The following is a 98032-nucleotide window of genomic DNA, read 5'->3' on the forward strand; positions in this document are numbered from 1 at the left end:
GTGGTCAGGCGCGCGCGGGGGCGCGGCGGGGCCGGTGAGGCCATCGGGCGCAGTTCGATGATCGCGCTGAGCGGATCGGTGGACTCGCCGACCCGGCGGGCATGGACCCGCACGTCGATCCCCTCGGCGAAGCGCAGCGGTGCTTCCCATTCGTCCTTGGCGGCCAGGTGGGTGCTGATCCAGTCCCAGATCATCATCTGATCGGTCGAATCCATCAACCGCGACACCGTCGGGGTCGCGATCACCGTGTCCCGGCTCATCGCCACGACCGCCGCGTGGCCGCGGCGTTTGCTGCGCATGTATTCGCGCAGCAGGCTCTGCTCGCTTCTGGCGGACAACGCGAACAGTCGCTCTTCGATGTCGCGGACGGCCGACAGGACCAGCGGCGCCATCAGGTCGTTGACATCGTCGACTGCGCAGGTGATGTCGAGGATGCCGGTCACCGCACGCGAGACCGGGTCGACGATCGGTGAACCGACGCAGGCGAGCGGGTGCAGCGACTCGAGCAGGTGTTCTTCACCGCGGACCCGGAACGCTTTGCGTTCTTCGAGTGCGGTTCCGATCCCGTTGGTTCCTGCGCACTCCTCGGCGAAGATGAACCCCGGTGCGACCTGGGCACGGTCGAGACGACCGAGCAGGGACCGCTGCCCGGCGCGGCGGTCGACGATGGTGGCGTCCTGGGACGCGAGCAAGATCGTCACCGGTGCGTCGGCGAGTTGATCGGCCAATCGATCGAGGACCGGCTGGGCCGCACGGACAAGTTTCGAGTCGGTGGGCGTATCGATATAGCGCAGACGAGAACCGTCCGGGGCCGCCCCGATTGCGCGGCACCGGCGCCACGACTGTTCGATCTCCGGTCGCACTCTCGGCACAGCATCGTCGTACCTGTCGGAACTGCGATCGTCTACTTGCATGCGGAACCGCTCGGTCACGTCATCACCACCTCGAACACCTCACGGTCAGTACCAACATTATGTAAGCAAGATCACATGGATCATGAGTGTCCCAGAACGCTACACGAAGAACTTCTGGGCCCACATCCGGCGCATACGCACCTTGTCCAATTTGCCCACTGACGTCTTGGGGACCTCGTCCACCCGCACGAACGAGTCCGGGAGCCAGAACTTCGGCAAGGTCACCGCCAAGTGGGCCCGAAGCTGATCGTCGGAGACCTCCCCCGTCGTCCGAACCCACGCCACGGGGCGCTCCTGCCAGGTCTCGTGCGGTACCGCGATGACAGCGGCCTCCACCACCGCCGGATGCAGTAGCAGCTGGTTCTCGACCTCGACGGAAGAGATCCATTCTCCTCCGCTCTTGATGAGGTCTTTGACCCGGTCGCGGATCTCCAGCCGGCCGTCCGGATGAATCACCGCGACGTCGCCGCTGCGCAACCAACCGGTGTCGAACGCCTCGGCGGCGCGGTCGTCATCAAGGTACGTACCGGTTACCCACGGCGAACGAACTTCCAGCTCTCCGGTGGTGAACCCATTCCACGGCAGCCTCCGCCCCTCCTCGTCGACGACACGCACCTGGAACAACGGCAAGGGCCTGCCTTGGCATTCGGCAGAGTTGCTGAACGTGCCCATGGGGGAGGTTTCGGTCATCCCCCACCCGTTGACGGTCACCACACCCTGCTCCGCCCACCACTTCACCAGCCCCGACGGCAGTACCTGCCCGCCCAACCACATAGTCTGCAGACTCCCGAGATCGTAGCGGTCGGGATCGGCATCGAACTGTGCCCGCATGAGCGCTGCCACAGCCGGCGCTCCGACGAAGACATCGGGTGTCTGCCCTGTGGTGATGCGCAGCAATTCCGCCGGCGAGGGGTGCGGCCCGGGGAGAACGAGACGTGCACCCTGCAGCACCCCCGCGTACGGGACACCCCAACAGTGTACGTGGGACATCTGCGTGGCAAGTAAGTACGAGTGTCTACCGTCGATCGCGACGCCTCCGGAAGCACTGATCGCCATCGCGTGCAGCACTGTACTTCGATGGCTGTACACCACCCCCTTGGGCAGCCCGGTGGTGCCCGAGGTGAAGCAGATCGACGACGCGGTCGTCTCGTCGAACTCTGGGAATTCCTCGATCGGCACGGCATCGAGCAACAATCCGTCGAACGACCACCATGTCACCTCTGCAGGTACCGGATATTCGGCCCTCTCAAGATCACCGATGACCACCACATGCCTGATCCGCGGGAGACGCGGGAGAATCTCGAGGAGAACGGGCAACAGATCAGCGTCGATCAGAACCACCTCGTCCTCGGCTTTATCCATTGTGTAGGCAATGTGCTCGGGCGACATCCGATGGTTGACCGTGTGCAGTACTGCCCCGCACGCAGGAACTGCGTAGTAGGCGACGAGATGCTCGAAGGTGTTCCATGCCAACGTCGCGACCCTGGTGCCGAACCCGATACCCAGATTCCCGAAGGAACCAGCAAACCGGCGTGCGGTCGCGCCGAGATCGCGGTAGGTGAATTCTCGGTCTCCGTGGGTCGCGTCGCACGAGACTCCGACCCGGTCGGCAAAGACGTTCTCAGCACGCCACAGCAGCGAGCTGATCAGCAGTGGACGATCCATCATCGTGGTGAGCATGGTGCATTCCTCCGGATCCGGTGGGTGAGGGTACGACCAGCCTGCACATCAACCCTCACGCCGAACCGTCCGAATTCGCGACAACGCCCGATGAACGCCTACGCACTGTTGCGTTGTGGGACACCTCGACCGCCGTGAGGATCCCGAGACTGGAGCCACCTCACCCGCATGGGCAGCCCGGCCGAAACCGGCCGAGTGCAGCGGGCGACGAGCGCAGGAAGAGAGGTACACCTATGCCACATCGCCAAATGACAGAAGTTGCAACAGGATTCACATACACCGAGGGACCTCGGTGGCATGAGGGTCGACTGTGGTTCGTGGATTTCTACACCCACTCGGTCAATGTCGTGGACGCCGACGGATCCATCGGACAAGTCTGCATCGTGGAGCACCAGCCATCCGGCCTCGGATGGCTCCCGGACGGGCGCATGCTCGTTGTCTCGATGAAGGACCGCAAAGTCCTGCGCCTCGAACCCGACGGTTCGCTCGTCGAGCACGCCGACATTTCCGAACACTGCCACGGCCACGCCAACGACATGGTGGTCGCCACGAACGGGCAGGCATACGTCGGCGAGTTCGGGTTCGACCTCATGGGAGGAGCCGACCACGAGAACGGCGTCGTTGTTCTCGTCGACACCGACGGCACCTCCCGAGTGGCTGCCGAAGGATTGTCATTCCCGAACGGCATGTGCATCTCCCCGGACGGAAGAACGCTGTACGTCAACGAACTGTTCGGCAACCGCGTCTCCCGGTTCGATATCGAAACAGACGGCACACTCGGTCCCCGCCAGGACTTCGCCTCGTTCGGCGATCTCGGCGACGAACCGAGCGTGGAGAAGCGGCTTGCGGCGTGCACGATCGCGCCTGATGGTCAGGCCCTCGACGCCGAAGGTGCCATCTGGATCGCCGACTGCGTCAACCAACGTGCCGTCCGCCTGGCCGAAGGCGGAACCGTCCTGGACGAGGTGAGTACGGCTCCGCTGGGGGTGTTCGCAGTCGCCCTGGGCGGCGATGACGGCCGCACACTATTTCTTTCGGTCGCACCGGATTTCGACGAAACCAAGCGCAGCGCTGCACGTGAAGCCAAGGTTCTCTCGACGCGAGTCGACGTTCCGCACGCAGGGAGGCCGTGACAGTGCTGCGCACACGTTTCACTGAAACCTTCGGAATCGAGCACCCGGTGGTGTGCGGTGGCATGACCGGTGTAGGCACCGCGGAGCTGATCTCCGCGGTCGCCAACGCTGGGGGTTTGGGTTTCCTCACCGCACTGACCCAACCCACACCCGAAGCGCTCGCCACTGAGATCACCCGGTGCCGGGAGATGACCGACAAGCCGTTCGGTGTCAACCTCACCCTCCTGCCCACCGTCGCTCCCGTGCCGTACGACGAATACCGAGCCGCAATCATCGACAGCGGCATCACCATCGTGGAAACCGCCGGCAGCAGCCCTCGAGAACATGTTGCGGCGTTCAAGGCCGCCGGAATCAAGGTCATCCATAAAGCCGTAGCCGTCCGGCACGCGGTCAAAGCACAGTCCATGGGTGTCGACGCAGTCAGCATCGACGGGTTCGAGTGCGCCGGCCACCCCGGCAACGAGGACATCCCCGGCCTGATCCTCATCCCCGCCGCAGCGCGCGTACTCGACATCCCGATCATCGCCAGTGGCGGATTCGCCACCGGCGACGGACTGGCCGCAGCACTCGCCCTCGGCGCATGCGCAATCAACATGGGAACCCGGTTCGTCGCCAGCGACGAAGCCCCCGTGCATCCGAACGTCAAGGCCCAGATCGTCGCCAACGACGAACGCCAGACCATCCTCGTGTTCCGCGAGTTCCGCAATACGGCACGTGTGGCCCGGAACTCCATCTCCGAGAAGATCGCAGCCCTCTCGGCCCACCCTGACGCCACATTCTCGGACGTCGCACACCTCGCCTCCGGGGTACGCGGTCGCACGGAAGTGCTGGAGAAAGGGAACATGGAAGGCGGCATGTGGTGGGCCGGCCAATCCCAAGGTCTCATCGACGCCGTTCTTCCCTGCAAGACGATCATCTCGGACATCGTGAGCGATGCCGAAGCCGCCATCCGCAGGATCGCCGCCGACCTCGCCTGATAGGCAAACGGGAGCAGTCATGGAATACACCACTCTTCGCCACGAAGTCGAGGACGGCATCCTCACCGTCGTCCTCAACCGTCCCGACCATCTCAACGCGTTCACCGTCGAGATGGCCGACGAACTCGAGCACATCTTCGTGTCGGTGAACAACGACGACGCGGTCCGGGCCGTGATCGTCACCGGAGCAGGGCGCGCTTTCTGCGCCGGCATGGACCTGTCGAGTGAGGGGAACGTGTTCGGACTCGACGAGTCGAAACGCCCCTCTCTTGCCGACATGAAGAATCTCGACGACCCCGAATTGCGCCGAATCCGCGACACGGGCGGTCGCGTCACCCTCGCGATCCATGCCTGCCGTAAACCGGTGATCGCCGCAATCAACGGCGCGGCCGTCGGAATCGGTGCAACCATGACGCTGGCGATGGACGCGCGCCTGATGTCGACTCGAGCGCGGTTCGGCCTGGTGTTCGGCAAGCTCGGAATCGTGCCCGAAGCGTGCTCGACATGGTTCCTTCCCCGGCTCGTCGGTATGCCTACTGCACTGGATCTGGTCTATAGGGCAGAGATCCTCGACGCCGAGGCCGCGTACATCGACGGGTTGGCGCAGGCGGTCCACGAGCCCGAGACGTTACTCAGCGAAGCGCGCGCATTGGCGAATGACTGGACCCGCGACCGCTCACCAGTCTCGGTGGCCCTGATGCGCCAGATGCTTCTACGGAACTCCGCCGCTGCCCACCCCGTAGACGCCCACCGCGTCGATTCCGTGGCCATGTTCTACACCAGCATCGGCGACGGCGCCGAGGGAGTGCGGGCCTTCCTCGACAAGCGCACACCCAAGTTCCACGAAAAAGCCTCAGTCATGCCGCCGTTCTACAAAGAGTGGATCGAGGCAACGACACCGTGAACACCTACTGCAGCCCCGATCCAACCGACCGAACAAAGGAGGCCTCATGAAGTGCACTGTCCTTATGCATCAGATCCGCCAGGAAATCGGACTACCGTTCGGCGGCGACATCCCCGCTGGTTCGTCCGCATCTCTGATGGTCTCAGCGGATGCCCTGAGCGCGTGGGGTGCAGAGACTGAAGCGGCCGCCACACGAGAGTTGGCAACGATGCTCCATCATTGCCTCTGAATACCAAGCCTCCCACTTCAACACCTCGGTTCGTGGTGATCGACCCGTTTTGCATCAGCTGAAAGCCCTCGTGCTGCACTGGACCATTTGGCGCACATCGTCACGGCTGAGCCGTACCCGACGCTGCGGTCCTTCCATGAGCTCTCGAGCCAAGACCCTTGCCGCCACCGTCAGCGGCCACGAGGGATTCCAACCGAAGTGACCGCCCACCGACGTCCCCACCGTGGCGACGAGTCTCTCCTTACGTCGGTTCCGCGCGGGCCGAACCATCACTCCCACCCACGGTCCGCGCGACCTGACCAGAACGGGCTCACGATGAATACCACATCCTTCCTATCCGCCGCCGACGAGATTCTGCACCGCGCGGTGACCGCAGACGCACCAGTGCCCGGCGAATATGTTGCCTGCGTGGGGTTTCCACCTTGACGGGGTTCGGTTTGGCGGTGGAGATCGGTGATTGGAGGGTCCGTGCAGCAGGTCGAGGGCGGCGACCTGCTCGTAGTCGTACATCCCAGGACTCGTAATCGTACATCTCAGGAGCTGATCCCACCGATGCCATCTACACGTCCGACGCCGTCCCCGTCCCGGCATGTGCACTCAGCAGAGATCCTCGAGTTAGCTTCCCGATGGCTGCCGTACGGCGGGGCAGGGACGAGGACATTTTCATTCGTTTCGGCATCGGACCGAACGAATACTTCTCCCGTTTGATCATGTCCGTCAAGGAAAAGCCACGTAGCGGAATAGATTTACAGAAACTCATTAAACTCGCTCGCAAGCGACTCCACTCACCGCCTGAACCAACCTCGATGTGAGAGGTGACGTTATCCGCGGAACTTATCGAATAGGGTGCGCTGCACAGCAGGATGCCCGTCACCGGTCTCGCGACGGCGATCACAGCGCGCTCGCGCATGGGGCGAGGCGGTCAAAGCAGCGACGGTCCACAACGTAACCAGCAGCAGCCAGCCGCCGGTTCTTCACTTTGCGTTGGATCACCGCCGAACACATCGGTCCGCTGTCACCGTCGTAACGCAGTGCCGGGGTTTCTTCCCATCCATCGCTGTGCGTCTCTTCCTTGTCGGGCTCGTGAGAGGCTGAAAAAGCAACGATCCCCACCGGATGCCCACCGGTGGAGATCGTCAGGGCCGCTCAGACGAACGCCAGCTGGTTCTCTTCAGCTCGGCGCCGGTCAGCGCCTCGATCAGAGCCGACCCGGCGGCCAGGAACTCGGCGGGACCGGAGACAACACGGCTCAGGTCCGCGGCCCCTCCCCCGAATTCAGATAACTTCGCGCATTCGCCCGGTCCAATCCGTAGCGAGCGTCGTTCTCACACTAACGAAGCACCACCTCATCCGGTATCCAGGCCCGACGCACCGCACCGTCCGCAGCACCCACGACAGCGAAAAATCCACTGCTATCAGCAGAAACAACAGACCGTCGGACGACGCGTCCGACGTATACACCTGATGCGCCAGCTTGATATGCGCCGAACGCACCTGACCAGACCAATCCGAGAAGTCGGCCATGATCTCGGCAACCTCACACTCGACCGAGTCCTGTAGCTGCTCCGGGTGCCGGCGATACGGAAGCTCGCCGAAGTGGCTCAGGACCTTGTTCAGCGCTTTTCCGACTCTTCCCGGTCGAAACTCTTCTGCTCGAGCCTCTCCGCGCCGACTGCGCGTGCCGCGCGGCGAACATCTCTACGCGCCTTGCCGCTGAGTCCCGGAAAGCGGGAGGTAGCCGGATCCAGGCGCCGGTACAGTCCCTCCGCGACGGCACACATCGTCAGTGCCTGTGCCTGGACGGCCCCGCGAACAGGGTCGCTACGGCGCTCGTCAACCCATCCTGAACCGTCCTGGACGAGGTGGAGGCTCCTGATCCACCTGTGTCGACGTCTTCTCGCGCCGCATCTTGGGGTGGCGGGTGATGACGACGAAGGCCACCACGCTGGTCCACGGTGTTCCAGAGCAAGCCCTGTTCACGAGAAGACGAACTGATTTCCATTTCACCACAACAGGTTTGGTGCACCACTCCGATGCCGGAAGTCAATACACATCGCTGGCGTTCACCGAGGCTCTGGTCGAGTCGGGGATCGCTGGTTCCATCGGCAGCGTCGGCGACGCCCTCGACAACGCGCTGATGGAGTCGACGATCGGTCTCTACAAGACCGAGCTGATCGACCGGGCTCGGTCTGGTCCGGTCGAACCGAGGTCGAACGGGAGACCGCCGAGTGGGTCCGCTGGTTCAACGCGGACCGACTGCATTCCTCGATCGACTATCTCCCGCCGATCGAGTACGAGACGCGCTACCGTGAACAGCACCCCACCGCCGCCTCGATCCTCGCGGTGGCCTGAACGAGGTCTCTACCGGATCCAGGGCGGTTCATACCCCACCCGAGCTCACCGTGCCACACCCAGCACCGGACCCCATACCGACCACGACGTCACCGACCGTCGCCCACGGGTCGGTCGAACCACCCCGCGCGCCGCGGACATGCTCGAGACATGCAATGGGACAACGAAAGATCACACCCGTTTCGGCGGTTCGGGGTCGTCGAACCCGTGCGGACCGGGCGCGTTGAGACCGTAACGCACACCGATCATTCGGATGATGAAACACATTGCCGCGGCGCCGAGCGCCGCGGGTAGGGTCGGTAGGTCCAGGCTTTCGCAGACTACGAGGACGGTCGCCGCAACCAACGCGGGAATGGCATAGAGTTCGCTGTTCAATACGACCGGTATACGGCCGATCAGCACGTCACGCACGGTGCCACCACCGACCCCGGTGATCGTGCCGAGGATGATCGCCTGCACCGGACCGAGGCCGAAGTCGAGTGCCTTGCCCGCGCCGGTGACGGCGAACAGGCTCAAGCCTGCGGCGTCGAACATCGTGATGGGTGTGGACAGGCGTTCGAGCTTGCGGGCGAAGAACGCGAGGAGACTGCCGGCCGCGGCAACCGCAAGGTACCGCCAGTCGCTGAACGTCGCGGGCGGCAGGTCGTCGATGAGGATGTCGCGGATGATGCCGCCACCCAGCGCGGTGATCATTCCAAGCGTCACGACCCCGACTATGTCGATCCGGGTGACGCGGACGGCGGTGAGCGCTCCGTTGAGGGCGAACGCGAACGTGCCGAGCAGGTCGAGCACGAGCAGCACCGTGCTCTGCGTGTTCACGTCCACGCGAGGTTCCCGCCCGTCATGGGTGTCCCAGGAACGTCCGTGCCGCGATGACCAGCGCTGCCGTTCCGGTGTCGAGGGTGGGTTGAATCAGCGGTGCGAACGTCGCCGAGTGGTTGACGGGCACAGCATCGGCGACGCGTCCTTCGGCTTCGGCCTGGCGGTAGAGCTCGGGATCGGCGCCGCCGATCCCCCAGTACGTGTACGGAAGGCCGAGCGCGCGTGGGATGTCGCTGAAGTCCTCACTGGCCGTCTGGAGAGGAAGTTCGCCGGCATCGTCGCCGAAGTGAGCGGCGAAGGCCGCGGCGACCTGTTCGGTGACCGCAGGGTCGTTGTCGGTTATCGGGTACTGGTCGAACAGTTCGAACTCGGGAGGTCGCGGTGAGCGGGACGCCTCGCACTCGGCTACGACGATGCGCTCGACGGCGGTGAGGATCGAGCGGCGGGTGTTCTCGTCGTAGGTGCGGATGTTGAGCAGGATCGTCGCCTCGTCCGGGATGACGTTGCTCTTCGTCCCCGCCTGCACACTGCCGACGGTGAGCACCGCCGGCTCCCCCGGCCGGGTCTCGCGGGCGATGATCGTCTGCAACCTGATGACGATCATCGCGGCGAGCACCACCGGGTCGACGGAAGCTTGCGGCATCGACCCGTGCGCGCCCCGGCCGTGGAGGGTGATGCGCATGCTGTCCGCAGCGGAGAGAGTCGGACCGCTGCGGGTACCGACGAGACCGGCAGGGAAGGCGAGTACATGCTGGCACAGCGCCACGTCGACCTTCCCGACGATCCCGGCGAGCCCGTCGTCCACCATCCGGCGGGCACCATCCGCGACCTCCTCCCCGGGCTGGAACACCGCGACGAGCCTGCCCCGCCACTGCTCGCTCGTATGGGCCAGCAGTTCCACCGCACCGACCAAACACGCGACGTGCACGTCGTGCCCGCACGCGTGCATCACGGCAGTCTCGTTGCCGTCCGCGCCGGTCGCCGTCACCGCGCTGGCATAGTCCAGGCCGGTCTGCTCCCGGACCGGTAGAGCATCCATGTCGGCGCGCAACAACACACCCGGTCCGTCGCCGTTGTGCAGAACACCGACGACGCCCGTGCCACCCACATCGGTGTGCACCTCGCATCCCGCGGCCCGCAATCGTTCGGCCACCTCGGCCGCGGTGCGCGTCTCCTGATGCGACAGCTCCGGATGGGCATGCAGATCGCGGTAAAAGTTCTCCTGCCACGTGCGGATCTCGTCCAGGCCCTGCAGAACCGCCACCATGTCGTCTCCCGATGCTCGATTCGGTGTTGTCACGACCGGATACCACGTACGACTACAACCAACCCGGCATGCAGCACCAGCCGAGAGCAAAGAGCTGATCCGGCACCGAGAGCGAGATGAAAGCGTGGGTGAACACCGAGGCCCACCCCGATACCGACGTCATCGAGAGCGTCCCGCCGCCCCGGGGCCTACCGGCTACGCACCTGCACAGACCTCGTCTCCATGTCGGTGGCCGACGCCGCGCGCCGCTGCGCCGACCTCAGTCACCCCATACGACGTACCGCTGGAGGATCGGCACCCCACGGTCCGCTCCGGTTCAACTCCGAGCACGTATTCCCGGACGGGATCACTTACCGGGCGACCGATCGCTCCGCCATGATGTCGCGCCCAGAATGCGGCAGCAGCATCGTCGAATCGCGCTGCACCATCGCCGCTGTCGTCCAGCGCTGAGCGAGCCTGTCGGTCGCTTCGTACCGAGGCCACCGACGGATCACCCGTCGCAGCGAACGTCGTCCACACCACGCGCATGGCGGCCGACAACCCAGCGAACCCGCCGGGTTGTCGGCATCGAACAGGTCCACAGCCGGAAGGACCGCCGCACCCCCGAACTGGCCGACTGGCCGAGTACGGTCACAGACCCGAGGACAACGCCCCAACATCACCCACCAGCACGCTCCCCTGTGCCCCGAGCCGGCCGAACTCCGCCACCCCCAGAACGCCATCAACACCCCCGGTCTTCGGGCCGTCCCTTCACCAGCAAGGACACCTCGACAGATGACCGTGACCCAGCAGGAGATCGAGAACCGACTCTGGGACGCCCATATACGGCTGCCAGACGAAGTACCCACCCGTGGGGGATCGTCAGGGCCCTCAGAGAGCGCGAACTGATCCTCGTGCAGCTCGGTGCCGGTCAGCGCCTCGATCGGAGCCGTCTCGGCATCCAAGAACTTGGCGGGACCAACGACAACACCGCTCAGGTCCGCGGCCCCTCCCCGGATTCAGATAACTTCGCACATTCGCCCGGTACAACCCATAGCGAGCGTCGTTCTCATAACAACGGCGGACCACCTCATCCGGTATCCCGGCCCGCCGCAACAACACCGTCCGCAGCACCCACGACAGCGAATAATCCACTGCTATCAGCAGAAGCAACAGACCGTCGGACGACGCTTCCGGCGTGTACGCCTGATGCGCGAGCTGGTTACGCGCCGAACACACCTGAGAAGGCCAATCCGAGAAGTCGGACACGATCTCGCGGACCGCGCACTTAAGCCCACGACGACACACCACCGCACCCCCCACGCCGCGGCCGGACCACATTAGGGTCCTACCGACGATCATCGAGGGGACGACACATGAAGCTGGCCGAGGCGCTGGCCGCGCGCGGAGATCTGTTGCGCAGGATCAACCAGCTGCGGGAACGGATCCTGGACAACGCCCGTCATCAGGAGGGTGAGGAACCGGCCGAGGACCCCGTCGCACTGCTCGCCGAACCGACCGATGCGCTGGACGAGTACGAACAGCTGATCCGCCGTATCAACCGCACGAACGCGGCGTCACCTCTCGGGGACGGCACCGTGACCGATGCGCCGGCCCGTCGAGACGTGCTGCGCCTGCATCATTCCGCGGTCAACTCCGGCACCTCGGTGCGCGGGGGCAGCGCAACAAACCGCACTACGCACGCCCAGCACCACGCACATGAGACCGTGCACCACGCACGATTCACCACCACGTGCTGATCTTCGATCGGTGAGGGCGGGTGCGGGGGCATCTCGGCGCTCCTCACGCCTCGAATCGGGATCGCCTCGAATCGAGCCGAATACCATCCGCGATCAGGAGGAGTGGAGCGATGGCCGCAACGGAGAACAGCAGCACCACGGTTGCCGAGGTGATGGCCGAACTCGCCGAACTCGACGACCCCAAGATCCGTGCGGTCAACCTGAAACACGGCGACGACCACGGGGTGAACCTCACCAAGCTGCGCGCTGTCGCGAAACGACTGAAGACGCAGCAGGATCTCGCGCGGGAACTCTGGGACACCGGCGACAGCGCAGCCCGGCTGCTGGCCATTCTCATCTGCCGTCCGAAGGCGTTCGACCGCGACGATCTCGACGCGATGCTGCGGGCGGCGCGCACCCCCAAGGTGCAGGACTGGCTCGTCAACTACGTGGTCAAGAAGAACCCGCACTGCGAGGACCTGCGTGCGACATGGTTCGCCGACCCGGATCCGGTCGTCGCGAGTGCCGGGTGGGAACTGACCGTCGACCGCGTCGCGAAGAACCCCGACGGCCTCGACCTGACCGGACTGCTCGACATCATCGAGGCGCAGATGAAGGACGCCCCGGATCGACTGCAGTGGGCCATGAACCACTGCCTCGCCGAGATCGGCATCGAGCACGCCGACCTGCGCGACCGTGCGATCGCGATCGGTGAGCGCCTGAAGGTGCTCGAGGACTACCCGACGTCCCCGGGATGTACCTCGCCGTTCGCCCCGACCTGGATCGCGGAAATCGTGCGGCGCCGCAGCGCGACGTAACGATCGTCACGCCGGTCACCCCGTCCGGTTGCCCGGCCGGGTGCGCGCCCTCATGCTTCAGACATGGACGGACCCGTGTTCCCGCCTCCACCACGCTCGGCGCGACCGGTTCGGCGCGAATGGGACGCGCTGAGCTCCCTGCCGCCCTCGACGGAGCAGTTCGACCCCGAGCAGGTCGCGGACCTGCCCTCGGCCGCGCAACAATGGCTCACGCACGCACTGGAACCGGGCGTGCCGCTCGCCCGCGCGGTACACCTGACCATGCGCGGTCACATCAAACTCGGGTCGTGGCGCCCGTTCCGGGCAGCGCAGATCCTCGCCCCGGGCGTCGGGTTCGTGTGGGCGGCGACCGCGCGGGTCGCGGGTCTGCCGATTCTCGGCTACGACCGGTACACCGACGGACGCGGCGAGTTGAACTGGAAACTCGGTGGTCTCGTCCCGGTGATGGCGGCGGCGACCACCGACGTCGACACCAGCGCCGCCGGCCGATTGGCCTCCGAATTCATCTTTGTACCAACGACATTCAGGTCGGCGACGTGGCACGAGGCGGGAACCGGTTCCGCACTCGCCACCTGGCGCCTCGGCCGCCACACCGAGACGGTGTGCCTCGAACTCGCCGGAAACGGCCGGCTCGGGACGATACATCTGGATCGCTGGGGCAATCCGAACGGCGAACCCTTCGGCCGCTATCCCTTCGGGGTGGACATCGAGGCGGAGTCGTCGTTCGGCGGCATCACGATTCCGTCCCGCTTCCGCGCCGGATGGTGGTGGGGCACGAACCGATGGCCGGAGGGCGAGTTCTTCCGCGCGGAGATCAGCGCCGCCGTGTTCCGCTGAGGACACAGCATTCCGCCGAGAACACAGCCGAAACGACACCGGTGCGCACCGGAGAGTCACCGTTCATCGAGCACGCGGCGCCGGCCTCTGCAAGGATGCGCGGATGAATCTGGTTGGCATCCCGGAACAACGGCGCCGGGTCGGTCGCGCGGATCCCGTCGGCTCCGACGCAGCACCATCCGGGAAACCGAGTGCGGCATTCCGCCCCGACATCGAGGGCCTGCGGGCCGTTGCGGTGCTCGCCGTGGTCCTGTTCCACGCAGGTGTGCCCGGGATCGGCGGCGGATTCGTCGGTGTCGACGTCTTCTTCGTCGTCTCGGGTTTCCTCATCACCGGGCTGCTGTGGCGGGACGTGAGGTCCACCGGGTCCGTGCGGATCGCCCGCTTCTACAGCGCACGAGCGCGCCGCCTCCTTCCGGCCGGAGGTCTCGTGCTGGTGGTCACGGCGATCGGTTCGGCGTTTCTGTTGCCCCCGTTGCAGGCCCGGGAGGCGCTGGGCGACGGAATTGCAAGTGCGCTCTACGTGGGGAACTACCGATCCGCGTTGCGTGGCACCGACTATCTGGCGGCGGACGCGCCCCCGTCCCCGTTCCAGCACTTCTGGTCGTTGGGGGTCGAGGAGCAGTTCTACCTGGTGTGGCCGGCGCTGATCGTGGCGACCGTCTGGTCGGTCCGTCGCAGGCGCGGCGGGGCCCCGTCGGCGGTGCCGTACGTCTCGGTCCTGGTACTGGTTGCGGCGGCGTCGTTCGCGGTGTCACTGTCCTGGACCCGCACGCTGCCGCCGTGGGCGTTCTTCTCCCTGCCGTCTCGGGCGTGGGAGTTGGCCGTCGGTGGCCTGGTCGCGCTGTCCGTCCCGCTGTGGCGCCGACTGCCGGGTCTCCTCGCGGCCACCGCAGGATGGGCCGGGCTGGCCCTGATCGTCCTCGCCTGCGTGCGTCTGGGCGAAACGACCCCTTATCCGGGCACGGCAGCCCTGCTGCCCGTACTGGGTACGGCGCTGGTGATCGGCGCAGGCTGTGCGTCGCCCCGACTGGGTGTCGGACGCGGATTGTCGCTGCGGCCGATGCGCGCGCTCGGACGCCTGTCGTACTCCTGGTACCTGTGGCACTGGCCCCTGCTGATCCTCACGCCGGCATTCCTCGACCGCGACCTCGGGGTGGTCGGTCGTCTGGCTGTGGTGACACTCGCCGCCGGGCTCGCCGCGCTCACGCTGACGGCGGTGGAGAACCCCCTCCGGTTTGCACTCCCCCTGCGCCGCTCGGCTTCCCGCAGTCTCGTTGTCGGGGCGGCGATCACCGCGCTCAGCGTCTGTGTGTGTCTGGTGCTGCTGGTGCTGCGGCCGGTTCCGGTCGGCCACGGGGAGGCCGCCGCGGCGCTGACGGTCTCTGCGCCGACGCAGGATCCGGCGCCCACGGCCGACCCGCACGATGTTGCCGTACGGGAACTGACCGCACAGGTTCAGGCCGCGGTCGCGGCGACGGCGGGACCGGCTGCCGTCCCGTCGAACCTGTCCCCGTCACTGGCCGATGCGCCGTCCGGCAAGCCGGATGTGTTCCTCAACGGCTGTGTGCGCTCGTGGCTGGAGGTCGGACAGGACGAGTGCGCGTCGGGTGACATCACGTCACCGATCACGGTGGCGCTGGTAGGTGACTCGCACGCCGCGATGTGGGCTCCGGCGTTCGAATCGGTTGCCGTGGAACGGCGGTGGCGGCTGGAAACCCTGGGCAAGGTCACCTGTCCACTGCTGGACCTGTCGTTGACGAGCCCGTACCTGGGGCGCGAGTACACCGAGTGCGAGCGGTGGCGCGGGGAGATCGTCTCGCGGTTGCAGGAGGAGAGACCACAACTCGTCGTGCTGAGCATGTCTCGCCGATACGGCGGCGACTTCGGTTTCACCACGTACGGCCCGGAGTGGCAGGACAGCCTGACCCGCATGGTTGCCCAACTCCGGGCGACCGGCGCGAAGGTCCTCGTCCTCGGCCCGGTGCCGGATCCGCACGCGGTGGTGCCGACGTGCCTGTCCGAGCACATCGACGATGCGACAGCCTGCGCACCGGAGCGGTCGATGGCACTGAACGCTGCCGGCGTCGCCGCCGAGGCCGCGGCCACTGCTGCCGGCGGCGGGGAGTATGCCGACCTCACCGAGCTGTTCTGCACCGCCGAGAGTTGCCCGGTGATCGTCGGAAACGGCCTGGTGTTCCGCGACGACAACCACCTCACGATCGAGCACGCCCAAGCGTTGGCTCCCGTCGTCGGCGCACTCGCGGACCGGGCTCTGGCCCCGCGCTAGGGTTCCGTCGGATCAGGGCGATCGGCAACGGCGCGGTCGGGTAGGGGCTCGAGCCGGAGTGGTGAACGGCATGGCGCCGTTCGGCCGGGGTGGGCAAACCCGGACCCCTGGGTCGACATCCCGATCGGTGCGGGCGTGGGACTGTCGACCGGCGCCAGGTGGTCTTCGGCTTCGGTCGTCCGTCCAGAGTCGGCCCCTGCGTGTACGCCGTCGAACGACACCGGCAGCGACGGAAGAAGCTGTGGCACCGAATCCGGCGGGGACGGCGCCGACCTCCCCTCCTTCCACGAAAGCGAGCACACTGAGAGGTAGTAAGCACGCCGAGGGACAGCAAGTAAGGCGAGCGGTATGAGTACACAACAGAATTCACATGGCCGGGCCGCACCGGACGAGCCGCACCGTCGGGGCGCGGCGAGCGACCGGAAGTCCACGAACAGCGGCAACGCGACGGCAGCCACCGCACCCCGCACGGGAGTCCGTTCACCGAAGGCGGCGACGAGGACGAAGGCGTCCCCCGAGACGCCTTCGGCGCGAGCCCCCCACAAGGAATCGGCCGGCCCGAGGTCGACCGCACCGCGCCGCGGCCAACCGTCAAGGGTAGAACCACCGTCTCGTCGGAAACGAACAGATGTCGCGTCCGGCACGTCGGCTCCGACCACGCGCCGTGCGCGAGAGCGATCCGACAGTGCCGTGCCGCGAAAGCATCCCCAGGCGGAGCCGACCACCACGAATCCGGCCACACGGAAACGTCCCCGAAAGGAGGGGACCCGCCCGCCCGCGCACCCGCGGTCCGCTCCGCCGATCAACACGCATCAGCCGGAAATCTCATCGACGGTGCGCGGCGGCACTACTGACACCGGGCCTGCCGGCGCTGTCTTCGAGGTGGTGCGTCGATCGCTCGGGACTGCCGTCGAAGCGTTGGAAAACCGCGTTCACCAGCTCGCCGGCGTGCAGAATCGCGGTGACCTGGCGAAAAAGATCCGGAAGTGGATCGACCCGCTTGTCGATGAAGTTGCGCACGGACGCGCGGGCATGAAAGCCGCGCTGGCAGGACTTCAGGCCGTTCTGGCGGGTAGGAATCCGGTGTGGGCTGCGATCAAAGGCCTGGTTGGAGGGTTGAGCCTCGAGGCCAAGATCGGGCTCGTTCTCGTGCTGTCCCTCGGACTCCTGCTCGGGCCGGTGCTGCTCGTGGTCCTCTTGCTGGCACTTCTTGTCGCGGTGGTGGTCGCTGCGGTGCGAACCGGCACCGACTAGCGGCGGATCGGGTCCTCCGGTCGGCCATGGGGCAGTTCGACCGCCCCGTCGCGACCGGAGGACCTCACCGTGTCACAGCAGCGTGTCACAGCAGTACGGTGCCGGCGTCGGCCTTGCCCTGCTTGGCGACCTCGGAGTAGGCGGCGGCGAGCAGCGTCGGGTCCGGTCCCTCGAGCCGGCCCGGCTTGGCGAGACCGTCGAGGACGACGAACCGCAGCATTCCGGCGCGGTTCTTCTTGTCGGTCTGCATGCCCTTGTGCAGCTCGGCGAAGGCGGCGGCGTCGTAGGTGGTGGGCAGGCCCACCGCTTCGAGGATTGTCCGGTGCCGATCGGCGGTCGCGTCGTCGAGACGGCCGGCCAGCCGGCCCAGTTCCGCGGCGAACACGAGTCCGACGGAGACCGCGGCGCCGTGACGCCACCGGTACCGCTCGCGGCGCTCGATGGCGTGGCCGAGGGTGTGCCCGTAGTTGAGGATCTCGCGCAGGCTCGACTCGCGCAGATCCGCGGCGACGACCTTGGCCTTGACCTCGATGGAGCGGCGGATCAGTTCCGGCAGCACCGTGCCGGTCGGATCCAGCGCGGCCTGCGGGTCGGCCTCGATGAGGTCGAGGATCGTCGGGTCGGCGATGAAGCCGGTCTTGATGACCTCGGCCATGCCGGCGATGATCTCGTTGCGCGGCACGGTCTCGAGGGTCGCCAGGTCCACGAACACGGCGGACGGTTCGTGGAACACGCCGACCAGGTTCTTGCCCGCCTCGGTGTTGATGCCGGTCTTGCCGCCGACCGCGGCGTCGACCATCGCGAGCAGCGTCGTCGGGATGTGGAAGATGCGCACCCCTCGCATCCAGGTGCCGGCGACGAATCCGGCGAGGTCGGTGGCGGCGCCGCCGCCGAGCGAGACGATCGCGTCGCTGCGGGTCAGGCCGATGCGGCCGAGCACCTCCCAGCAGAACCCGGCGACCGCGAGATCCTTGCCGTCCTCGGCATCGGGGATCTCCACGCGGTGCGCATCGATTCCCTTCTCTGCGAGCACTTCCCGCAGTGCCTCGGCCGTCGCTTCGAGCGGCGGCTGGTGGAAGATCGCGACGGTGCGGGTGCCTGTGAGGGTGTCGACGATGTCACCGAGCAGGCCCCGGCCGATGATCACCGGGTAGGGCTGGGCGGTCTGGACGTCGACACGTACCGGTTCGGTCACGGTGTGGTGCTCCGCTTCTCTGCGCTGGTGGACGTGCTCGCGGTGGCGCCGGCAGCGGCTTCCGCCTCGAGCTTGGTGATCAGGTACTGGACGACGCGGCCCGGACTGCGGCCGTCGGTCCGGACCCGGATGGTCGCGGCCTGCCGGTACAGCGGGCGACGTCGACGCATCAGCTCCCGGTACTTCTTGGCCGGATCGTCCCCCGCGAGCAGGGGGCGGCCGGCGCCCGTGCCGGTGCGGCGCAGACCTTCGGCGATGCTGATCTCGAGATAGATCACTGTGTGCCCGGCGAGCCGCTTGCGGGTGCGCTCGGACAGGATCGCCCCGCCACCCAGGGAGACGATGCCCTCCTGTTGCGCGAGGGCATCGGCGACGACGCGTTCCTCGATCTCCCGGAACGCCGGCTCGCCGTCCTCGGAGAAGATCTCGGGGATGGTGCGGCCGGTGACGCGTTCGATCTCGGCGTCGGTGTCGAGCAGCGGCAATTCGAGCGCCTGGGCCAGGCGCCGACCGATCGTCGACTTTCCGGCGCCGGGCGGCCCGATCAGTACGGCGCGTGGCCTCATGACAGTCACCGCGGCGGACGCGCCGCGATGCCCTTCATGTAGTGGTCGGCGTTGCTGCGGGTCTCGGCGAGCGAGTCGCCACCGAACTTCTCGAGCGCGGCCTGCGCGACGACCAGCGCGACCATCGCCTCGGCGACGACACCGGCGGCGGGAACGGCGCACACGTCGGACCGCTGGTGGATCGCAACCGCTTCCTCACCGGTGGTCATGTCGACGGTGGACAGGGCACGCGGGACGGTGGAGATCGGCTTCATCGCCGCGCGCACACGCAGCGCCTCGCCGTTGGTCATGCCGCCTTCGATGCCGCCGGCGCGGTTCGACGAACGCAGCACACCGTCCGGGCCGGGCTTCATCTCGTCGTGGGCGGCGCTGCCGCGGCGGCGGGCGGTCTCGAAGCCGTCGCCGACCTCGACGCCCTTGATCGCCTGGATGCCCATGAGGGCCGCGGCGAGCCGCGCGTCGAGGCGGTCGGCGCCGCTGACGAACGATCCCAGGCCGACGGGCAGGCCGTGAACGACGACCTCCACGACGCCGCCGAGGGTGTCGCCGTCGCGCTTGGCGGCATCGATCTCGGCGATCATGGACTCTTCGGCGGCCTTGTCGAACGCGCGCACCGGGCTCGCGTCGATGGCCGCGAGGTCCGCGGCGGTCGGTTCCGCACCCACGTACGGCTCGGAGGCGCCGATGGAGATGACGTGGGAGATGACCTCGGCGCCGAACACCTGGCGCAGGAAGTTGCGGGCGACGGTGCCGGCGGCGACACGGGCCGCGGTTTCGCGGGCGCTGGCGCGTTCGAGCACCGGGCGGGCGTCGTCGAAGCCGTACTTGAGCATGCCCGAGTAGTCGGCGTGGCCGGGGCGCGGACGGGTCAGCGGCGCGTTGCGGGCCTGACCGGCGAGTGCCTCGGCGTCGACCGGGTCGGCGGACATGATGGTTTCCCACTTGGGCCATTCGGTGTTGCCGACCTCGATGGCGACGGGACCGCCGAGGGTGAGTCCGTGGCGCACCCCGCCGATGATGGTGACCTTGTCGGCCTCGAACTTCATGCGCGCGCCGCGTCCGTAGCCGAGGCGGCGGCGGGCGAGCTGCTCCGAGATGTCGTTCGACGTCACCTCGACACCGGCGACCATCCCCTCGAGCATCGCGACGAGGGCGGGACCATGGGATTCTCCAGCAGTTATCCAGCGCAGCACACCGCATATCCTTCCATGCCCGATCGGGTTGTCGTGACAGTGGTCCGCTCAGGCGGTTGTGAGGAGCGCGAGCACGGTGAACGCGCACATCGACGGGCCGTGCGGAACGAGCACCGGCCCGGCTTCGGTCCGCCACTGCTGCACCACCCGCATCACCAGTCCCGCGGTGGCGGTGAGCAGCGGTGGACCTACCGCGACGCACAGCCACGCCGCCGGTCCTGCGGCCCCCGCGGCGGCGCCCACACCGACCGCGAGTTTGACGTCCCCGGCACCCAGCGACCGCGGCGAGACGAGGTGGGCGAGCAGCATCGGCCCGGCGAGCAGACCCGCGCCGACGAGCGCCGCGCGCCCCTGCCCGGTCGCCGCCGCGAGCGTCACGATCACTGCCGCACCGGGTCCGGTGAGAACGTTCGGGAGCCGTCGCTCGAGCAGATCGACGACGCTCAGGCACACGCACCACCAGATCAGCGAAGCGAGTGCGAGGGCCTCGACCGGACCCGAGCCGGATACCGCCGCAACCAGACTCCCGGCCACGCACGTCGCCTCGCAGACGGCGCGTGCCGGCGGGCGCCCGGCGAGGTGGGTCGTCAGGTGTCGGGCTCCGAGTCCGGCGACGAGCCCCGCCACGACGCACAACGTGATGTCCATGGGCGCAGCGTGGCGGTTACAAGATCGCCGATCGACCCCGTCGGGTGGGAAAACCCGAATCTGTGGATGGATCGGGCGGGTGTGGACAACTCTTCCCCTGATTCCCGTGCTCGTGCGTGGTTCCGGTAGTTGCCGCTACCGAAAGCACGCACGAGCGGTCGGGCGGCTCCTCGGGTTCAGGGCTCGGCGTCGGGACCGGCAATGTCCGGCTGCACCGCCGGGCCGGTGACGTCACAGTGCGGCTTGCACGCCACCGAATCCGCGGGCACCGCGGCCGCCGGTCCGGGAATGAGGGCAGCCGCGAGGACCGCACTGACCGCGAGCAAGCCGGCGCAGATCAGCATCGCGATGTCGAACCCGCGGTCGAACGTGGCCGCGTCGGTGAGGGCCGCACCGCCGATCCCGGCGAGCCCGGGCAGTGCGGCGACGGCGAGCAGTTGGCTGGTGCGTGCCACCGCGTTGTTGACCCCGGACGCGATCCCGGAGCGTGCGACCGGCACCGCACCGAGCACCGCCGCCGTCAGGGGTGCCACCAGCGACGAGAGTCCGAGACCGAACACGACGACCGCGGGCAGCACGTCCCGCAGGTAGGACGCGTCCGCGTCGATGCGCAGCATGAGCAGCAACCCGACCGCCGCGACGGCGGGCCCCACCGTCATCGGCCCGCGCGGACCGTGCCGCTGGGCGTAGCGACCCGCCCGCGAGGACAGCAGCAGCATCAGGACGGTGATCGGGATCGTGGCCGTGCCCGCCAGGATCGGCGAGTAGCCGACGACGAGCTGCAGTTGCAGCACCAGCAGGAAGAAAACGCCGCCGAACGCGGCGTAGACGGTGAACGTGACCAGGTTCGCGGCCGTGAACAGTCGGGAGGCAAACAGATCCGGCGGGATCAACGCGACCGGGGAATGCCGCTCGACCAGCACGAACGCCACCAGCACCACGACGCCCACACCGGCGACAACGGGCTGCGCCTCGATCAGGCCGTAGGTCACCAGGCCCAGCCCGACCGCACCCAGGACCGCGCCCGCGACGTCGAGCCGATCCGGCGGCGACGGATCGCGGCTCTCCGGCACGTGACGGACCGCCACCCAGACGACGACGGCGGCGAGGGGCAGATTCAGCAGGAACACCGACCGCCAGCCCGCGACCTCCACCATCCAGCCGCCGAGCAGCGGGCCGACGGCGCCGGCAACACCGCCGAAGCCGGACCACAGGCCGATCGCGGCGCCGCGGTCGTCGCCCCGGATGCTGGCCGAGATCAGTGCGAGGGATCCCGGCGTGAGCAGGGCCGCGCCCACTCCCTGCAGGATTCGCGCGATCACCAGCGTGGTGACGTTCGGCGCGAGTCCGCACAACAACGACGCTGCCGCGAACCACACTGTGCCCCAAACGAATACGCGCCGCCGACCCCACCGGTCACCTAGTGCGCCGCCGAGCAGGATCAGCGACGCCAGGGTCAGCGTGTAGCCGCTGAGCACCCACTGCATGCCGGCGACACCGGAGCCGAGGTCGGCGGCGATGCGCGGCAGCGCGATGTTGACGACGGTGCCGTCCAACAGGGCGAGGCTCGAGCCGAGCACGGTGGCGGTGACGACCCACCGGCCCCGGCGGGTGTGCAGACCGACGGTCGCCTCAGCCATCTGTTCATGGTGCCTGCCTCACCGGCACCCCGCAGTCGATCCCGAGGTCCGGGCGGCGCCCCTCGTCGCCGCCCGGACCTCGGCGCCTACTTCGGCTGGAATCGCTGCGCACCGTCGAGGCGCACCACCTCGCCGTTGATGTACGGGTTCTCGAGCAGGTGCTGCGCGAGGAAGGCGTATTCGTCCGGGGTGCCGAGCCGCTTCGGGAACGGCACCGATTCGGCGAACTTGGCGAGCTTCTCCTCTCCGAGGAACTCCATGATCGGGGTGCGCACGGTCCCGGGTGCGATGCTGTTGAGGCGGATGCCGACCGCGCTGAGGTCGCGGGCACCGGTCAGGGTCAGGGCGTTCACACCGCCCTTCGCCGCGGCATAGGCGGACTGTCCGATCTGCCCCTCGTACCCGGCGATCGAGCTCGTCATCACGATCGCGCCGCGCTCCCCGTTCGGCTTCGGGTCGAGCTCGGCGATCTTCGCGGCGGTCAGCCGCAGCACGTTGTAGGTGCCGCTCAGGTAGAGCGCGATGGTGTCGGTGAATCCCTCGAACGTGTGGGGGCTGCCGTCCCGGTTGACGACCTTCTCGAGCACCCCGAAACCGCCGTGGGCGATCACCGCGTACCGCAGGGTGCCGAGGTTGCCCGCGGCCGCCAGCGCCGCCTCGATGCTCGCGCTGTCGAGGACATCGGTGCGGACGTACACGGCCTTGTTGCCGAGTTCCTCGGCCAGGGCACCGGCCTTGGCGTCGTTGACGTCGGCGATGACGACGGCCGCACCGGCACCGTGCAGCCGGCGCACGGTGGCTTCGCCGAGACCGCCGGCGCCGCCGCTGACGAGGACTACTTCACCTTCGAAAGCCACAGTTCCTCCAGGGGTTGTCGTGTGCGCTCAGGCGCCGGTCCATTGCGGTGCGCGCTTCTCGGCGAAGGCCAGCGCGCCTTCCTTCGCGTCCTGCGACGTGAACACCGGGACGATGAGCTCGAGCTGCTTCTGCCACATCTCGTCGTCCGACCAGCCGCGCGAGCTGGTCATGATGTTCTTGGTGACCGCGACCGCGAGGGGTCCGTTCGCGGTGATCCGATCGGCCAGGGCGAGCGCCTCGTCGAGGGCCTTGCCCGGCTCGGCGAGCACGTTGACGAAGCCGTACCCGTGCCCCTGCTCGGCGGTGAAGCTGTCGCCGGTCAGCGCCAGTTCGAGAGCCTTCTGGTACGGGATGCGCCGATGCAGCCGCAGCAGCCCACCACCGCCGGCGACCAGGCCGCGTTTGACCTCGGGGATCCCGAATTTCGCGGTCGTCGACGCGACTACCAGGTCGGTCGCGAGCACGAGTTCCGTTCCGCCCGCGAGCGCGTATCCCTCCACCGCGGCGATGATCGGCTTGGTGGGCGGTCGTTCGGTGAAGCCCATGCCCCGGCCGGGGATCGCGACGATCTCGCCGGCGGCGAACGCCTTCAGGTCCATGCCCGCGCAGAAGTTGCCGCCCGCGCCGGTCAGCACCGCGACCGACAGTTCGGGGCTCTCGTCGAGTTCGTCGACCGCGTCGGCCAGGCCCCGGCTGACGGCCAGGTTCACGGCGTTGCGCGCGTCCGGCCGGTTGATCGTGATCACCAACGTGCGTCCGCGGCGTTCCCGCAGTACTTCGTCCGACACCGTTTGCCTCCCGATAAGTTTCGTGGCGAAGAATTTCGTGGGCTTTCTCAGGCCTCGACGACGACCGCGCCGCCCTGCCCGCCGCCGGCACACATCGCGGCGACACCGATTCCGCCGCCGCGGCGCCGCAGTTCGTAGAGCAGGGTGGTGACCATGCGGGCCCCGGACGCGGAGATGGGATGACCGAGGCTGCAACCGCTTCCGGAGAAGTTCACCCGTTCCTCGTCGAGTCCGTACTCGCGGCACGCGGCGATCGGAACCGACGCGAACGCTTCGTTGATCTCCCACAGCGTCACATCCGAGGCGGCCAATCCCGCCCGGTCGAGGACCTTGCCGATCACCGCGACCGCGCCGAGTCCGGTGTCCCGCGGAGCCAGGGCCGCATTCGCCCACGCCCGGACCGTGCCGAGCACCTCGAGCCCCTCGGAGACGGCGTAGTCTCCGGCGACCAGCGTCACCGCGGCCGCGGCGTCGTTGATACCGCTGCTGTTACCGGCGGTGATGGAGAAGCCCTCGATCTCCGGGTGCAGCACCGGCAGCGACGCGAGGCGTTCGAGGGTGGTGTCGCGGCGCGGATGTTCGTCGACCGCGAAGTCCAGCACCGAACCGTCGGGCCGCTGCACCTTGATCGGCACGATCTCGTCGACGAACTTGCCGGTGTCGATCGCGGCGACGGCACGACGATGCGAACGTTCGGCCCAGGCGTCCATCTCCTCTCGGCTGATCCCGGCCGCCTGCGCGGTGTTCCAGCCGACGGTGATCGCCATGTCGAGGGTCGGTGCGTCCGGTGTTTCCGGGTGCGACGGTGGCATCCACGGCTCCCGGAACTCCATGTCGGCCCCCGGCACGCGCCACTTCATGATCGGCGAGGTCGACAGGGACTGCACACCACCGGCCACGATCACCCGTTCCATGCCGACCCCGATGTGCGCGGCCGCGTTCGAGATGGCGGTCAGGCTGCCGGCGCAGTGCCGGTTGACGGCCTGCCCGGGCACCGTGGTCATCCCCGCGGCCACCGCCGCGTAGCGCGCGAGATCGCCACCGCCGTAGTTCAATTCGGCGAAGATGACGTCGTCGACGTGGGACGGGTCGATGCGGGCGCGGCGCACCGTCTCGGTCAGGACGGTCTCGGCGAGGGTTTCCGCCGGTACGTCGACCAGCGCTCCCTTGAAGGACCGGGCGATCGCGGTGCGGGTGGCGCCGACGATGACGGATTCGACCATGAATTTCGTCCTTCGGTGACGTGCCGACGGGTCGGCGATTGACGTTCACTGCTTCTGCTGGTCACTGACGCGGCATGCGACAACCGATCGTTTTCGTTTCGAGGTATTGCTGGAATCCTTCGAGGCCGCACTGGCGTCCGACACCGCTGTTCTTGTAGCCGCCGAACGGTGCGTCGGCGCCGTAGAACATTCCGCCGTTGACGCCGATCGCACCGGTCCGGATGCGCCGCGCGACGGCCATGCCGCGCTCGGTGGACCCCGACAGCACCGCCCCGGCCAGACCGTAGTCGCTGTCGTTGGCCAGACGAACCGCTTCGTCGTCGTCGGCGAACGGGATCATCACCAGCACCGGCCCGAAGATCTCCTCGCGTGTGATCGCCAGGCTCTGGTCCTCGCACACGAACACGGTCGGTTCGACGAAGAAACCGCCCGCCAGGTGCGGCGGCAGGTCGCACACCGCTCCCCCGCCGGTGACGATCCGCGCCCCGTCGCCGACCGCGCGATCGCACGCGTCGAGCACGCGGGCACGCTGGGCGGCGCTGACGACGGGACCGACCAGCGTGTCGGGCAGTGCCGGATCACCCACCGGCACCGACGCGAACATCGCGGCCACGTTCTCGACCAGGTCGTCGAACAACGAGCGGTGCACGAGCATGCGGCTGGTTGCCGCGCACGCCTGACCGGCGTGCACACACACGCCCACCGCGCTGCGCAGCGCCGCGGCAGGATCGGCGTCGTCGAGGACGATGAGCGCGGATTTGCCGCCCAGTTCCAGGAAGTTGCGTTTCATGGTGGCCGCGCCGTCGCGCACGATGGTGCGGCCGACGGCGGTGGAACCGGTGAAGGAGATCAGGTCGACGCGCGGGTCGGCGACCGGCAGCGCGGCGACCTCGGTCGAGTCGGTGGTGACGACGTTGACGACACCGGCGGGAATGTCGGTGCGCTCGGCGATGATCCGCCCGATCCGGGTGGCGTTCCACGGTGTGTGCGGATCCGGTTTGAGGACGACGGTGTTGCCGGCGGCGAGCGCCGGACCGAGCTTGTTGAGGATCACCTCGATCGGGAAGTTGGACGGGGTGATGGTCGCGACCACCCCGACCGGTTCCTGCACCACGGTCCGCACGTTTCGGGAACCGAACAGACCGCCGCCGTCGAGGACGCGTTCCCAGGGGTAGTCGTCGATCAGACGTGCCGGGTAGCGCAGCGCCTCGGCCAGCGGCCAGTCCAGCTGCGCGGTGCCGGTGGTCATGACCGGGCAACCGGCCTCGGCGACGAGTTCGTCGCGCAGGTCGTCGTGTTCGGCTTCGAGTCCGGTCTGGAGCTGGTCGAGGCACCGGGCGCGCAGGGACCGGTTGGTGGACCTGTCGGTTTCGTCGAAGGCCCGGCGCGCGGCGGCGATCGCGCGATGCATGTCCTCGGGTCCGGCCGCCGCGGTGGTGCCGAGCACCCGGCCGGTGGCGGGGTCGAGGTTGTCGTAGACGGCGCCGGAGGCGGCATCGACCAGGGTGCCGTCGACGAGCATCCGGCGTTCGGCGCGTTCGGCCACCCGAGAATGCCGCTCCGGCTGTGGTGCGATCCGCGTCCCGATTTCGCTCACGTACCCCCCGTTCGCCATCCTGGATGATTAACTGTAACCGTTACCGTATAGTTCCTCAACACACCGTCGGGAATCGGAAGGGGAACCGATGTCGGGTCTGCTCCAGGGCATTCGCATCGTCGAGTTGGCATCGTGGACATACGTCCCCAGCGCCGGTGCGGCGCTGAGCGATTGGGGGGCGGAGGTCGTCAAGATCGAGGACACGCGCGGCGGCGATCCGTGCCGCTACCTGAACATCGGCGGTCTCGACCCGGCGCAGTCGCGGGTCGACGCGAACTTCATGATGGAACTCGGGAACCACGGCAAACGCAGCATCGGCGTGGACATCAAATCCGAACGGGGCCGGGACATCCTGCGGCGCCTGATCGAACGTGCCGACGTGTTCCTCACCAACTGGCTGCCCGCCGCACTCGAGCGCGCCGACCTGTCCGTCGAACGCATCCGCGAGTTCAACCCGAACGTCATCGTCGCGCGCGGCAGCGGCCAGGGCAGCCGCGGACCCGAACGCGACCGCGGCGGCTTCGACGCCGCCAGCTACCTCGCCCGCGGCGCCGTCGCCTACGCCCTGACCCCACCGGATGCCGAATACCCGGTGACGCAGACCCCCGCGTTCGGCGACCTGCAGGGCGGCATCACCCTCGCCGGCGGGATCGCCGCCGCCCTGTTCCACCGGGCCACCACCGGCCACGCTCCAGTCGTGGACAGTTCCCTTCTGTCCCAGGGTGTTTGGGCGATGGCGCCGGACATCGCCGCGGCGGACTACTACGGCATCGACCGGATCCCGGTGGGCAATGCGGGCACGGCACCGAATCCCGCCGTCAACCGCTACCGCACCCGCGACGGCCGGTGGATCCAGCTGGTGTTCCTGCAGGCCGACCGGTACTGGAAGGGCTTCTGCGAACGCATCGGCCGACCCGACATGGCCACCGACGAACGGTTCGTGCCGCTGGCGAATCTGGTCGCCAACAAGGAAACCGCGACCGCGGAACTGCGCCACACCTTCGCCGAACGCGACCTCGCCGACTGGCAGAAGATCCTCGCCGACGAACCGGGCGTGTGGGCGACCCTCGCGAGCCCGAAGGAGGTGCTCTCGGATCCGCAGGTCGTCGCGAACGGCTATCTCATGACCGTCACGGACGCCGCGGGCCGCGAATACCGCACCGCCGCCGCACCCGTCCAGTTCGACGAGACTCCGCCGCCACCGCGCCGCGCCCCCGAATACGGCGAACACACCGAGGATATCCTGCTCGAACTCGGTTTCGACTGGGACGCCATCATCGCCGCCAAGGAAGCCGGAGCCGTGCTGTGAAACGACATCTCACCTGCCCTTGCGGGGAGTACCTCACCGGCGCCGACGAGGACGAACTCGTCGAGAACGCACGCAGGCATCTGGCCGAGCAGCATCCCGGGCACGACTACGACCGCGAGCAGATTCTCTTCATGGCCTACTGAACCACCTGTCCCCCAATATCTTCCGCTGAGGAGCGTCGACGTGAACAAGAACGACATGATCCTGATCAGCGTGGACGATCACATCATCGAGCCACCCGACATGTTCGACAACCACCTGCCGAAGAAGTACGCCGCCGACGCCCCGAAGCTCGTCCACACCCCGGACGGCGCCGACATGTGGAAGTTCCGGGACACCGTGGTGCCCAACGTCGCGCTCAACGCGGTCGCCGGCCGCCCCAAGGAGGAATACGGGCTCGAACCGGACGGACTCGACGAGATCCGGCCCGGCTGCTACGACGTGCACGAACGCATCAAGGACATGAACGCCGGCGGCATCCTCGCGTCGATGAACTTCCCGTCCTTCCCCGGCTTCGCCGGCCGGTTGTTCGCCACCGAGGACCCGGACTTCTCGCTCGCGCTGGTGCGCGCCTACAACGACTGGCACATCGACGAATGGTGCGGCGCGTATCCGGGCCGGTTCATTCCGATGGCGCTGCCGGTGATCTGGGACGCCGAACTGTGCGCCGCCGAGGTGCGGCGCTGCGCCGAGAAGGGCGTCCACTCGCTCACCTTCACCGAGAACCCGGCCGCGCTCGGCTACCCGAGCTTCCACGACCCGTTCTGGAATCCGCTGTGGAAGGCGCTCGTCGACACCGACACCGTGCTCAGCGTGCACATCGGGTCGTCGGGACGGCTGTCGATCCCGGCCGTCGATTCCCCACCGGACGTGATGATCACGCTGCAGCCGATGAACATCGTACAGGCCGCGGCCGATCTGCTGTGGTCCCGGCCGGTCAAGGACTACCCGGACCTGAAGATCGCGCTGTCCGAGGGCGGCACCGGGTGGATCCCCTACTTCCTCGAACGCCTGGACCGGACCTACGAGATGCACTCCACGTGGACCCTGCAGGACTTCGGCGGCAAGCTGCCCAGCGAGGTGTTCCGCGAGCACTTCCTCACCTGCTTCATCAGCGATCCGGTCGGGGTGCGGCTGCGCCACGACATCGGGATCGACAACATCTCGTGGGAGTGCGACTACCCGCACAGCGACTCGATGTGGCCCGACGCCCCCGAGGTTCTCTCGTCGGTGCTCGTGCGCGAGAACGTGCCCGACGACGAGATCGACAAGATGACGCACCTGAACGCGATGCGCTGGTACTCGTTCGATCCGTTCACGCACGTCCCGCGCGAACAGGCGACGGTCGGCGCGCTGCGCGCCGCAGCCGCCGGGCACGACGTGAGCATCCAGCCGCGCAGTCACAAGCACACGCCCGCCGAGGACAAGCTGACGGCGTTCCAGGCACAGATCAAGGCGGCCACCGCGCACACCGCGTCCTGACCGGCACTGTGACCCCTTCGCTTGCGAAGGCTCGTTCCTCATACCTAGATCTGCTAGGGTCACCGTTATCCATAGCACCGCTAGGTATGAGGGCGACATGTTCATCGAGAAAGATCTGGTGGCCGCCTCGGCCACCCCGCTCGTGCTCGGCATCCTCGCCGAAGGCGAGTCGTACGGGTACGCGATCATCAAACGCGTCAACGAATTGTCACAAGGGCAGATGCAGTGGACGGACGGGATGCTGTATCCGCTCCTGCACCGCCTGGAGCGGGCGGGACACGTGTCCGCCACCTGGCGCGTCGCCGAGAACGGGCGACGCCGCAAGCACTACGCCATCACCGACGCCGGCCGCGGCGTGCTCGCCGAACGAGCGGCGCAGTGGACCGTCGTCGCCGACGCACTGCAGCAGGTGTGGCAGTCGGCCCAGTTGCCTCCTGCGGCCGCGCCGGGGTGGTCGTGATGACCCTCGACGCACATCTCGAATCCCGCATCGCCGGCTGGCGCAGTTACGTCTCGGGCCATCGGGTGATCTCACCCTCGGACATCGACGAGATGGAAGATCATCTGAGGGAACAGATCTCGGACCTCGTCTCGGTCGGACTGACCGCCGACGAGGCGTTTCTGGTCGCGGTCGGCCGGATGGGTAGTGTCGACGAGATCTCCCGGGAGTTCGCCCAGGAGCATTACGACCGCCTGTGGAAGCAACTCGTCCTCACCAGGGACGCCGGTCACGAATCCGGCGCTCTGCGCCGCCCCAGGGAGCTCGCGGTCGTGCTCGCGTGCGCACTCGGCGCCGGACTCGCGGTCCGGGCCGGAGTCGAGTGGCTGACGGACTCGGCACTCGTACGCAACGCCGCACTGCTCGTCCTGCCGTTCCTCACCCTGTATTTCGCGTGGAAGCGCGACATGGGCCCGCGAAAGACCGCGGCACTGGCCCTCCCGTTCGGCGCTGCTGCGGTCGTGCTCAACGTGTTCCCCTTCGAGCCGGGTGGTGTCACCGAGATCATCGCAGCGATCCACGCCCCCGTCGCCCTGTGGTTCGTGGTCGGGGCAGCCTACGTCGGAGGTGATTGGCGATCGCACCGCCGGCGCATGGACTTCGTGCGCTTCACCGGGGAATGGGCGGTGTATCTGGCGTTGCTCGCCCTCGGTGGCGGCGTCCTGATGGGGTTGACGGCGGGAGCCTTCAACGCCCTCGGGATCGACGTCGAACCGTTCTTCGAACAATGGATCCTCCCGTTCGGCCCGGCGGGTGCGATCGTCGTCGCAGCCTGGCTCGTGGAGGCGAAACAGGAGGTCGTCGAGAACATCGCGCCCGTCCTCACCCGGGTGTTCACACCGATCACGATCGTCATGCTGGCCGCGCTGTTCGTCGCGGTGATCGCGTCCCGCAGTGTCGTCACCGTCGATCGCGACCTGCTGATCCTCATGGATCTGATCCTCGTGCTCGTGATCGGGCTGCTGCTGTACTCGATCTCGGCCCGGGACCCGCACGCCGCACCGAACGTGTTCGATCTGCTGCAGGTCGTGCTGATCGCGGCGGCGCTCGCCGTCGACCTGCTGATGCTCACCGCGATGGCCACGCGCATCGCCGAGTTCGGCTTCACCGCGAACAAGGTCACCGCGCTCGGTCTGAACCTCGTGCTGATGGTGAACCTGGTGTGGGCCGCTCGGCTCGGTGTCGCGTTTCTCCGGGGGCGTTCCGGTTTCTCCGCGGTCGAACGGTGGCAGACCCGGTATCTCCCCGTCTACTGCGGGTGGGCGGTGCTCGCGGCGGTCGCGATTCCGCCGCTGTTCCGGTTCGTGTGAGCGTCGCTCTATGCTCGGGCGATGTTCCTTCTGTTCGGATTCGGCACCAAGCGGCAGAACCTCGGCCCAGGACAGATCCGAACCTGCCCGCGCTGCAACAACACCACGCAATGGGCACGGATCCGGGAATTCCAGCAGTTCACCCTGTTCTTCGTTCCCATTGCGCGCTGGAAGCGCCGGCACCTGGAGCAGTGCGGCATCTGCGGGGCCGCGGTCGAAATCTGAACCGCGATCCGACCGAGGTCAGTCCGGGTCCACGAAGGCGGGTGCCCGCCCGGCCGTCCCCGCGGTGACCGCCTCGACCTGGTTGGGCGACCCCATCAGCTCGACCTGCAGCGTGCTTTCGAGCATCAGAGCGGACGCCTGATCCGATCCGGTCCAGGTCTCCTCGTAGAGACGTTTGGCGGCCTGGACCGCGTGGGGGGACTTCCCGGCGATCTCGCGCGCCAGCTCCGATGCCGCGGCGAGCGGGTCGTCGACGACGTGGGTGACGAGGCCGAGCTTCTTCGCCTCGGCACCCGTGATGATCCGCCCGGTGAAGGTCAGTTCCTTGGCGACGTCGAGGCCGACGAGTCGCGGCAGGCTCTGCGTGATGCCCATGTCGGGAACGAGGCCCCACTTGACCTCCATGATCGACAGCCGTGCGTCCGGGGTCGCGAATCGGATGTCGGCGCCGAGCGCGATCTGCAGTCCACCGCCGAAGCAATTGCCGGTGATCGCGGCAATCACCGGGGCCGGAACACGGGACCAGCCGTAGGCCGCACGCTGTCCGTGGCCGGCGACCTGACCGTCCTCACGCGCCAGCAGATCCCGCGGCCCCATGCCTTTCCGATCCGCGAGACCGGTGATGTCGAGGCCCGAACAGAAGCTCTTGCCGGCACCGTGCAACACCACGGCGCGGACCCTGCGGTCGACGGCAAGTCGCGCGGTGGCGTCGACCAGCGCATCGAACATCGCCGAATCCAGGGCGTTGTGCTTCTCGGCTCGATCCAGGGTCACTGTCGCGACCCCGAGTTCGTCGACGTCGATACGAACCCTGTGCTCACTCATCCGAACCGAACCTCCTGCGCCGGCGCCGTTCGGGCGTTCGAGGAACGGCGCCCGAGATCGTGCAGCGACTGTACAAGACGGCGTCCCGCTCGGGATCGACACGACCTGAACAACACAAGAGGCCGGTCACCCCGCGACGGCCGTCAGAGACGACCGGACGGCAGGCGGCCCGCGGTGAAGTCCGCGACCTGATCCGCGGTGAACGGTGGATCGAGCAGGTCGGCGCGCTGGGCGTAACAACGGAACAGGTCCGTGATGTAGTGCATCCGGTCCGGAAGGTCGGACCAGTCGCGAACGGCGGTGTCCCGCACACTGTCGGGGCTCGGGTCCACTCGGGCGAGGAAGGCCCGAAGTTCGGGGTCGACCAGTTCCGCCAGCAGGGGCGGGAACGTCGCCGGCAGGTCCTCGGACAGGTCGAGCACCCCGCCGTCCGGCAGAGACAGGACCATCAGGTGCTCGGTGACGGCGCGGCGCACCAAGCGGCGGACATGCTCGGTCAACTGCTCCGCTGCCAGGCGTACCGGTGTGCGCCGGCCGAGGACGGTCAGCAGGGCCAGGCGGGGCCACTTCAGAATCGGGTTGTCCGGCAACAACAGATCCAGCAGCCGGCGTTCCAGGTCCCGCGGATCCAGGATGGGCGCCTCCAACGCCGCGGTGATCTCCGGTTGCAGCCGGGTTTGTTCGTGCAGGCCGATCTCGAGGTTGGCCAGGAGCAGCAGCTCGGCGCGCTGCTTCTCGTCGGTGCTGAAGATCGCCCGGTAATACCGCGTGAATGCCCGGCGCAGGTAGTCCTGCCCGTCGGGTGGTTCCCCCGGCCGCAGCGTGGCGCAGAAGTCCGCGATCCGCTGCTCGTCGAGCACCGTGTCCTGCGCGAACTCGGCCAGGAAACGGGCGAACTCGCGGGCGATCTCCGCGAACACCTTCAGATTGCCCCGCGCCGTGGCAGCGCTGACTTCGTCCAGGCGTGCCGCCCGCACGATCACCGTGCGCACCGCCTGTTCGACCACCGGGTGTCCCGGGAACGCCCGCCGCAGACCCCGAACCACCAGATCGATCCCGGCGTCCACCTCGGGTGACGCGGCAAGCGATCGTTCCAGGGCATGCGTCAGGTCTTCCTGCCGAATCGTCCGCCCCACCTGCTTGGACGCCCACACGGCGAACGTGCACCAATTCGCGTGACCACCGGTCCGTGAAGCGAGCGAGCGCGACAGCAGCTGGTAGGCGTGGGTGATCCACAGGTTGCGGATGATCGGCTCGGCCTGTCCGGCGATCGCATCGATGTCGGCCACTGTCGGCGCCGCGCCGACTTCGCGTGGACCACCAGGACTCATGACACCCCCAATCCGATCTTTGCGACCTTCCCAGTCTGAGCTCCGAGGGGAGGATCTGAACAGAGCGCGCTGTCAGCACTTTCCCGCCGTGATCGACGCAAAGGCGTTCGTCGGCTTGGTGCCCTCGGAGTACTCGTCCGGGATCTCGCGGAATCAAGGGTCGATCACCAAGACCGGCAACACCCATGCCCGTCGGCTGTTGGTGGAGGCTGCCTGGCATCACCGGCCGCGGTATCACGTCGGGCAGTGATGCGGTCCCGCTGGGATCAGGCCCCGGCCGCGGCTCGCGCCCGCGGCGACGAAGGGAATCGCCGGCTGCATCAGCGGTGGGTGGGTTTTCTCGAACGCCGCAAACGACCCGTGATCGCGAACGTGGCGATCGCCCGGGAGTTCGCGGGCTGGTGCTGGTCGTTGGCGGTGATGGACTGCTGATGCTCACCCCCTGATCTGCTTCGCCGGCGAGTCCGGTGGTGACAGCGCGTGGATCGACCCGCGACACCGCTATGAGCAGGCCTGTTCGGACCGACTCTCGTCTCTGGGCACGCGGATGTGATCCAGCCGGAAAACCGTCCTGCGGCAGCCAACCCGCGTATATTCACCCCGCAAGCGGGAGGGACCCCCGTCTGACCGCGCGTCGCTTGTCGACACGCTCACCACAGGACTCCCTCGACGAAGCGCAGAGGCGCCTCCAGGGTCGCTCCCCGGAGGCGCCTCACTCTGCCTTCTCGACAGACTTCTCTACATATCAGCGGTTGACGGCCGCAAGCGCGGTGTTCAAGGTCTTACTCGGCCGCATCACGGCCGCGGTCTTGACACTGTCCGGCTTGTAGTAGCCGCCGATGTCAACCGGCGCGCCCTGCACCTCGATCAGCTCCCGTACGATCGTGTCCTCGTCCCTGGCCAGCGCCTCGGCCAGCGGGGCGAATTGTTCCGCGAGTTCCTGGTCCTCGGTCTGCGCGGCAAGCTCCTGCGCCCAGTACATCGCGAGGTAGAACTGGCTGCCCCGGTTGTCGAGCTCGCCGGTCTTGCGCGACGGGCTCTTGTTCGTCTCCAGCAGCTTGCCGGTCGCTGCATCGAGCGTCTTTGCCAGGATCTTGGCGCGCTCGTTGCCAGCCTTGAGCCCGAGGTCCTCCAGGCTTACGGCCAACGCCAGGAACTCACCGAGCGAATCCCAGCGCAGGTGGTTCTCCTCCACCAACTGCTTGACGTGCTTGGGCGCCGACCCGCCTGCGCCCGTCTCGTACAGGCCGCCGCCCGCCATCAGCGGCACGATCGACAGCATCTTGGCGCTCGTACCCAGTTCGAGGATCGGGAACAGGTCGGTGAGGTAGTCGCGCAGGATGTTGCCGGTCGCGGCGATGGTGTCCAGCCCGCGGATCAGCCGCTCCAGCGTGTATCGCATCGAGCGCACCTGCGACATGATCTGGATGTCGAGGCCCTCGGTGTCATGATCCTGCAGGTACAGCTCGACCTTCTTGATCAACTCGTTCTCGTGCGGGCGGTACGGGTCGAGCCAGAACAGGACCGGCATACCGGAGTTGCGTGCCCGGGTGACCGCGAGCTTGACCCAGTCGCGGACCGGCGCGTCCTTGACGGTGCACATGCGCCAGATGTCACCCGCCTCGACGTGCTGGGTCAGCAGCACCTCACCGGTGTCGACATCGACGAAGTTGGCCTCGCCCTCCTCCGGAACTTCGAAGGTCTTGTCATGCGAGCCGTACTCCTCGGCCTTCTGCGCCATGAGCCCGACGTTGGGGACGGTGCCCATGGTCGTCGGGTCGAACGCGCCGTTGGTCTTACAGAAGTTGATGATCTCCTGGTAGATGCGCGCGAAAGTGGACTCCGGCATTACCGCTTTCACGTCCTTGGGTCTTCCGTCGGCGCCGTACATCTTGCCGCCCGAGCGGATCATAGCGGGCATCGAGGCATCCACGATGACATCGCTGGGTGAATGGAAGTTCGAGATGCCGCGGGCGGAATCGACCATGGCCAACTCGGGACGGTGCTCATGGCATTTGTGCAGGTCCTGCTTGATTTCGTCCCGCTGCGTACTGGGCAGCGTCTCGATCTTGTCGTACAGGTCGCCGAGACCGTTGTTGACGTTGACGCCCAGTTCGTCGAACAGCTTCTGATGCTTGGCGAAGGCGTCCTTGTAGAAGGTCTTCACCGCGTGGCCGAAGACGATGGGGTGCGAGACCTTCATCATCGTCGCCTTGACGTGGAGGGAGAACATCACGCCCGTCTTGCGGGCATCCTCCATCTGCTCCTCGTAGAAGTCGAGCAACGCCTTCTTGCTCATGAACATGCTGTCCATGATGTCGCCCTCACCCAGGTCCACCTCGGGCTTGAGGACGATCGTCTCGCCACCCTCGGTCACCAGCTCCATCCGGACCTTGCGCGGCCGGTCCAGCGTCATCGACTTCTCGCCGTGGTAGAAGTCGCCGTGCCGCATGTGCGCGACGTGGCTGCGTGAGGCCATCGACCACTCGCCCATGCTGTGCGGGTGCTTACGGGCGTACTCCTTCACCGCCCGGGGTGCGCGCCGATCGGAGTTGCCCTCACGCAGGACCGGGTTGACCGCGCTACCGAGGATCTTGCCGTAGCGCTCCCGGATGGCACGCTCCTCTTCCGTCTTCGGGGCGTGCGGGAAATCCGGGACCTGGTAGCCCTTGTCCTGCAGTTCCTTGATGGCGGCCAGGAGCTGCGGCACCGACGCGCTGATGTTGGGCAGTTTGATGATGTTGGTGTCGGGCAGTTGCGTCAGACGACCCAGCTCGGCAAGGGTGTCCGGTACGCGCTGCTCTTCCGTGAGGTGGTCGGGGAACTCGGCCAGGATCCGCGCCGGCACCGAGATGTCGCTGGACTCGACTTCGATGCCCGCGGCACCAGCGAAGGTACGCACGATCGGCAGGAAGGCGTAGGTCGCGAGCAACGGTGCCTCGTCGGTCAACGTGTAGATGATGGTCGACTGCTTATCGGCGCTCATTTTTGTCTCGTCTCCCACGTCAGTTCGGTCCGCTTTTCGAAGTGCTCCGGGTGCGGTATTGCTTCGGGTATCAGGCTACGTGCGAGAACACAAGAACCATATTTACCCGCCGGTAGCGCGAACTCCGCTACCGGCTACGGTCGGCGTCACGCCGACTTCGCGTGGACCACCAGGACTCATGGCACCCCCGTTCGATCTTCGCGACCTTCCCCAGTCCGACCGCGGACGGAGCATCTGACAGGGCATGCTGTGAGCACTTGCCCCTCGGGGGTCCGACGCGAAGGCGAATCGCGTAGTCGACTACTCGTGCCAGACGAAGAGCCTCGTTCAGCCGGCGCTGCTGACGCTGATCGGCGGCTCCCTCGTCTCGGCCTGCGCTCCGACCCTGACCGTGCTGTTCGCCGGCCGCGCCCTGCAGGGCATCGGTATCAGCGGCGTCGTGACCGTCGCGGTGGCCCTGCTCGGCGCCGTCATTCTCCCGCGGGAACAGGGCAGCTGTTCCGGGTACGCTGCTGTCGTCATGGCAGCCTCGATGGCCGGTGGCCCACCGCTGGGTGGCGCGCTCGTCGACACTGCGGCTCGGCATCGGCGTGCTGCTGCCGAACCACCCGCTGCGATCGTGATCAGGAGGTCAGGCGGTGGCGTCGACCGGTGGGACACCGTAGAACTGCTGCGCCCACTTACGCAGCGAGAGATACGGTTTCGCGTCCTTCGGGGACAGCGGCGGATGTTCGACATATTTCTGGTGCCGCCAGATGCTCAGGTCCTCCCACACGGTGACGAGGAACTGGCGTTCGACGCGTTCACGGACGTCGGCCGGCGGCACGTCGTCGTCGCCGGGGTTGCGGGGCCACCAGATCGAATAGAACAGATCCGAGCTTTCGTCGTCGACCGGTGTGGTCGCGAAGATCAGCCGATGCCTCGACGAGCCCTCGAACGCGCTGATCGACCCGCCGAGCCCGAACATGTGCGCGTGGATCTTCAGCGCCATCTTCTCCGGGTCGTCGCTGCGCGCGTCGGACCAGCCGGTGAGGAACTTCCACGCGTGGTCCGAGGCGCTGTAGTCCAGCATCTGCGGGGTGACGGTCGCGCCGTGCACGTACTGGAAGTGCAGGCTGTCGGGACCGTTCTCGAGCACCACCTGCGGATGCACCGGTTCGCGTTCGGTCTTGCGGGAGAACTCCGGATACGGGCGGTAGTAGTCCGACGACTCACCCGACCCGACCTCGGGGAACAACCCCAGGATCCCCGGCATCTCCCAGGTCGGGGCGGCGCCGTCCGGGTGGTGCCACATGAACACGCAGCCGTCGTGTTCGACCACCGGATACACCCGCAGCCGCACCGTGGGCCGCGTGCGATTCTCGCCCGGGATGGCGCGGTTGGTGCCGTCGGGTCCCCAGCGCCAGCCGTGGAACGGACATTCGACGCAGTCCCCCACCACCGTGCCGCCGTAGCCGATGTGCGCCCCCAGGTGCCGGCAGTGGCCGGTGAGGATGTGCATCGCACCGGACTCGTCGCGGTAGGCGACCAGGTCCTCGCCGAAGTACTTCAGCGGCCGCACCTCCCTCACGGGGAATTCCGCCGACCAGCCCACCATGAACCACCCGGTGACCTTCCAGGTGAACGGGACCTTCACAGCACCTCCAGATGTCACGCGGACGGACGTTCGGTTGCGAGCGCGCACTCCTCCACGAATGCCAGCACACTCCGGTGATAGGCACCCGCGGCGAACCCGACACTCATGTTGTGTCCGCTCGCGGCCTGCCGGTACCACACCAGCCGCGGCGACGACGTGAAGCCCCGCGCGATCGCGTCGAGTGTGTCCGGGTCGGTCCGCCACACCCGTTCGTGTTCGGCGTGGCTGAGCCGCACCGGAATTCGGATGTCCGGGGACAGCACCGGGAACTTCATCGGCCACCGGACCGCGACCGTCGCCTCGTATCGAGGGGTGCGCGACGAGAGCGACCGACCGCCGCGCACCTCCTCCGGGTACAGGTGCTCGGGGTACCAGAGCAGATCCCGGATGGTCCCGCGGTCGCCGAGGCTGCGCATCGCCGTGATCAGTCGTTCGGCGTCGGCGTATTTCACGGTGCCGGTCCCGGCCAGTTCCAGCCCGAGCAGCCGCGCGCCGCGCGGATCCGCGGCCATGCGGGCACCGAGGTCGCACCCGGCCGAGTGCGCCAGCAGGAATGTGCCCGCGCCGCGCGGCGACGCCCCGAGCAGGGCGTCGACGGTCGCGTAGCACGCGTCGACGCGGCGCGCCGGATCGTCGAACTCGTCCCCGAACGGCGCCGACGCACCGTAGCCGGGCCGGTCCGGCGCCAGCACGGTGTAACCGAGAGCGGCGCCGGCGCGCAACAAGGACAGTTCGGGTCTGCCCGGCAGGTCGAAGTACCGCGAAGTGGTTGCGCCGCCGTGCAACGCGACCACGACGGCGCGCGGTTCGGCGACCTCGGCGCACAACGCCGACATGGGGATGCCGTCGATGTCGACGACGCGTTCGGTGACCGTGCCGACCCCACCCGGAGTGGGGTCCGAGGCCGCGATGCCGGCCGCCACCTCAGGCGCCCCGCGCGACCGCGGCATCGAGACCGAGCAGGTCGAGCATATTGCCTCCCATGACCTTTCGCGCATCCTCGGCCGACAGTCCGTCGAGCTGCCCGAGCAGGCTCAGAGGATCGGCCAGCCCTTCCGGGTGCGGCCAGTCCGAGCCGTAGACGACGCGGTCCGCGCCGAGCATCTCGACGACCTCCCGGTAGTCGTCCTCCCAGAACGGATTGACGTAGACGCAGCGCCGGAACGCCTCGATCGGGTCCTCGAGGAACAGCTGCGGCATCTTGTCGTAGGCGTGCCGCAGGTTGCGGAACAAGGTGGGCAACCAGTCGGAGCCGTTCTCGATGGAGAGGATCCGCAGGTCCGGATTCCGCGACAACGCGCCGTGGCACACGAGCGCGGTCATCGCGTCCTCGATCGCGCGCGAGCCGATCGCGGCGGTCCGGAATGCGGTGGGGGCGAACGGTTTGTATTCGGTGGCGGGCTCCCAGATGTCGAGGACCTCCGAATAGCCGCTGTCCGACGCGTGCATCGACACCGGAATCCCCGCGTCCACACAGGCTTTCCAGAACGGGTCGAACTCCTCGAACCCGAACGATCGGCTGCCGCGGAAACCCGGCACCGGCGCGGGACGGACGAGCACCGTCTTCGCGCCGCGCTCGAGGCACCACTGCAGTTCCTCGAGCGCCCGGTCCACGATGGGCAGGGTGACGACGGGAACCGCGAAGATCCGGCCTTCGTAGTCGAAACTCCAGTGCTCGTACATCCACCGGTTGAGCGCGTGGATGACGTCGTGGGTCAGCTCGGGATCGTTCTTGAGGCGTTCCTCGACGAGGCTCGCGAGGGTCGGGAACATCAGCGCGTAGTCGAGGCCCTGCTCGTTCAGCTTTTCGAGCCGCGCCGCGGGGTCCCGGAACGCGGGAATCGACTTGATGGGTTTGCCCATGATCTCCCGCGCCGACTTGCCGTCCGGGTTGCCGTTGCGGAAGTAGTCCTCCTGCGCGCCGGGCGCGGCCACGACGGAGAACGTCGGGTTGGGGATGAACTCGCTGATGGTGTTCTGCACGACGATCTTGGTGCGACCGTCGATGTCGACGTAGCGGATGGCGTCCTTCGCGTGGACCGGGAGGTACTTGGTCAGCGCGTCCCGGGTCTCGTACATGTGGTTGTCCGAGTCGAAGATCGGGAACGGGTGCGGATTCGTCGCCATGGTGAACGCTCCTCAGTGCGCCTCGGCGCGTGCGGGCTGCGAGTAGTTGGGCCGGCCGAGACCGAGCACGTGCTGGGCGATCATGTTCCGGAACACCTCGAGGGTGCCGCCGTAGATGCCGCACAACGGGGCCCACCGGAACAGGTGCTCGGCGCCGCCGTCGTCAGCGGCGCCTTCGGTGTCGACGGGCAGTGCGGATGCGGAACCGAGGATGTCCATCAGGTCCGGGGAGATGTCGCGCATCGTCTGGGCGATCGCGACGCGCCCGAACATGTGCGGCGCCGACAGTGCCGCTTCCATCCGGGCGATGCTGCGGCCGAGCCGGTACGCGACCGCCCGGTCGTCGAGCGGCCGGCGGCCGTCCGGGCCCCCCTGTCCGAGGATCCGCGCAATGCGGTCGACCCGGGTCGCCATGGTGGTGCCCTGATGGATCAGGATGGACACGTCCTGCAGACCGTCGTTCGCGGCGTCGACGACGCCGTGTTCCTCGGCGAGCGGACCCATCAGCACGGCCCAGCCGCCGTTGACCTCGCCGAGCCGGTACTTGTCGGGCACGCGCACGTCGGAGTAGTAGACGATGTTGGTGCGGTCGCCGTCGACGGTGCGCAGCCCCTGGATCTCGATGCCGGGGGTGTCGAGCGGGACGAGGAACATCGTCAGGCTCTTGTGCTTGGGGGCGTCGGGATCGGTGTTGGTGATGAGGAAGACGTACTGGCAGTTGTGGGCGCCGGTGGTGAACATCTTGGAGCCGTTGATGATCCAGTCGTCGCCGTCCCGGACCGCTCGGGTCTTGCAGGTCGCGACGTCGGAACCGCCGTCGGGTTCGGTGTAGCCCAGGCACAGCCGGACCTCGCCGCTGTCGATCTTCGGCAGCACCTCGGCGCGCACCTCGGGCGATCCGTATTTCTCGACCGAGGTGGTCACGATGGCGGTGGTGCCCGCGGTCACCCACGGCACCTGGGCGCGGCGTTTCTCGAGGTCCCACAGTCTGCGCCGCAGCCGGTTCAGGCCGCCCTCCGATTCGGGTGCGCGTTCCGCGGCGAGCCAGCCGTCGGCGCCCATCGCCAGGTGCACGCCCTCGTCGAAGTTGTCGCCGGTCTCCCGGTCGCGGCGGCGCACCTCGTCGGTGACGTGCGTGTCGAGGAAGGCGCGTGCCCGCCGGTGGAACGCGGCGTCCTCGTCGGACAGTTCCACGAGTGAGAAATCCATGGTTCCCCCTGCTGTTTGTCGGCCTGCTCTTGTCGACTCGGCTAGGCCCGCGCGGCGAAGCTCTCGGCGACCCGGACCGCGGCGTCGGCGGGATCACCGCCGGCCAGTGCCCAGCCGCGGGCGCGGACCAGATACGCCGAGGCCGCCGATTCGGCGGCGACCCCGAGTCCGCCCTGCACGTGCACGGCCATCGTCGCCGCGCGCGGTGCCTCGTCGGCCAGGTACACGAACGCCGCCGACGCGAGCACCGGTTGCACATCGGGCTCGTTGTCGAGGAACCACGCGGCCCGCCGTGTCAGATTGCGGGCCCCGTGCACGACGATCGCGATGTTGGCGAGCGGATGCGATATGCCCTGCAGGGTCGCGATGGGCACCCCCATCGTGTAGCGGTTCTTCGCGAATTCCGCTGCGATGGTGAGTGTTTCCTCGACCAGCCCGACGAGCGCGGCGGAGGTCAGGAGCCGCCATTCCTCGAGCGTCCGATCGTACTGCGCGACCGCCTCCGGTCCGCCCGCGAGCACGGTGCGGCGATCCGCGGCGGCCGGGTCGATCCACGCCGCCGGCAGCTTGCCGATGTTGTCGACCTTCGCGGGGCGGGTGTCGAATTCGAGCCGCACGATCTCGTCGCCGTCACGGACGACGATACGGTCGGCGACCGATCCCGACGGGACGAGACGCCTGCCGGGCGGAGCGTCGAATCGTGGGTCCAGCGCGACGATCTCGCGTCCGGTGACGATGTCGGTGGTGTCGCACGCATCGAGCCGCGCGAGCAGCCGGGAGGCGCACACGTGGTCGATCCACGGCACCGGGGCGAGGGTGCGGCCGAGTTCCTCGGCGACGAGTGTCAGGTCGACGAGGGTCGCGCCGTCGCCGCCGACATCTTCGGGCAACGCCATGGACGTCGCGCCGGTCGCGCACAGCTGTTCCCACAGGTTCTTGTCGAATCCGCCGGGTTCGGCGGCGCGCACGACCTCGAGTGGGCTGCGCGCCCGGAAGAACTTCGCGTACGCGGCCTGCAGTTCCGTCTGGTCCTCGGACAGGTTGTAGTCCTGCCTGCGCAATTCGTAGCGGTCCATCCCGTGTGCTCCCTGTCCCGTCATTCGGCCGTGTCGCCGGCGGATCGGCCACCGAAGAAGAATTCCTGTGCGTTGCGATAGAGGTAGTTGTCGCGGACGTCGTCCGGCAGGCCGAGCGCTAGCGCCTCCGGGACGAGGCGGCGCATCGGCAGCACCGGCCAGTCGGATCCGAAGATCACCTTGTCCCGGCCGCGGGTGCGCATGTAGTGCAGCAGGCTGTCCGGCAGCCGCTTGGGTGACCATGCCGAGGTCATCAGCCGCAGGTTCTCGTACTTGATGAGCAGCCGGATCGCGACGTCCCACCAGGGGTCGGCGCCGTGGATCATGCACAGCTTCAGTTCCGGGAATCGGTAGCAGACCCGGTCGAGGTGGATCGGGTTCTGAACCTCGCCGGGAATCGGCGGGCCCGGGAGGCCGGTGTTCATGCACAGCGGCAGGCCCAGTTCGGCGCACTTGTAGTACAGCGGGTAGTACACGGCGTCGGTGGGCGGGTACATGCCGTCGCCCCAGAAGCTCGGTCCCACCGTCGTGTACGCGACCGGCAGATCGTGCACGAGCGCGGCGAGTTCGCGCAGCGACGACACCGGGTGCAGCAGGTCGACGCCGTTGACGGCGAGCGCGAACCGGTCCGGCATCTCCTCGACGAACTTCAGCGCGGTCGGTGACGGTTTGACGATCGAGTACATCAGGATCGCCTTCTCGACGCCCTGTTCGTCCATCTCGTCGATCAGTTCGGCCAGATCCACCTGCCGGTACATCGATTGCGGTCCCTTGAAGTACTTGTCCCGCACCTCGAGCATCCACGCGGGTTGTTCGCGCTCGCCGAAGTGCACGTTCACCAGGCAGTCGAGGACCTTCGGCATGCTCACGCTCCGTCCTTCTCGAGTGCCGGCTCGGCGACCTGCTGTGCGGCCCAGCGGTAATCGGGTTTTCCGTTCCCGAGCCGCCGGATCTCGGGGACGAACACGAAGGCCTTCGGTGCCTTGAACCCGGCCAGCGCGTCACGGCACGCCTGCCGCAGCGCGGATTCGACGGACTCGCAGTCCACGGACCGGACAGACTCACCGTCCGCCGACTGCACGAGCGCCACGATCTCCTGACCCCAGCGGGGACTGGATCTGCCCACGACCAGCGCGTCGACGACACCGGGTTGCGCCCGCAGCACTTCCTCGACCTCCTCGACGAACACTTTTTCGCCGCCGGTGTTGACGACCAGCGAATCGCGGCCGAGCAGCCGCAGGGAGCCGTCGGCGTCGACGGCGACGCGGTCGCCGGGGATCGCCAGGCGCTGCCCGTCGATGATCGGGAAGGTCGCTTCGGTGGCGGCGCGGTCGTCGAAGTAGCCCAGCGGGACGCGGCCGGTGCGGGCGGCCCAGCCGATCTCGGGGTCGCCCGGGTTCAGCAGCCGGGTGCGGTCGTGCGAGACGGCGGTGCCGCCGGGCATCGGATCGAAGGTGTCGACCTCGGCGCCGCGGGTGCTGCGCCCGTATCCCATTCCGCCGGTTTCCGACGAGCCGTAGCCCTCGACGAGGAAGGCGTGCGGAAGTTGTTCGAGCAGTGCCCGTTTGTGCACCGGGTTGGTCGCCGCTCCCCCGGTACCGATCACCGACAGGGACGACAGTTCGTACGGGCGACGCTGCATCTCGCGGACCAGCGGTCCGGCATAGGCGTCGCCGACGATGGTCATCAGCGTGACCTTCTCCCGCTCGGCGGTTTCGAGCGCGGTGCGCGCGTCGAACTTCTCCCGGTCGTCGTAGAGCACGACCGTCTGTCCGGCGAGCAGCCCGGCGAAGGTGGTCCAGGTGCCGGCGGCGTGCGAGAGCGGCGACGCGGCGAACCACACCTGCCCGGTCGCGTGGGCCAGCGCCTGCACCGGTTCGGCGGAGTCGTGGTCGGCGCCGTTCATCGACGAGACGTACATGTCACCCTGCCGCCACAGCACGCCCTTCGGCCGGCCGGTGGTGCCTCCGGTGCACAGCATGATCAGGTCGTCGGGTGAGGTCGCGATCACGGCGTCCGGATCGCCGAGTTCGACGGCCTCCTCGAACGGCACCGCCCCGGCGAGCTCGGGCACGTCGGTACCGTCGTCGACGGAAACCAGCAGCTCCACCCCGGGCGGGGCGGTCCGGTCGACGACCGGCCCGAACGAGCGGTGGTAGACGATCCCGCGCGGGGCGATGTAGGCGAGCAGGTCGCGGATCTCGCGGGGCGTGTAGTGGTGGTTGACGTTCACCGGCACCACCCGCGCCTTCGCGCACGCGATCATCAGGTCCGGGTACAGGTCGTTGCGCATGATCAGCGCGATGCGGTCCTGTCCGCATTCCCACCGGTCGAGCCGGTGCCGCGGGGTGTGCTCGCCGAAGCCGCGATCGGCGAGGAAATTCGCGAATCGTCGTGTCCTCGAGGAGGATTCACCGAAGGTGCTGCGGCGATCACCGCACACCGTCATGGTGCGGTCCGGGACCGCGTCGGCGACGGCGTCGAACACCGCGCCCAGACTCCATTCCGTCAACGCATCCTCCTGATCCGTGTTCCGGCCGCCGGCTCAGACCGACGCCGTGATCGGGGCGCCGAGGAACGCCAGGGCGTTGTCCCGCATGATCTTCCGCGTGTCCGCCGCGCCGAATTCGGTGAGTTCCTCGGTGAACGACAGCGGTTCGGCCAGGCCTTCGCCGTGCGGCCAGTCGGAGCCGAACAGGATGCGATCGACGCCGATCTGCTCGGCCAGGCGCGGCAGGTCGTCCTCGTAGTACGGGGCCACCCACACGTGTTCGCGCAGCGTCTCGACCGGATCGTTGGGGAACGACCGCGGCGACTGGTTCGCGAGTTTCGCCATCCGCTTGGCGAGGCGGTGCACCCAGTCGGAGCCGTTCTCGATGCTGGCCACGCGCAGCCCCGGATGCCGGTCGAACACGCCGTGGATGATCAGCGAGGCCATCGTGTCGTGGATCGCCCGGTCGTCGACGAGGATCTTGTCGAGGGCGTCGCCCGGACCGAACGGCTCGAAGGTGTCTTTACCGCCCCACATCGCGGCGATCTTCAGGTAGCCGCTGTCACCGAGGTGGAACGCGACCGGCACGCTCGCTTCGGCGAGACGTGCCCAGACCGGGTCGTGGGAGCGGTCGCCGAGCGATCGAGGCCTGCCGATGCCCGGCACCGGCGCCGGCCGGATGTGCACGATGCGGGCGCCGCGCGCGAGCACGAAGTCGACCTCGGCCACCGCGGCCTCCGGGTCGGCGAGCGAGATCATCGGGGCCGCCAGGATCCGTCCGTCGGGCCGGTCGAATCCCCAGTCCTCGTCGAGCCACAGGTTGAAGGCGTGCAGCGACGCCATGGTGGCGGGAATGTCTTCGCGCAGGGCTTCTTCCACGCCGCACCCGAAGGTGGGGAACATGAAGATCGTGTCGAGCGACTGCTTCTCCACCACGGCGACGCGGGCGTCCCGGTCCCGGTACTCCGGTCGCAGTTCGAGTTCCTCGACCTTCATCAGCGTGGCCGGGTCGACGCCTTCGGGGACCTGCCCGCGGAACAGCGGGTCCAGGCAGCCGGGCACGATGATCGGGTCGAAGGTGGGGTTCGGGATGAACCGGTTGACCTTGTTCCCGATGATGGCGACGTGCCGCCGCCCGTCCTGCACGATCTGCACGCCGCGGCGGCGGAAGTTCTTGTCGAGGTGCCGGGTGAAGGCGTCCAGCGGCTCGTAATAGTGGTTGTCGACGTCGATCGCACGGTAATCGAGCGTGGTCATCGTCTACCTTCTTCCTGTCTCGAGCGGGCCGTGTCGACGGGTGTCAGGGCACGATCGCGGTGCGGATCACCGGTTCCGCGACGGCCTGCCTGGCATAGATGCCGCGCTGCAGGGACAGCAGCAGCGCGTTGCGGGTTTCCTCGGGCCGGATCAGCTCGTCGAATCCCATCTGCTCGGCCGATCGGTAGGACGCTTCGAGTTCCATGGCCCGCAGCGTGGCGTCGAGGTCGGCGTCGGCGCCGGAGGCGGTGCTCAGCGCCGCCGCACTCATCGCGCCCATCGTCGCCCCCGGGTACGCATAGGTGGCGGCCTGGCCGTCGAACCCGATGAGCGACATCACCATCGACCCGAATCCGTAGGCCTTGCGCAGTGTCACGTGCAGTTTCAGGGTGGTCGCGGTCGTCTGCGCGACGAACATGCGGGCGCCGGCGCGCAGCACGCCCTCGCGTTCGGATTCACTGCCGGGCAGCATGCCCGGGTTGTCGGTGAGGAACACCAGCGGCAGGTGGAACGCGTCGGCCACGGCGATGAAGTGCGCGGCCTTGTCGGCCGCGGCCGCGTCGATCGATCCGGCGAGCACCTGCGGCTGGTTCGCGACCACCGCGACCGGATGCCCTCCGAGGTGCGCGAGCGCGCAGATGATCGCCTCACCGTACTTCGGTTGCACCTCGAACCAGTCGCGGGTGTCGAAGACGACGTCGATGACGGTGCGCATGTCGTAGGTGCGCCGGTTGTCCCGCGAGACGATGTCGAGCAGTTCCGGTGTCTCGCGCGGGTTGGAGTACTCGTCGGGTTCGGTCATCTGCGGGTACGACCAGGCGCTCGGCGGAAAGTACGAGAGATAGCGGCGGATCTCGTCGAGGACGTCCTCGTCGGTGTCGGCGACGTTGTGGATCACCCCGCTCGCGAGCGCGACGCCGGGTCCGCCGAGGTCCTCCTTCGTCACGTCCTCACCGGTGGACATTTTCACCACGGGCGGTCCGGCGGTGAAGATCGATCCCTGCCGGCTCATGATCGCGAAGTCCGCGACCGGCGCGACGAGGGCACCGTGCCCGGCGGACGGGCCGAGCACCGCGGTGACCATCGGCACCTTTCCGGAGCACCGGGCCTGCGCCAGCAGGTCCGTCGGGGTGCGGCCGTAGTGGTCGCCGGTGGGGCGGAAACCGGCGCCCTCGAGCAGCACCACGAGCGGAACCTTGTTGCGCAGCGCGAGTTCGGCCAGCCGGTACCGCTTGGAGTTGCTGCCGGGCGCGATGGTGCCGGCGAGGGTGGTGAAGTCCTCGGCGCCGACCATGACGGGCAGCCCGTGAATCAGTCCGGAGCCGGCGACGATCGCGTCGGCTGGTACGTCGCCGCCGACGAGGGTGCCGAATTCGTGGAAGGTGCCCGGGTCGAGGAGGCGTTCGATCCGGGCGCGCGCGTCGAGTTTGCCCTTGCCACGATGTTTGGCGACGCGCTCGGCCCCGCCCATCGCCAGCGCGTGGTCACGCCGGCGCTCGAGGTCCTCGAGGGTGTCGGCCCAGGTCCCGGCATCGGTCATGCGTGGTCCTTCGATGTGAGGGCGGTCAGGTCAGCGTGTAGCGGATCGGCAGATGTTTGAGTCCCCCGACGAACGTGGTCGCGGTGCTCGCGGGTTCGCCGTCGAGTTCGATCGAGGTGAGCCGGGGCAGCAGTTCGGTGAAGAACTTGCGGATCTCGAGCCGTGCCAGTCCGGCGCCGAGACAGAAGTGCACGCCGAACCCGAACGCGACGTGGTTGTTGGGGTCGCGGGTGATGTCGAACCGGAACGGATCGTCGAAGACCTCTTCGTCGCGGTTGCCGGACACATACGACAGCAACAGCGAATCACCCGCCGCGATCGGCACGCCCCGCACGGTCGTGTCCTCGGCGGCCGTGCGCATGAACGCCTTGACCGGCGTGACCCATCGGATGATCTCCTCGGTCGCCCGCGGCATGAGATCGAGTTCTGCACAGAGTATTTCGCGCTGATACGGGTCTTCGATCAGTGCGTGCAATCCCCCGGAGATGCTGCTGCTGGTGGTGTCGTGCCCGGCGGTGGCGATGAGGGTGTAGTACGACATGGTGTCGATGTCCGACAGCGGTTCGCCGTCGACTCGGGCGTTGGCGATGGTCGACGCGAGATCGTCGGTGGGATTCTCGCGGCGGGCGGCGGTGAGCGCCGAGAAGTACTCGAACATCTCGAGCAGTGAGTTGATCTTCTCGTCGGCGGGCGTGGCGCGCTTGAGTTCGTCGTCGTCGCTGCCTACGAGTTCCTGGGTGAGCTTGCGTATCTTCGGGAAGTCGGATTCGGGGACACCGAGCAGCGACATGATCACGTAGAGCGGGAAGTCGACGGCGATGTCCTGCACGAAGTCGCACGCGCCGCCGTGCTCCCGCATCCGGTCGACGTAGCGCCTCGCGAGTTCCTCGATCCGGATCTCCATGGCCCGCATCGACTTCGGGCGGAACCAGTCAGCGGCGATCGCCCGCACCACCCGGTGCTGCGGGTCGTCCATGTGGATCAGGGTCCGGACCCCGGCGGCGGCCTGCATGGCGTCGGATTCCTCGGGCATCAGCACCGGCCGCGGCCAGTTGGTGAAGCGTTCGTTCGCGCGTTCGATCGCCATGATGTCGGCGTGCTTGGTGACGGCCCAGAACGGCTTGTAGGACGGCACGTCGACACGGGCCACCGGCGCCTCGGCGCGCAGTTTCGTCAGCGCGGCGTGCAGGCGCGGTTCGTCGGCGTATGCCGCGGGTTCTGCCAGCACTTTCGCGGCTTGCCCGACGATCGACATGCTCATCCGTGGCACTTTCGTTCGGTCCGAGAAGCGTTGTTCCGGGCATCAGAGTGATTTATAGTGAGCCTTACTGTCAAGCATTCTATAACTCTTTCCGTTACGGCGGACAGCAATCTCCGGGTGATGGGAAGCAACCTCCAGAGGTGATCAGTGGACAGCTCCGTCCGAGACGAATCGGCCACCGCCACACTCGACTTCCGCGACCCGTATCCGTTCTTCGCTGCGCGCCGCCGCGAGGGAGGCGTCTTCCACGGCACGGTCATGGACTACTCACGCACCCCGGAATCACTGCGTCCGGCGGATTCGTATGCGGCGCTCACCTATTCGACGGTCAGCGCCGCCCTGCGCAACGACCGCGTGTTCAGCTCCAAGCTGTACGACGCGACCATCGGCGTGTTCATGGGGCCGACCATCCTCGCGATGAGCGGCACGAAGCACCGCGCCCACCGCAACCTGGTGTCGGCGGCGTTCAAGCCGCAGTCGCTGCGGGTGTGGGAACCGGACATCGTGCGGCCGATCTGCAACGCGCTGATCGACGAGTTCGCCGGCGACAGCCACGCCGATCTCGTCGCGGACTTCACGTTCGAATTCCCGACCCGCGTGATCGCGCGGCTACTCGGGCTGCCCGCCGAAGACCTTCCGTTCTTCCGCAAGGCCGCGGTGTCGATCATCAGCTACGCCGGCAACGTGCCGCGCGCCCTGGCGGCGTCCGAGGACCTGAAGAACTACTTCCTCGGCCACATCGAACAGCGACGGTCGCAGCCGACCGACGACATCATCAGCGATCTCGTGACCGCCGAGGTCGAGGGCGAGAACCTGACCGACGAGGCGATCTACTCGTTCCTGCGCCTGCTGCTCCCAGCCGGCCTCGAGACCACCTACCGGTCGTCGGGCAACCTGCTGTACCTGCTGCTGCGGCACCCGGACCAGTTCGCCGCCGTGCAGGCCGACCACGGTCTGATTCCGCAGGCCATCGAGGAGGGTCTGCGCTACGAGACACCGCTGACATTCGTGCAGCGGTACACCACCGAGGACACCGAACTCGGCGGTGTCCCCATCCCGGCCGGGGCGGTCGTCGATCTCGTTCTCGGTTCGGCGAACCGGGACGAGGACCGATGGGAGCGGCCGGAAGAGTTCGACATCTTACGAAAGACGCTGCCGCACATCAGCTTCACCGCCGGTGCCCACACCTGCCTGGGCCTGCACCTGGCGCGGATGGAGACGCGGGTCGCCGTCGAATGCCTGCTCACGCGGCTGACGAACTTCCGGCTGCAGGACGACGGCGATCCGCACATCACCGGGCAACCGTTCCGCTCCCCCAACCGACTGCCGATCACGTTCGATGTCGTCTGAGATTCGAAAGGAAACGCGCGTGACCGACGAGTCCGTCCTGCTCACCGACCTCACCGACGGGGTGCTCACGCTGACCCTCAACCGCCCGGACCGCCGCAACGCGATCACCTCGCATATGTGGACGTTGCTGGGCGAACGGTTGCGTGACGTCGAACCGGGCCACGACGTGCGCGCGGTCGTGCTGACCGGCGCGGGCGGCACGTTCAGCAGCGGGGCCGACCTGTCCGCCACCGCGGGCATGGACGAGTTTCCCGACCCGAGCGAGGAGACCCGCCGCGTCAACGACACCGTGCGACTGCTGCACGGCCTGCCGGTCCCGACGATCGCGAAGGTGCGCGGCGTCGCCGTGGGCGCCGGATGGAATCTGGCGCTGGGCTGCGATTTCGTGGTCGCGACCCCGGAGGCGCGCTTCTGCCAGATCTTCGCCCGGCGCGCCCTGTCGATCGACACCGGCGGTTCGTGGCTGCTGCCGCGGCTCGTCGGGCTGCAGCAGGCCAAGCGGCTGACGATGCTCGCCGACATGATCGGCGCCGACGAAGCACACGCGCTCGGTCTGGTCACGTGGCTGCAGCCCGAAACCGAAATCGACGGATTCGTCGACGCCCTCGCGACCCGGCTCGCGGCCGGCCCACCGATCGCGCTGGCGCAGACCAAGTCCCTCATCGACCACGGGATCGACCGCACGCTGGACGAAGCGCTCGACGGGGAGGCCGCGGCGCAGGCGGTGAACCTGGCTGCACCGGATGTGCTGGAAGCGTTCGCGGCGTTCATCGAAAAGCGCGACCCGAACTATCGCCGCACCCCCGTCACGGAGCGCTGACGCGACCTCCTTTTTCCGAGCGAGCGGTACATTCAGTCGATCCAAGGAGACGAGCGATACATTCGCTCGGACGCACGGGTCGACGACGCGCCGGGCAGCACCGCCGCGAACACCGCGCCGTGCGGATCGTCGCCGAGTACGCGCTGTGCGATCTTCGCGGCGAGCGACGACGCCGTCATCCCGATCGTTTCCGCGCACGCGCACAACACGATCCATCGCCGCACGGTCAGCCCGCGACCTTCGAGAGGGCCGGTTCCCGGGGTTTCCGTCGGTGCGCTACCGGACGTCATCGCCACTCCCGGCATGGACGGTGGCGACCCAGCCGTCGACGTCGGCCCAGTCCCGGGCGTCGCCGTAGTGTCCGCCCATCAGCCGGAACAGGATCCGGCCGAGGCCCGGCCAGTCGCCGGGCGCGATGGTTCCGGCGAAGAACCGGTGCCCGCGCACGTCCGCCGTCGACCGCAGCGCCTGCACGGCCTTCGGCTCCGGCGTCACCCGCCGCAGGTATCGCGCGACCCGGGACGACAGGAGGCTGCTCGTCGCGCCCACCGACGACACCGAAAACGCCCACACCGCACGACCGGCCAGGTCCGGGCCGAGCCGGTCGAGCGCGGCCGCCGCCTCGGGAAGCCACTGTCCGTTGTGGATCGCGCTGCCGACGACGAGGACGTCGTACCCGTCGACCGAGTCGACGCCCGACAACTCCTTCGCGTCTGCGGTATGACCGGCTCGCTCGAATTCCGCGGCGATGCGCTCCGCGATCCCCCGTGTGGATCCTTTCGCGGTCGCGTATCCGACCAGCACCTTCATGAATCACCCTCCCCTTGCAGCGACCTCACGAAATGCTGCTCAGCCGCCACCACTCGCCGGCGTCGGTGTCGCTCGTGCGGTCCCGCCCGGCGGCGGCGAGAACGTGGTCGCGCCACAGACCCGGCAACACGCGGTTGCGGATCGAGGCGTGTTCGCTGACCAGCGCGAGCGGCCACCACAGGGCGCGGACGTAGTCCCGCGCGCTGTCGGCGCCGTCCCACTGGTAGAAGCCCCGGTACCGACCGGCCTCGTCCGCGGTGAGCCACAACTTCGACACGAATCCGGGAAAGCCTGCGAACAGCGGTGTGTTGAGCATGCTCTCGGCGCGGAACAGCGCGTGTCCACGGCCGCGCACACCGCGCAGCCGGAATGCGACCACCAGGATCACCGGTTCGGCCGGCTCGTCGCGATCCGCCACGGTTTCGCGGTAGACCACCGCGGACGTTCCGTCGGCGAAGGTCATCGTCCGGCCCTTGTTGCCGATCGGGAGGTGCAGGCGCCGGTGGGCCAGAAGCGACGCGGTGCGTCCGGCGCAGCGCCCGAGACGCGGCAGCGCGGTGCGCAGCGGCAGCGGTTCCGGCCGGTCGTCCGGCTCGCCGCCGGCTCCGAGCGGGTTCGGTGCAGGATCGCTCGTGGTCATCGCCCAGTCCCGTCGTCTCGATGACACAGACATCGGAGACGCTACGCCGCGCTCATGTTCGGCACGACCTGATCCTTGTCGGCAGAGGTCCTCTTCTTGTCGGCAGACGTCCCGAGACGGTGGCTCGAGGTGCCGAACCGCGCATCCGCGATACTCGGTGACGTCCGAGGAGTCCCATGGAACGGAGCGAAGGCGTGAAGGATGCATCAGCGGGTCGGTCTACCAGGGCCATTCACGGCACCACCGTCACCGACGCCCACGGTGCGCCGCACATGCCGGTCTACAACACCACGACCTTCGCGTTCGAGAACACCGCGGCGCTGCTCGACGTCGCCGACGGACGCGTCCGCGGCCCGCTCTACACCCGCTACGGCCTGAACCCGACGATCTTCGCCCTCGAGGAGACGATGGCCTCGATCGAAGGTGCCGCCAGCGCGTTGGCGTTCTGCTCGGGGATGGCGGCCGAGACCGCGCTGTTCGCGCACTACGGGCGCGACGGGATCGTGTGTGTCGGCGACGCCTACGGCGGCACCATGGAACTGCTCGGCAATCAGCTCGCGCAGCTCGGTATCACCACCACGTTCCTGCTGGGCGACGAACTCGACCGGCTCGAGGACGTGCTGAGCGACGGAGCGAAACTGGTGTTCTTCGAGACTCCGACCAACCCGGCGCTGGGCATCTACGACATCGCCGCGATCTCGGACCTGGCCCACCGCTACGGCGCGAAGGTCGCGGTCGACAACACCTTCGCCTCGCCGGTCAATCAGCGCCCGCTGGAGCTGGGCACCGACCTCGTCTCGTATTCGGCGACGAAGTACCTCGGCGGACATTCCGATGTCACCGCCGGATTTGTGCTCGGCGCAACCGAACTCGTCGAACCACTGAAGGCCTGGCGGAAGAGTTTCGGTTCGACGATCGCGCCGGAAACGGCGTCGATGCTGTCGCGCAGCCTGCGCACCCTCGTCGTTCGGGTGCGTCAGCACAATGCCAACGCGCAGGCGGTCGCCGAGGCCATGGAGGCCGATCCGCGAGTGTCGCGAGTTCTGTATCCAGGTCTGCCGAGCTTTCCCGGTCACCTGCTGGCGGCGAAGCAGATGTCCGGGTTCGGCGGGGTCGTCACCATCGAGGTCGCGGCGGACGCAGAGACGACCGTGCAGGTCGTCGACCGGCTCGAGTTGTTCGCGTTGGCGCCGAGCCTCGGTGGGGTGGAAAGCCTGGTGACGCAACCGGTCACCACCACCCACTACGACCTCTCCCCCGAAGAACGCGAACGGCGCGGGATCACGGGATCGATGATTCGCCTGTCGATCGGGCTCGAGGACTCCGACGATCTGATCGCCGACCTCACCCGGGCGCTCGACGTCGTCGAACGCTGAGTTCGGCTATTCGAGTCCGTGCGCCACGGCGAACAGATCACGGTCGGGGTCGGTGTGCAGCTCCAGCTCGATCTCGCGCGCGGCCCGCTCGGCCTCCTCGCGGCCGAACAAGTGGGTGAGCAGAGCACCCGTCATGTCCATGCCGGCGGCCACCCCGGACGAGGTCCACCGGTCGCGGTCGTGCACCCATCGTGCGCTCGGCGCCCATTCGACGTCGGTGCCGTGACCGGATGCCCACTCGAAGGCCAGCTTGTTCGACGTCGCCCGATACCCGTCCAGCAGCCCGGCGGCGGCGAGCAGGGCGGAACCGGTGCACACCGATGTCACGATCGTCGCCGTCGAGGCCCACTCTCGAAGCCAGGCGAGGAAACGTTCGTCTCGGACAAGGGAACGGGTGCCCATCCCTCCCGACACCAGCACGATGTCCGGTTCCGGGGCGTCGCCGTAGCTTGCGGTCGCGACGACCTCGGTTCCCTGGCTGCTGCGGACCGGTCCTTCGTGCGGCCCGAGCATCTGCACCTCGACCGAATCGGGGAACCTGCTCAGCAATGCCACGGGCCCGAAGACGTCCAGCAGTTCGAAGCCGTCGAACAGGACGATGGAGACGCTGCGCGTTGCCGATCCGGTCACCTTCCGAGTCTTGCACGACGTCGGCGTGCCCCGGACGACATCACCACCGATCGTCCGCCGTTCCGGCAGGATGGGACGAGAGCCGAACCACGGGAAGGAGCGCACCGATGTGTGGACGCTATGCGAGCACGAGCACCCGCGACGACCTGATCGCGGCGTACGAAACCGCAGCCACGGTCGGTGACGAACTGCCCCCGTCGTACAACATCGCCCCCACCCAGCGGGTGAACGTCGTGCTCGAACGCGCCCCGCGCGACGAACCCGACGCCGAGCCGGTGCGGCAGCTCAACAGCACGATCAGGTGGGGGCTGGTTCCGTTCTGGGCGAAGGACCCGAAGATCGGTTCCCGCATGATCAACGCGCGCTCCGAGACCGTCACGAGCAAACCCGCGTTCAAAGCGGCCGCGGCACGTCGGCGCTGCATTCTGCCGGCCGACGGCTACTTCGAGTGGCTGAAGGACGAGAACGGCAAGAAGATCCCGTTCTTCCTCCACGCCGACAAACCGCTCGCGATGGCCGGCCTGTACGAATTGTGGCCGAATCCGGAACTACCCGAGGACGATCCGAACAGGTGGCTGTGGACGTGCACTGTGCTCACCCGACCGGCGACCGACGCGGCCGGGCACATCCACGACCGCTCCCCCGTGTTGCTGCCGGAGTCGTTCATCGACCCGTGGCTCGACCCGACCCTCACCGATCGCGACGACGTCGAAGCCCTGCTCAACTCGATCCCGGAGCCGCATCTGCACCCGTACGAGGTGAGCACCGCGGTGAACAATCCGCGCAACAACTCCCCGGAGCTACTGCTTCCGGTGAACCCGTGACGGCGACCCGATCCCGTCGGCGGGCGGAAACACCTTTCCTACACCGAGTTCCGCCGGTCCCGCTCACACGAGTGCATTCAGCACCTGCCCGATAGGGCCCGTCTCCGGTTTCGGCGAGGTGCAGTCGGACCAGTGCTCCGAATCGCTCAGCGTGAACACGGTGCGGTCCTCCGGTTCCCGGCCGGGCAGAACGAGCACGCGCCATCGCGGGATCCATTCGCCGATGTCACCGCCGAGGTCGAGAGCCTGGGCGATCGCGTCGACGTCGTGGTGCTGGAACTCGACTCTGTTTCCGTCCCAGGACAATTGCACGGTTTTTCCGTCGACGATCTCGACGAGCACGTGCACCGCGAGATCGCGGTCCGCGAGGGCGTGCCGAGCACGGATGTGATGGACGTGATGGCCGTCGTGGTACGAGCGGCACGTGACGGCGGTGCGGACGATCGAACGAGCGACAAGGATCATCGTGTTCCTCCGGGTAAGCCCCGGGACGGGGCGCTCCTGTCCGAGCCGGTCGGTCTCGGACCGCTTCGTCACCCGAACCACCCGCGAGCGTGGGGTTGGTGTGCCGTCCAGTCGGGGCTTGGCGACGGCAACTCGTGAAGCACCGTCACTGTACCGCATCCCCTCGGTGTGGTTTTGTGGCGACCCCAACCGCCACTAATGCACACCGGCGGCGGAGCCGCCGGGATCGGGGACGTGGAAGTGCTCGTCGCGCAGGCGGAATGCCTCCTTGGTCCCGTGTTCGGCCCTCGTCTTGACGAAGTTGAACTCACCAGGCCCGAACTGCAGGTTCGTGCCGAAGGCGTGGAACAGATAGCTCGCGACCTCCTCGCCCTGGTAGGCCTGACTCTGCTCGACGAGCCGGAACGCCTCCTTCGCGATGACGACGCCGTCGGCGGGCATCTTCGCGGCCTTCTCCGCCCAGTACCGGGCGCGAGCGGTGACCGCACCGGGCTCGCATGTCTCGGTGAACACGCCGAGGTGTTCGACGGACGCGGCGTCGACGATGTCGCCGGTCAGCAGCAGCCGGCGCGCGAGCACCGGTCCGAGCCGGTGGAAGAACATGTGCAGGCTGCCCAGTGCCGGGCCGAGGAACCGGGTCGCGGGCATCCCGATGCGGGTGTCCCGCGCGATCACGGAGATGTCGGTCATCAGTGCCATCTCGAACCCACCACCGAGCGCGTAACCGCTGATCTCCCCCACCGTGACCTTCGGATAGCCCAGGAACTCGTGGTAGAAGCCGAATGTCTTGCGGTCGACGGTGAGACGGCGCCGCTGGCTGGGCCGGCTCTTCTGCGAACGGTCCCACTCACCCTTCGTGCCATACTACCCATATGCGTTGTTCATATCGGCCCCGGTACTGAACACACCGTCGGCGCCCCGCAGCAGCACGACCGTGATGTCATCGTCCTGCGCGACGTCGTCGAGGTATCGGGCGAGCGCGTCGCGCATAGGGGCGTCGTAAGAATTGCGGCGCGCGGGGTCGTTGAGGGTGACGGTCGCGATGCGGCGATCCGGATCCACGTCGAAGAGGACACGTCCGTCCGCGGCACTGGAGCTCGTCATCGTTGTCTCTCTTCCGCTGGATCGGGCATAACGGTATGGGATACTGTAGATACACCAGTATGGCTGTCATCTCCGCAGAAGGAAACACATGCCGTTCGACACGATCGAGTACGAAGTCGACGGGCACACGGCCACTCTCACGCTGAACCGGCCCGAAGCCCTCAATGCGCTCAGCCCCCACATGATCACCGAACTGCGCGCCGCGTACGCCGAGGCGGAGAACGACGACAAGGTCTGGACGCTCGTCGTCACCGGCACCGGCCGCGCGTTCTGCACCGGGGCCGACGTCAAGGAGATCCCCGGTGACGGCAAGGTGATCAACGAGCGCCCGTATCTGTCGACCTACGAACAGTGGGAGGCGCCCCAGGAGGGCACACCACCGTTCCGGACCATGACGAAACCGATCGTCGCCGCGATCAACGGTCTGTGCTGCGGCGCAGGACTCGACTGGGTCACCACCTGCGACATCGTGATCGCCTCGGAGGAGGCCACCTTCTTCGACCCGCACGTGAGCATCGGCCTGGTCGCCGGCCGCGAGATGGTCCGGGTGTCCCGGGTGCTGCCCCGGTCGGTCGCCCTGCGCATGGCGCTCATGGGCAAACACGAGCGGATGAGCGCCGCGCGCGCATACGAATTGGGGATGGTCACCGAGGTCGTCGAGCACGACCGGCTCCTGGACCGCGCCCACGAGATCGCCGGCATCGTCAATTCCAATGCGCCCCTGGCAGTTCGGGGAACACGGCTGGCGATCGTCAAAGGCCTGAACGTCCCGCTGCACGAGGCGGAGATGCTGGCCGAGTCGTTCCGCGAACGCGTGACCCGCACCGAAGACGCCCTCGAGGGCCCGCGCGCGTTCGTCGAGAAGCGGGCACCCGTGTGGCAGTGCCGGTGACCACGCACGCATTGTCCGCGCGCATCGCCGCGGTCCTTGCGCTCGCACCGGATTCGCCGATGGTCGAATTCGACGACGCATGGGTGTCGCGAGGGCGGATGCGCGACGCAGTGCGCCGGATCGCGTCGACCCCCGGCGCCGACGGTGAGGTGGGGATACTGCTGCGCAACCGCCCCGAGTTCGTCGCCGCGCTTCTCGGCGTCCTGGCGGTGGGCGGCACCGTCGTGGTGATCAACCCCGCACGCGGCGACGACCGCACCCGGGCCGACATCGCCGCACTCCGGCTTCCGCTGATCATCGGTGGTCCCGACGACCTGCGTGCCCTCGTCGCACCCTTACCCGGCACCGTGACCGTCGAACTGAGCGGTCTCGATGCCGAACCACACCTCATACCCGCGACTGTCGGACCGGAACTCCGCGACAGCACCGGTGTGGCGGTTCGGATGCTCACCAGCGGCACGACCGGACCTCCCAAGCGCATCGACCTGACCTACGACATGCTCGCTCGCAGCGTCCTGGGACCGGACGCGAACCGCGCACCCGCACCGACCCGGCCGCGCACCGGTGTCGCCATCGTCAACGCACCGCTCGTCCACATCGGCGGGGTGTTCCGGGCCCTGCAATGCGTCACCGAAGCGCGGCCGTTCGTGCTGCTCCCCCGCTTCGAACTCGATCGGTGGATCGCCGCGGTACGCACGCACCGGCCGCGCGCGGTGTCGTTGGTGCCGGCCGCGCTGCGCACGGTGCTGCATTCCGACCTCGGCCGCGAGGACCTCGCGTCGATCGAGGTCGTCACGTCCGGCACCGCACCGCTGTCCGCCGACGACGCGGACGCCTTCCACGACAAGTTCGGCATACCGGTACTCACGTCGTATGCCGCGACCGAGTTCGGCGGTGGCGTCGCGGGCTGGACCCTGCCCGAACATCGCCGGTACTGGCAGACCAAACGCGGCAGCGTCGGCCGAGCGAGTGGCGGTGCGCGACTGCGGGTCGTGGACGACGACGGCGCAGTCCTGCCCGCCGACCGTCCCGGTCTGCTCGAGGTCAAACCGGGCCAGCTCGGCCCGAAATCGGAGTGGATCCGCACCACCGACCTCGCCCGCATCGACGAGGACGGGTTCGTGTGGATTCTGGGCCGCGCCGATCAGGCGATCATCCGCGGCGGTTTCAAGGTCCTGCCCGACGACGTGCGCGCCGCGCTGGAACAGCATCCCGGGGTCGACGGTGCCGCGGTCGTGGCGGCACCGCACGATCGGCTCGGTGAGGTGCCCTGCGCCGTTGTCGAACCGCGGAACGGGGTCACCGTGACCTCCGACGAACTCGTCGAATTCCTGCGAACCCGGCTGGCGCCGTATGAGATTCCGGCACGGATCGTGTTCGTCGGTGCGCTTCCCCGAACTCCTTCCGGCAAGGCCGATCTCGGCGTGGTCCGCGCGCTGGTCCGCGAATCCAGCGGGAACACCTGAGCCGCTGCGGTCAAGACGTGACGGTCCCGGAGGGCGTCGGCCCATCCGTCGTACGGTGCGGAAGGCGACCGCGGGTACGTCGCCGCGAACGGCGGTGAGCGGCGTTCAGTGCGAGATCGACGATCTTGCGGGTCGGGGCGGCGAACGGTGGGGCGGCCATCGCGGTGACGGCGAACGGCAGGTCGGTGCCGACGATCGTGCGGTGGTGGCTGAACGTGTCGAACCCGACCTTGCCGTGGTAGGCACCCATGCCGCTGTGCCCGACCCCGCCGAACGGCGCGTCGTCGGGGAGCATGTGGATCGCGAAGTCGTTTCGGGCGACACCGCCGGTACGGGTCCCGCGGACGAAGCGGCGGAAGTCCGGACCGTCGGGACCGAACCAGTACGCGACCAGCGGCGACGGGCCGGCGTTGACCCGGTCGATCACCTCGTCCAGCGACGTGTACGGGCGGACGAGCACGACCGGCCCGAAGATCTCCTCGGTCGCGATGCGCATCTCGTCGGTGACGTCCCGGACGACGGTCGGCGCGATCTTGCGGGTCGCCGGGTCGGGCAGGATCTCACCCACCGGCGCCACCGGTTCGATGCGCGCACCTCGGGCCCGCGCGTCGTCGAGCAGCGCCAGGATCCGTTCGTAGTTCGCGGTGTCGACGCATGCGGTGTAGTCGTCGTTGCCGACGACGGTCGGGAACATCGCGCGCAGCGTCGACTGCAGAGTCACGGTGAACGCGTCGATCCGGTCGGCGGGTACGTAGACGTAGTCGGGGCACACGCACACCTGGCCACCGTTGACCATCCGCGCCCGGGCGATGCGCTCGGCGGATCGGTGCACGTCCGCGTCCGGCGCGACCACGACCGGATTCTTCCCGCCGAGTTCGAGCGTCACCGGTACCAGGTTCTCCGCAGCGGCCCGCTGCACGAGCTTCCCGACGCGGGTCGAGCCGGTGAAGAACAGGTGGTCGAACGGCAGTGCGGAGAACTCCGCGGCCACGTCGGCACCGCCGGTGACGACCGCGAACTCGGTCGGATCGAAATAGGACGATGCAAGCGACCGCGTGAGTTCTGCTGTGTGACCGGCGATCTCGGACATCTTGATCATCACGCGATTGCCGGCGGCGAACGCGGCCGCCGCGGGCAGTACGACGAGATTGAGCGGGAAGTTCCAGGGTCCGATGATGCCGACGACGCCGAGCGGGGTGGGCTGGACCTCGGCCCGGATTCCGTATAGCCGGGCGCCGGGCTTGGGGTTGCGCGGTTTCATCCATTTGTCGACGTGGGCCCGGGTGTGTTCGATCACCGAGAGCATGCCCATGATCTCGGTGAACAGCGTCCCCGTGCGCGAACGGGTCCCGAAGTCGGTGGACAACGCGTCGACGTAGGCGTCGCGGTTGTCCAGAACCATCGCAACGAGCCGGTCGATCCGGTCCCGCCGAACCGCCGCGGTGGGTGGACCTTCCGCCAGGAACCCCCGACGCTGCTCGTCGAGCAGCGTGGCGAGGTCCGGTGCCGGGTGGAGGTCGGTGGGATTGTCGGCGGTGCCGGTGCTCATTCGCTCAGCCTTCCCGGTCGAGTCTGATCGGCAGGCTCGACGCCGACCGCACGAACTTCGACCCGTCGGCGGATATCGATCCCGTAACATCAACTGTAATACCGAACACCTGTCTGGAAGTCCGAATACAGGGGGATTCTGTGACCGGCCGACACTACATCGAATTGCGCACCGATGCAGCACTTTCCAACGGTTCGCAGGACGGGGCCCGATGACCGTCGACGGCGCCACCTCGCCGCGCCCCTTTCATCGGCTCGACATCTCGGCGCCCGAGTTCTGGAAGAACGACTTCCGCACCCGGGACGACACGTTCGCGGCACTGCGCGCCGAGGAGGGCTTGAGCTGGCACCCACCTACCCCGTCGATCTTCCCGCACGCGGAGACCGGATTCTGGGCGGTCACGCGCCACAGCGACATCCAGTACGTCAGCCGCAATCACGAATTGTTCTGCTCTAGCCAGGGTGTGAGCATGGACCCGATGCCGGCCGAGATCCAGCGGGCGATGGCCTTCTTCCTCGCCATGGATCCGCCCGAGCACACCCGGTACCGCCGTCTGATCAACATGGCCTTCACCCCGAGACAGATCCGGTTGATCGAGGACCAGATCCGAACCAGTGCCCGGGAGATCGTCGACGATCTGGTTGCCGACCTCGCGGCGAACGGCACGGTGGATTTCGCTGCGGAGTACTCACGCAGGATGCCGATGCGCACGATCTCCGACATGATCGGCGTCGCTCCCGAGGATCGGGAGAAAATCGCCGATGCGGTGGAGAGCCTGTTCGGCGCCAGCGACGAGGAGTATTCCTCCCTCGAGGAACGCGCACCGCATCTGATGACCCAGCTCGGCATCCTGGCCGGCGCCGGCACCGAACTCGCGGGTGCGCGTCGCGAAGATCCCCGAGACGATCTGATGACCAACATCGTGAACGCCGAGGTCGACGGCCATCGCCTGAGCGACGAGGACATCGGCGCGTTCATGGTGCTGCTCGGTTCCGCGGGCAACGACACCACCAAGCAGGCGAGCAGTCACGCCCTCGCCGCGCTCGTCGCGCACCCGGAGCAGCGGGACTGGCTGCTCGCGGATTTCGATGCCCGTATCGACGGTGCCGTCGACGAGTTCGTGCGCTGGTCGACTCCGGTCATCCACTTCGCCCGGCACGCGACGGAGGACACCGAGGTCGCGGGCACGAAGATCGGAGCCGGCGAGAAGGTCGTGCTGTTCTACTGTTCCGGCAACCGCGACGAGTCGGTGTTCGACCGACCCCACGAGTTCGACATCACCCGAACTTCGAATCCGCACGTCGGCTTCGGCGCGCCGGGTCCGCACTCGTGCCTGGGCCGGCAGCTCGCGAAGATGGAACTGCGGCATCTGTTCCACGAGCTCCTGACGCGACTGCCGGACCTCAGCGTCGGCGAACCCGAGTACGTGCACAGCGATTTCGTGCACGGCATCAAGCGGATGGCGATCAGCCTGCGCTGACAGCCGATCCCACATCGACCCCCCGTCACCCGGAACGGCCCGGCGGCGGTTCGGATCACGCGAAATCCGAACCGCCGCCGACGTTCACGTCCGCCCCGGTCATGTACGAATTGCGGCGCGAGGCGAGGAACGCGACGACGGCACCGATCTCCTCGGGCCTACCGGCGCGCGGAAGTTGCGCGGCGTGGCCGTATTCGGTGTCGATGAGTTCCATCAACCGGTAGGGATCCTCCGACTCGACACCCACCGACGCGGCCCAGTCGACCAGAGCCGGGGTGACCACCGCTCCGGGTGAGACGACATTGACGAGAATCTCGTCGCGGGCGAGCAACAGCGACAGGTTCTTCGACGCGCTGGTCACCATCGCCTTGGCCGCCGTGTAGGCCGCGAGCGAAACACTCTGCCGCTGCGTCGACTGCGCGGAGAAGTTCACGATCCGGCCCCACTCGGCGCGCCGCAGCATCGGCAGGGCGGCGCGGGCGCAGCGGACCATCGACAGCACACCGTCGTCGACCGCCTCGTGCCACTGGTCGTCGGTCAGCATCTCGAAACTGCCCTGCACGTTCGGCCCGACCGCGTTGACCAGCACGTTGAGTTCGCCGTTCCATCGTCGATCCAGTTCCGCGAACACCGATGCGACACGCGCGGCATCGCGAACGTCGGCGACCAGGCCGAACGCCTCCGGACTACCGCGCTCGGTCAACTCCTGTGCGGCAGCGGTGACGGCGGCCTCCGATCGGCCGACGACGGCGACGCGCGCCCCTTCCTCGGCAAGACATCGAGCGGTGGCCAGGCCCATCCCGCGGCTGCCACCGACGACCACCGCCGCCGCGTCCGCTAGTCCGAGATCCACGACGTGCCGCCTCTCGTCCACCCCGCACAAATGCCGACAATGTTACTGTATTACTATCGGTAAGGATATCGGGATAGGCCGTCACCGGGCCGACCGTGCCCCCGTCGGTATCATTTACGGTGGCATGTACGGGTGGGTCGGCGGCATCGAGCCGGTCCGGCGGACGGGTGGCACTCCGGTGCGACACGACAGAGTTGGGAGTGTGACATGGCGAAACGGCCACGGCGCGAACGGGGTTCACTCAACCCTGACGACATTCTCGACGGCGCGTTCGAACTCGCGGAGGAAGTCTCGATCGACAACCTGAGCATGCCGATGCTCGGCAAGCACCTGGATGTCGGCGTCACCAGCATCTACTGGTACTTCCGCAAGAAGGACGACCTGCTCAGTGCAATGGCCGACCGCGCACTGCGCGAGTACGCCTACTCGATGCCCTTCGTCGAGGCCTCGAACTGGCGCGACACCTTGCGCAACCACGCACGGACCGTCCGGGAGACGTTCGTGAAGAACCCGATTCTGTGCGACCTCATCCTGATCCGATCCGCGTTGAGCCCCAAGGCCGCCCAGCTCGGCGCGAAGCAGACCGAGAGCGTCATCGCGAATCTCGTCGAGTCGGGGTTCACGCTCGAGGACGCGGTCGACGTCTACTCGGCGGTGCAGTTGCACGTCCACGGCATGATCGTGCTGCAGCGCCTGCAGGAGAAGAACCGGCAGTCCGAAGCTCCGTCGGGTGCGTACTACGAGCTCCTTCCGATCTCGAGCGAAACCACTCCGCTGCTCGCCGAGGCGAATGCGAAGGGAATCCAGAGCGGGGCGCCCAACGACCGGAACTTCGAGTACGGTCTCGACTGCATTCTCGACCAGGCCAGCCGCCTGCTCGAGGCCCGGCAGGCCGAGGGCAAGACCCCGCAGTCGAAGAAGTCGCCCAGCGCAGCGGCCGTCACCAACTAGCCTCCGGGCCCCCTGACTCCGGTCACGTCCGACGAGCCACAGATCCACGGCAGCGAGGTGAGCTGCCGACATGCGGCCAGCCCTGGCTGTAGACGGTCCGTGATCGTTGATGCGGGTGGCGATTCCGCGCCCATAGGGCGGCGAGATCGGGGTCGGCCCCGCCAGGAAAGGACGGAGTAGACCAGCTCCTCCCCTTCACCCCACGAGCAAGAATAGTGAGCACGCCCAATGACCACTACCAAGCAACTGATGCAGCAACTCGCGAACAACGAGATCAGCCTGGACAACGTCGCGGCAGAGTTGAGGGCCAAGTCCTTCCCCCGAGTCGAGAAGTCAAGCGGCCAAGTAGACATCACCGAGGACCCCGTCTACGACGACGACAGCCTGTTCTGGCTCGGGCATGCGAATTTCATGGGCGTCATCTCGGACGAGGAGTACAACATGCTCGTCCACAGCGCCGGATAGAACCATCACCTACCGCGACGTTCCGCTCGATCCGCCCGTCCGGTTCGCGATCCATGAGCAGCAACTGCGCCACTACTACCGCCGCTGCGCGGGCGACACCCCGGCCGGTCCGGCGGCGTGGGAGGAGCGGATGATCCTGATTTCGACCCATCTCGACGAAGCGCTGTACGAGCTGGCAACCATCGACGGCCCCGCGCGGATCGTCATCAGCAACAGCGGTTTCCGAGCCGTACCAGGAGCCTGCTGGCGCCGAGCGGCGCAATCAGAGCAGGTCGACCCTGCTCACCAGCCAGCGTCCGTCCACCTTGTCGAGCGTCATCACCACGCGGCTGCGATCGACCCGCGGTTCCGGGGTGGCGGTGTTGGTGATCGTCTGGTCGACGAAGAGCAGCACCACCGCCTCGTGGGCGGTCGCCGACCGCACCGCGGCGTCCACCACCGTGCCCGTGCTGCTGGCGTTGTTGTCCACCAGCATCTGCTTGAGCTGGCTGCTGGACCTCGAGTACATGTCGCGGAACTCCCCGGTCGCCCCGGCCAGGACGTCGGAGAAGTTCCGGTCGATGTCGCCGGCCTCGATGTTGGTGAGGGTGACGGCGTAGTTCCTCGCGGTCTCGAGCGCCTCCGATGCGGCGCGGTCCACCGCCGCGTCGGAGTACATGCGCCAGCCGGCGAACCCCGCTCCGGCACACACCGCGGCGGCGAGTACACCGGCGAGTACCCTGCGGATGGGGTGTGTCGTTGTCCCCGGGGCGGGTGTCGCGGTGTCCGGTTCGGAGACAACGGCTTTCCCCGGCTCGGATCGCTCGGCCGCGGCCGTCACGGTGTCCGGGTCGTCCTCCAGCAGGGGATCCTTCACGCTGCTCACGGTTACCTCCAGGTCGGGTTCAGTTGAAGTGGATCGGCGGCCCGGCGTACGGGGTCGGCAGGGTTTGCGGGCCCTGCGGAGTCGGGCTGGTGCGGCCCAGCGGATCGCTGCCCGGCGCCGGCTTGTCGGTGTCGTCTCCCGGGGGCCGCGGTGCCGCCGCCGCGCCGCGGGGAAGCAACTGCGGATCGGGGCAGTGCGTATTGAGGAACGGCTCGGGGAAGTCCGGGCGCGAGGGCGCCGACCGGGGCAGCGGATAGTCGCACGGCACCCTCGGGTAGACGTCGACCGCGCCCCAGATTCCGCCGTCCCGGAAGACGGTCCCGATCGACTGGAGTGTCGACCCGTCGCGCTGCTGCGGGAAAATGAACTCCTGCAACGCCGGCAGGCGCACGTTCACCATCTGCGTCACGGTGACCAGGCTGCCCAGCAGTTGCACCATGGTCGGCGAGTTGTCGGCGAACAGGGCGTCGATGCTGCGCACGGTCGCCGGGGTCTGCTCCAGCAGCTGCCGCAGGCCGCCGTCCATGGCGCTGACCCCGCGCAGGGTGCCGTCGAGATTCGCCGCGGTCGCGGCCAGGCCGGGTGCCGTCTCGGACAGGGTGGCCAGAACGACCTTGTCGGTCTGCAGGATTCCCAGGGTCTGCGGCAGCACCGCGTGCAGCGTGGACACCAGGAACGTTCCGCCGTGCACGATGTCGCGCAGTTTGTGGACTCCCTCGGGACCGGTCCCGAGTTCTTTCGTGATCACGGCCAGATCGTCGGGGTCGATCTGCGCCAGCATCGGCTCCATGTTCTCGAGCATCGTCGCCATCGGGACGGGGGTCGACGTGTTCGATTCGTCGACGACGGAACCGTCGGTGAGATAGGGGCCGTCGTCGGTGGTGGGCTGGAAATCCAGGAACTGTTCGCCCGCCGGGGACAGGCTGGACACCCGCACCTGCCCGGTCGCCGGGATCGGCACGGCGGCGTCGATCACCGCGACCGCCCGGACGCCCGTGCCGTCGATATCCACCGACTCGACCCGGCCGACCGCCACCCCGCGCAACGTCACGTCCTGACCCGGCAGCAGACCACCGGACTGCGCGAGCCGGACGTCCACCCGGATCCTCGCCCTCGCCGGGTTGAGCTCCAACGTATTCAGGAACAGGTAGGCGACGCCACCGACGAGCAACGCGACCAGAGCCAGGACCGACAGCGCGGTCCGGTGTCGCCGGCCCCACCGCACCCCGGAGAGCAGCCCCCGCGCCGAGGCCTCGACGATGTCGCCCTGCGTGCTCATCGCGGACCCTCGAGCCGTTGCTGGAGGCGGAACATCGTCACCGCGAGCGACCCGGCGAAACGCTCCCAGTCCCCCGCGTCCGGGAGCCTCGATCCCGGGTCTGCGTGGTAGTTCGGGTCGTCGAACGCGCCGAGCGCGAACTGCGAAATCGACACGTCGACATGACCGGAGGTGCCGCTGGTGAGCTTGATGATCGGGCCGAGGATCCGGTTGACGTCCTCGATACTGGCGCCCGGCGCCGTCGCCGCCGCGTTCAGCCATCCGGCGATCCGGTTGATGTCCTGCACCATCCCACCCGCACCTGTCCCGTTGATCGACGGGAACCGCTCCAATTTCTGGGTGATCCGGGTGAGCTGGTCGACCGTGCCGAGAATCGCCTGGGTGTTGTCGGCGACCACCCCGAGGGCCGGTCCGGCTGCGGCGAGCGCGGAGTCGATACTCTGCTGCCGCTCCACGACGGTGTCGGCAAGGGCGTTCGCCGAACCCAGCACCGCTTCGATCTCCGACGTCCGCGCCGACAGCAACGCGACCAGCGTGGTGGACTCGCGGACCAGCGCACCCAGTTCGTCGCCGCCGTCACCGACCGATTCACCGAGACCGTTGACGAGTTTCGTCAGATTCCGGATGGCACCGCCGTTGACCAGCATCGCCGCCGTCGAAAGCACCTCCTCGACCGTCGCGCCCGCGGACGTCGACTCCACCGGGATGGTGTCGCCGTCCTGCAACACCGCACCCCCGGGGTCGGCGGGCGGTTCCAGCGCGACGAAGACGTCGCCGAGCGGTGTCGCGGAACGCAATTCTGCCCGCGTGCCCTGGGGTAGCAGGGTTCCGTCCCGGAGTTGCATCCGCACCACCGCCAAGTAGTCACGGACCTCCATGTCCAGCACGAATCCGACGTCGGCGCCCTTCACCCGGACCTTCGCCTTCGCCGGCAGGTTCAGCGCGTTCCGGAAGATCGCGGTGACGACGAAGCCGTCGCCCCCTGTCCCGGGCGCGGGCAGCGGGAGCTGGCCGAGCCCCACCGAGCAGCCGGCGAGCGCCCAGCAGAGCACACAGACGACAGCCACCGCGATCGGCGACAGCCGTGACTGCCGTGCCGCAGGCACCCGCGACCGCCCAGCCGAGCGTCGAACCGTCCTCACGGAACCACCCCCGCCACGGTCGCCAGCATCGCGGTGATACCGAAGTCGGGTCCGAAGTCTTGCGGTTTGCCGGTCGCGCAGCCCAATTCCTGAAGTCCGGCGAGATTGCAGACCTCCTTGAGCATCTGGTGGTCGAACAGAATCCGGTCGGCGAAGGTGTGCACGCGGACCACTCCGTTGGTGCGGTCGATCGCGTTGTACGCGTTGTCGAGCAGCAACGGGGCCACGTTCAGGAACTCCGACATCTCCCGCTCGTAATCGCTCATCGCCCGAGTGAGGGTCTCGGTGCTGGCGACCGTGCCCTGAATGGGAATTCGGTTCTGTGCCAGCATTTCCTCTGTCCGGATGAGGATTTCGTTCAGTTTGGAACCGGTGTCGCCCTTACCGAGGGCCTCGTCGGCGAGCATGTCACTGAGCCGACGCAGACTCCCGCCGAATTCCCGGATCGTGGCATCGTTGTCGGCGGCCGCCTGGGTGAGCGCGTTCAGGTTGTCGACGAGGGTGACGATCGAGTCCCGCGTGGCGCTCGGGTCCTCCCCCGTCCGGAGCGCGTCCGACAGTCGGCCGAGGGCCTCGCGCATCGCCGGACCGTTCCCCTCCAGCGAATCGGCGGTGACCGCGAGCATCCTCCCGACCGGGCCGTCGCCGCCGTCGTCGCTGCCCAGTTCCCGCGACAGGGTGTCCACCATCGACAGCAGCCGGTCGAACTCGATCGGTGTTCGGGTGCGGTCCAACGGCAGGAAAGCGTTGTCCGACAAAACCGGACCGCCGGTGTAGGCGGGCGACAGTTCGATGTGCCGATCGGTCAACACGGACGAGGACACCGCGACCGCCTGCACGTCGACCGGGACGGGGACCTCCGGATCGACCTCCATCGTGATATCGACCGCGGTGCCGCGCGGCTCGATGGTGACGATCCGGCCGACGGTGATTCCGAGCACGGTCACCTTGTTGCCCTCGTACAGTCCTGCGCCGCTCGCGAACTGGGCGACGATGGTGCGCTGCTTTTCGCCCGGCCACGCGGCCGCCGCCGCAACCACGACGAGCACGAGCATCAGCGCCGCCGTGAACCCGATCCGCCGGCGGTTCATCGGCATTCCTGGAAGTACGGGTTCGCTGCGAGTTCTTCGGCGCGCCCGCTCAGCGCGCACATCCAGGAGTCGACCAGGACGCCGGCCGGCCCGGTGAAGTCGACGTAGTTTCCGGACCCCGATGCGTTGGTGAAATTGCGCACCGGCAGGGGCGCCACCTCCAAGATGTTGCGGAGCAGGTCGTCGTGCCGGGCCAGCGATCCGAGCATGCTGTCGAGTTCGGCCATCAGTTCCTGGATCTCGGGACTGTCGTCGACGACGGTCCGGTGCAACTCGTCGATCAGGGTGGTCGTCGCGGCGAACATGCCGATCACCGACTGGCGGCGCCGATCCAGTTCCGACATCAGATCGCGGCCCTGCACCATCAGGGACCCGATGTTCGACTGCTGCGTCCGGATCACCGAGGTGATCCGCTCGGTGCCGCTGATCAGGTCGCCGATCTGCGTGCGCCGGGCGGCGACGATCTCCGCGAGGGTGCCCGCGTTGGCGATCGCCTGGGGCACCACCTCGGGTGCCCCCTCCAGCTGACCGGTCAGTGTGGCCATCGCGTCGGCGACCTCCGCGGCGTCGACCTGCTCGAAGGTGCTGGCCGCCCCTTCGATCGTCTCCTGCAGATCGTAGGGAACTTCGGTGTGGTCCAGTCGAATTCGCCGGTCCTCGAGGGTGCCGGACCCTCCCGGCGTGAGCGCGACATAGCGCGAGCCGAGCAGCGTGGTGAGTTTGATCGACGCCCGCGTATCGGCACCGAGCGCGACGTCCCGGTCGATCTTCATCGTCACGTTCACCCGGTCACCGGCGAGTTCGGCGCCGGTGACCTCTCCGACCGCGACGCCCGCCACGGTCACCTGGTCGCCCACACGGATCTCGGCGGCCTGCGCGAACTCGGCCACGATCTCACGGCGTCCGGGATCGATTGAGCTGACCCCGACGATCGCCAGGACGACCACGACGAGGGCGACGACCCCGGCGATTCCGAGCCGCAGCGAATCCCACTCCTCGACCGGTTTCCTCGTCATCGTGTGCACCCCCGTCCTCATGGCTGACAGATCGGCGAGTACTGGGCCTTGCCGCCCGGCGTGGAGTCGGCGACCATCTCCGGAACCAACGGCACCAGGAACGGCGCGAACCCGAGTGGGTTGAGATCGCACACGTAGGCGCCGAGGAAGCTGCCCTCCTGACTGATCCGGGCGAGGCCCTTGAGCAGCAACGGCGCGTTGGCGCCCAGGTATTCGAAGTCTTCCTTCCCCGCGTTGAAATGGGAGGAGAACCCCGGCTCCCGGTCCAGGAACTCGGTGACCTCGGGCCGGGTGGCCGCGGCGATCTCGGCGACCCGGTTCCCGACCCGAGTGATGGTCTCCGCGGACGTGACCAGGTCGCTCCTGCGGGACGCGAGCTCGGTGAAGATCACCTGGGAGCGGGTGATAACGTCCTGAAGATCTCCGGACTGCCGGGACAGCCCGGTCAGCGCGGTCCCGAGTTGGGTGATCAGATCCCCGAGAACCTCGTCCGGGCCGGCGATCGACTCGGCGAGGGCCGAGGTCTGCGCGAGCAGCCGCGTGATCGATCCCGCGTCGCCGCCGAGGGCACCGACGAGCGCTTCGGAGAGGTCGTTGACGCTGTCCGGATCGAGGACGCTGAACAGCGGTTCGAATCCGTTGAGCAACAGTGAGATGTCGAAGGACGGTTCGGTGTGGTCGACGGGGATCTCGGCGCCCGGTTCCAGCGGCGTCGGCGTGCCGAAGTCGCCGAGCGACAGCGCCAGATAGCGCTGGCCGATGAGGTTCTGATAGGTCACCGCGGCCCGGGTATCGCCGCTGAGTGTGTGGTCACGGTCCACCTGGAAACGTACTCGGGCGAGATTGCCGTCGAGATCGATCGAGTCGACGCGGCCGACGCGGACCCCGGCGACCCGGACGTCGTCGCCGGAACGCAACCCGGATACATCCGTGAACACGGCGGAGTAGGTGTGGGTCGAGCCGCTCATCCCGCGGCGCAACGTGTTCAGGATCGTCCAGGTGAGGACGACGGAGGCCACCAGGAACAGCGAGAGCCAGATGATCGAGCGCCGGTAGCTCATCGTCCTCCCTCCGCGACAGGGACCGGATCCCCGGCTCCCGCCGGCACGGGGACGGTGTCCACGCTCACGTTCATCCCGCGCAGCAGAGGTCCGAGAATCAGCGAGGCCGCCGTGGTCGCCTGTTCACCGAGCAGCTCCCGCAGGGCCTCCATCTCGGCGGGGCCGCCGACCGGGCCGACGTTGCCGCCCGACAGAGCCGCGGGTGGCCGGAAGTTGCGCGGGTCCAGGCTCGCCGGCAGCACCGGCTGCGCATTGCCGGCCGGTGCCGGCCACGTGCACGACGGACCGGCGAGGTCGCCGTAGCGGGGGCAGTCCGCGGGGCCGTAGACCTTGTGCGGCGTCAGCGTCCACACGAAGTGTCCGGTGCCGCGCTGGCGGGCAGGGTCCCAGAATTCGGTCGAGAACCGGCGCGATACGACCGCGATGTCGGTGGCGATCCCGGGGAAGGCCGCGCCGCCCGCGGCGAGCAGGTCCAGCACCGGGGCCAGCTGACCGGTGATGGTGATCATCCGGTCGGCATTGTTGCCGAGTGCCCGTTCGGTGGTTCCCATCGTGTACTGGCCGGCTGCGAGCAGGTCGGTGAGTGCGGCCTGTTTCTCGGCGACGGTCAGCATCGGCACGGCCGAGTGATGGACGGCGTCGAGCAGTTCGGGTGCGGATTCCTGGAGTCCCCGCAGCGCGGTGGCCAGGTCGACCAGCTGGGACCGGTCCGAACCGTCGTCGACGGCGGCATTGAGCGCGGTGGTCATGTCGACGAGTTGCCCCCCGGCGTCGCGGATCTCCTGCCCGCGGTTCTCGGTCGCCGATGCGAGCGCGGTCAGCACGCCGACGCTGGCGTCGCGGCGGTCCCGCCCGACCGCCGCGACGATGTCCCGCATCTTCGTCAGGGCCGTCTGCAGTTCGACGGTCGGCCGGCTCGTGTCGGCGGGGATCACCGCACCGTCGGTGAGCGGGGCCCCGGCACCGTTGTCGACCAGCTGGACCGACGAAACCGCGAACACGTTGCTCGGGACCACCCGCGCGGTCACGGTGTCGGGAATGCCCTGCGCATCATGGGGTTCGAGCAGAATCGACACCTCGTTCGGCCGGCCGTCGCGGCCCGGTTCGACGCCGGTGACGATACCGACGACGAGACCACGGAACTTCACGTCCGATTTCGCGGGGATACCGTCTCCGACGTCGGGAAGCAGTGCGGTGACGGCTACCCGGTCGTCGAGCGACCCCGTCGAGCGCAGCAGCAGGACGGCGACGACCGCCGCGATGACGACGAGACCGACGAGACCGCGGATCAGCAGAATGCGGTCGGTCGGCGCACCGGCCTCGGATTCCAGCGAGATCGTCCGCATCCTCAGCCCCCCAGCTTCGAACCGGCCGAGACTCCCCAGAAGGCCAGCGTGAGAAGCAGATTGACGATGATCATCACGCTGATCCCGGAGCGCATCGCACGTCCCACGGCCACCCCGACGCCCTGCGGGCCACCCCGGGCGTAATAGCCGTAATAGCACTGGATCGTGGAGGTGATGGTCACGAACACCACCACCTTGATCACCGAATACACGATGTCCGGTCCGGCCATGACCAGGTGAAAGTAGTGCTGGTAGGTGCCGATGGACACGCCGCCGGCGAGCGCGACGACCAGCTGCACGACGACGTAGGTGAGCACCAGGCAGCACACGAACAGCGGGATGACGGCGATCATCGACGCCAGCAGACGCGTGGTGACGAGGTACGGAATCGGTCTGATGGCCAGCGATTCCATGGCGTCGATCTCCTCCGAGATGCGCATGGCACCGAGCTGGGCCGTGAACCGACAGCCGGCCTGCGCCGCGAAGGCCAGCGCCGCCATGATCGGTGCGAGTTCGCGGGTCGCCGCGGTGGCGGAGACGAGCCCGGTCGCCTGGCCGAGACCGAGCAGGCGCAGCGCGTTGTAACCCTCGATCCCGACGATCGCCCCGGCGCTGGCACCGAGCACCAGGATGACGCCGGCCGTGCCACCGCCGACCACCAGGGACCCGTTCCCCCAGGTCACGTCGGACAGCAGGCGCAGGAACTCGCGGTGGTAGTGCCGGAGCATCGCAGGCAGACCTGCCACGGCGCGGCAGAAGAACGACAACAGGTGCCCGATCATCCGGATCGGTCGCGTGATCGCCCCGTACGCCACCACGAGCGGGCGCACGCCCGGGGGGTGGTAGGCCGACGGCGATGCCATCAGAACGACGCCCTCGGGAACGCGATGACGTAGAGCTGGGTGAACAGCACGTTGACGACCATCAGCAACATGATCGACCCGACCACCGTGGAGTTCACCGAGTTCGCGACCCCCGCCGGACCACCGTGGGTGGACAGTCCCTTCTGGCATGCGACGGTCGCCACGATCGCACCGAACACGATCGCCTTGACCATCGTCAGCACCAGGTCGCCGACGGTCGCGAACGACGCGAACGTGGCGACGAAACTGCCCGGCGCACCGTCCTGGACGTAGACGTTGAACAGGTAACCGGCGAGGAAGCCGATGAAGGTGATCGTTCCGGTGAGCGCGGTGCCCACGACGACCGCGGCCGCCAGGCGCGGGACCACCAGCCGCCGGACGGGCGAGACACCCATCACCTTCATCGCGTCGACCTCCTCGCGGATGGTCCGAGATCCCAGGTCGGCGCAGATCGCGGCACCGACGGTGGCGGCCATCATCAACGCGGTCACCAGCGGCGCGCCCTGCCGGATCACGGCGAGACCGCTCGCGGCACCGGCGAGGGAGGTGGCACCCACCTGCCCGGCGAGCAATCCGAATTGAATCGACAGGGTGACGCCGATCGGGATGGCGACGAAGAAGCTCGGCAACAGCGCGGTTTTCGCCATGAACACCGCTTCGCGGACGAAGTACTCGAAGGGGAACCGGCCACGCACGAGGTCCACGACGAGATACCGCATCGCCTCGATACCCAGCTTGATCTGTTCCCCGACGGTGACGAGCGACCGGCCGAGATGCCGGTCGAGGTATCCCCTCGACCAGTCGGTGATCTCGTCGACCGCACCCCCTGTCGTGTCCACGTGATCCCCTGCCCCGCCTGGAATCTCGTCTTCAGTCACCTCAACCCCGTCCGGTTGCGACGAACAGACATCCGATCAGCGATCCGCGCGATCCCCCACGCCTGTGCGGACCGTCGAGTCATTCATATAACCCAATTTACTGTATTGCTTCGGCCATGTTCCGCACTTTGGCCGAATCGACTCCACTCTGATCCGGCTCCCGCAGAAGGCACTCGTCCAGAGCACGGAGATGACGGTCGGCGTACCGAAATTTCGGTACACCAACCACCATAAGTGGTGTTACCGAAGGACATTCGACTTCGACCGCCGGTCACCGCGTGAGGAGCATACATCCGGCGATCGGTCCTCCCCCGACGGACACCGCCGCCACCTCGGGTGGACGGGGCACCTGCCGGTCCCCCGCCGTGCCGCGCAGTTGAGCACACGCCTCGTGCAGCACCCAGTAGCCGTGCATCCGCCCGGCGGACAGCTGACCCCCGTAGGTGTTGAGCGGTAGCGATCCGTCGCGCGCGATGCGGGTACCTCCGTCCACGAAGTCGCCACCGCCGCCCTCCGGGCACAGCCCCAGCGCTTCGAGCCAGGTGATCGTGAGAAACGTGAATCCGTCGTACAGTTCCGCGATGTCGACGTCGGCCGGGGTTAGTTCGGTCCGGCTCCACAGCCGCGCCGCGGCATCCGTGGCGGCCATCCGGGGATAGTCGGGCCGCTGGGTCCATCCCCCGGTTCCGGCGGCCCCGCCGATCGCTGCGATGCGGACCGGTGGGTGCGGCATGCCGGCGGCGTGATCGCGGTGGGAGACGACCACCGCGATCGACCCGTCGACGGGCACGTCGCAGTCGAGCAGCCCGAACGGCGTCGAGACCGGCCGGGCCGCGAGATAATCGGCCATCGTGATCTCGTCCCGGAACACCGCCGACGGATTGAGTGCCGCGTTGCGGCGCGCGTTGATCGCGACCCATCCCAGATGCTCTCGGGTCGTGCCGTACTCGTGCATGTGCCGACGGCAGTGGAGCGCCAGCCAATTGGCCGCGGAGAACGCGTTGGCCGCCAACAGGTACGACACATCGCCCATGGCCGGGCCCGGACCACGACGGGGCCGCCCACCGCCCTTCCCGCCACCGGACCGGCGCGGTCGATCGACCGTGCCTCCCATCATCTGCACGGTCCGATAGACGAGGACGTGCCGGGCCCGGCGCTCCCCGACCGCGACCGCGGCCTGCTGCACCGGGGCGAGCAGCCCCGCATCACCGTCCAGTGCCGGAAGGTCCGGCGATTCGATGCCCAGAGCGCGGGCAGCCTCGGCCGCCGGAGTGTCCCCCAGTGTCAGGACCGTGTCGATGTCCGCGGGCGTCAGGCCTGCATCCGCGACCGCCGCCGATGCACTCTGCACGGTGAGATCGAGTCCCGGTGTGCCCGTTTTCCTTCCGATGTCGGAGATGCCGATCCCCGAGATGATCGCGTTCTGCTCAGGAAAGTGCATCGGAGCCTCCGTTCGGATGCGGCCGGGTGGGGGTCGCGGATACTGTGAAGCGATGCAGGAGCTCTCGACCCCGCAGGTCCGCCCGTATGTTCCGACGCCCACCTCCGTCGACCGGCCCTTCTGGACCGGCGGCGCCGATTCCGTTCTGCGCCTGCCGTTCTGCGAGAGCTGTGTGCGCTGGTTCTTTCCGCCGGCGGCCACCTGCCCGGACTGCAACGAGCCGGCGGGGATTCGCGACACGTCCGGTGCCGGGGTGGTCTACACGTTCACCGTCAACGTCCAGCGGTTTCACCCCGAGGTGGCGGTCCCGTACGTGATCGCCCTCGTCGAACTCGACGACCAGGCCGGGCTTCGTATCCCCGCCGGCATCGTCGGGTGTCCGCCGGAGTCCGTGGAGATCGGCATGCCGGTGACCGTCGCGTTCGAGAAGGTCGCGGGGACGCATGAGGACAAGGACCGGGTGTACGTGCCCGTGTTCGCGCCCTCGACCCCCGGTGGTCACTAGCTCACCGACGGATCGCGGGTCGGGATCGGCTCCCCGTTGTCGACGGGTCCGGTCCCGTGGGTGATGGGTGGCCAGGTGCGGTCGTAGAGGGCGCCGGACGCGGTCCGCATCAGGTAGTCGTCCCGTTGGACGCCCTTCCACATCTGGGCGACATAGTCCAGGACCGGGATTTCCCCGTCGATCGTCCGCCGGGCCAGAGCAGCACGCCCATCCTCGACGGAGGCCGGCATTTCGCCGAGCAACTTCGTCAGTTCCGCGATCTCGTCGCGGTCCAGCACCCCACCGACCCGGTCGCATTCCTTCAGGTACTTGACCAGCCGCGCCGCACCCTTGGTCCAGTGGGCGGCCAGCGGGTCACCGGCCTGTCCGGCGGCCGCGCGCAGCACCGCCAAGGTGGCGTCGAAGACGTGGCCGTTGCCGGGACCGTCCGGTTCCGGATGGAACTCGGTACGCTCCATGTCGATTCCCACCGCGTGACCGAGCGCCTCGATGAGCAGGCGCCGGTGCAGCATCCCGTAGATCAGGCTGTTGCCCGCGTCCGGGGAACCCACCGCGACGGAGCCCCGGCGGTCGTCGGCGCCGTCGTGGAAGGTCGCGAGCTTCGCCTCCGCCAGCAGCCGGTAGTACCAGATCTTCGGTTCGTCGATCCGGTGGCCGGACAGCGCCTCGTACTCCGCGAGCCGATCCGGGAAGCTGGTGAACGGGTCCTGCGCGGCCCTCAGCGACAGCCACGCGATGTCGTCCATCGGGTCACCGAAGTGGGCGAGTTCCCAGTCCACGATCGCGGTGACTCGGCCGTCGCGGTACATGAAGTTGCCGGGACCGGTGTCGCCCTGCACCAGCACCACCGGACCGTCGTCGTCGGGCATGTTGCGTTCGAGCCAGTCGACACAGAACGACAGCAGCGGCATCGGGCCCTTCTTGCGAGCCATGCGCCGCCGGATCCCGGCGAGTTCGTCGGCGAGGTGCTCGCGGACCGATCGAACCGGCCCGAGCGAGTCGATCACCAGATTCCGGGGATCGATCCGGTGGATCGCGGCGAGATGACGGATGAAATCTCGCGCCACTGCCACCTGCTCGTCGGGGTCACCGATCAGATAGAACCAGGTCTCCCCGTCGACCCTCCGGAGGAGAACCGCCTGCAGGGTCGGGTGCACGGCGACCACGGCGGGCACGCACGCACCGGCGTCCGACAGCGCACGCATGATCTCCGCTTCCACCTGTAGCGGATGGAACGCGCTGTCGGGCTGCGGTGGTCGCGGATCGTAGCGGAGGAACAGGGCACCGTCGGGCACCCCGTGGGCGTCCACGAACCACGCCTGCCTGCTGGCGCCACCGGGGACCTGCTTCGCGGTGATCTCGTCCGCGCCGGTAACGGACAGCAGCCACGCGCGTAATTCCGCGGGCAGGCCCTGCATTTCCACCGTCATTCCTTCCCCCTCGTCATGCCCGGCCCCGGACTCAGCCGACCCGCATGGGTAGGGCTTTCAGCCCGCGCAGCGACAGTGTCGCCTTGTATCGCAGGTCGGTGTCGGCGGCGGTCACCTCGAGCTTGTCGAACCGCTCCAGAAGTGTCTGCAGCGCGATGCGGCCTTCCAGGCGCGCGAGGTGGTGTCCCAGGCAGTAGTGCGCCCCGAATGCGAACGACATGTGCTTGTTGGGGGTGCGGGTCAGGTCCAGCGACTCCGGGTCCTCGTAGCATTCCCGGTCCCGGTTGGCGGAGATGATCATCCCAATCACCTGGCTGCCCTGTGGAATTCGGGTGCCGGCGAATTCCACGTCCTCCACGGCGATCCGTGGTGCCGCACACGCGACCGGCGTGGTGTACCGGAGCAGTTCCTCGATCGCGGTGGGCCACAACGACTCGTCCTCGCGCAGCAACTGCAGTTGCTCGGGGTTACGGGCGAGCGCGAGCATGCTGCTGCCGATCAGGTTCGACGTCGTGTCGTGCCCTGCCAGCAGCAGGAGGAAGATCATGCCCAGAACCTCGCGTTCGGTGAGCCGGTCGCCGTCCTCTCGCGCCTCCACGATCGCTGAGATCAACCCGTCGTCCGGGTGGGCGCGTGCGTCGTCGGCAAGGTGCTGGATGAAGGCGAGCAGCTTGTTCGCCGCCGGCATCCGCATGATCATCCCGATCGGGCCGGTGCCGGAGTCCTCGGTCACCTTGCCGACGAGGTGGTGGAAGCGCTCACGGTCGGTGTCGCCGACACCGAGCATGCTGGAGATGACCCGCAACGGAAGTTGCACCGCAAAGTCCTCGACCAGATCGATGTCCTTCTTGCGGGCCAGTTCGTCGGCGAGTTCGGCCGCGATCTCGGTGACTTGGTCGGCCATGCCCGCCACCAGCTTCGGGGTGAACGCCTGGTGCACCAGTGTCCGGAGCCGCTTGTGTTCCGGATCGTCCTTGAACACCATCGTTTCGCCGAGCAGCTTGAGGGTTTGAGGCAGTATCCAGTTGAACTTCGCCGCGCCCCCGTACTTCGTGGCGTCGGTGGAGAACCGGTTGTCGCAGTGCAGTGCGAGGACGTCGGCGTGGCGGGTCACCATGTAGCCGGTGCCTCGCACCATCATCGGAGCCTTGACCCGCGAAACAGGTTCGTGCTCACGAAGATACGCGTATCGCGGGTACGGGTTGTAGTACATCACCGGGTCGGCCAGGTTGGTCACGGACATCGGGGCGGCCGCAACTCTCGTCATGAGGATGACCTTTCGTTCGTGTCCGGCAGGACGGTCGCGACCGCTCGAGACCATCGGGAGCGCGGCGTGCGGGATGGCCACCGGCACCCGCTACTTCTCCGGCACAGGTTCTCCATACATCCCCCTGCTCGCGTCGATATCCCGATTCCGCGCGCCAACAGTAAACTGATTTGTATGATTTCTACCACAGGCTCAGTGGGAAGTGAACCGCATCACGCAACTACAGGAGGACATTCGTGAGCATCGACGTCACCACTCCGGACCTGGCAACGATCGAGTTCGAGGTGGCCGACGACCACGTAGCCACGATCACCCTCGATCGGCCGGACGCCCTCAACGCCGTGAACGACCGGATGGCGGCCGAAATCGAGTGGGCGTGGCGGACGATCCGCGACGACGACGCGATCCACGCGGTGGTGCTGCAGGCCAACGGCGACCGCGCCTTCTGCACCGGCGCAGACGTCAAATCCGCGTCCTGGTTCGCCAAGTCGAACGTGTGGAACACCTTCGACCCGGGCATGACCCTCTCCCCCAAACTCCATCACCGGGTCTGGAAGCCCGTGGTCACGGCCGTGCACGGCATGGCCGCCGGTGGCGCCCAGTACTTCCTCAACGAGTCGGACATCATCCTGGCGTCCGACGACGCGGTGTTCTTCGACCCCCACGCCAACGGCGGCATCGTCTCCGCCCTCGAACCCATCGGGATGCTGGCCCGCGGAGTCCCGCTGGGCGACGTCCTGCGGTGGGCGCTCATGGGCACCGAGGAACGCATCACCGCGGACACCGCGCTACGGCTGGGCCTGGTCACCGAGGTGGTCGAGCGGGATCGGTTGCGCAGCCGCGCGCGGGAGATCGCGGCGTCGATCGCGGCGCGCAATCCCGTGGCAGTGCAGGGGACGGTGCGCGCGATCTGGGAGTCGCTCGACATGACCCGCAGTACCGCGCTGCAGAACGGGATGGCGTACACCCACATCGGCAACCCGCCGGTGGCGGAGCGGCGTGCGACGCCGCGCCGGAACGATCCCCCGACCTACCGGTGATCCGGCGTCGCCGGGTACTCGTGCACCGACAACCGACAGACCTGATCCGGACAAGCTCGGAACTCGCGGCAGGAATCGAGACGGAGGCTCATGTGGAACACCCCTGGGATCGGCGACTCGGGTTCTGGTGGATCGCGGAGGATCACCCGGACCAAACGGCGATCGTGGCATCGCCCAGCGGGCAGACCATGTCCTTCGGCGAGCTCGCCGCGGCCGCGCACCGTCTGGTCCACGCGCTGCGGGCGCACGGCATCGGCACCGGAGACATCGTGGCGTACGCGCTGCCCAACGGTGTGGAGCCGATCATCTGGCAGCTCGCCGCGCTGGAGACCGGCATCCGGTACCTCGCGCTCAACCCCGCGCTCTCGCACACCGAGTTCACCGACATCCTGACCCATTCCGGCGCGACCGCCGTCGCGGTGCACCCGGACTACGCGGACCGGATGGGCAGTGTGAACGACATCCCCACCATCCGGCTGGCCGTGGCCGTCGGCGGAGACATCCCGGGGTTCGTGCGGTACGAGGATCTGATCGCCGGACAGCCGGACACCGTGCCGGCGGACCGCACACTGGGCGGCGCGATCATCTACTCGTCGGGAACCACAGGCAAGCCGAAGGCAATCCTCCGGCCGCTGCCACCGCTGGAGCCGTCGGCAGCGGCCAATGCGATGTCCACATTCGGGCGCGCGTTCACCTTCCTTCCCTTCGACGGAGTCCACCTGGTCTCCACCGGAATGAATCACGGTGGCTGCCAGAGCTTCTACCTCGGCGCACTGAATGTCGGGCAGGCACTGGCAATCGGGGGCAAGTTCGATCCCGAGGCCACGCTGCGGATGATCGACGAGCACCGGGTGACGACCGCGTACATGGTGCCCACCCAGTTCGTCCGCTTGCTGAGGCTCCCCGACGAGATCCGCGCCCGGTACGACCACTCGAGCCTGAAGGTGGTCGTGCATTCCGCCGCTCCGTGTCCTCTCGATGTGAAGCGGCAGATGCTCGACTGGTGGGGCCCGGTCATCTGGGAGACCTACGGCGGCATGGAGGGCGCCGCCACCATCGCCAAACCGCACCGCTGGCTCGAGAAGCCGGGCACCGTCGGGCGTGCGGTGACGGGGATGACGGTGCGCATCCTCGACGACGACGGGACCGAGCTACCGGCCGGCGAGATCGGGAACGTCTACCTCGAGCCGCGGACACCGAGTTTCGAGTACCGCGGCGACCCGGTGGCGACCCGCTCCGCCCACCGGGGCAAGGCCTTCACGATCGGCGACGTCGGCTACCTCGACGAGGACGGCTACCTGTTCATCTGCGACCGTGCGAAGGACATGATCATCAGCGGCGGCGTGAACATCTATCCCGCCGAGGTCGAGGGCATCCTCTCCACGCACCCGGCCGTGGCGGACGCCGCGGTGATCGGCGTCCCGGACCCGGAGTGGGGCGAACAGGTCAAGGCGCTCGTTCAGCTCGCCGCACCCGCGGCACCCACGGATGAGCTGGCCGACGAGCTGATCGCCTGGTGCCGCACCCGCCTTGCCGGATACAAGTGCCCTCGAAGTGTCGAGTTCCGAATGTCCCTGCCCCGGACGGAGACCGGGAAACTGCTCAAACGCACTCTCCGCGAGGAGTTCTGGGCTTCGAGCGGCCGCCAGGTTTGATCCGACCCACCGAGAGAAGGAAGCACCTGTATGAGTGACTCCCGAACATGCGTCGCGGCACCCGCCTCCCCGACCGGTGCCGTCGCCCGCCCGAGCGGCGTCCACACGCAGGGGTTCCGGTGACGGCCGAACACAGTGCCGCCTCGACGGCGCGGTCGCACTCGGTGGCCGCGTCCGGCACCCTGGCGGCAACGGTCGCCGAGGCCCTGACCCTCACCTCGACCGGACCCGACACCTTCGTCGCGGCGAGGGCCGGCGCCGACGATCCCCGCGGACTCTACGGAGGCCGGCTCACCGCGCAGGCGCTGCGCGCCGCGTCCCACACCGTTCCCGACGAGCGACTGGCGCACTCACTGCACAGCTATTTCCTCGCTCCCGGCGACGCCACCAAGCCGATCACGTACACCGTCGGACGGGAGCGCGACGGGGGCCGCTTCTCGGTCCGGCGGGTCGTCGCCAGCCAGGAGGGAGTACCGATCCTGAACCTGGAGGCGTCGTTCCAGCAGATCCAGCCGGGCGCCGACTACCAGGCCGAGGCGATGCCCGACACCACTCCGCCGGAGGCGTTATCGACGGTTCGTCAGGACCCGCGGATGCTCGACCTGGACGTCCGCATCCCCCATGACGACGAGGCTTATCACCGCTGGCCGACGCGGCTGTGGGTCCGCATCAAGACATCGCTGGGCGACGACGCGAACCTCCGCGCCTGCGGGCTGGTCTTCGTCTCCGACATGTGCACCGGGCTGTCGAAAGCCCCGCTGGTCAAGCACGTCGGCATCCTGCCGAGCATCGATCACAGCGTGTGGATCCACCGTGGCTGCGATCCGAACCGGTGGCTGCTGCTCGATCTGGCCCCGGAGTCGACCTCGCACGGACGAGGCATGTACACCGGGCGCATCTACGACGAGAACCGGGTGCTCGTCGCGAACCTCGCGCAGGAGTCGCTGTTCCGGCTCCGCAACTCGCACGGGCGCCCCGGACCGTCGCGGACCTGACCTCACGGGTGGCTTCGACACCGGAACACCCCTGGATTCGGGTCCGGATCGGCGCCGTGGCGATGCGCCGGGACCGAGGAACGAACGCCGCCGGCGTCAGTGTCGGCCGGGCAGGTCGACCTCGTCGACCGTCTTGTCGGCGCGTAGTCCCCGCCAGCTCGGATGCCGCAGGCTCCCGCCCGCGTACTCCCGGTACTCGACCTCCCCCACCAACGTCGGCTCCACCCAATGGACTCCGTGAGTCTCCCGCTTCGGCGGTGCGACGGACAGCGGGCTGGTGGATCGCTCCAACGGACGCAACCGGGACCGCAACTCCCGGCGGGTCGCGGCAGCGAACCCGGTGCCGACGCGACCGATGAACACCAACCGACCCTCGTCGTCGTGCGCCCCGAGCAGCAGCGAGCCGATACCTCCGGCCGCTTTGCCCGCTCCGGGGGTCCAACCGACGACCACTCCCTCGGTAGTGCGGCGCAGCGGTGTCTTGATCCAGCTCGACGCGCGGGTGCCCGGCAGATACGGGCTGTCGGGGTCTTTGGCGACGATGCCTTCGAGACCGTTCTCCCGCGCCACCTCGAGCATGGTCGCGGCGTCGACGTCGCTCCAATAGGGCGACAGCTGCACCCGTGCACTGGGGGTGATCAGGTCGTCGAGCACGGCCCGCCGTTCGAGATAGGGCAGATCGATTGTGGAGTCGCTGTCGACGGCGAGCACGTCGAACAGGTACATCATGACCGGCACATCAGCGCGCAGCTGTTCGGTGGGGCGCTGGACATGCATCCGGCGTTGCAGCCGAGCGAAAGACGGCCGCCCATCGCTGTCGAGGGCGACGATCTCCCCGTCGAGGACGCAGTCCCTGCCCTCGACCGCGGTGAGCACCGGATCCGGGAGCTCGGGAAAGGTGCGACTGATGTCGTTGCCGGCGCGGCTGGTCGACCGGCACTGTCCGCCCTCGACAGTGATCAGGGCGCGTTGGCCGTCCCACTTCATCTCGAACACCCGATTGCCGCTCGGTGGTTCACCGAGGGTCGCCAACATCGGGGACAGCCGAGGGGAGACAGAGGCCATGACCCGAGTCTGCTGCACCAGGCCGAACGGCATTGCCGAACCGCGTACCGCCTCCGGTCCTCATCGCGGAGGAGTTGCCGAGTTCGTCCGATCAGCGGGGAGGCTCGACGTTCCACTTCGACGCCTGCGCGCCGAAGGCCACGCGGTGGAACGCGTCGAGCGCTCCATCGATGGGATGCGGTGTGGGCCTGCCGGAGGCGTCGAGTTCGTTCCAGCGCTGCCGGTTGATCGCCACCGTCATCTGTCTCCTCCCATCGGCCCGCGTCATCGTGATCGCGCCGCCACCCCACACGGAACCGTCGTGACCCCAGAACGTCCCCTGACCGGGAACCTCCTTGCGGTGCAGGCCGAGCCCGTAGTCGACGATCGTGCCTTCGAACGAGACGACAGGCACGGTCTGCTGCATCTGTGTCAGCATGTCCGGGCCGAGGATGTCGCCGGCCAGCAGGGCGGCGAAGAACCGGTTGAGATCGGCAGTGGTGGAGATCAACGATGCGGCCGGCCCGACCCAGGACATGTCGAAGACGCTGTAGTCGCTCAGCGGCGGGTTCATGCCGAACCACGACTCGTACAACCGCGAATGCGGGCCGTCGACCTCGGGACCGGACGGGAATCCGGTGTCCGCCAAGCCCGCCCGGGCGATGAGGGCGTCGTCGATGTGCTGTTCGGCGGATATACCGGTGATCAACTCGATGAGTTGGCACAACAGAAGGTAGTTGGTGTTGGAATATCGGCCTGGTGACGTACCGGGAGCGACGGCCGTCGACGCGCGGACGCCCATCTCGATCAGGTCCAGCGGGTCGAATCGTGTGAATCGATTGTCGTCGAGGCTGCGCGGTGAGGTGTCGGCCACCACCGGGAACGCGGCCAGCGACGGATAGGCCGTCGGCAGGTAGTCGGCGAGACCGCTGGTGTGGTTCAGCAGCATCCGCACGGTGATGGCATCACCGCGGCCGCCGGGGACGAGGTTCGGCAGATACCGGCGGATCGGTGCGTCGAGATCGACGGCACGCCGCTCCACGAGTTGCAGAACGGCGGCCGCGACGAAGGTCTTGGAGATGCTGCCCACGCGGTGACGCATCCCGGGGGTCACGGGTGCGCGCGTGACGAGATCGGCGACGCCTGCGGCGCCGCGCCACACATCGTCACGCACACGGACTTCGGCGAAGATCCCCGGGATTCCTGCAGCGTGGACGTCGCCGGCCGCGGCTTCCAGAACAGTGGTTTCCAGGGCGCCGGTTCGGACGAGGTCGGTCATCGGAGTGTCGGTCATCGGAGTGTCTCCTTCCGTTCGGAGGTGCGGCGCCACAGCAGGACGACCGCGACGAGTCCGGCCACGCACGGCGCCAGTCCCGTCCACCCGACGATGGCGGGCAGCGCGGTGTCGCCGGAGGTGTCCCGGACGGTCAGGTCCAACAGGGCGATACCGGTGGCGACGATCCACAGGCCGGTGGCGAGCAGTCGCGCCCACGATGCGTTCCGGCGTGCCACCCAGAGGGTGGTGAGCCAGCCCAGGGTGCCGAGGACACCCAGAACGATCAGGTAGGTCAGGTAGATGTCGGTGGCCGCATCGATGCGGTCCTGGGTGAAGGACGGGTAGCCCGCGCGGACGTGTGCGGTGATGCCGGAGTTCGTCTGGCTGCCGTAGACGGCGATCGCGGAGACGACCGTGAGGACGCACCCGACGAGCAGGGCCACTGTCGAGGAGCGGGAAATGCGTGTCGTGTTCATGACCGTGGGCTCTCTGGATGCAAAGTCTTACGACGTAAGTCTTACTGCTTCCACGGTAGACTTACGCCGTAAAACATGTCAACGGATCGAGGAGCCGCAATGCCCGGTCACCGCCCCCACGGACAGCATGCGGGCCTGAATCCACAGGTCATCCTGGACGCCGCCATCGACTTGGCCGACTCGCAGGGACTCGCGGCACTGTCGATGCGACGCCTCGGCGCCACACTCGAGGTCGAGGCGATGACGCTGTACCACTACTTCCCGAACAAGGCTGCACTGCTGGACGGCATCGTCGAACGGCTCGTGTCCGCGGCGGAGCTGCCGATCGGGACCGATACGGACTGGAAGGACGGACTGCGTCGCTATGCCCGGTCCGGGTTGGACACTCTCGCAGCCCACCCGAACCTGGTCCCGCTCATGCTGTCTCGGCCCGGCACCACGGCCGGAAACCATCGGGTGATGGAGACGCTGCTGCAGGTTCTGACCCGGGCGGGATTCGATCCGCGCACCGCGCTGGACCTGCTGTACGCACTCAATTCCCTGATCGTGGTCCACGGTGCCGTCCGCGCCGGGTCCGATTCCCCGCAGCCGCACGGTGAGGAAGGCCAGACCAGCCGCCTCGCCGAACTGTCGCCCGAGGACTATCCGCTCCTGACCGCCGCCGCCAGGGACAGTGCCGGACGTGGGCCGACAGCTCGATTCGACGCCGCCGTCGACGCGTTGATCACCGGGTTCGCCGCCGCGGGGCCGACTCCGCACCCGAAATCAGCAGTGCAATGAGTTATCTGATTTGGAGCCCGAAAATGCTCCGAATCAGTCGGCTCGCTGCTACGGTCGGCCAGGTGAACGACGATGTCCCGAGCCCGGGCGAGATCACCGCCGACACCCCCTTCACGACCGACGACGACATGTATCACCAGCCGCCGAACGACGATCCGTACTGGGTCGAAACCAACTGGTGGTCCTTCAACATCCCCGAACGCCACATCGGCGGGTGGCTGCACGCGCGGTTCGACGTCAACCGCGGAGTGGTCACCTGGCGCGTGTTCGTATGGGACCCCAGCGGCGCCGACCTCGGTCGCCTCGCCTACTACCGCACCGGCGTCGATCAGCCCATGCCGGAGCATCCCGACCTGCGGGACATCACGTTCCCGGGCGGGGGTTTCTCGGTGAAGATGGTCGAACCGCTGATGCGCTACGAGATCGGGTATTCCGATCCGGACAACGGTTTCGCCGTCGCGTTCGAGCACCGGGCCGTCCACCCGCCCCGCCGGTTCACCCCGGGCGAGCCACCCGCGATGTACAGCCCGCACCTGGACCAACTGGGGCACCAGGTCGGCGAGCTGGTGCTGCGCGGCGAGTCGATCACCATCGACTCCTACTCGATCCGGGACCGCACGTGGGGTCCCCGCGGTGGTCACCACATGCGGAGCCGTAAGCCGTCCTACCAGCGCGGAGAGCACCGGGTGCTGCATCCGGGCGGCCCCCGGTGGCGGGAGATCGAACGCGAACGCGGACGCGGCCGGATCCAGTACATCTTCGGGCACTCCGGACCGAACACCGGGTTCCTCGGCTTCGTCCGCCCCCAGGACGGGGATGCGGCGGGCTGGTCACCCCTCAACCACGGATGGCTGTTGCGGGACGGCCGGTTCGAGCGTCTCGACAAGACGGCGTCGCGGATGCGCAACTTCCGTGATCCTCGCACCGGCTGGAGCGCGCACATGGAGGTCGACCTGACGGATCTCAGCGGGCGCAGCATGACCGCCGAAGGCTTCTCCGTGGCCCACATGTGCGAAGGCGGACGGGGCAGCAACGCGCTCATGCGATGGGAGTTCGACGGCGAGATCGGCTGGGGCGAAGACCAGGACGGCTGGACGCGATCCCACTGGACGAAGTTGATGAACGCACTGCGTGCGACCCGAAGCCAGGAGGCGTGAGCGAGGAGTTCGCCCCGGCGTCGGGACGATCACACCGACGATACGAAAGCCGCACTCCTACACGAAGTTCCGTGTACGGCCGGACTCGGACGTCAGTTGAAGAGGTCGACGACCGACTCCGAAGCGAACCGGCCCCAGAGCATCTTCTTGGCGGACGTGGCCATATGTCGCTGCCAATGCTGTTCCGCCGCATCGGCATCGCCCGCCTCGACGAGTTTGACAGTCTTGCGGAACGCCCGGATGGTGCGCTTGAACTGAACCTCGACCTCGGTCGTGTCGGTCGTGCGGGACACCACCCGTGACATGTGGGTCGAGACCACGTCACCGATGATCCGACCCAGCAGCCCGAGCGTCCGGTTGCCGGCACGCTCGAGGATGAGGTCGTGGAAGCGGAACGCCGTCGCGGACCACTCGTCGAAGTCGGCCCCTTCCGTGCCCGCGTCGACCAGGATCGCGAGCTTGTCGATGACCGCGGTGAGGTCCTTGATGTCCTCCTCGCTGCGCCGGGTCGCCAGCATTCGCACAGCAGCGGGCTCGAGCACGGTGCGCGCCTCGTAGAGGTCGGCCAGCGTCGTGCTCTCGATCTGCAACAGCAACCCGACGTACCGCGCGGCCACCGCGACGTCCGGGGACATGACCTGCACGCCACCGCGCGAACCGCGCCGCACCACGATCAGCGACTCGTTCTCCAGGATCCGGAACGCCTCGCGCAAGGTGGGACGGGAGACGTCGAACCGCTGCCCCAATACGGTTTCGGGCGGAAGCGTGTCCCCCGGCTTGAGGATGCCGCGCACGATCTGGCTACGAAGCTGCTGGGCGATCACCTCTGCGGTCTTCGGCACCTGGATCCGGTGGGGAAGTTCGTTCTCATCGACGGAGCGGTTCGACAATTTCTCTACGCCTTCCGAATTCCCTGACCAGCAAGCCGGATCAGCCTAACACCGACGGACGTCACTTCACTTCGCCGTTTCGGCACTCGATTCAACTGCACCATTGTACGGTTGAATCAGATAACTCAATTGCAAGATTGCGGGGGTGCGCGCATGGCGGGTGAGCGAGCAGGGCAGCTCTACATCGGGGGCAAATGGGTCGACGGCCGGGGCACGGAAACGCTCACGGTCGTCAATCCCGCGACCGAGGCGGTGATCGGCACCGTGCCCCAGGCCACGGCCGCCGACGTCGACGACGCGGTCCGCGCGGCACGGACCGCCTTCGACGAGGGACCGTGGCCGCGGATGAGCCCGCGTGAACGGGCCACGGTCCTCCGGCGGATGGTCGACGAGCTCCAGCGCCGACGCGCCGAACTCGTCGACCTCAGCATCGCCGAAGCGGGATCGACCCGCACGCTCGCCGAGTTCATCCAGGTCGGCACACCGATCGACCACTTCGCCGACCTCGTCGACCGCGTGATCGGCGCCTTCCCGTTCGAGACTCCGATGCCGCCGATAGTCGGCAACGGCATCGGGCAGGGCACGGTGGTCCGGGAACCGTACGGCGTCGCCGCCCTGATCACGCCCTTCAACTTCCCGTTCTTCCTCAACGTCTTCAAGGTGGCCCCGGCACTCGCAGCCGGATGCACCGCAGTGCTCAAGTGCTCGCCGTACACCCCCTTCGAAGCACTCGTCTTCGGAGAGGTCGCCGAGGCCGCGGGTCTTCCCGACAGCGTGCTGAACATCATCACCGGCGACGTCGAGGCGGGCGAGGCACTGACCACACATCCCGGTGTCGACATCGTCAGCTTCACCGGCAGCGACACCGTGGGCACCAAGGTCTACGGGCAGAGCGCCCAGAGCTTGAAGAAAGTCGTCCTCGAACTCGGTGGCAAGTCCGCGAACATCCTCCTCGACGACGCCGACCTCGACGACGTGATGCAGAGCGTGCTCGGCGGCTTCATCACGCATGCAGGACAGGGCTGCGCCCTGCTGACACGGATCCTGGTCCACGAGTCCCTCCACGACGAACTCGTCGCCAGGGTCAAGACGGCACTCGACTACGTCACGGTCGGCGACCCGGCCGATCCTGCGGTGACGATGGGCCCGCTGATCCGGGAGACACAGCGCCGGCGCGTGGAGGAGTTGATCCGGGTCGGCCAGGACGAGGGTGCGGAAATCGCCTACGGCGGTGGCCGTCCGGCGGGATTGGACAAGGGCTTCTTCGTCGAGCCCACCCTGTTCGTCGGCGTCGACAACTCGATGCGCATCGCGCAGACCGAGGTCTTCGGTCCTGTGGGTGTGGTCATCCCCTTCCGGGACGACGAGGACGCGGTCCGAATCGCCAACGACAGCCCCTTCGGTTTGGCGGGCGGGGTGTGGTCGTCCGACCCGCTCCGCGCTCACGGCATCGCGCGTCGGCTGCGCACCGGCATGGTCGTCGTCAACGGCGGTGGTGGCGGACTGAGTCCCGACGGGCCGTTCGGCGGGTACAAGCGCAGCGGCATCGGCCGCGAGTTCGGCGCGGCGGGACTCTCGGAATTCTTGCAGCACAAGACAATCCAGTGGCCGGCCGCGCGATGACCATCACCGTCGAGCGCGCCGACGCCACGGCGCCCCCTCACCCCACTCGTACAGGAGGGAAACCAGCACGATGGTGAATTCGACAGGCAAGACGACGAGCGAGGACACGGTCGAAGCACCCGCCGCGACGACCGCGCTCGAGAGCAGCCCCGCGGGGCGCGATTCTCCCCCGATCGTCTGGCTGGCCCGGGTGGGCGCACTGATCGTCGCGCTCCAGGCCGTCATCTACATCCGGTGGATACTCTCCGACGGGTTCACGCCGACGCCGCCGGGTGCCGATCCGGTGCCGACACACACCGTCTGGATCATCAAGATCGCCGAGGGGATCTGCGTCGTCGGCACCATCGCCTCGATCATCTGGCTGGTCCGCAAGACCCGCAGGGAAGGCCGGTTCCCCACCATCGGGGTGTTCCTGGTCGCGTGGCTGCTGGCCGCCTGGCAGGACGTCGGCGTCAACGCGGTCCGCCCGGTGTTCGGCTACAACACGGAGTTCTTCCAGATGGGTACCTGGGCCGAGTTCGTACCCGGCTGGGTGAGCAAGGGCCCGGAGACCCCGGCACCGATCCTGTACACACTCGGGGACTACTTCCTGTTCTTCCCGCTGGCCGTCCTCGGGATCAACGCACTGGTCGAGCGTGCCCGCAAACGGTGGCCCCGGCTGAACAAGGCCGGCATCGTCGCCGGGTTGCTGCTGCTGTTCCTCGTCCTGGACACCGTCGGCGAACAACTGCTGCAGCGCCAAGGGTTGTGGACGTACTTCCGGGTCAACGAGACGTGGTCGCTCTTCACCGGCACCATCAACCAGTTCCCCCTCTACGAGAACGTCGTGTTCGGCTCGATCGTGATGGTGCTCTCGATCTGCATCTACATCTTCCGGCGCAAGGACGGCGGACTCATCTCCGACGCCGGGATCGAGCGGCTCCGGACCAAGCGGGGCGTGAGCATCATCCGCATCCTCGCGCTGACCGCGGTGATCAACGCGATCATGCTGGTGTTCAACCTCGGCTACAACCTGGTCAACCAGCACGCCGACATCACTCCGCCGTCGGTACCGAGCTATCTCCACGTGGAGATGTGTGGCGTTCCCGGCAACCCGCCCTGCCCGCCTCCCAGGTGAGCACGCACGCAACAGGGATGGACGGCACGACGGCCGGGGTGCAGTGCACCCCGGCCGTCGCCGCCTCCGACGAATCCCTACCCGGTCGCGTTCCGTCGCGTGCCGTACCGCGTCCCGGCAAGTCTTCCGACGTCGGCGGCAACGGTGTTGACGACGCCCGTGCACAGCACGTCACCGTCGAGCAGCAACCGCGCCGTGGAGTCGATGCCGCGCTCCCCCACCGTTCGGTCGATGGTGAATTGCAGTTCCGTCGCCAGCGGCGTGGGCCGCCGGTAGGTCACCGTCAACGATCGCGTCTTGCCCGAAACACCGACCGCGCAACTCTGGTGCTGGGTGACGGAGTCGAAGAACACCCCGAGAAATCCCCCGTGGACCAGGCCGGGCGGACCCTCGAAAGCCAGCGGGAAGGTGACACGGCCCTCGGCACGGTCCGTGTCGAGCCGGTCGAAGACGTACTCGGGAAAGCACGGGTTGAATGCACCGATGTCGTACGCGTGGTCGACGTAGACGCGGCGGGCATCGTCGGCGTCCGGACCGATTCGCGGCCGCTGGTCCGGGGGCGCCACGGATGCGAGGTCGCGCTCCCAGTCGGCGAGTCGCGCGGCCATCTCGTCCAGGACCGGGTGCGGATCCTCGAGCGACATCACGAGCCCGACGAGACGGCGCAGCGCGGGCGCGACCGCGAGCTGCTGCGGCAGGGGTTGCGCCCCATAGGAGATCCGTCCGGCCTCCACGACCCGACCCTGGTGCTCGCCCATGAATTTCCTTCCCTCCGACCCCGCCCCCCTGTTATCTTCGGACGGAGTAACGGTATCAATTACCGTAATACAAACAGTATCAATCCGGGAGCGGATGTGACCACAGCGAACCGAGATGCCCGGCCCGGCATCGGCGGTGCCGTGACCGCGCACCGCGAGGATGCCGTCCTGCACCTCACGCTGGATCGCACCGACCGTCGAAATTCGCTGAGCCAGAACATGATCGATTCCCTCGTCGATCAGCTCACGCACGCCGCCTCGGACGATACGTTGCGCGCGATCCACCTCCGCGGGGCCGGCGACGACTTCTGCGCCGGCGTCGACTGGGTTTCCCGCAACACTGACGGAACGCGCCCGCGCGCAGGCGATTTGGTTCGACGCATCCCCCACGCCGCGCACCGCGTGATCGAACTCGTGCACACCGTCCACCTCCCGGTCGTGTGCAGCGTCCGGGGCTGGGCCGCCGGCCTGGGCTGCAACCTGGCGCTCGCCGCCGATTTCACCGTCGCGGCCGACGATGCCGTGTTCTGGGAGCCGTTCGTCGCACGCGGCTTCAGCCCGGACTCCGGGTCGACCTGGCTGCTGCCCCGGCTCGTCGGGATCGCCCGGGCCCGTCGCATGCTGCTGCTCGGCGAGAAGGTCCCGGGCGGTACCGCCGCCGACTGGGGCCTGATTCACGACGCGGTTCCGGCGGGCGATCTCGACACCGCGGCGGGCGAACTGCTGGACCGCCTCGCCTCCGGACCGACCGTCGCACTGGGCCTGACGAAACAGGCACTGGCGCACGCTCAGCACGCGACACTCACCGAGTCGATGAACCAGGAGCTGTTCGACCTGGAGTTGGCTTGCCGAACAAGCGATTTCAAGGAAGGCCTCGCCGCGTTCCGGCAACGGCGCAACCCGGAGTTCGAGGGTCGATGAGGCAGGGGGCAGCCGTGGGCACCGTATTCGAGACCATCCAGCTCGACGTCGCACCCGAGGACAAGGTCGCGACGATCACCCTGAACCGGCCCGAACGTCTCAACGCGTTCGATCGGCGGATGTGCGAGGAGATGGCGCGGGCGTGGCGCCTGGTCAAGTTGGACGACGACGTCCATGCGATCGTGCTGCGAGCGGCCGGCACCCGTGCGTTCAGCGCCGGACTCGACATCAAATCGAGCTACGGGCAGCCGAACAGCGTGTGGCACCACGAGGATCCGGGTGAGCTGCTCAGCCCCAAGTGGCAGAAGATGTGGAAACCGGTCGTGTGCGCGGTGCAGGGCATGTGCACCGCCGGCGGGTTCTACTTCGTCAACGAATCCGACGTGGTGATCTGCTCGTCGGACGCCACCTTCTTCGATTCGCACGTCTCGACCGGCCTGGTGTCGGCGCTCGAGCCGATCGGGCTGATGCGGCGCGTGGGTCTCGGCGAGACACTGCGGATCGCGTTGACGGGCAACGCCGAACGCGTCGGAGCCGACACTGCACTGCGGATCGGGCTGGTTTCGGAAGTGGTTCCGCCGGAATGCCTGTGGCAGCGGGCCCACGCGATCGCGGCCACCATCGCCGCGAATCCGCCCGCGGCGACGCAGGGCACCGTCAAGGCCATCTGGGAATCGCTGGACAAGCCCTATCGCGCCGCCCTCGACCACGGCCTGATCTACACCCGCCTCGGCAACCCGCTCGGCAGAGCCCAGCTCGCGGAGACCCCGGACGGCGACGGCCGGGCACCGCGGATCCGCTGATGAACACGGTCGTCACCTGCGCGAATCCACATATCGACGACCCGGGCCTGCGGTATCGTCCGAGGAACTGTACGACTGACGGTTCGCCGTTCGGGGGGACCGCAGCATCGGGCACCACGCTGCTGTAGCGCATTCGCCGGCATCCATCCGAGGAGTTGCAGTGCCACACACGAACGGGACCGAATCGGGCTCGACACCAGTCGAATTCACCCTCGATCGAGCGGCGAGCATCGTCGCCGCCGCGATACCCGACCGCGAGATGATCGTGCAGGGCGACCGCAGGTTCACCTTCGCGCAGGTCGACGAGCGCGCCCGACGCTTCGCGTCGTTCCTGCATTCGCAGGGACTGGGCTGCCACGCCGAGCGCGCCGACCTCGCCCCGCACGAGGTCGGGCAGGATCTGTTGGGATGTCTGGCCTACAACGGCAACGAGTACATCGAGGGACTGCTCGGCGCGTTCCGCGCCCGGGTCGCGCCGTTCAACGTCAACTATCGCTACACCGGCAGCGAACTCGCTCAGCTTCTCGCCAACTCGGAGGCGACGGCGTTGCTCTATCACGCGGCGTTCGCCCCGACGGTCGCGGCGGTGCGGTCGAGCCTGCCGTCGCTGCGCGTGCTGATCCAGATCGCCGACGGCTCGGGCAACGAACTGCTCGACGGCGCCGTCGACTACGAGACCGTGCTCGCCGAAAGTTCCCCCGAACCGCTGCCGATACGATCCACCCCCGACGACCTGTACGTCCTCTACACCGGCGGCACGACCGGCATGCCCAAGGGTGTGCTGTGGCGTCAGCACGACATCCTCATGGCCGGCTGCGGCGGCAGGAACATCTACAACGGAGAACTCGTCGACTCCTACGAGCGCATCGCCGCGAACGCGGTCGCGAATCCGGGGCTGCGGATGATGATCCTGCCGCCGCTGATGCACGGGGCCGCACAGTGGGCCGCGTTGACCGCGGCCCTCACCGGACAGACAGTGATCTTCTCGACGGTGCCGGATCATCTGGACGGCCCCGAGGTGGTCCGCACGATCGAACGGGAGAAGGTCGCCGTCGTGACCGTGGTCGGCGACGCGATGGCACGACCGCTCGCCGCCGCGATCGAGGACGGCGACGCCGACGTGTCGTCGCTGGTCCTCGTCGGGAACGGGGGCGCGGTGCTGAGTCCGACCGCCAAGGAACGTCTCATCGCGGCGATGCCGGGCGTCGTGGTGCTCGACGGCGTCGGGTCGTCCGAGACCGGCGCGCAGATGCAGCACACGTCCATGACCGGTGCCGTGGCGACGGGCACGTTCCGCGGCGGCCCCGACACCTGCGTCGTCGCCGAGGATCTCGACGGTGTCCTCGAGCCCGGCCACGACGGTATCGGCTGGCTCGCGCAGCGGGGGTTCGCACCGCTGGGTTACAAGGGCGATGCCGCCAAGACGGCGGCGACCTTCCCCGTCATCGGGTCGATCCGGTACGCCCTGCCGGGTGATCGTGCCCGTCACCTGGCGGACGGCAGCATCGAACTTCTCGGCCGCGACTCGGCGACCATCAACTCCGGCGGGGAGAAGATCTTCGCCGAGGAGGTCGAACTCGCGATCGTCTCTCATCCCGACGTCGTCGACGTCGTGGTCGCGGCGCGCCCGAGTGAACGGTGGGGACAGGAGGTGGTCGCGATCGTCGTACCCGCCGAGGACGCCGAACTCGACGCCGCCGGTGTCATCGAGCACGCCGCGCGGTCGATCGCCCGGTACAAGTTGCCGAAGGCCGTCGTGTTCCGTTCCGAGATCGCCCGCAGCCCGGCCGGGAAGGCGGACTACCGGTGGGCGCGCGCACAGGCGGTGGCGGACGATGCGCGCACCGTCGACGACACGAACACCGCACGAGAGTCGGTGAGGTAGCGCGCTTCCCGCCCACATCCGGGCTGTCGTGGTCACAATGATCCGGACACGCGGCAGCGCCGGAGGGAGTGTGCATGGACATCGCCGAGGTGATGGACACGGTCGGCTCGGTCATCGACGTGGTCGGGGTGGCCGTCATCGTCGTCGGTGCGCTCGTGTCCAGCTGGATCGCGTACGACACCCGCCGGCGCACACCCCGAGCACCGATCTACGTCGCGTATCGCCGCAATCTGGGCCGGTCGATCCTGCTGGGTCTCGAATTCCTGGTGGCGGCCGACATCATCAAGACCGTCGCCGTCACCCCCACCTTCACGTCCGTCGGGGTGCTGGCGATCATCGTGCTGATCCGCACGTTCCTGAGCTGGTCCCTGCAACTCGAGATCGACGGCCGCTGGCCGTGGCAGAAGCCCGTCTCGGACGGTTCCGCGGGCCCGAGGACCCCGCAACCGTCGTGAGGCTGACAACAGTGGAGGAATTTCCTGATACTACATCATACTTCCTGATACTATTCGTCCCGTGCGCATCGGAGAGGCCGCCGAATACCTGAACATGTCCGTCGTGGGGGTTCGTAAGGCCGCAGCGGAAGGCCGGATACCTTCTCGCCGTACGGGTTCCGGTCAGCGCATTTTCGAGCGAGCCGACCTCGACGCGTACCTGGGGCGGCCCGCCGCGGTGTGCAATCCCTCGGTCAGGATCGAAGCGTTGTACTGCCGCGTGTCGGGCTCGACGGGGCAGGAATCGTCGCTCGCGAATCAGGAGACGATGTTGCGGGAGAGCGCCACCGGTGCCGTGTACCGCGTGTACAAGGACCGCGGTTCGGGGCTTCGGGAGAGGCGGGCCGGACTGGATCGGATGCTCGACGACGCGGCCCGGGGACGGTTCACGGTGGTCCGGGTGGTGTGGCGGGATCGGCTGGCGCGGTTCGGAGTGGTGTGGATCGAACGGTACCTGTCGGCGGTCGGGGTTACGGTCGAGGTGCTACGCGAGCACGGCGAGAAATCGCTGACCGAGGAACTGATGGATGACTTCATGGCGCTGCTGGCGTCGTTTTCGGGTCGGTTCTATCGGTTGCGGTCCGAGCACAATCAACGCCGACTTCTCGATGATGCCCGGGTACGGTTGGACAGGGATGCGCAGTGACCGACACCGAACTCACCGGCACACGCCCGTTCGCGTTCACCACCCGCCCCTACGCGGCGGTCGACGACAGCACCGGCGACCCGATCGGACTCGACGACCTCGACACCCGCATCGCATGGCTGCTCGACCTGATCGCCGGCGCCGAAACCGAACTGCTCACCCGACTGTGGCACCCGGACACCTTCGACACCCTGGCCGCCGGCCGCGACCGCGACGGCCGGGCCCTGCCCAAGCACGGACACGTCGCGGCGGCGCGGCTGGGCTGGACCCCCACCTACCCCGACGGGGTGTACGTGCCGTCGCGGGTGACACGGGTGGTGACCGCCCAGGCCACCGCGACCCTACGGACCCTGGCGTATCGGGATGCGGCGATCGCGGCGCTGTCGGCCCGGTTCGATCCCGTCACCGGACGCATCGCCGCACCGGATTCTGCTGCGGAGTATGTGCCGTCGGGGTTCGCGCGGGGTGTGCGCCGTCAACTGCTCGCCCGGACCCGCCGGAGTAGTGAAACGGACTCGGGGGCCGTGCAGTCCCCACGGGTGCGGATCACCGACCTGCAAACCCCACCGCAGGCCGGTGCGATGGCCCGGCTCTCGGCCGCCGACACCCAACTCGCCCGGCTCACCGTCACCGGCGACACCATGGTGCTGACGGTGAAACTGCCCACCACCGCCGCCCCGACCGGGCGGGCGCAGTGGCGCCCGGTGCGGATGACCGCCGCGCTCCCCCCGCACCTGACCGGCCGGGCGATCACACAGTGGCATCTGCCGACCCTGACCCTCGACGGGCGGGGTCTGCTGCTGCGGTGCGCCGCCACCGAAGCCGTCCCCGCCGGTGACCTCGCGGCGGGCACGGTCGCGGTGGGGGTGGATTGGTCACCGGCCACCCTCGGCGCCGCGGCGATTGTCGCGGAACGCCCGGATGGGTTGGTCTCCGACTTTCGGGGCTTCACCTACGACGACCGCGGCCTCGGCATCACACTCGCCCGCCTCCAGACAGAAGGCCAATTCCTGCACCGCAAGGCCGCCCGGCTGCGCCGGCTCGCCGAGACCGCACCGCCCCGGGTGCGGGCGGAGCTGGAGGCGAAAATCGCGGTCCTCGAGGACCATCGCACCGCGATCGGTGTCAAACGCGGGAAGATCAACC

General features: G+C 67.8%; 88 protein-coding genes, 5 pseudogenes and 1 riboswitch. Of the genes and pseudogenes, 40 read left to right on the forward strand and 53 right to left on the reverse strand.

The genetic code is table 11. From position 1 onward, the window contains the following. Nucleotides 1-872, reverse strand: a pseudogene (locus tag M1M07_RS12550) (sigma-54-dependent Fis family transcriptional regulator); the annotation flags it as partial. Nucleotides 873-1013: 141 nt separating this feature from the next. Next, the gene (locus M1M07_RS12555) at nt 1014-2594 is read right to left on the reverse strand and encodes a long-chain-fatty-acid--CoA ligase (protein WP_197252483.1); all 1581 of its coding nucleotides are present in this window, start codon (nt 2592-2594) and stop codon (nt 1014-1016) included. 233 nt (nt 2595-2827) lie between these two features. On the opposite strand from M1M07_RS12555, the gene M1M07_RS12560 reads away from it, so the two are divergent. Genes M1M07_RS12560 through M1M07_RS12570 form a run of 3 tightly spaced genes read left to right on the forward strand, consistent with a single transcriptional unit; the run spans nt 2828 to nt 5608 of the window. Then, on the forward strand, nt 2828-3727 hold the full coding sequence (locus tag M1M07_RS12560; RefSeq protein WP_197252482.1) for an SMP-30/gluconolactonase/LRE family protein: 900 nt from the start codon (nt 2828-2830) through the stop codon (nt 3725-3727). Continuing rightward, nucleotides 3724-4704, forward strand: coding sequence for a nitronate monooxygenase (locus M1M07_RS12565; protein WP_197252481.1), 981 nt, complete (start codon nt 3724-3726; stop codon nt 4702-4704). Before M1M07_RS12560 ends, M1M07_RS12565 begins: the two co-directional genes overlap by 4 nt. A gap of 19 nt (nt 4705-4723) precedes the next feature. After that, nucleotides 4724-5608, forward strand: coding sequence for a crotonase/enoyl-CoA hydratase family protein (locus M1M07_RS12570; protein ID WP_248674374.1), 885 nt, complete (start codon nt 4724-4726; stop codon nt 5606-5608). A 1120-nt stretch (nt 5609-6728) separates the two neighbouring features. Here M1M07_RS12570 and M1M07_RS12575 read toward each other — a convergent pair. Next, complete coding sequence (locus tag M1M07_RS12575; RefSeq protein ID WP_197252870.1) at nt 6729-6950, reverse strand: hypothetical protein; 222 nt, start codon at nt 6948-6950, stop codon at nt 6729-6731. Nucleotides 6951-7722: 772 nt separating this feature from the next. Here M1M07_RS12575 and M1M07_RS12580 point away from each other — a divergent pair. Continuing rightward, nucleotides 7723-8189: pseudogene (locus M1M07_RS12580) on the forward strand (transposase); the annotation flags it as partial. A gap of 171 nt (nt 8190-8360) precedes the next feature. On the opposite strand, the gene M1M07_RS12585 reads toward M1M07_RS12580, so the two are convergent. The 3 genes from M1M07_RS12585 to M1M07_RS33200 form a co-directional block, all read right to left on the reverse strand. Continuing rightward, a complete protein-coding gene (locus tag M1M07_RS12585) occupies nt 8361-9008 on the reverse strand; it encodes a TRIC cation channel family protein (RefSeq protein WP_248674430.1) in 648 nt (215 codons plus the stop codon). 22 nt (nt 9009-9030) lie between these two features. After that, entirely contained in the window at nt 9031-10278 is a 1248-nt protein-coding gene (locus tag M1M07_RS12590; protein WP_197256213.1) for an amidohydrolase, read from the reverse strand. A gap of 870 nt (nt 10279-11148) precedes the next feature. Continuing rightward, nucleotides 11149-11619 carry a HEPN domain-containing protein gene (locus M1M07_RS33200; RefSeq protein WP_368862563.1) on the reverse strand — a complete coding sequence of 157 codons (471 nt, stop codon included), beginning with the start codon at nt 11617-11619 and terminating at the stop codon, nt 11149-11151. A 14-nt stretch (nt 11620-11633) separates the two neighbouring features. Between M1M07_RS33200 and M1M07_RS12595 the strand changes: the two genes are divergently transcribed. The 5 genes from M1M07_RS12595 to M1M07_RS12615 all read left to right on the forward strand — a co-directional run bounded on the left by M1M07_RS12595 (nt 11634) and on the right by M1M07_RS12615 (nt 17195). After that, nucleotides 11634-12017, forward strand: a complete 384-nt coding sequence (locus tag M1M07_RS12595; protein WP_248674375.1) for a DIP1984 family protein — start codon at nt 11634-11636, stop codon at nt 12015-12017. 110 nt (nt 12018-12127) lie between these two features. Further along, nucleotides 12128-12814, forward strand: a complete 687-nt coding sequence (locus M1M07_RS12600) for a DNA alkylation repair protein (RefSeq protein WP_248674376.1) — start codon at nt 12128-12130, stop codon at nt 12812-12814. Nucleotides 12815-12877: 63 nt separating this feature from the next. Further along, nucleotides 12878-13651, forward strand: a complete 774-nt coding sequence (locus M1M07_RS12605) for a DUF6544 family protein (protein WP_248674377.1) — start codon at nt 12878-12880, stop codon at nt 13649-13651. A gap of 103 nt (nt 13652-13754) precedes the next feature. Continuing rightward, entirely contained in the window at nt 13755-15941 is a 2187-nt protein-coding gene (locus M1M07_RS12610) for an acyltransferase family protein (RefSeq protein ID WP_248674378.1), read from the forward strand. Nucleotides 15942-16775: 834 nt separating this feature from the next. Further along, nucleotides 16776-17195, forward strand: a complete 420-nt coding sequence (locus M1M07_RS12615; protein WP_248674379.1) for a hypothetical protein — start codon at nt 16776-16778, stop codon at nt 17193-17195. An 85-nt stretch (nt 17196-17280) separates the two neighbouring features. Here M1M07_RS12615 and aroB read toward each other — a convergent pair whose 3' ends face one another. The 9 genes from aroB to M1M07_RS12660 form a co-directional block, all read right to left on the reverse strand. Continuing rightward, nucleotides 17281-18390 carry a 3-dehydroquinate synthase gene (aroB, locus tag M1M07_RS12620; protein ID WP_197255665.1) on the reverse strand — a complete coding sequence of 370 codons (1110 nt, stop codon included), beginning with the start codon at nt 18388-18390 and terminating at the stop codon, nt 17281-17283. Continuing rightward, a complete protein-coding gene (locus tag M1M07_RS12625; RefSeq protein WP_197255666.1) occupies nt 18387-18956 on the reverse strand; it encodes a shikimate kinase in 570 nt (189 codons plus the stop codon). Before M1M07_RS12625 ends, aroB begins: the two co-directional genes overlap by 4 nt. A 5-nt stretch (nt 18957-18961) precedes the next feature. Beyond that, nucleotides 18962-20149 (reverse strand): chorismate synthase, encoded by a 1188-nt coding sequence (gene aroC, locus M1M07_RS12630; RefSeq protein ID WP_197255671.1) that lies wholly within the window; start codon nt 20147-20149, stop codon nt 18962-18964. 48 nt (nt 20150-20197) lie between these two features. After that, nucleotides 20198-20797: an A24 family peptidase gene (locus tag M1M07_RS12635; protein WP_248674380.1), complete on the reverse strand. Its 600-nt coding sequence runs from the start codon at nt 20795-20797 to the stop codon at nt 20198-20200. 176 nt (nt 20798-20973) lie between these two features. Then, the gene (locus M1M07_RS12640) at nt 20974-22437 is read right to left on the reverse strand and encodes an MFS transporter (protein ID WP_248674381.1); all 1464 of its coding nucleotides are present in this window, start codon (nt 22435-22437) and stop codon (nt 20974-20976) included. 86 nt (nt 22438-22523) lie between these two features. After that, nucleotides 22524-23294 (reverse strand): SDR family NAD(P)-dependent oxidoreductase, encoded by a 771-nt coding sequence (locus M1M07_RS12645; protein WP_248674382.1) that lies wholly within the window; start codon nt 23292-23294, stop codon nt 22524-22526. Nucleotides 23295-23321: 27 nt separating this feature from the next. After that, on the reverse strand, nt 23322-24083 hold the full coding sequence (locus M1M07_RS12650; protein ID WP_248674383.1) for a crotonase/enoyl-CoA hydratase family protein: 762 nt from the start codon (nt 24081-24083) through the stop codon (nt 23322-23324). Nucleotides 24084-24130: 47 nt separating this feature from the next. Continuing rightward, nucleotides 24131-25306 carry a thiolase family protein gene (locus M1M07_RS12655; RefSeq protein WP_248674384.1) on the reverse strand — a complete coding sequence of 392 codons (1176 nt, stop codon included), beginning with the start codon at nt 25304-25306 and terminating at the stop codon, nt 24131-24133. A gap of 61 nt (nt 25307-25367) precedes the next feature. Then, nucleotides 25368-26828 (reverse strand): aldehyde dehydrogenase family protein, encoded by a 1461-nt coding sequence (locus M1M07_RS12660; protein WP_248674432.1) that lies wholly within the window; start codon nt 26826-26828, stop codon nt 25368-25370. A 163-nt stretch (nt 26829-26991) separates the two neighbouring features. On the opposite strand from M1M07_RS12660, the gene M1M07_RS12665 reads away from it, so the two are divergent. From M1M07_RS12665 to M1M07_RS12690, 6 genes are all read left to right on the forward strand, one after another. After that, nucleotides 26992-28212 (forward strand): CaiB/BaiF CoA-transferase family protein, encoded by a 1221-nt coding sequence (locus M1M07_RS12665; RefSeq protein ID WP_248674385.1) that lies wholly within the window; start codon nt 26992-26994, stop codon nt 28210-28212. Further along, nucleotides 28209-28355 carry a DUF1059 domain-containing protein gene (locus M1M07_RS12670; RefSeq protein WP_197255683.1) on the forward strand — a complete coding sequence of 49 codons (147 nt, stop codon included), beginning with the start codon at nt 28209-28211 and terminating at the stop codon, nt 28353-28355. The genes M1M07_RS12665 and M1M07_RS12670 overlap by 4 nt, the downstream gene beginning before the upstream one ends. 40 nt (nt 28356-28395) lie before the next feature. After that, nucleotides 28396-29694, forward strand: coding sequence for an amidohydrolase family protein (locus M1M07_RS12675; RefSeq protein ID WP_248674386.1), 1299 nt, complete (start codon nt 28396-28398; stop codon nt 29692-29694). A 97-nt stretch (nt 29695-29791) separates the two neighbouring features. Beyond that, the gene (locus tag M1M07_RS12680; protein WP_248674387.1) at nt 29792-30154 is read left to right on the forward strand and encodes a PadR family transcriptional regulator; all 363 of its coding nucleotides are present in this window, start codon (nt 29792-29794) and stop codon (nt 30152-30154) included. After that, a complete protein-coding gene (locus M1M07_RS12685; protein WP_248674388.1) occupies nt 30154-31503 on the forward strand; it encodes a permease prefix domain 1-containing protein in 1350 nt (449 codons plus the stop codon). The genes M1M07_RS12680 and M1M07_RS12685 overlap by 1 nt, the downstream gene beginning before the upstream one ends. Before the next feature lie 21 nt (nt 31504-31524). Further along, on the forward strand, nt 31525-31728 hold the full coding sequence (locus M1M07_RS12690) for a zinc-ribbon domain-containing protein (RefSeq protein WP_197255691.1): 204 nt from the start codon (nt 31525-31527) through the stop codon (nt 31726-31728). Nucleotides 31729-31746: 18 nt separating this feature from the next. On the opposite strand, the gene M1M07_RS12695 is transcribed toward M1M07_RS12690, so the two are convergent. Both M1M07_RS12695 and M1M07_RS12700 read right to left on the reverse strand, forming a co-directional pair. Next, a complete protein-coding gene (locus M1M07_RS12695; protein WP_248674389.1) occupies nt 31747-32553 on the reverse strand; it encodes a crotonase/enoyl-CoA hydratase family protein in 807 nt (268 codons plus the stop codon). 143 nt (nt 32554-32696) lie between these two features. Continuing rightward, a complete protein-coding gene (locus M1M07_RS12700; RefSeq protein WP_248674390.1) occupies nt 32697-33842 on the reverse strand; it encodes a hypothetical protein in 1146 nt (381 codons plus the stop codon). 145 nt (nt 33843-33987) lie between these two features. Here M1M07_RS12700 and M1M07_RS12705 point away from each other — a divergent pair. Then, nucleotides 33988-34098: pseudogene (locus tag M1M07_RS12705) on the forward strand (transposase); the annotation flags it as partial. A gap of 32 nt (nt 34099-34130) precedes the next feature. Then, nucleotides 34131-34316 (forward strand): hypothetical protein, encoded by a 186-nt coding sequence (locus M1M07_RS12710; RefSeq protein ID WP_231611375.1) that lies wholly within the window; start codon nt 34131-34133, stop codon nt 34314-34316. Between the two features lie 313 nt (nt 34317-34629). On the opposite strand, the gene M1M07_RS12715 is transcribed toward M1M07_RS12710, so the two are convergent. The 11 genes from M1M07_RS12715 to M1M07_RS12765 all read right to left on the reverse strand — a co-directional run bounded on the left by M1M07_RS12715 (nt 34630) and on the right by M1M07_RS12765 (nt 49467). Beyond that, the gene (locus M1M07_RS12715) at nt 34630-36870 is read right to left on the reverse strand and encodes an NADP-dependent isocitrate dehydrogenase (RefSeq protein WP_197255697.1); all 2241 of its coding nucleotides are present in this window, start codon (nt 36868-36870) and stop codon (nt 34630-34632) included. Nucleotides 36871-37501: 631 nt separating this feature from the next. Next, a complete protein-coding gene (locus M1M07_RS12720; protein ID WP_248674391.1) occupies nt 37502-38506 on the reverse strand; it encodes an aromatic ring-hydroxylating dioxygenase subunit alpha in 1005 nt (334 codons plus the stop codon). A gap of 14 nt (nt 38507-38520) precedes the next feature. Continuing rightward, the gene (locus tag M1M07_RS12725; protein WP_248674392.1) at nt 38521-39429 is read right to left on the reverse strand and encodes an alpha/beta hydrolase; all 909 of its coding nucleotides are present in this window, start codon (nt 39427-39429) and stop codon (nt 38521-38523) included. A gap of 1 nt (nt 39430) precedes the next feature. After that, the gene (locus M1M07_RS12730) at nt 39431-40633 is read right to left on the reverse strand and encodes an amidohydrolase family protein (protein ID WP_248674393.1); all 1203 of its coding nucleotides are present in this window, start codon (nt 40631-40633) and stop codon (nt 39431-39433) included. 12 nt (nt 40634-40645) lie between these two features. Next, complete coding sequence (locus M1M07_RS12735; RefSeq protein WP_248674394.1) at nt 40646-41842, reverse strand: acyl-CoA dehydrogenase family protein; 1197 nt, start codon at nt 41840-41842, stop codon at nt 40646-40648. Between the two features lie 41 nt (nt 41843-41883). After that, nucleotides 41884-42918 (reverse strand): acyl-CoA dehydrogenase family protein, encoded by a 1035-nt coding sequence (locus tag M1M07_RS12740; RefSeq protein ID WP_248674395.1) that lies wholly within the window; start codon nt 42916-42918, stop codon nt 41884-41886. A 20-nt stretch (nt 42919-42938) separates the two neighbouring features. Further along, nucleotides 42939-43781, reverse strand: a complete 843-nt coding sequence (locus M1M07_RS12745) for an amidohydrolase family protein (RefSeq protein WP_248674434.1) — start codon at nt 43779-43781, stop codon at nt 42939-42941. A 2-nt stretch (nt 43782-43783) separates the two neighbouring features. Next, a complete protein-coding gene (locus M1M07_RS12750; RefSeq protein ID WP_197255708.1) occupies nt 43784-45430 on the reverse strand; it encodes an AMP-binding protein in 1647 nt (548 codons plus the stop codon). Between the two features lie 33 nt (nt 45431-45463). Then, a complete protein-coding gene (locus tag M1M07_RS12755; protein WP_197255710.1) occupies nt 45464-46666 on the reverse strand; it encodes an amidohydrolase family protein in 1203 nt (400 codons plus the stop codon). Between the two features lie 43 nt (nt 46667-46709). Beyond that, a complete protein-coding gene (locus M1M07_RS12760; protein ID WP_197255712.1) occupies nt 46710-48206 on the reverse strand; it encodes an acyl-CoA carboxylase subunit beta in 1497 nt (498 codons plus the stop codon). A gap of 25 nt (nt 48207-48231) precedes the next feature. Further along, the gene (locus M1M07_RS12765; protein ID WP_248674396.1) at nt 48232-49467 is read right to left on the reverse strand and encodes a cytochrome P450; all 1236 of its coding nucleotides are present in this window, start codon (nt 49465-49467) and stop codon (nt 48232-48234) included. Between the two features lie 147 nt (nt 49468-49614). Between M1M07_RS12765 and M1M07_RS12770 the strand changes: the two genes are divergently transcribed. Beyond that, nucleotides 49615-50817, forward strand: coding sequence for a cytochrome P450 (locus M1M07_RS12770; RefSeq protein WP_248674397.1), 1203 nt, complete (start codon nt 49615-49617; stop codon nt 50815-50817). 19 nt (nt 50818-50836) lie between these two features. Beyond that, nucleotides 50837-51637 (forward strand): enoyl-CoA hydratase, encoded by an 801-nt coding sequence (locus M1M07_RS12775; RefSeq protein WP_248674398.1) that lies wholly within the window; start codon nt 50837-50839, stop codon nt 51635-51637. Between the two features lie 32 nt (nt 51638-51669). Here M1M07_RS12775 and M1M07_RS12780 read toward each other — a convergent pair whose 3' ends face one another. From M1M07_RS12780 to M1M07_RS12790, 3 genes are read right to left on the reverse strand one after another with little or no spacing between them, the layout of a single operon-like run. Continuing rightward, nucleotides 51670-51927 (reverse strand): hypothetical protein, encoded by a 258-nt coding sequence (locus tag M1M07_RS12780; RefSeq protein ID WP_197255718.1) that lies wholly within the window; start codon nt 51925-51927, stop codon nt 51670-51672. Beyond that, entirely contained in the window at nt 51914-52447 is a 534-nt protein-coding gene (locus tag M1M07_RS12785; protein ID WP_197255720.1) for a flavodoxin domain-containing protein, read from the reverse strand. Before M1M07_RS12785 ends, M1M07_RS12780 begins: the two co-directional genes overlap by 14 nt. A gap of 25 nt (nt 52448-52472) precedes the next feature. Further along, on the reverse strand, nt 52473-53087 hold the full coding sequence (locus tag M1M07_RS12790; protein WP_248674399.1) for a YdhR family protein: 615 nt from the start codon (nt 53085-53087) through the stop codon (nt 52473-52475). 194 nt (nt 53088-53281) lie between these two features. Between M1M07_RS12790 and M1M07_RS12795 the strand changes: the two genes are divergently transcribed. Further along, nucleotides 53282-54463, forward strand: a complete 1182-nt coding sequence (locus M1M07_RS12795; RefSeq protein ID WP_248674400.1) for a PLP-dependent aspartate aminotransferase family protein — start codon at nt 53282-53284, stop codon at nt 54461-54463. A gap of 6 nt (nt 54464-54469) precedes the next feature. Here M1M07_RS12795 and M1M07_RS12800 read toward each other — a convergent pair whose 3' ends face one another. Further along, the gene (locus M1M07_RS12800; RefSeq protein WP_197255724.1) at nt 54470-55093 is read right to left on the reverse strand and encodes a DJ-1/PfpI family protein; all 624 of its coding nucleotides are present in this window, start codon (nt 55091-55093) and stop codon (nt 54470-54472) included. 107 nt (nt 55094-55200) lie between these two features. On the opposite strand from M1M07_RS12800, the gene M1M07_RS12805 reads away from it, so the two are divergent. Then, a complete protein-coding gene (locus tag M1M07_RS12805; RefSeq protein WP_197255726.1) occupies nt 55201-55917 on the forward strand; it encodes an SOS response-associated peptidase in 717 nt (238 codons plus the stop codon). A gap of 63 nt (nt 55918-55980) precedes the next feature. Here the strand turns inward: M1M07_RS12805 and M1M07_RS12810 are convergent, their stop codons facing one another. Next, the gene (locus M1M07_RS12810) at nt 55981-56382 is read right to left on the reverse strand and encodes a hypothetical protein (RefSeq protein WP_197255728.1); all 402 of its coding nucleotides are present in this window, start codon (nt 56380-56382) and stop codon (nt 55981-55983) included. A 27-nt stretch (nt 56383-56409) separates the two neighbouring features. Further along, nucleotides 56410-56522, reverse strand: a riboswitch (SAM riboswitch). A 55-nt stretch (nt 56523-56577) separates the two neighbouring features. Further along, nucleotides 56578-57486, reverse strand: a pseudogene (locus tag M1M07_RS12815) (enoyl-CoA hydratase/isomerase family protein). 88 nt (nt 57487-57574) lie between these two features. On the opposite strand from M1M07_RS12815, the gene M1M07_RS12820 reads away from it, so the two are divergent. Together M1M07_RS12820 and M1M07_RS12825 are read left to right on the forward strand one after the other, a co-directional pair. Continuing rightward, nucleotides 57575-58378, forward strand: coding sequence for an enoyl-CoA hydratase/isomerase family protein (locus M1M07_RS12820; RefSeq protein ID WP_197255732.1), 804 nt, complete (start codon nt 57575-57577; stop codon nt 58376-58378). After that, nucleotides 58375-59844 carry a class I adenylate-forming enzyme family protein gene (locus M1M07_RS12825; RefSeq protein WP_368862564.1) on the forward strand — a complete coding sequence of 490 codons (1470 nt, stop codon included), beginning with the start codon at nt 58375-58377 and terminating at the stop codon, nt 59842-59844. The genes M1M07_RS12820 and M1M07_RS12825 overlap by 4 nt, the downstream gene beginning before the upstream one ends. 10 nt (nt 59845-59854) lie before the next feature. On the opposite strand, the gene M1M07_RS12830 is transcribed toward M1M07_RS12825, so the two are convergent. Beyond that, nucleotides 59855-61393, reverse strand: coding sequence for a coniferyl aldehyde dehydrogenase (locus tag M1M07_RS12830; RefSeq protein WP_231611378.1), 1539 nt, complete (start codon nt 61391-61393; stop codon nt 59855-59857). Nucleotides 61394-61604: 211 nt separating this feature from the next. On the opposite strand from M1M07_RS12830, the gene M1M07_RS12835 reads away from it, so the two are divergent. After that, complete coding sequence (locus M1M07_RS12835) at nt 61605-62873, forward strand: cytochrome P450 (protein ID WP_197255734.1); 1269 nt, start codon at nt 61605-61607, stop codon at nt 62871-62873. A 55-nt stretch (nt 62874-62928) separates the two neighbouring features. Here M1M07_RS12835 and M1M07_RS12840 read toward each other — a convergent pair whose 3' ends face one another. Then, nucleotides 62929-63726 (reverse strand): SDR family oxidoreductase, encoded by a 798-nt coding sequence (locus M1M07_RS12840; protein WP_197255736.1) that lies wholly within the window; start codon nt 63724-63726, stop codon nt 62929-62931. 207 nt (nt 63727-63933) lie between these two features. Here M1M07_RS12840 and M1M07_RS12845 point away from each other — a divergent pair, with 207 nt between their 5' ends. Together M1M07_RS12845 and M1M07_RS12850 are read left to right on the forward strand one after the other, a co-directional pair. Then, nucleotides 63934-64677, forward strand: coding sequence for a TetR/AcrR family transcriptional regulator (locus M1M07_RS12845; RefSeq protein ID WP_197255738.1), 744 nt, complete (start codon nt 63934-63936; stop codon nt 64675-64677). A gap of 228 nt (nt 64678-64905) precedes the next feature. Further along, nucleotides 64906-65142 (forward strand): hypothetical protein, encoded by a 237-nt coding sequence (locus tag M1M07_RS12850; protein WP_197255740.1) that lies wholly within the window; start codon nt 64906-64908, stop codon nt 65140-65142. Nucleotides 65143-65404: 262 nt separating this feature from the next. On the opposite strand, the gene M1M07_RS12855 is transcribed toward M1M07_RS12850, so the two are convergent. The 10 genes from M1M07_RS12855 to M1M07_RS12900 all read right to left on the reverse strand — a co-directional run bounded on the left by M1M07_RS12855 (nt 65405) and on the right by M1M07_RS12900 (nt 76124). Next, on the reverse strand, nt 65405-66007 hold the full coding sequence (locus tag M1M07_RS12855; protein ID WP_197255742.1) for a hypothetical protein: 603 nt from the start codon (nt 66005-66007) through the stop codon (nt 65405-65407). A 19-nt stretch (nt 66008-66026) separates the two neighbouring features. Beyond that, a complete protein-coding gene (locus M1M07_RS12860; protein WP_248674401.1) occupies nt 66027-67286 on the reverse strand; it encodes an MlaD family protein in 1260 nt (419 codons plus the stop codon). Further along, nucleotides 67283-68353 carry an MlaD family protein gene (locus M1M07_RS12865; RefSeq protein ID WP_248674402.1) on the reverse strand — a complete coding sequence of 357 codons (1071 nt, stop codon included), beginning with the start codon at nt 68351-68353 and terminating at the stop codon, nt 67283-67285. The genes M1M07_RS12860 and M1M07_RS12865 overlap by 4 nt, the downstream gene beginning before the upstream one ends. A 71-nt stretch (nt 68354-68424) precedes the next feature. After that, complete coding sequence (locus M1M07_RS12870; RefSeq protein WP_248674403.1) at nt 68425-69519, reverse strand: MCE family protein; 1095 nt, start codon at nt 69517-69519, stop codon at nt 68425-68427. Further along, nucleotides 69516-70535, reverse strand: coding sequence for an MCE family protein (locus M1M07_RS12875; RefSeq protein ID WP_248674404.1), 1020 nt, complete (start codon nt 70533-70535; stop codon nt 69516-69518). The genes M1M07_RS12870 and M1M07_RS12875 overlap by 4 nt, the downstream gene beginning before the upstream one ends. A 17-nt stretch (nt 70536-70552) precedes the next feature. Then, nucleotides 70553-71596 (reverse strand): MlaD family protein, encoded by a 1044-nt coding sequence (locus M1M07_RS12880; RefSeq protein ID WP_197255746.1) that lies wholly within the window; start codon nt 71594-71596, stop codon nt 70553-70555. Next, nucleotides 71593-72942 carry an MlaD family protein gene (locus tag M1M07_RS12885; protein ID WP_248674405.1) on the reverse strand — a complete coding sequence of 450 codons (1350 nt, stop codon included), beginning with the start codon at nt 72940-72942 and terminating at the stop codon, nt 71593-71595. The genes M1M07_RS12880 and M1M07_RS12885 overlap by 4 nt, the downstream gene beginning before the upstream one ends. A 2-nt stretch (nt 72943-72944) precedes the next feature. Then, nucleotides 72945-73805 (reverse strand): ABC transporter permease, encoded by an 861-nt coding sequence (locus M1M07_RS12890; RefSeq protein ID WP_248674406.1) that lies wholly within the window; start codon nt 73803-73805, stop codon nt 72945-72947. After that, complete coding sequence (locus M1M07_RS12895; protein WP_248674407.1) at nt 73805-74644, reverse strand: ABC transporter permease; 840 nt, start codon at nt 74642-74644, stop codon at nt 73805-73807. The genes M1M07_RS12890 and M1M07_RS12895 overlap by 1 nt, the downstream gene beginning before the upstream one ends. A 310-nt stretch (nt 74645-74954) precedes the next feature. After that, the gene (locus M1M07_RS12900) at nt 74955-76124 is read right to left on the reverse strand and encodes a thiolase family protein (RefSeq protein ID WP_248674408.1); all 1170 of its coding nucleotides are present in this window, start codon (nt 76122-76124) and stop codon (nt 74955-74957) included. 52 nt (nt 76125-76176) lie between these two features. Between M1M07_RS12900 and M1M07_RS12905 the strand changes: the two genes are divergently transcribed. Further along, nucleotides 76177-76629, forward strand: coding sequence for a Zn-ribbon domain-containing OB-fold protein (locus M1M07_RS12905; protein WP_248674409.1), 453 nt, complete (start codon nt 76177-76179; stop codon nt 76627-76629). Here the strand turns inward: M1M07_RS12905 and M1M07_RS12910 are convergent. Both M1M07_RS12910 and M1M07_RS12915 read right to left on the reverse strand, forming a co-directional pair. Beyond that, on the reverse strand, nt 76626-78059 hold the full coding sequence (locus M1M07_RS12910) for a phosphotransferase family protein (RefSeq protein ID WP_248674410.1): 1434 nt from the start codon (nt 78057-78059) through the stop codon (nt 76626-76628). The genes M1M07_RS12905 and M1M07_RS12910 overlap by 4 nt on opposite strands. Before the next feature lie 31 nt (nt 78060-78090). After that, complete coding sequence (locus M1M07_RS12915; protein ID WP_248674411.1) at nt 78091-79326, reverse strand: cytochrome P450; 1236 nt, start codon at nt 79324-79326, stop codon at nt 78091-78093. 236 nt (nt 79327-79562) lie between these two features. On the opposite strand from M1M07_RS12915, the gene M1M07_RS12920 reads away from it, so the two are divergent. From M1M07_RS12920 to M1M07_RS12930, 3 genes are all read left to right on the forward strand, one after another. Continuing rightward, complete coding sequence (locus M1M07_RS12920; protein ID WP_248674412.1) at nt 79563-80366, forward strand: enoyl-CoA hydratase/isomerase family protein; 804 nt, start codon at nt 79563-79565, stop codon at nt 80364-80366. Between the two features lie 92 nt (nt 80367-80458). Beyond that, nucleotides 80459-82021, forward strand: a complete 1563-nt coding sequence (locus M1M07_RS12925) for an AMP-binding protein (protein ID WP_308200798.1) — start codon at nt 80459-80461, stop codon at nt 82019-82021. 119 nt (nt 82022-82140) lie between these two features. After that, a complete protein-coding gene (locus M1M07_RS12930) occupies nt 82141-83016 on the forward strand; it encodes an acyl-CoA thioesterase domain-containing protein (RefSeq protein ID WP_248674414.1) in 876 nt (291 codons plus the stop codon). A 96-nt stretch (nt 83017-83112) separates the two neighbouring features. Here the strand turns inward: M1M07_RS12930 and ligD are convergent, their stop codons facing one another. From ligD to M1M07_RS12945, 3 genes are all read right to left on the reverse strand, one after another. Beyond that, complete coding sequence (ligD, locus tag M1M07_RS12935; RefSeq protein WP_248674415.1) at nt 83113-84081, reverse strand: non-homologous end-joining DNA ligase; 969 nt, start codon at nt 84079-84081, stop codon at nt 83113-83115. A 91-nt stretch (nt 84082-84172) separates the two neighbouring features. Then, on the reverse strand, nt 84173-85354 hold the full coding sequence (locus M1M07_RS12940) for a serine hydrolase (protein WP_248674416.1): 1182 nt from the start codon (nt 85352-85354) through the stop codon (nt 84173-84175). Continuing rightward, nucleotides 85351-85812: a hypothetical protein gene (locus M1M07_RS12945; protein ID WP_248674417.1), complete on the reverse strand. Its 462-nt coding sequence runs from the start codon at nt 85810-85812 to the stop codon at nt 85351-85353. The genes M1M07_RS12940 and M1M07_RS12945 overlap by 4 nt, the downstream gene beginning before the upstream one ends. A 99-nt stretch (nt 85813-85911) precedes the next feature. Here M1M07_RS12945 and M1M07_RS12950 point away from each other — a divergent pair, with 99 nt between their 5' ends. Together M1M07_RS12950 and M1M07_RS12955 are read left to right on the forward strand one after the other, a co-directional pair. Further along, nucleotides 85912-86592 (forward strand): TetR/AcrR family transcriptional regulator C-terminal domain-containing protein, encoded by a 681-nt coding sequence (locus tag M1M07_RS12950; RefSeq protein ID WP_248674418.1) that lies wholly within the window; start codon nt 85912-85914, stop codon nt 86590-86592. Between the two features lie 62 nt (nt 86593-86654). Next, a complete protein-coding gene (locus M1M07_RS12955; RefSeq protein WP_248674419.1) occupies nt 86655-87749 on the forward strand; it encodes a hypothetical protein in 1095 nt (364 codons plus the stop codon). A 92-nt stretch (nt 87750-87841) separates the two neighbouring features. Here M1M07_RS12955 and M1M07_RS12960 read toward each other — a convergent pair whose 3' ends face one another. Beyond that, a complete protein-coding gene (locus tag M1M07_RS12960; RefSeq protein ID WP_248674420.1) occupies nt 87842-88591 on the reverse strand; it encodes a FadR/GntR family transcriptional regulator in 750 nt (249 codons plus the stop codon). 201 nt (nt 88592-88792) lie between these two features. Between M1M07_RS12960 and M1M07_RS12965 the strand changes: the two genes are divergently transcribed. Together M1M07_RS12965 and M1M07_RS12970 are read left to right on the forward strand one after the other, a co-directional pair. Further along, the gene (locus M1M07_RS12965) at nt 88793-90262 is read left to right on the forward strand and encodes an aldehyde dehydrogenase family protein (protein ID WP_248674422.1); all 1470 of its coding nucleotides are present in this window, start codon (nt 88793-88795) and stop codon (nt 90260-90262) included. 70 nt (nt 90263-90332) lie between these two features. Beyond that, complete coding sequence (locus M1M07_RS12970) at nt 90333-91379, forward strand: spirocyclase AveC family protein (protein WP_197255783.1); 1047 nt, start codon at nt 90333-90335, stop codon at nt 91377-91379. A gap of 77 nt (nt 91380-91456) precedes the next feature. On the opposite strand, the gene M1M07_RS12975 is transcribed toward M1M07_RS12970, so the two are convergent. Further along, complete coding sequence (locus M1M07_RS12975; protein WP_197255785.1) at nt 91457-92137, reverse strand: hypothetical protein; 681 nt, start codon at nt 92135-92137, stop codon at nt 91457-91459. 96 nt (nt 92138-92233) lie between these two features. On the opposite strand from M1M07_RS12975, the gene M1M07_RS12980 reads away from it, so the two are divergent. From M1M07_RS12980 to M1M07_RS13005, 6 genes and pseudogenes are all read left to right on the forward strand, one after another. Continuing rightward, nucleotides 92234-93058: an enoyl-CoA hydratase/isomerase family protein gene (locus M1M07_RS12980; protein ID WP_248674424.1), complete on the forward strand. Its 825-nt coding sequence runs from the start codon at nt 92234-92236 to the stop codon at nt 93056-93058. Between the two features lie 14 nt (nt 93059-93072). Further along, nucleotides 93073-93861: an enoyl-CoA hydratase/isomerase family protein gene (locus M1M07_RS12985; protein ID WP_248674426.1), complete on the forward strand. Its 789-nt coding sequence runs from the start codon at nt 93073-93075 to the stop codon at nt 93859-93861. Nucleotides 93862-94021: 160 nt separating this feature from the next. After that, nucleotides 94022-95746 carry an acyl-CoA synthetase gene (locus M1M07_RS12990; protein ID WP_308200799.1) on the forward strand — a complete coding sequence of 575 codons (1725 nt, stop codon included), beginning with the start codon at nt 94022-94024 and terminating at the stop codon, nt 95744-95746. 74 nt (nt 95747-95820) lie between these two features. Then, a complete protein-coding gene (locus M1M07_RS12995; protein ID WP_248674427.1) occupies nt 95821-96201 on the forward strand; it encodes a DUF1622 domain-containing protein in 381 nt (126 codons plus the stop codon). 61 nt (nt 96202-96262) lie between these two features. Next, nucleotides 96263-96886 carry an IS607 family transposase gene (locus M1M07_RS13000; protein ID WP_248674429.1) on the forward strand — a complete coding sequence of 208 codons (624 nt, stop codon included), beginning with the start codon at nt 96263-96265 and terminating at the stop codon, nt 96884-96886. Continuing rightward, nucleotides 96883-98032 (forward strand): annotated as a pseudogene (locus tag M1M07_RS13005) (transposase); the annotation flags it as partial. The gene M1M07_RS13000 and the pseudogene M1M07_RS13005, both read left to right, overlap by 4 nt.

It is taken from the genome of Rhodococcus sp. HM1, assembly GCF_023218075.1.
In the GTDB taxonomy this organism is placed as follows: domain Bacteria; phylum Actinomycetota; class Actinomycetes; order Mycobacteriales; family Mycobacteriaceae; genus Rhodococcus.

Bases quoted from the DNA above. Each gene is read 5' to 3' on its own strand.
- M1M07_RS12555 (WP_197252483.1), bottom strand. From the start codon at position 2,594: ATGCTCACCACGATGATGGATCGTCCACTGCTGATCAGCTCGCTGCTG.
- M1M07_RS12560 (WP_197252482.1), top strand. From the start codon at position 2,828: ATGCCACATCGCCAAATGACAGAAGTTGCAACAGGATTCACATACACC.
- M1M07_RS12570 (WP_248674374.1), top strand. From the start codon at position 4,724: ATGGAATACACCACTCTTCGCCACGAAGTCGAGGACGGCATCCTCACC.
- M1M07_RS12590 (WP_197256213.1), bottom strand. From the start codon at position 10,278: ATGGTGGCGGTTCTGCAGGGCCTGGACGAGATCCGCACGTGGCAGGAG.
- M1M07_RS33200 (WP_368862563.1), bottom strand. From the start codon at position 11,619: ATGATCGTCGGTAGGACCCTAATGTGGTCCGGCCGCGGCGTGGGGGGT.
- M1M07_RS12595 (WP_248674375.1), top strand. From the start codon at position 11,634: ATGAAGCTGGCCGAGGCGCTGGCCGCGCGCGGAGATCTGTTGCGCAGG.
- M1M07_RS12600 (WP_248674376.1), top strand. From the start codon at position 12,128: ATGGCCGCAACGGAGAACAGCAGCACCACGGTTGCCGAGGTGATGGCC.
- M1M07_RS12605 (WP_248674377.1), top strand. From the start codon at position 12,878: ATGGACGGACCCGTGTTCCCGCCTCCACCACGCTCGGCGCGACCGGTT.
- M1M07_RS12610 (WP_248674378.1), top strand. From the start codon at position 13,755: ATGAATCTGGTTGGCATCCCGGAACAACGGCGCCGGGTCGGTCGCGCG.
- M1M07_RS12625 (WP_197255666.1), bottom strand. From the start codon at position 18,956: ATGAGGCCACGCGCCGTACTGATCGGGCCGCCCGGCGCCGGAAAGTCG.
- M1M07_RS12635 (WP_248674380.1), bottom strand. From the start codon at position 20,797: ATGGACATCACGTTGTGCGTCGTGGCGGGGCTCGTCGCCGGACTCGGA.
- M1M07_RS12640 (WP_248674381.1), bottom strand. From the start codon at position 22,437: ATGGCTGAGGCGACCGTCGGTCTGCACACCCGCCGGGGCCGGTGGGTC.
- M1M07_RS12655 (WP_248674384.1), bottom strand. From the start codon at position 25,306: ATGGTCGAATCCGTCATCGTCGGCGCCACCCGCACCGCGATCGCCCGG.
- M1M07_RS12660 (WP_248674432.1), bottom strand. From the start codon at position 26,828: ATGCTCGTCGACGGCACCCTGGTCGATGCCGCCTCCGGCGCCGTCTAC.
- M1M07_RS12665 (WP_248674385.1), top strand. From the start codon at position 26,992: ATGTCGGGTCTGCTCCAGGGCATTCGCATCGTCGAGTTGGCATCGTGG.
- M1M07_RS12680 (WP_248674387.1), top strand. From the start codon at position 29,792: ATGTTCATCGAGAAAGATCTGGTGGCCGCCTCGGCCACCCCGCTCGTG.
- M1M07_RS12685 (WP_248674388.1), top strand. From the start codon at position 30,154: ATGACCCTCGACGCACATCTCGAATCCCGCATCGCCGGCTGGCGCAGT.
- M1M07_RS12690 (WP_197255691.1), top strand. From the start codon at position 31,525: ATGTTCCTTCTGTTCGGATTCGGCACCAAGCGGCAGAACCTCGGCCCA.
- M1M07_RS12695 (WP_248674389.1), bottom strand. From the start codon at position 32,553: ATGAGTGAGCACAGGGTTCGTATCGACGTCGACGAACTCGGGGTCGCG.
- M1M07_RS12715 (WP_197255697.1), bottom strand. From the start codon at position 36,870: ATGAGCGCCGATAAGCAGTCGACCATCATCTACACGTTGACCGACGAG.
- M1M07_RS12730 (WP_248674393.1), bottom strand. From the start codon at position 40,633: ATGGCGACGAATCCGCACCCGTTCCCGATCTTCGACTCGGACAACCAC.
- M1M07_RS12735 (WP_248674394.1), bottom strand. From the start codon at position 41,842: ATGGATTTCTCACTCGTGGAACTGTCCGACGAGGACGCCGCGTTCCAC.
- M1M07_RS12740 (WP_248674395.1), bottom strand. From the start codon at position 42,918: ATGGACCGCTACGAATTGCGCAGGCAGGACTACAACCTGTCCGAGGAC.
- M1M07_RS12745 (WP_248674434.1), bottom strand. From the start codon at position 43,781: ATGCCGAAGGTCCTCGACTGCCTGGTGAACGTGCACTTCGGCGAGCGC.
- M1M07_RS12755 (WP_197255710.1), bottom strand. From the start codon at position 46,666: ATGACCACGCTCGATTACCGTGCGATCGACGTCGACAACCACTATTAC.
- M1M07_RS12760 (WP_197255712.1), bottom strand. From the start codon at position 48,206: ATGACCGATGCCGGGACCTGGGCCGACACCCTCGAGGACCTCGAGCGC.
- M1M07_RS12765 (WP_248674396.1), bottom strand. From the start codon at position 49,467: ATGAGCATGTCGATCGTCGGGCAAGCCGCGAAAGTGCTGGCAGAACCC.
- M1M07_RS12780 (WP_197255718.1), bottom strand. From the start codon at position 51,927: ATGACGTCCGGTAGCGCACCGACGGAAACCCCGGGAACCGGCCCTCTC.
- M1M07_RS12785 (WP_197255720.1), bottom strand. From the start codon at position 52,447: ATGAAGGTGCTGGTCGGATACGCGACCGCGAAAGGATCCACACGGGGG.
- M1M07_RS12790 (WP_248674399.1), bottom strand. From the start codon at position 53,087: ATGACCACGAGCGATCCTGCACCGAACCCGCTCGGAGCCGGCGGCGAG.
- M1M07_RS12805 (WP_197255726.1), top strand. From the start codon at position 55,201: ATGTGTGGACGCTATGCGAGCACGAGCACCCGCGACGACCTGATCGCG.
- M1M07_RS12810 (WP_197255728.1), bottom strand. From the start codon at position 56,382: ATGATCCTTGTCGCTCGTTCGATCGTCCGCACCGCCGTCACGTGCCGC.
- M1M07_RS12820 (WP_197255732.1), top strand. From the start codon at position 57,575: ATGCCGTTCGACACGATCGAGTACGAAGTCGACGGGCACACGGCCACT.
- M1M07_RS12830 (WP_231611378.1), bottom strand. From the start codon at position 61,393: ATGAGCACCGGCACCGCCGACAATCCCACCGACCTCCACCCGGCACCG.
- M1M07_RS12835 (WP_197255734.1), top strand. From the start codon at position 61,605: ATGACCGTCGACGGCGCCACCTCGCCGCGCCCCTTTCATCGGCTCGAC.
- M1M07_RS12845 (WP_197255738.1), top strand. From the start codon at position 63,934: ATGGCGAAACGGCCACGGCGCGAACGGGGTTCACTCAACCCTGACGAC.
- M1M07_RS12850 (WP_197255740.1), top strand. From the start codon at position 64,906: ATGACCACTACCAAGCAACTGATGCAGCAACTCGCGAACAACGAGATC.
- M1M07_RS12860 (WP_248674401.1), bottom strand. From the start codon at position 67,286: ATGAGCACGCAGGGCGACATCGTCGAGGCCTCGGCGCGGGGGCTGCTC.
- M1M07_RS12870 (WP_248674403.1), bottom strand. From the start codon at position 69,519: ATGAACCGCCGGCGGATCGGGTTCACGGCGGCGCTGATGCTCGTGCTC.
- M1M07_RS12875 (WP_248674404.1), bottom strand. From the start codon at position 70,535: ATGACGAGGAAACCGGTCGAGGAGTGGGATTCGCTGCGGCTCGGAATC.
- M1M07_RS12880 (WP_197255746.1), bottom strand. From the start codon at position 71,596: ATGAGCTACCGGCGCTCGATCATCTGGCTCTCGCTGTTCCTGGTGGCC.
- M1M07_RS12885 (WP_248674405.1), bottom strand. From the start codon at position 72,942: ATGCGGACGATCTCGCTGGAATCCGAGGCCGGTGCGCCGACCGACCGC.
- M1M07_RS12890 (WP_248674406.1), bottom strand. From the start codon at position 73,805: ATGGCATCGCCGTCGGCCTACCACCCCCCGGGCGTGCGCCCGCTCGTG.
- M1M07_RS12900 (WP_248674408.1), bottom strand. From the start codon at position 76,124: ATGCACTTTCCTGAGCAGAACGCGATCATCTCGGGGATCGGCATCTCC.
- M1M07_RS12905 (WP_248674409.1), top strand. From the start codon at position 76,177: ATGCAGGAGCTCTCGACCCCGCAGGTCCGCCCGTATGTTCCGACGCCC.
- M1M07_RS12910 (WP_248674410.1), bottom strand. From the start codon at position 78,059: ATGACGGTGGAAATGCAGGGCCTGCCCGCGGAATTACGCGCGTGGCTG.
- M1M07_RS12915 (WP_248674411.1), bottom strand. From the start codon at position 79,326: ATGACGAGAGTTGCGGCCGCCCCGATGTCCGTGACCAACCTGGCCGAC.
- ligD (WP_248674415.1), bottom strand. From the start codon at position 84,081: ATGGCCTCTGTCTCCCCTCGGCTGTCCCCGATGTTGGCGACCCTCGGT.
- M1M07_RS12940 (WP_248674416.1), bottom strand. From the start codon at position 85,354: ATGACCGACACTCCGATGACCGACCTCGTCCGAACCGGCGCCCTGGAA.
- M1M07_RS12945 (WP_248674417.1), bottom strand. From the start codon at position 85,812: ATGAACACGACACGCATTTCCCGCTCCTCGACAGTGGCCCTGCTCGTC.
- M1M07_RS12950 (WP_248674418.1), top strand. From the start codon at position 85,912: ATGCCCGGTCACCGCCCCCACGGACAGCATGCGGGCCTGAATCCACAG.
- M1M07_RS12965 (WP_248674422.1), top strand. From the start codon at position 88,793: ATGGCGGGTGAGCGAGCAGGGCAGCTCTACATCGGGGGCAAATGGGTC.
- M1M07_RS12970 (WP_197255783.1), top strand. From the start codon at position 90,333: ATGGTGAATTCGACAGGCAAGACGACGAGCGAGGACACGGTCGAAGCA.
- M1M07_RS12975 (WP_197255785.1), bottom strand. From the start codon at position 92,137: ATGGGCGAGCACCAGGGTCGGGTCGTGGAGGCCGGACGGATCTCCTAT.
- M1M07_RS12995 (WP_248674427.1), top strand. From the start codon at position 95,821: ATGGACATCGCCGAGGTGATGGACACGGTCGGCTCGGTCATCGACGTG.